Below are 114750 nucleotides of genomic sequence, written 5' to 3'. Positions count from 1 at the left end.
CAGCAGCGTCGACTTGCCGGATCCGGACGGGCCCAGCAGCGCGGTCAGCTCGCCGGACGGGATGTCCAGGCTGACGTCATTGAGGGCGGCGAAGGAACCGTAGTTCTTGTTCGCATTGGTCACGGTGATCATTTGGCAGTGCCCCGCTTGCGTTCGAGGAGGGTCATCAGGAGAAGAACAATGAGGGCGATGCCCATGAGCAGGGTCGCCGCCGCGTACGCGCCTTGGGTGTTGTGGTCCTCGTAGCGGCCGTGCACGAGCAGGGTGAGGGTCTGCGATTTACCGGGCAGGGCGGTGGAAACCATGATCACCGCACCGAATTCGCCGAGCGAGCGGGCGACGGTGAGCACCACGCCGTAGGTGAGACCCCAGCGAATGGCGGGCAGGGTGATGCGCCAGAACGTCTGCCAGCGCGAGGCGCCCAGGGTCGCGGCTGCCTGTTCCTGATCGTCGCCGATCTCGTGCAGCACCGGCTCGACCTCGCGCACCACGAACGGCAGCGTCACGAAGATGGTCGCGAGGACCATACCGGGCAGATTGAAGATCACCTTCAGCCCGTGATCCTCGAGCCCGCCGAACCAGCCGCCCGCACCCCAGAGCAGGATGAGCGAGGCGCCGACCACGACCGGCGATACCGCGAACGGCAGATCCACCAAGCCCTGCAATAGATTCCGGCCCGGGAACCGGCCGCGCACTAGCGCGAGCGCGGTGAGAATGCCGAACACCACGTTCACCGGCACCACGATGGCCAGAATGATCATCGACAGGTTGAACGCCGAAATCGCGGCGGGCGTGGAGATCCAGTCGAGGAAGGTCCCGATGCCGTCCTCGAAGGTGCGCCACAGAATGATCACCAGCGGCAGTACCAGCAGAATGAGCAGATACCCCAGCGCCACGGAACGCAGCGAAATACGGGTCAGCGCGGAAAGTTTCATCAGCTCTCCTGCTCCTTGCGCGCCGCGCGGTCCGCGAACAGCCGCAGGATCAGCAGGGTCACGAACGAGATGACCAGCAGCGCAACCGATACCGCGGCGGCATTGACCGGCCGGTCCACCTCGATCTGCTGCTGGATGTACTGCGAGGCCATCTGCGTCTCGCGCGGAATATTGCCGCCGATCAGCACCACCGACCCGTATTCGCCGATGGCGCGGGCGAAGGCCAGCCCGCCGCCGCTGATAATGGCCGGGGCCAGCGTGGGCAGCACGATGCGGCGGAAGGTGGTCAGATTGTCCGCGCCCAGCGAGGCCGCGGCCTGTTCGACCTCCAGATCAACCTCGATGAGCACCGGCTGCACCGAGCGCACCACGAACGGCAGCGTCACGAAGGCCAGCGCCACCACCAGACCCGGCTGGGTGGCATTGAGCTGGATATCGATCGGACTCTGCGGCCCGTACAGCGACAGCAGGACGATGCTGGCCACAATGGTCGGCAAGGCGAACGGCAGGTCGATGAGCGCATTGACGATCCCCTTGCCGGGGAAGTCGTCGCGCACCAGCACCCACGCGATGAGCGTGCCCATCACGACATTGATGACCGCGACGACGATCGAGACGAAGACGGTCACCCGCAGCGAATCGATGGCCGCGGGCGCGGTCACCGCATCCCAGAATCCGGCCCAGCCGTCGTCGAAGGAGGCGACGGTCATGGCCGCCAGGGGCAGCAGCACGATGATGCTGAGCCACAGCACCACCGTGGCGATGCCCAGCGGCCCCACCGAGCCGGTCACCCGCAGCCAGGAGAAGCGTCTCGGGCGGCTGGGCGCGGGTTTTTCCCCCGCCACGCTCGCGCCCTGCCCGGCGCGAGCGTTCCCACTACTGTCGTTCACGTTGCCAAGTATCCTGTGTGGTCCAGCTCACCCGACTACTTGGTGGCCTTGTCGTAGATGATCGCCACGGAGCCCGTGCCCTGCGCGAACAGTTCCTTGTCCACGGTCTTCCAGCCGCCGAGGTCGGCAATGGTCCACAGCTTCTGCGGGGTCGGGAAGTCGTCGGCGAAGGCGGCGGTCACCTTGGGGTCCACCGGCCGGAATCCGGCCTGCGCCCAGGCCAGCTGGGCGGTGGGGGTGAACAGGAAGTCCTTGAAGGCGAGGGCCTGCGTCGGGTTCTTGCTGTTCTTGAGGACCGCGACCGGGTTCTCGATCTTGAAGGTGGTGGGCGGAATGATGTGCTCGATGGGATCGCCCTTGCGCTCGGAGAACAGCGCCTCGTTCTCGTAGCTCAGCAGTACGTCGCCGACGCCCTGCAGGAAGGTGTCGGTGGCCTCCCGGCCCGACTTGGGCTGCACCTTCACGTGATCGGAGGAGACGAGCTGGGACAGGTAGTCCAGCCCGGCCTGCGGGTTCTTGCCGCCATCGCTCTTGGCGGCGTACGGGGCGAGCAGGTTCCACTTGGCCGACCCGGAGGAGAACGGGTTGGGGGTCACCACCTCGACGCCCGGCTTCAGCAGATCGTCCCAATCCTTGATGCCCTTGGGATTGCCCTTGCGCACCACGATGGCGACCACGGAGCCGAAGGGAATTCCCTTGTTGGCGTCGGCATTCCAGCTCGCGTCGACCAGACCGGCATCCACCAGGCGGGTGATGTCGGGCTCGACGGAGAAGTTCACGACATCGGCCTCGGCGCCGTCCTTGACCTTGCGGGACTGATCGCCCGAGGCGCCGTAGGAGCCGAGCACCTCGACGTTCTTACCAGCGTCGGTCTTGGTGAATTCCGGAATCACCTTGTCGAAACCGGGCTTCGGCACCGCATAGCCGTACAGATTGAGCTTGATGTCGGCGCCGCCGCCGGAGGTGTCACCGTTCACCACGTCGCTGGAGCCACCGGCGCACGCGGTCAGCACGGAGGCCACGACCGCGGTGAGCGCCACGGCGACGGAACGACGAGAGAGTCTGGTACTGCGGGACATCGGTAGACCTTTCCTACCGCCCGCCGAGTCGGAGATCATCGGCGGAAATACTGGGGATTGCCGTAGACCCGCCCGGGCGAACGTGGGCGGTCGCGTCATCGGCCCGAGGGCCGCCGGATTACGAGCACAGCTGCGAAAGGCACGCGCGCCAGTCTACTGAGGGGGACGCGCAGCGGAGCTCGGTCGGCAATCAACGACAGTGAATGTCCGCGACCGCGAGGCAGCCCACAGCGATCAACGCCAATTCATGGCGGACCCGGGGCAGAGCACTCGACGACACGGGCGAACTGTAGCAGAGCGCCGCCGTAGGCGGCCAATCCTCGTGAGCACGGCGCCGCGGGTTCATTTCTCGATCATCGGAACGCAATTCCAGATAGTGAGAAGCTCGCGGTGGGGATTCCGCGGTGCTCGCCGCGAACGCGCGGGACATCATCCGCCGCACGCGGCAGTATGTAGGGCGAAGCGGTGCCGCACGGCAACGCACCTGTCCGCTGGGGGAATTCATGACAAGTCCCGACCGCATCCGCCGGGAGTTCCCCGGCATATCCACCCGTGCCTGGGAGCATCCCGCCGACCGCACCGCGCTGGTGACGCTGCGCTCGCTGAGCGGGTTCGACACCGTCCTGCGCACGCTGTCCGGGCTGCTGGCCGAACGGCAGCATCGGCTGCTGTACCTGGCCACGGCGGTGCGGGTGGACGACAAGCAGTTCCGCGAAATCCACCATCTGCGCGAGGACTGCGCGCGCATCTTGGACGCGCACACCAAGCCCGAGATGTTCGTCCTGCAGGATCCGCAGGCCAATGCCTTCACCATCGGCATGGATCAGCCGTTCATCGTGCTCACCACGGGGCTGCTGGATCTGCTCGATCGCGAGGAGCTGCGCTTCGTGGTCGGCCACGAGCTCGGGCACGCGCTGAGCGGGCACGCGGTGTATCGCACCATGCTCATGCATCTCATGCGGCTGGCCGCGGGCATCGGCTGGGTGCCCATCGGCGGGTGGGCGCTGCGCGCCATCATTGCCGCGCTCATGGAGTGGAGCCGTAAATCCGAGCTCTCCGGCGATCGCGCCGGGCTGCTGTGCGGCCAGGACGTGGACGCGTCGGTGCGGGTGCACATGAAGCTGGCGGGCGGTTCTCACGTGGACGAGATGAGCCATGCGGCATTCCTGCAGCAGGCCGATGACTACGACAAGTCCGGCGATCTGCGCGACGGCGTGCTGAAACTGCTGAATCTGGAACTGCAGTCGCACCCGTTCTCGGTGCTGCGGGCGGCGGAGTTGCGCCGCTGGATCACCAGCGGTGACTACGACCGCATTCTGGACGGCCGCTATCCGACCCGGGATCAGGACAAGAACGCCAAGATCGGCGATCAGGTCAAGGAAGCCGCTCGCACCTACCGCCAGAACTTCGACCAGTCCGAGGATCCCCTCATCCGCACCGTGCGCAACCTGGGCAAGGACGCGGCGTCCGCGGTCGGCACGGTGGGACAGGAGGTCAGCGAGACCGTGTCGAAGATCGGCAAACGGTTCAGCGAGTGGCGGGACCAGGGGAATTCGGGGGACTAGCCACCGCCGTCGCTACTCGTCGTCCGCCATGGGCGGGGTCTCGAGGATGTCCAGAACCCATTCCTCGGTGGCGGATTCCGCATCGTCCTCGTCGATGCGGATGCGGTTGGTGAGCCGGACGCCCAGGCCCAGCAGCTGCGCCGCCTTCACCATGTCGACGGCCTCCTCCGGGCCGCAGGTGTGCGTCGCGATCAGGCGCGGCTCGTCGTCGAATTCCTCGTCGACGAGCAGCGTCTCGAGTTCCATGCCTTCATCGGTGGTTGACATGGTGCAGCAAACTACGCGCCGGGTCCGACCGACACGTAGGGAAACCCGATTCGACCTGGTGAACAGCCAGCGAACTCAGCGTGTGAACAGCCAGGCGACCACGACGAGCACGAGCAGGGCGATCAGGGCGAGCTGGACGCGCGAGCGCGGCATCAGGCGGCTTCCTTCCAGGTGCGGCGGGGTTCGGCAACGGGGGCCGCGACTTCCTGCGCCGCCACCCGATCCCGGCCCAGCGTGCGCAGGGCGACGCGCAGCGCACGGTCCAGCAGGTAGGCGATGGCGAAGCAGACGGGCACCATGGCGGCCAGCACCACGGCGAACTGGGGAACGAAGGGCAGACCGGCCACCCACAGTTCGACGCCGTCCCACCAATCAGCAATCCGATGCACGACACCAACCTACGCCCAGAACTCCATGGTGGACGATTCGGGCCGAACGGACAGATCATGGTGTGATGGAGTCCTACGACGAACCGGAGTCGAACGACAGACCGCTCGGCAGTAGCTATGACGGCCCCGGCCCAGGTCCACTGGAGCCGCCTCGGGATTCGGTGGACCGGCCCGATGTGCCGGGCACCGACGGCTACCTGCCATCCGTACCGGTCGGTGTGAGTCATCACTCGCCGTATCCGCCCATCGACGACTACGCCTTCCTGTCCGATTGCGAGACCAACTGCCTCATCGCCCGCAATGGTTCGGTGGAGTGGATGTGCGTGCCGCGGCCGGACTCCCCCAGCATCTTCGGCGCCATGCTGGATCGCAGCGCCGGTCATTTCCGGATCGGCCCCTACGGCCGCAATGTGCCCGCGGCGCGGCGGTATCTGCCCGGCGGGCTGATTGTGGAGACCACCTGGCAAACCGAAACCGGCTGGCTCATCGTGCGCGACGCCCTGGTACTGGGGCCCTGGCACAACAACAAGGCCCGCAGCCGCACCCATCGCCGCACCCCCATGGACTGGGATGCCGAGCACATTCTGCTGCGCACCGTGAAATGCGTGAACGGCACGGTGGAACTGGAGATGAGCTGCGAACCCGCCTTCGACTACCACCGCGGTCCGGCGCATTGGGAGTACAGCGGTGACGTCTACGAGAAAGCAAGCGCCACTTGCGATATCGAAGGCTCCCCCACTCTGACGCTCACCACCGATCTGCGCCTGGGACTGGAGGGCCGGGAGGCGCGCGCCCGCAAGCGCATGCAGGAGGGCGATCAGATCTTCGTGGCGCTGTCCTGGTCGGAGCTGCCGCCGCCGCGCACCTTCGCCGAGGCGGCGGAGAAGATGTGGCTGACCACCGAATGCTGGCGGCAGTGGATCACCCTGGGCCGCTTCCCCGATCATCCCTGGCGCGGGCATCTGCAGCGCAGCGCGCTCACCCTGAAGGGCCTCACCTACGCGCCGACCGGCGCGCTGCTGGCCGCGGCCACCACATCGCTGCCGGAAACGCCGGGCGGAGAACGCAATTGGGACTACCGCTACACCTGGGTTCGGGATTCCAGCTTCGCGCTTTGGGGTCTGTACACCCTCGGCCTGGACCGCGAGGCCGATGACTTCTTCGCCTTCCTGCACGATGTCGCCACCGACGACAATGGCAAAGCCATTCCGCTGCAAGTGCTCTACGGCATCGGCGGCGAACGCCGGATCACCGAATCCGAGCTGACGCACCTGGACGGCTACGACCACGCCCGGCCGGTGCGCATCGGCAATGGCGCCTACAACCAGGATCAGCACGATATCTGGGGCACCCTGCTGGATTCCGTTTGGCTGCACGTGAAGTCACGCCGCCAGGTACCGGAAACCTTGTGGCCCATGCTGGAACGACAGGTGCAGGCGGCAATCGAGAACTGGCGCAATCCCGATCGCGGCATCTGGGAGGTGCGCGGGGAACCGCAGCACTTCACCTGTTCGAAGGTGATGTGCTGGGTGGCGCTGGATCGCGGCGCGAAACTGGCCGAACTGCACAGCGAATTCGACTACGCCAAGAAATGGCGCGATATCGCCGACGAGATCCACGCCGATATCCTCGATCACGGCGTGAACGCCGACGGCATCTTCACCCAGACCTACGGCGGCGACACCCTCGACGCCTCGCTGCTGCTGGTGCCGCTGCTGCGCTTCCTGCCGCCCGAGGATCACCGCGTCCGGGCCACGGTACTGGCCATTGCCGACGAACTCACCGAGAACGGCCTGGTGCTGCGCTATCGCACCGACACCACCGACGACGGCCTCTACGGCGAGGAGGGCTCATTCACCATCTGCTCGTTCTGGCTGGTCTCCGCGCTCGTGGAGATCGGCGAGCTGGCGCGCGCCCGCCAGCTGCTGGAACGACTGCTCGGCTATGCCAGCCCGCTCAAGCTCTATGCCGAGGAGATCGACGCCGTCACCGGCCGCCATCTGGGCAACTTCCCGCAGGCGTTCACCCATCTGGCGCTCATCAATGCCGTCATGCACGTCATCCGGGCCGAGGAATCCAACCGGGCGGGCCAGTTCAACCCGGCCCACCCATGGCGGTAGCGCCCGCTACTCGCTGAGTGCGTCGGCGCGCTCGCGCAGATCGCGCAGGCGCACCAGCGAGGTCTCGATCTCGGTGAGGCGGTATTCGCGGCGCTGCCCGGAGTGCACGGCCGCGGCCTCCTCCGCGGCGCGCAGCGAGGCATCCACCGAACGCAGTGTCTCATTGGCGATCTCGGTGAAATGGTCGCGCAGGCTGCGCTGCACGGCGCGCAGCCGATAGCGGGATTCCTTGGAGACCTGGAAGATCACATCGTCCATGAGCCGGGCCACCGCGAGCTTGCCCTCGGCCTGACGGCGCTGTTTGCGGCCCTTGCGGTACTCCCAGAACGCATTGCCGCCCAGCAGCACGCCCGCGCCCGCGGAATACCAGTTCACCAGGGGCATGCCGAGCAGGCTGGTGGCCAGGCCGACCATGAGGATGCCGCCGTAGGATCCGCGCAGCGAACTCAGGAACCCTTCGGTGACAGCGGGTTTCCCGCTCACCAGCGCGTCGAGGGCGGCCACCGGTTCCAGCACCGCACCCACCTCGCCCGGATTGTCCAGGCGCAGATCGGGCGTGGGAATGCCGCTCTCGGGGAACTTGGCCGCCACCTGCTCGCACAGCTCCACCGAGCGGTAGTGGGCGATGACGAAGTTCTCCTCGACCGCCTCGCAGATCTTGGCGTCCAGATCCGCGCCGAAGTCCTTCCAGCGCTTGGCCGGATCGCGCTTCATGATGTCGGCCTCGGCATCGCGAATCAGGCTGCGCAGGCGGTGGCGCAGATCGTGTTCGGTATCGGCCATCAATTCGGCCGCGCCGTCGGCGAGGGTCACCTGCCAATTGGCGGTGCGCTGGCGAAGTTGCTCGGCTTCCTCACGGGTGCGCCGCAGCTGCTCGGTAATGGCGGAGTAGCGGCGCGGATCGCGCAGGGTTTCGGCCTCGGTGCGCAGGGCCAGGGCCAGATGGTCGGTAATGACGCGAATATCGCCGACGGCGGCCTCGGCGGCCACCGCGTCGGCCCGGCCCAGCACATACCCGCGGAGGTGCTCGAGCAGTTGCGGCACACCGGATTCCAGATCCGAGCGCGGATTGCCCGCCTGATTGTGCAGCAGCGCCGAGGCGGGAGCGACGGCGAAGGCCAGACCGGCCTCATCGAGCAGTTCCCGATCGCGCTGCTGGACCTGCGGCCACTGCGGGTACTGGTCGATCTTGTTGAGCACGCAGATGACCGTCGGGCACACCTGCTGAATGCGCTGGAACTGCGTGATCTGCTCGGGCGTGAACGGCGCGCTGGCATCGGCGACATAGAGGACGGCGTCGGCGGCCGCGATGAGCGACCAGGTGGCCGGGGTCTCCGACGGCGAACCGGGCGCGTCCAGCAGGACGAAACCCTCGGCCAGCAGCGGGCTCGGCTGGGTGAACTCGGCGCGGATGACATCGGAGTTCAGCGCGTCGAGCACGGTCACCGGATCCACCGGCTCGCGTTCGGCGCGACCGCCGTCACCGGCCTTCACCAGGGTGGCGGTGGCCCGCTGCCCGTACTCGGCGATGACCGGCACGCTGACGGCGCTGTCGGTGGCGCTGACTCGCGCCCCGACCAGGCTGTTGACCAGCGTGCTCATACCGCTCTTGGATTCGCCGACCACGACCAGCCGCACCCGCGGATCGGCAATGCGGGCGCGGGCCAGGCCGAGCCGCGAGGTCAGATCGGCGCGGCCCGCGGCGTGGGTGTGCCCGAGCAGCTCGTCGAGCAGCTCCAGCAGCGGGCCCATCGCATCCGGATTCTTCACGACGGCAACGCGTTCGGCGCCGCTCACTGGAGCGTGAGGTCGAGCACACCGGGTGCCGGATGGTGCTCCGCGAAGGTGTCCTCGGCCATGAGATGCGAGGTCAGCGCCACGTCGTGCACGTGGTACAGCGGTTGGGTATCGGCGATAGCCAGCGCGTCGTAGCCCGAATCGGAGACGTCCGCAATGGGTTTCACCGGTTTGGGCAGATCCGGCATCGGCTTGGTGGTCAGCGGCGGCATGGTCGGCACGGTCGCATCCGGCACGTCGATGGTCGGGGGCGTATCGATGGTGGGCGGCGTATCGATGGTCGGGTGGGTGTCGACGGTCGGCACTGTCGGCGCGACGGTCGGCACCGAGACGGTCGTCTGCGGATTGCTCACCGTTGGCTGATGGGTCGGGATCGAATCGTTGTCGTCGGTCGGGACGGTCACGGTCGGGACGTCGACATCGACGTCGTCGGTCGGAACGACCGGCTTCGTGGTGATGCCGTCGCCCGGATCCACCGTGGTGGGCGGGGTGGTGACCGCCGGAGCGGTGGTGCCGCCCGGAGCGGTGGTATGGCCCGGCGCCGTGGTGACCGCGGGCGCGGTGGTGACGCCCGGCAGCTTGGTCGTGGCCGGATCGGTCACGCCCGGCAGCTTGGTGGTGGGCGCCGTCGGCGCGGTGGTCAGCAGCGACGGCGAATCCACCGTCGAGGGGACGCTGATCTGCGGCGCGGAGGTGCCGGGCACGGTGGTCAGCGGCTGGGCGATCATGGTGGCCGGTTTATCGGGCTGGTCCGCGACCGGCGCGGACGGCTGCCGCAGATCCAGCAGTGCGGGAGCGGTCGCCGCGGGGGCCGTCAGCGGTGAGACAGCCGGTGCGGCAAGCACGTTCGCGATCGGCTGCGAGGCGGCATCGGGCTGAATGGTGGTCTGCAGCGGGGTGGTCACCACCGGCTGCGCGACGGCGACGGGCGCCACAGGCGCGGGCGCGACGGCCACGGGGACGACGGCCACGGGGACGACGGGGGCCACGGCCACCGGGGCCACGGGGGCCACCGGAGCGACAGCGACCGGGGCAACCGGAGCGACCGGAGCCGGAGCCGCCGGAGCGACCGGGGCGATCGGGGCCGCCGGGCCCGCGGCGGGCGCGCCGATGCCGACCGCCGGAGCGGAAGGCGCTGCCGGAGCACCGAATCCGGGAGCGGGCGCACCCGGAGCCGTCGCACCGGTGCCAGGACCGGTAGCGCCATTGGGCACACCGTTCGCGGGGGCACCGGCATTGGGCGCGCCGGACGCGGGCGCACCGGCCGGAGCGCCCGTACCGCCCTGCGGATGCTGTTGCGGGCCGGGCGCATTCGCGGCCGCATTCGGCTCATCGAGCGCGCGCACGCCGCCGAGGAACGAGGAGCCGGGCTGGTCGGCCGCATCGGCCCCCTTGTAACCCGGCGCGTGGGCGATGCCGTCGCTGAGATCCTGACCGAACTCGTTGAACTGGTTGCCGATATTGCCGACCGCGATATCGACATTCAGTTCCGAGCGGACCCAGACCCCGTCGAGCCCGGCATGCGCGTCGACTTCCCAGCTGGTCTTGATGAAAGCGCCGAACCCGTCACCGACGCCGACACCGTCGAAAGGTCCGGTGTGCGAGGGATTCTCGAGCCCGGATCCGGGCGGGGCGATGCCGCCGCCGTTCATTCCGGGCAGGTGCAGTCCCTCGGTGCCGGGTAGCTTGAGCCCCTGCATGTTCTGCAGGCCGCCGAAGAAGCCCTCCGAACCGTCGAACAGCGCCGACTCCGGATTGCCCATCGGCAGGCCGAGCGCGGATTCCGAGCCTTCGGAGTGCCCGAGCGGCATGCCCAGCGCATTGTGCGACTCGTTGCCGGAGCCGAGTCCGAAGGCCGGGGCGCCGGATTCGGCCAGGCCGAAACCGGCCATGCTCGCATCGCTCGGGCCGCCGAAATGACCGGGGAAGAATCCGGCATCGGTGCCGTACTGCCCGTTGTCATACGGATCGGCGACCGGCGAGACGCCGCCGCCGGTGTAGGGCGCCGCGTCCTCGGTGAGGTCGGGGAAGGTCACGGTGGGGCTGGGCTCGTCCGGCTTGGGATCGTTCACCTCGGACCAGCCGACATTGCGGCTGTCGTGATTGATCGGCGCGTCATTGCCGCCCCGGCTGCCGCCGGCCGCGATGAGCGCGCCACCGGTGACATACGCGCCTGCCCTGGTGACGCGCGAGACTCCGGTGGCAATGCGGTACGCGGTGTCCCCCGCGTAGTCGTCCGGACCGGATTCATCGTCGAAGGGCAGATCACGTGTCATGAGGCTCCGCTCTCAGGTGAAGCGCGGTCCGCGGCGACGGACCACCGATTCAAAACTCGTTTCACACCCTATTTCCGGATATCCGGTCTGTCACATCCACCAGGTAGGAGACGGTGTGCACAGCGGGGTGAGACTCAGCTTGTCACCCTGCATATCTATACGGAAGCCCCAGTTTTTGGCTGCGTAACGAACCGTACGCAACGTATCAGACCTGCTCACCCCGGAGATCGGAATCCGTTCGGCAGAACCTACCCCGCGATTGGCTTTCACAACAGTGCCCCCGCTGCCAGCAGGCAGCGGGGGCACCGGAATCTCGAGCTACTTCTTCGGCTTGTCGGAGGTCGATTCGGTCGACAGCGCCGCCACGAAGGCTTCCTGCGGCACATCGACGCGACCGATGGTCTTCATCCGCTTCTTGCCTTCCTTCTGCTTCTCCAGCAGCTTGCGCTTACGCGAGATGTCACCGCCGTAGCACTTGGCCAGCACGTCCTTGCGAATGGCGCGAATGTTCTCGCGCGCGATCACCTTGGACCCGATGGCCGCCTGGATCGGCACCTCGAACTGCTGGCGCGGAATGAGCTCGCGCAGCTTGGTGGTCATCTTGTGCCCGTAGGCCTGCGCCGCGTCCTTGTGCACGATGGCCGAGAACGCGTCCACGGCCTCACCCTGCAACAGGATGTCCACCTTCACCAGCGCGGCCTGCTGCTCACCGGCCTCCTCGTAATCGAGCGAGGCGTAACCGCGGGTGCGCGACTTCAGCGAGTCGAAGAAGTCGAAGATGATCTCCGCCATGGGCAGCGTGTACCGCATCTCCACGCGGGTCTCGGACAGGTAGTCCATGCCCAGCAGCTCACCGCGGCGCGACTGGCACAGCTCCATGATGGTGCCGATGAACTCGCTGGGCGCGATGACGGTGCACTTGGTGACGGGCTCGTAGATCTCCCGCACCTTGCCTTCCGGCCAGAACGACGGGTTGGTGACGACGTGCTCGGAGCCGTCCTCCAGGATCACCCGGTAGATCACATTGGGCGCGGTGGAGATCAGGTCCAGGCCGAATTCGCGCTGCAGGCGCTCGCGGGTGATCTCCATGTGCAGCAGGCCCAGGAAGCCGCAGCGGAAGCCGAAGCCCAGGGCCACCGAGGTTTCCGGCACATAGGTCAGCGCGGCATCGTTGAGCTGCAGCTTGTCCAGGGCGTCGCGCAGATCCGGGTAATCGGAGCCGTCGAGCGGGTAGAGACCGGAGTAGACCATGGGCCGCGGTTCGCGGTAACCGGTGAGGGCCTCCTTCGCGCCGTCGCGCGCGGAGGTGATGGTGTCACCGACCTTGGACTGACGCACGTCCTTCACGCCGGTGATGAGGTAGCCGACCTCGCCGACGCCCAGGCCCTGGGTGGGCTTGGGTTCGGGCGAGACGATGCCGATCTCCAGCAGTTCGTGGGTCGCGCCGGTGGACATCATCTTGATCTTCTGGCGCGGGGTGAGCTTGCCATCCACCACACGCACGTAGGTGACGACGCCGCGGTAGGTGTCGTAGACCGAGTCGAAGATCATGGCGCGCGCGGGCGCATCGGCCTCGCCGACCGGCGGCGGCACCTGGCGCACGGCCTCGTTCAGCAGTTCGGGCACGCCGACGCCGGTCTTACCGGAGACGCGCAGCACGTCCTCGGGCTCGCAGCCCACGATGTGGGCGAGCTCGGCGGCATAGCGGTCCGGGTCCGCGGCCGGGAGGTCGATCTTGTTCAGCACCGGGATGATGGTGAGGTCCTTCTCCATCGCCAGGTACAGATTGGCGAGGGTCTGCGCCTCGATGCCCTGCGCGGCGTCCACCAGCAGGATCGCGCCCTCACACGCCTCGAGCGCGCGCGACACCTCGTAGGTGAAGTCGACGTGGCCCGGGGTGTCGATGAGATGCAGGACGTAGTCCTCGCCATCGACCTGCCACGGCAGGCGCACGTTCTGGGCCTTGATGGTGATACCGCGCTCCCGCTCAATATCCATACGGTCCAGGTACTGGGCCCGCATGGCGCGCTCCCCGACCACACCGGTGAGTTGCAGCATGCGATCAGCCAGGGTGGATTTCCCGTGGTCGATATGGGCGATGATGCAGAAGTTCCTGATCCGGGCGGGATCAGTAAACGTCGTATCGGCGAAGCTGCTAATCGGAGTCACTCCTCGGCATGGCGAAACAGCGGCATGTCAACCCAGCAGTCTACGGTGCGCCCCGGGTGAGGTTTTCCATCGGAGCACCCCGTTGCCGAACTGCGGCTGCGCGCAGGCGAATCCGGCCCGGATGAGAACCCGGCCCTGCGCCGTTAAGCTGCCGACATGGCCGGCAGGTGGAACGCTCTGGGGAAGCAGTTGGGGATCGTGGCTAAGGAGCAGGGTTCCCAGCTCGTCCGACAGCAGGCCCCGAAGTTGATCGGGCGGATGCGGAAATCGTCGATGTGGGATCGCGCGGTACAGGCGGTGACGACGCCGAAGCCGGGACCGGGGGTATCGGTGCGCCCGACCTCGTCGGCGGGTGTGCCGTCGCGGGACCGCGCACGGCAGATCGTCTACAGCCCGCAACTGGACGGCCGCGCCGATCCGGGCGAGATCGTGTGGACCTGGGTCCCCTACGAGGAGGACCCGAACAATGGCAAGGACCGCCCGGTCCTGGTCGTCGGCCGCGAACGCGACACCCTGCTCGGCCTGATGCTCTCCTCGAATGCCGACCACGCCCACCACTCGAACTGGGTGGGCATCGGCGACGGCCCCTGGGATCACGCGGGCCGCCCCAGCTGGGTGCGCCTGGACCGCGTCCTCGACGTCCCGGAGGCGGGCATCCGCCGCGAGGGCGCCATCGTCCCGCGCAAGACCTTCGATCTGGTCGCACACCGGTTGTGCGCGGAGTACCACTGGTACTGACCCGACCGATCGCTGACGACTATTCGACGCCAACCGAATTCCGGTCGATTCCGCTTGACGATCGGCCGGTGCGGCCCGACACTCGGTCCGTGCGGGCGGGAGATGTGTTCGCGGGCTTTCGCATCGAACGCAAGCTCGGCGCCGGGGGTATGGGCTCGGTATATCTGGCGCGGTATCCGCGATTGCCGAAACTGACCGCGCTGAAGGTGCTGTCGGAGGCGACCAGTTCCGACGACGAGTTCCGGGCCCGCTTCCTGCGCGAAGCCGAACTCGCCTCCCGGCTGGCGCATCCCAATTCGGAATCGCCCGCGCCATGGGCGAAGCCACGGCGCTCACCGCCGCCGGTGAGGTACTGGCCACGGTCGGCTACGCCGCTCCGGAACAACTACAGGGCGACCCGCTCGATCACCGGGTGGATGTCTACGCCCTCGGCGCGACGCTCTACCAATTGCTGACGGGCACAACCCCGTTCCCCCGGTCGACGCCCGCCGCGGTCATGCACGCGCATCTGACCGAAGCGCCGCCGCGGCCGAGCGCCGCCGATCCCGCACTGCCGCAAGCGATCGATCGGGTCATCGCCCGCGCCATGGCCAAGGAGCCCGCCGAGCGCTATCAGAGCTGCGGTGATCTGGCCGCCGCCGCGGGCGCGGCGCTGCGCGGGGAACCGGTGTTCACCCTCGCCCCACGACGTCTGCCCGGGACGCGGCTGGTCACCGCGGTGGCCGGGCTTGCGCTCGCCCTGGTGATCGGGACCACCGCCGTCGCACTGACCGGCTCGGAGGACTCCGATACCGCCACTGCGCCAACCACATCCGCCGCGCCGACCACCGATGACTCGGGTCCCTGGGGTGTGGTCGGATTCGTCACCGCGGCCTTCCCCGAACTGCTCCCGCCCACCCCGGTCAGCAGCGGGCATGGCGGATTGTGGTGTGATCTCAAATCTCTCGACAGCAACGCCAATGCCCCCCTCGATGTCCGGACCGAGCAGGTCTTCCTGGTCTGCAGCAGTGATGGCGATCCGGTCGACATGATCTGGGTGAACTGCCTGACCAGCAGACTGTCTTGGCCGGAGCGGCAATGGCCGTTCACCACACAGGTGGGCGATGAGCAGTGGAGTCGTCCGTCCGGCACGGGCCGCATCCTGTGGGGCGATTACACCCGCAACGGCTTATCGGAGGGCCAGCTCCGCATCACATTCGACGACACGGCGCGAAGCTCCTGCGTCCTCACGGTATTCGCGGCCAACTTCTCTGGTCAGCAACTGCGCGACAACTGGTGGCCCGATGCTCCGATCTAGGCGTCTCCCGCTCATTACGCTGGCTTGCGGCGCGGCCCTGATCCTGATCGCCGGATTGCTCTGGGACGGCCGGATCGTGCCCGGGACCGCGGTCACGGCCGATATCGCGCTCGACACCTTGGATTTCGGGGACTACGGCGCCGAGCCGGTGCCCGAGCCGCGCAATGACAGCGAGAAATACAGCCGGATCATCGAATCGGCACGGATGGCCGACGCGGTGGTCAGCCCCTATGACATCGAGGACGGTCTGCGCGTCCGGATTTCCTCCGTGTTGCCCAAGCCCAGCGATACCGTCGGCTTCCTGGCCGCCGTAGCCAAGCCGATCCTGGCGAAGCACGGCATGCTGGCCGGTTATACGACGCTCGGCGATCAAGGTTGCGTGGTGCGCCCATGTCCCCAGATCGGGACGTCCCGCTCGGTGCGGATCACGGTCGTGCGCCTACCCGACGAGACGGCCGCGCGCAGCGCGGCCGCCGAGATCGAAGCGGCGGATTTCGCGGTCAGCCCCGACAATGTCGCGGTAGCCATCTCCGGATACCCGGCGGCCCTGGGCCATTGGCGGCCTTCGGTGCCGACACTGGGCATTACGCTCGCGCACGGACCGTTCGTCGTCGTGCTCTTCGTCACCCATCCGACCACCGACCTCGCCGAGTTGACGGGCCTGGCCGGTAAGGCGCTGGCCGCCCAGATTCCCGTGCTGGATCGGTTCGCTCCGACACCCACGACGGCTTTCCGCACCCTGCCGTTCGACCCGGAGGGCATGCTGCGACGCATCGTCCCGGGCCGCAGCGGGCAATGGTCCTATCCGTACATCACCCGGTTCCAGTCGGTCGACCGGCAAGCCGGCTGGGGCGTTGCGGTCGAGGCGAGCGGGGTGGTCTACGGCCCGACCGGATCCGGGCTCCATCTGCACCTCGCGGCGGTCAAGGAACTGGTCGACGCCGGTGAGATGGAACGGCTCGCCGTCCTCGATCGGCGCACGCTGATCCGGTTCCGGGATGCCGCCGCCACTCGGCGTTTCGCCGCCGGAGAGGCCGTGACCACCGGGCGGCAGACCGTGATGGCTCGTCCGCCGGTTCCGGACACCACCTGCCATCGACTGGACGACATCGTGCCGAAGTACTACTGCGTCGTCCATGTCGACCGCTACGTGGCGGTACTGGACGCGATGGACGAGAAATCCGCGCATCAGATCGCCGCGGCTCAGTACGCCCTGCTCGTACGGAACAGGTAGGGGCGCATGCGAATACTCGGACCGGGTGCGCTGGTGGCCGGATATCGCATCGAACGCCGACTCGGCACCGGTGGTTCGGGCAGCGTGTATCTGGCCCGGCATCCCCGCCTGCCGCGCCACGACGCGCTCAAGGTGTTGTCCCGCGCGGCCGACGACGAGTTCCGGATGCGCTTCCTGCGCGAGGCGGAGCTGGCCGGGCGGCTCGACCATCCGAATATCGTGAGCATCTACGATTGCGGCGACGACGGCGAATTGCTGTGGATCGCCATGCAATTCGTCGACGGCTACGACGCCGCGCAACTGCTCCGGCAGCAGCCGGGCGGACTGCCCGCCGAACGCGCGGTCACCATCGTGACCGACGCGGCGCGCGGGCTCGACCAGGCGCATCGGGCCGGACTGCTGCACCGCGACGTGAAGCCCGCCAATCTCCTCATCGAGCCCGGCGGCGCCGGACCGGATCGGGTACTGGTCGCCGATTTCGGCATCGCGCGGGCGACAACCGAATCCGCCGCGCTGACCGCCGCGGGCAAGGTGCTGGCCACGCTGGCTTACGCCGCGCCCGAGCAGATCGGCGGCGGGCACCTCGATCAGCGCACCGATGTGTACGCCCTCGGCGGCACGCTGTACCAATTGCTCACCGGTGCGGCGCCTTTCCCCCGCGAAACGGCGGCCGCGGTCATGCATGCCCACCTCGCCGCGCCGCGTCCGCGGCCCAGCGCGGCCGTGGCGAGGCTGCCGCGCGGATTCGACACCGTGATCGCCCGGGCCATGGCGGTGAATCCGGAAGAGCGCTACCGCAGTTGCGGTGAACTGGCCGAGGCAGCCAGCGCGGCCCTGCGCGGCGAATTGGCCGGACCGAGGGCGGAACCCCGGAGCGGGCTACGGACCCTGGCGCTCCCGCGGCCGACCCCGGCGCCCCGGCGACGGCGCATCGCGGTCCTCATCGTCACGGTGGCGACGGTTGCCGCGCTCATCGCCGGATTTCTCCTCACCCGGCCCGACGGCTCGCCGCGGAATACCGCCGACGACCCCGTCACCACCACGAACACACCGGAATCTCCCTGGGGCGCCTACGGCTTCATCGTCGAAACCTTTCCGGAGCTACTGCCCGCGACACCGTCCGGCCGGGGGCATCACAACTACCGCTGCTCCGCCTCCGACAACAGCAACAATGCCGTCGCCATGGACACCGCGCTGGAACAGCCCGTGCTGGTCTGCGCGGCGGACGACGAGGCGATCTGGGTGACCTGCAATACCGATCGCTCCCCCATGCCCGCACTCGAGCACTCCAACACCACCGAGGGCGGCGAGACCTGGTCCCGCGCCACCGGAACCGGCCAGTTGTCCTGGATGACCTTCGACAGTCACAGCGGGAAACGGGGGCGGCTCGACATCCGCTTCGACGGTGCGCGCGAGTTCTGCAAGCTACGGGTCACCGGGGCCGATTCCGGCCGCGCACTCTTCGACCAGTGGTGGCCGACGGCCCCTGTCTAGCTAGGACCGGTTGATGAACGAGGACAAGACATTCCGGCGTCGTGCCCGCCGGTCGGCGACGGTCGCGACCGCGGTCCTGCTGCTGGCCGGACTGCTCGGCGGATGCGATACCGCCGTCATCGCGGGCACCGCGCGGGTCGCCACCCCGGACGTGGACGCATTGGATGCGGGCGCCTGGCAGACCACCCCGCCCGCCGTACCGCCCAATGACAACGACACCCATGGTCGCGTCATCGAATCCGCGCGCCTGGGTGAGGCCGTGGCCCATCCGCGGGATATCGATCCCGCCCTCGCCTACGGCGGTTCCATCCTGCTGCCCTCGGCGGGCCGTACCTCGGTCCTCGCGCCCGAGATCGCGCTCGAACCGGTGGCCACCCACGCCATGATCGCCGGATACAGCGTCGTCGGCGTCGATGGCGAGACGGTGCCGGTGATCGGCCAGGCCAAAGCCATGCGGCTCACGGTGCTGCGCTTCCGCGACGAGAGCATCGCCGCGAGCGCAGCGCGGGAAATCGCCGCGGCTGCGGTCGCTCGCAATACGGATAGCGTCGCCCTGAGCATTCCCGGATACGCGACGGCGTACAGCCACTGGCAGCCACAGGTTCCCGTCGCGACGACGACGGTGGCCTACCGGTCCTACGTCATCGTGGTGTACGTGATGGATCGCGCGCCGGATGCGGCGGCGCTGGGCGCATTGACCGGGGCCGCCCTCACCGCCGAGCTACCGCTCCTGGACGCGTTCCAGGCCACGCCGCCGGACGAACTCTCCGCGCTACCCCTGGACGGCGACGATATGCTGCGGCGGCTACTGCATCCCGACAGCACCAAGTGGCCTTACCCACTGGCGATTTCGAGTGGCCGCACCGAGGCCCCGTGGTCGGGCCAGCTGCCCGGAACCGGCGTCGTCTACGGTCCGCGCGGCCTCGGACATCTGTTCAGCCACGGGCCCGAGAGCGGCGATCAGGACAAGTTCAGCGATGAGGCCGAGCGTGTGGCCTTCATCGGCATGTGGTGGCTGGTGCGCACCTCCGACGCGATACACGCCCGGCGACTGCATCTGCGCTGGGTCACGTCCGCCAACGCCCGACACGACTCCGTGGCCGCACCGGAGAACATCCCCGACGCCGCGTGTTTCCGGCAGCGGGAAGTCCGCGACGCACAGCGCAATACCCGGTTCTTCTGCCACGTCCTCGACGGCCGGTACTGGGCGGTGGTGGCGGCCGCCGATGAGCAGACCATGCGGCAGCGGGCCGCCGCCCAGTACGCGCTGCTGGTGAACAGCCGCTAGCTGACCATGTTTCGGGAGCGGCCGAACATGAGCCCGTAGACCAGGCTGCCCAGGACGCCGCCGATCAGCGGGAAGACGATGAACACCCACAGCTGGGCGGGGGCGCCGTCCTGGAAGAAGGCCACGGCGATACTGCGGGCCGGGTTCACCGAGGTGTTGTCGACCGGGATCGAGATGAGGTGGATGACCGCGAGGGTGATGCCGATGGACAGGCCCGCCAGGGGGACGTCGGATAGCTGATCGGTGGAGGCCAGGACCACGAAGACCAGCAGGGCGGTGAGGATGACCTCCACGGTGATGGCGGCGGCCAGGCCGTAGCCGTTGACGGTGATGCCGCCGAGTTCGATCTTCGAGGGGCTGTGCGCGCCCCAGCCGTTCGCGCCGAGACCGTCACGAGCCCGGTTGTAGGAGGGCAGGTTCTGGGCGATGGCGTAGATGGCGACACCGCTGAGCAGGCCGCCGACGATCTGCGCCAGCGCGTAGGCCCCGGCGTGCGCGGCCGAGATGCGGCCGAGCAGGAACTGGCCGACCGTGACCGCCGGATTCACATGGCAGCCCGAGATCGGTCCGATGGCGTAGACCAGGAACAACAGGGTGAATCCGAAGGCCAGGGCGACGCCGAGCGCGCCGACCCTGTCACCGGCCAGCACCGCGGTGCCCACACCGCCGAATACCAGCACGAAGGTGCCGAAACCCTCGGCGAACAGCTTCCGGCCGAGCGAAATCGGTTCCAGCTCCGAGAGTTCTTCGACGACTTCCTGCGCTGTGGGAGACATCAGCCACCTTCCCGGTTTGTCCCGCCCTATAGCGGAGAGCACCTGTGTTCTGCTGAATCACGCATCACGCGAGCCGAGTGATCTCCACCACCACTTCGAGATCCGTCGAGCCGCTTCCGCTGAAGATACCTTTCAGAGGCGGCACATCCGCGTAATCACGGCCCACCCCAACGGAAACGTGTTGTTCGGTCACCGGAATATTGTTGGTCGGGTCGTAGCCCCACCATTGGCCCGTCCACGCCTCCACCCAGGCGTGCATCTGCCCGGCCACGGTGCGCCCGACATCGGCGACGGGATCGGGATGCAGATAGCCGGAGACGTAGCGGCTGGGAATCCCCATGCCGCGCAACAGCAGCAGGGTCAGGTGCGCGTAGTCCTGGCACACCCCGCGGCGTTCGGCGAAGGCCTCCACCGCCGAGGTGTGCACCGAGGTGGTCCCGGCCAGGTAGTCCATTTCGCGATGCACCCATTCCGCGCCGCGCACAACGGCTTTGGCGGGCGGCACGCCGCGGGCGAGCCGACGGGCGATGGGCGCGAGTCGGCGCTCGCGCGGCACATAGTCGGTGGGGGTGAGCAGTTCGTCGAAGCGGTCGGCCAAGGCGTCCGCGCGCAACTCCTCCCAGGGCAGCTCCTCGGACGGGCCCGCGAACGGCTCGGTCTCCACCACCGAGGCGCTGGTGACCTCCAGTTCGGTGTGCGGGGCGTGCAGGTCGAAGGCGGTGACGGTGGTGCCCCAGTAGTCGGTGTAGCAGTAGGAGCGGGTCGAGGGCACGGTGTCGACCCGATTGAGGATCACGTTCTGTCTGCTGTCGGCGCGCGGGGACAGGCGCACCTCGTTGAAGGACCGGGTGACCGGCGCGTCGTAGACATATCCGGTGGTGTGCACCACCCGCATGCGCCAGCTCATAGTTGCTCCTGCACCTGGAAGTTGTTGCGCCCGTGCAGGCCCGTCCAGGCCACCCAGGATTCGGCGTGGAAATACTGCAGCGCCACCGCCTCCCCCACTTCACGGCAGGTCTCCTGGAGCCAGAGCAGGCGACTGGGCAGGTCCTCGAGCAGCACCAGTGAGGGCAGGAACTCCAGTTCGCTGCGGGCCCGGCCCAGCAGCCGATGGGCCTCGTGACGGGCGGCGAACCGGCTGTTGGGGCGTTGATCGAGTTCTTGCAGGCAGGCTTCGGCGACGCGCAGGGAATGGAAGACCGAACGCGGGAAAAGCCGGTCCAGCAGGATGAATTCGGCGATTTGATTGGCGTCCAGGACCCCGCGGTGAGTGCGCAGATAGGGGTCGTGCGCCCCGGCGGAGCGCAGCACGGTCACCCACACCGGGGAGGAGGTGCGATCACCGGCGCGGGAAAGGAGAAGGCGCACAGTCATATCGACGCGTTCGATGGATCTGCCCAGCAGCAGGAATCGATAACCGTCGTCGCGACTCAATGTGGAATCGGACAGGCCGCCGAACATGGCGGCGCGATCGGTGATGTAGTGGCAGAACTCGTGCGGGCCCAGCGCGCGGGCGGCGCGCTCGGCGGCCGCCAGCCCGTTGTAGGTCGCATTGAGGCATTCCAACATTTCCGTGGAGGTGACTTCTCTTGCGCCTCTGGCATTCTCGCGCGCTCTGCTGATGGAATCGACAATGGATCCGCCGTGCTCGCGGCCGAATGCCACGAGTTCGGTCACCGACCAGACTTCGAGTTCCTCCTCGGGCGGTTCGATGCCGAGCACGGTGAGCAGTACCCGGGAGGTGCGATCCGGATCGACGGTCGCGTCCTCGAGCAATTGGTGTACCGCGACATCCAGGATGCGCGCCGTGTATTCGGCGCGTTCGATATAGCGGCCGATCCAGAAAAGGGATTCGGCATTGCGCGCCAACATGATTCGAACCACCTAACGCTGTCTTTCACCTGCCGTGCATGCGCCGTTGCTATTGCCGTGGTCGGTTGTGTCGTGCTTACTGCTGTTGTTGATTCGCCCGGCCGGGCGTGGGTTCCCGCGACTGATCCCGTTCGCGGGTGATGTGTAGTTCACTGACCAGTTGTTCCCCGGCCAGCTCACGTTGCTCCACCGAGGTGTGCGGGGCCAGCACCCAGGTGTCCTTGCTGCCGCCGCCCTGACTGGAATTCACCACCAGGGAACCATCCGGGAGCGCCACGCGGGTCAATCCCCCTGGCAGCACCCAGATGTCGTCGCCGTCATTGACGGCGAAGGGGCGCAGGTCCACATGCCGGGGCGAGAGTCGCCCGCCGATCTTGCTGGGCACCGTGGACAGCTGCACCACCGGCTGGGCGATCCAGCCGCGCGGATCGGCGCGCACCTTGCGGCGGACGGCGTCGAGTTCCTTCTGAGTGGCGTCGGGGCCGATGACGATGCCGTAGCCGCCGGAGCCCTCGACGGGTTTCACCACCAGCTCGGCCACCCGGTCGAGCACCTCGTCGCGTTCGCCGGGCTCCCAGCAGCGATACGAATCGACATTGGGCAGTACGGGTTTCTCACCCAGGTAGTACTCGATGAAGGCGGGCACGTAGGTGTAGATGAGCTTGTCGTCGCCCACCCCGTTGCCGACCGCATTGGCCAGCACCACCGTGCCCGCGCGGGCGGCGTTCAGGATGCCCGCGACGCCGAGCATGGAGTCGGGCCGGAACTGCATGGGGTCCAGGAAGGTGTCGTCGATGCGCCGGTAGATGACGTCGACCTGCCGTTCGCCCGCCGTGGTGCGCATGTAGACGACATTGTCGCGGCAGAACAGGTCGCGGCCCTCGACCAACTCCACGCCCATCTGCCGGGCCAGCAGCGAATGCTCGAAGTAGGCGGAGTTGTAGACGCCCGGGGTGAGCACCACGACGGTCGGATCGGCCTCGTTCGGCGCGGCGGCGGCGCGCAGGGCGCGCAGCAGATGGGTCGGATAGTCGCCGACGGCGCGCACCCGGTGCGAGGCGAACAGGTCCGGGAAGACGCGCGCCATGGTGCGGCGGTTCTCCATCACATAGGAGACCCCCGACGGGGAGCGCAGATTGTCCTCGAGGACCCGGAAGTCGCCGTGCTCGTCGCGAATCAGATCGATGCCCGCGACGTGGATGCGGACGCCATTGGGCGGGACCAGGCCGGTGGCCTCGCGGTGGAAGTGGGCGCAGGAGGTGACGAGCCGTTTGGGGATGACCTGATCGCGCAGGATGGTCTGCTCGCCGTACACATCGGCGAGGAACGCCTCGAGGGCGCGCACCCGCTGTTTGATGCCGCGCTCGAGTTTGGTCCATTCGGTGGCGGCGATCACCCGGGGCACCAGGTCGAGCGGGAACGGCCGCTCCTGCCCGGACAGCGAGAAGGTGATGCCCTGATCCACGAAGGCGCGGGCCAAGGCTTCGGCGCGCGCCGCCAGATCCGCCGCGTCGATGGTGGACAGGGCGGCGTGAATGCCCCGGTAGGCCGCGCGCGGTTTTCCGGACGGATCGAACATTTCGTCGTATGCCCGGTCGTAGCGGCCGGGTCCGTACCCCGTGAAGGCCCCGATCCTCGCATCCTCGATGTCGGTGCGGCCGATCGATGCTGGAACGGCCGCGGCCGTTCGGGCGGCTGCGGCGGGAGTCATGCAAAAATGGTCCATCACGCAGGGGCAACACGGTGTTGGACCGGGATAAATTTCTGGTTTCAGCCCCATCGCGGACAGGGGCGATTTCATACCCCGGCGTGTTCCCTGGTAACCTCGATCGTCGGTGCGGCGCTACGCCCTCTCGTAGTGCGCACGAAAGACTTTTATCCCGGTTAAACCACCAAGCGAAGGAACACGAGGAAACAGGCGTGGCCAACATCAAGTCCCAGATGAAGCGGATCCGCACCAACGAGCTTGCGCGTCAGCGCAACCAGTCGGTCAAGTCCGCGCTGCGCACCTCGATCCGCAAGTTCCGCGAGGCCGCTACGGCGGGCGAGAAGGACAAGGCGCTCGAGCTGATGCGTGACGCGAGCCAGAGCCTGGACAAGGCTGCCTCGAAGGGCGTCATCCACGCCAACCAGGCCGCCAACAAGAAGTCGGCGCTGTCGCTGGCTTTCAACAAGCTCGGCTGATTTACCCCGGTAATCGCCGGACTTCATGCTTTACAACCGCCGTGGCCACGATGACCACGGCGGTTTTGTCGTATCTGCCGTGAACCCGCTGTGAACTGGCCGACGATGCACTTGCCGAGTCGAGCCGTTCGCAGCAGGATGGCTGCGAAACGTCGGGGGCAATCGGAGAACACGTTTGTTGGGAGTTGCTTTGCTTCGTAGAAATTCGTCCTGGAGTCGGGCCGCGGTGGCGGCCGGTGCGGTGGCCGTCGTGCTGAGCACCGGGGTCGGTACGGCTGCCGCGCGGCCGATCGGGCCGTTCGAGGTGGGCGGGGCCATCGAGGCGGAGTACGACCGGGCCGGTGGGCCGGGCGTCTTCGGCGATCCGGTGGGGCCGGAGCTGGATGCGGCGGGCGGGGGCAAGAAGCAGGAGTTCGCCAACAGCATCTCGATCTATTGGACGCCCGCGACCGATGCGCATGCCGTCGGCGGAGCGATTCGCGAGAAGTGGAACACCCTGGGCACGGAGTCCGGCGCACTGAAGTACCCGACCGCGGATGAGGGCGCGACCGCCAAGCCCGGCCGCTTCCAGACCTTCCAGGGCGGTTCGGTGTACTGGTCGCTGGGCACCGCCGCGCACGCGCTCACCGGTGTGGTCCTGCAGAAGTACGGTGAGATCGGCTGGGAGAACAGCCCGCTGGGCTTCCCGATCACCGATGTCGCCAAAACCACCAAGGAGAGCGGTTTCTATGCGCTCTTCGAAGGCGGCGCCGTCTACTCCACCCAGAAGGCCGGTACCCATGTGATCTGGGGTTCCATCCGCGACGAGTGGGTGCGCAATGGCGCGGAGAACGGCCGCTACGGCTTCCCCACCAGCGATGAATACGACTACCAGGGCGGTAAGGCCCAGGACTTCCAGGGCGGCAAGCTCACCTGGTCGCCGTAGTCGATCCGAATGAACTCGCGAGGCCCTCGACCACACGTGGTCGAGGGCCTCGTTCTTTGCAGGTCGTCGGGGCCGGGTCGCTCGATCAGGCGGAGCGCAGGTCGAGGATTTGCGCGAGGGCGTGCTCGAGCGCGTAGTTGGTGTCTGCCGCACCGCCCTTGACATCGGCATTGAGGGCGGCGACCACTTGCAGGGCCTGGCCTATGGAAGCGGCGGTCCAGCCTCGGGATTGGGCCTGGGCCTTCTTCACCTTCCAGGGCGGCATGCCGAGATCGCCCGCCATCTTGAACGGGTCGCCGCGCCCGGCCGAGCCGACCCGGGCAATGGTGTGCACCGAATCGGCGAGGGCGTCGGCCAGCAGGACGGCGGGCACCCCGCGGTCCGTGGCCCAGCGCAGCGCTTCCATGGCGGCCGGGCGATCGCCCGCGACCGCCAGATCGGCCACGTCGAAGCCGGAGACCTCGGCCTTGCCGGAGTAGTACCGGTGCACCGCCGCGAGATCCACCTTGCCGCCGGTATCGGCCACCAACTGTGAACTGGCCGCGGCCAGTTCGCGCAGGTCGGAGCCGATCGCCTCGATCAGCGCCTGCACCACATCGGCGGACACGCGCACGTTCTGGGCTCGGAACTCATTGCGCACGAACTCGACTCGCTCACCGCCCTTGCTGACCTTGGCGCAGTTGTGCACCACCGCGCCGAGCTTCTGCAATGCCGGTGCGAGGGCCTTGGCGCGCCCGCCCCCGGTATGCAGCACCACCAGCACGACACCGTCGGGCGGCGAAGCCGCGGCATCTTGAATCACCGACACCGCGTCTTTCCCGGCCTCGGCGGCGGACTCCAGCACGATCACCCGGTCCTCCGCGAACAGTGACGGGCTGAGCAGCTCGGCCAGCTCCGCCGTGCTCGCATCCCCCGCCCGCATCCGGTCCACCGGCATCGAATCCGGTTCCGAGGTGGCGGCCCGCGCCTGTGCGGTAATCGCCGATATCGCCCGCTCGATCAGCAGTTCCTCTTCACCGAGCACGAGATGCAGGGGCGCGGGTCGTTGGCTCACACAGCGATCCTACGAGCCGCCTCCGACACCGGGCCGCTCGGATCGCGCGGGTCGGCGGCGGGCGGGTTCTCGCCCATGAGATGTTCGCGGCCCCAGGCCTCCAGCGGGAGCAGGGCATTGTTGAGCAGTTCGCCCAGCGGGGTCAGCGAGTACTCGACGCGCGGGATCAGCTCGTCGTAGACCTCGCGGTGGACGATGCCGTCGGCCTCGAGTTCGCGGAGCTGGGTGGTGAGCACCTTCTCGGAGACGCCCGGCACCTGACGGCGTAGCTCGCCGAAGCGGTGCGGGCGTTCGCTCAGCGGCCAGAGGATCATCATCTTCCACTTGCCGTTGAGGACCGACAGAGTGGCGTCGAGCCCGCAGGTGTACGCGCCCGGTCTGCGTGTGATTGGCACCACTGCCCCTTTCCGCTGCCTGTTTTCTTACCCGGAGGTGCGTACCCACTTCCATGTGCGTACTTGAGCGGCCCCGGATGCGACGCCAAGAGTAGCGTTCATGTCAGTTCATTCGAAGAAGTCGCTCACCGTCCTCGGCCTCGGCGATATGGGGTCGGCCCTGATTCGCTCGTGGCTCGCCGCCGGATATGCCGTCACCGTCTGGAATCGAAGTGCCCGAACGGTTCCCGAGGGTGCGGCGCTCGCCGCCACGGCGGGCGCGGCCGTCGCCGCGAACTCGCTCGTGGTGGTGTGCCTGCTCGACGATGCCTCGGTGCGCGCGACGCTGGACAGCGTCGACCTGACCGGCCGCGACGTCGTCAACCTGACCACCGGCACCCCGGCCGAGGCGCGGGCGTTGTCCGAATGGATCGCCGCGCGTGGCGGGCGCTTCCTGGATGGCGGAATCATGGCCGTTCCCTCCATGATCGGCGTCGCCGGGTCCGGCGCGTATGTCTTCTACAGCGGATCGCCCGAGGCGCACGAAGCACATGCCGAAGCGCTGGCCGTTCCCGCCGGTGTCACCTATGTGGGCGCGGACGCCGGATTCGCGGCGCTCTACGCTATGGCCCTGCTCAGCGGCATGTGGGGCATGTTCGCCGGCGCCGCACACGCTTTCGCCTTGATCGGCAGGGAGAACATCTCCCCGGTGGAGTTCGCGCCCCTGCTGGTCGGCTACCAGCAGGCGATGGCCGCCTACGCCTACGGCACCGCCGCCCAATTGGAGAGCGGGGACTACGCCGAGGGGGTCGAGTCGAATCTCTCCATGATGGCCACGACGAACGGGACACTGCTGCGCACCGCCGCCGAACAGGGCGTCAGTCCGGAACTGCTCACCCCCTTCATGGCGCTCATGGATCGCCGCGTCGCCGAGGGCGGCGGTAAGGAGTCGACCACCGGCGTCGTGGATCTTCTCCGCCACTAGCGATCGCCTCCCTTCGTTCGCGCCGCACGTAATTCGAAGGCCAGCAGCACCACTGTGCAGGCGACCGCGGCAACCAGCCCCGAACGAATTCCGGTCGGCAGCGCGATCGACGCGCCGAGGGCGGCGGCACGTTCGGAGACCGTCAGCAGCCACCACAGCGGCGGGGCGGTGCAATACAGCACCGGCTCCGCCAGTGGCGGCCACACCGAGGCCAGGGCCGCACCGAGCGCGCCCAGCACGGTGATCGGCGCGATCACCGGAGCCACCAGCACATTGGCCACAATGGCGACCAGGCTCAACCGCCCGGTCGACGCGACCACCATCGGCGTGGTGACCACGAAGGCCGCCGCCGAGATCGCGACCGCGTCCGCCACGCCACGCCACCACCCGTGTGCCCGAAGCCATTCCGACCATCCGGGCGCGACCAGCACCAGTCCCGGCGACCACCCGATGAGCCCGATCACCGCCGCGCACAGGGCCGGTAGCGCCTGCTTGCGCCGACCGGTGACCAATGCCAGCAGCGCTATCGCCCCCATGACCGCGGCCCGCAGTACGCTCGGCGACGGGCGCGCCAGCACCACGAACATCACCAGGGCGATCCCCGCCGCCACCGCTCCGACCCGCGGATCCACCGTCAGTACCCGCATCGAAAGCAGCACGGCCCCAAGCAGAATCGTGATATTTGCGCCGCTGACCGCGGTTAGTAGGTGTGCCAGTCCGGTCTCTCGGAAGTCCTTGCGCACCCGCTCCCCCAGCCGCGACGTATCCCCGACGACCAACCCCGGCAACAGTCCCGCCGCATCGTCCGGCAACGCCCGCCCGGCGGCGTCCGCGAAATCCGCCCGCGCCTGTCCCGCCGCCCGCTGCCACCACGACGCGCCCCCGACCCGGGCGGGCGGCCCGTCGGCCCGGAGCACGGCCACGGTCAGATCGGACCGCCACGGCCGGTCCACCCGAGCCCGCAGCGCCACCTCCTGCCCCGGCAACAGCGCGCCCCACCCGCTCACCGAGGCGAATACGACCACCGCCCCGCCCGCCCGCACCCGCACGCCGCCGTGCCGAAACTCGACGATCTCCCCGCGCATCACAACCTTCCGCCCACCGAACTTCCTGCCGCTCAGCACGTTCGGATCATCCACCGCCCGCACCGTCGCCCACACGTCCTCGCCCACCACCGCCCGCAATGGATGCGCCTGCACCCGATACTCCCGCCACGCCCCGCCACCCCGTACCCGGCACCGGCCAGCGCAGCGGCCACCAGCACGAGAACCAGTCCCCTCCACCGGTTCTCACGCCCACCGTCCCCGCCAGTCCGAATCACCCACCCCCACAACCCGATAGCCACCACCCCACCGCCACCCAAACCCCGGCCCGCCACCCCGCAACCACAGCCACAACCGTTGCGCCCCAACAACACACCGCCGCCGACACCAACCGCGCATCCAACACCTCCGAGAACTCGATCAATCCCCGCTCATCCGCCCCGCTCTCCTCCTCGCCACCCCGACCGGTCACCCCGCTCATGGCCCTGCCACCCGGGACCCAGGCACCACCACGTCACTACCCGGACGCTTGCCGCCCCGCTCCCCCCGCTCGATCGCGCTGAGCGCGCTGATCGCGCCGAAACCGTCTGCGCGCCAGTACCTGTCGTGGCGGCCCGCGCTGTCGGCGGTCCCTGTGCTGTCGGCGGTCATCGGCGCACCGCCCGGCGGAGCCAGGTTTGGGCCGCGGCGGCCAGAACCAACGGCGCACCCAGTACCTCTCGGGGATCCAGGAATCTCCAGGCCGGGCGGTCGGCCGACGCGGCTCCGGGGCATGGCGTGCGGGGTCGGCGTGCGGGCTTGCCGCGGGGATCGGGGTGTTCGCGGGTCATATGGTCACGACCTCTCGGAGGCGGGCGAGGCGGGCCGGGCCTATGCCTTCTATTTCGGTGAGTTGTTCTATGGCGGTGAACTTTCCGTGCTGGGTGCGCCAGGCGAGGATGGCGCGGGCCGTGATCGGGCCCACGCCCGGGAGGGTGTCCAGGTCGGCTTCGGTGGCGGTATTGAGGTTGACCTTGGCGGCTGGGATGCCGGAGGGGCGGGGACGGCCCGAGATCGGCGGGGTGGCAGGGGAATCGGCGGCGTTGACGACGGTGCTGCCGATCTGTTGCGGACGGGGTCCGCTCTTGCCGACGACTATTTGGTCGCCGTCGGAGAGTTGCTGGGCGAGGTTGAGGCCGGAGAGGTCGGCGTCGGGGTGTGGGACCGCGGCTCGGACGGCGTCGGCCACGCGGGCGCCGGGCGGGAAGCGGCGCAGGCCGCCGAATTCGACCATGCCGACCACGCTGACGACCACCTCCCCGGTGGCGGCGGGGTGGCCGTCCGGCGTGAGCGCGGAAGCGTCCCGGGGGCGGGCGGGGAGGTCGGGGGCCGAGGTGGTCGCGGCGGCCGGTGCGATTGGTGGAACCGCGTGCACCACCGGCTTTTCCCGCAGGGCGACAATGCCTGCCAGGACAACGGCGAGCGCTGCGACAACAGCGAGGACAACCGCGCCGCGCGGTCCCGGGTCCCAGCGGGAGCCGCGGAATCGGTCCGGCACCCATCGTTCGTGCCAGCTGGATGTGCGGGCGTGGGGTTCGGAAAGCCAGGTGGGAGTGGTCGATTCGCTCGGTTCAGGGACTCGGCGTACCGCGGGCCCGTCCGCGGAGTCCTCGTCCCAGCGCGGCGGGTGATCCGGGCCGGGGGTGAATTCCCTTGGGCCGTAGGCGCGTGCCGGATCGGTCAGGTCGTCGAGGCGGCGGCGGACCCGGGTGCGTTCGTCGATTCGTGGCATGGGGCGACGGTAGGACAGCGGGCAGGGTGGGCCGGGAGCGGCGACCTGGGGTTTCGGAAAGTCTGTGGATAAGCGGGGTGGTTGTGAAAATCTGACATTCGACCAGATAGTTCGTGCCACGAACTAAATCGTCCCGCCCCGGCCGTCCGCGAGGCGGTCGCGCGGGCCGGGTCCGCCGTCTAGCCGCAGCCGCCCGGAACCACCAGGGCGCCAACGGCTCCCATGCCGAGGTGGACGCCGAGGGTGGGGCCGAATTCGGCGATGATGAGTTCGCGGATGCCGGGGATGAGCTCGCGGAGCTGGTTGGCGATGGTGGTGGCGGCTTCTTCGGAGCCGAGGTGCTGGACTGCCACGGCTGCGCCGTCCTCGCCCGCGGCGTCCACCGCGGCGGCGATGAGTTTGGTGAAGGCCTTGGAGCGGGTGCGGGCCTTTTCGCGGAGTTCCAGACGGCCGTCCACGATTTGCAGGATCGGCTTGGTGACTAGTTCGGTGCCGAAGAAGGCGGCGGCGGTGCTGAGGCGGCCGCCGCGGCGGAGTTGTTCGGTGCGGTTGACGACTATGAAGGCGCGGCCGCGGGTGGCGGCGGCTACGGCGGAGTCGTAGACGACATCCAGGGGGGCGCCGGTGCGGGCGCGGCGGGCGGCGGCCAGGACGGGGAGGCCGGTGCCCAGGCCCGCGCTGAGGGAGTCGACCAGGCGGACCTTGTCGGCGGCGTCCATATCGCGGACGGCTTGGCGGCCCGCCTCCCAGGTGCCGGAGAGTTGGCGGGAGATGTGCACGGCGACAACACCGTCGCCGCCGCTCAGCTCGAGTGCGCGTTCGTAGGCGGCGCGCAAATCACCCGGTGACGCGGAGGAGGTGGTGACCGTGGACGAGCCGTAGTCGATATCGCAGGGGTCGATGCCCTCGCGGATCTCGCGATCGTCGACGAGGACGTGCAGCGGTACCGCGTGGATACCCAGATCCGCGGTGAGGTCGGCGGGGAGACTGGCCGACGAGTCGGTGACAACCACGACGGCCATCGGCTAGCCGACCTCCAGGGCGCGGACCGGACGATCAGGCCTCATGCAGTGCGGACCTCGTGGGCGGGACCTGGACTTCGGACAGCACCTTGACCATGGCGCGGGCGACTTCCTGATGCCCCTCCCAGCCCCAATGGATGCCGTCCGGGTTGGCCGGGCCGTTGAAGGCGTTGTCGCGCACGGCTGCACCGAGATCCACCAGGGGGACGGATTTGTCGGCGGCCCACCGCGACACGGCGCGCACCATGGGCTCACGGCCGGAATGGACACTCGCGTACGCATCGCACTTGTGCACGGAGGGCAGCACTCCCACGACCGGCAGTTCGGGCCGCAACTGCGCCAGCGAGTTCCGGGCCTGCTCGAGATAGTCGACGCTCACCGCGGGCGGCAGCGCCACCGGCCAGCCCAGCGGCGAGAGCCGCGGCTGCAGCCAGTTGTAGCCGTCGCGCACCCGGCGGCGCACCGAAGCCGGTCGCACATAGCGGATCAGCTCGCGCAGCGCGGTCGGCAACGGCGAGGGCAGCGAATCCATGCCGCCGGTCGCGAACACCACGGCCCCGGCGCGCGGCACGGCCGCCCACACTCGGGGGTCGCCGATCAGCGCCCAGTAGGCGTCGCGGCAGGTCCAGCCGATGCGGGCGATCAGCTCCACGTCCCAGTCCAGTTCGGCCGCAACGAGGTTCGGCCAGATCCCGGGATGGTCGGCGGGCAGCCCGCCCTTGGGCCCGAAGTAGGCCAGCGAGTCCGCGATGACCAAGAGGACCGGCTTGCTCCCGGAATCGGCGGAACTGTCAGAGGACATCCGGTGCTACTTTCGCCAGCGCATTCCATACATCGAGCCGCCAGGCGGGCTGTTCGATGCTCGGACCGTGGCTGCTGAGCTGCACCCAGCTGGTATTGGCGAGCCCGCCGAGGACCGGCCAATGCTGGTGCGGGAGATCGAGAACCGCCGCGGTCAGCGCCGCGATGAGCCCGCCGTGCGCAACCAGCATGATAGTACGGCCCGGCCAGTCCCCGCGCTCGGCCAGCAGCTCCTGCACCACGGGCAGGGCGCGCAGGCCGACCTCGATCTTGGATTCGCCGCCGGGCGGGGTGAAGGTGGGGTCCAGCCGCCACGCCTTGCGCGCCCCCGGGTACTGGGCGTCCACCTCGAGGTGGTTCATGCCCTCCCATTGGCCGAGGCTGGTTTCGCGCAGTCGCACATCGGTGACCACCGGCATGGCGGCGTGATCGGCGACGGCGAGCGCGGTCTCGTGGGCGCGCTTGAGGTCCGAGGACGCGATGTGAATGAGGTCGTCGCACGCCATATCGCGGGCGCAGTCCTTGGCCTGTTTGCGGCCGACGTCATTGAGTTCGACGTCGATCTGCCCCTGCATGCGGTCGGAGGCATTCCATTCGGTCTGCCCGTGGCGCAACAGGATCAACCGCCGGACGCCCGGATGCTTCTTGCTCACTACGCTTCTCCGGCCTCGTCGTCCCCGGCCTCGGCGCGCGGATCGCCCAGCCCCTCGATGGGCACCTGCGGGCAGTCCTTCCACAGCCGCTCCAGGCCGTAGAAGTCGCGCTCGTCATTGTGCTGGATGTGGATTACGATCTCGATGTAGTCGAGCAGCGCCCAGCGGCCCTCGCGGGTGCCCTCGCGGCGTACCGGCTTGTATCCGGCCTCGCGCAGCTTCTCCTCGACATTGTCGACGATCGCATTGACCTGACGCTCGTTCGGCGCGGAGGCGATGACGAAGCAGTCGGTGATGACCAGCTGCTCGGAGACGTCCAGCACCACCACATCCGAGGCCAGCTTCTCGTCGGCCGCCAATGCGGCCACCGTTGCCATCTTCAAAGCTTCGACGGATGCGCTCACCCTGCTGCTACCTTCCCGTTGCTTCCCAGCCCGTACAGGTGCCGTTTCGATATGTATTGCACGACCCCGTCGGGGACGAGGTACCACACCGGTCTGCCTTCGCCTGCCCGCCGCCGGCATTCGCTGGAGGAGATCGCCAGGGCCGGAATCTCGACCATGGTGACCGTGCCTTCCGGGTAATCGCGGATGTGGTCGGCCAGATGGTCGATATTCAATTCGTACCCCGGACGGCTGACTCCGACGAATTTCGCCAGTTCGAACAGTTCCGACCAATCCTGCCAGGTGAGGATGCTGGCCAGCGCGTCGGCACCGGTGATGAAGTACAAATCCGCGTCGGGATGCTGTTCCCGCAGTTCACGCAGGGTGTCGACGGTGTAGGTGTCCTTGCCGCGGTCCACGTCGGCGCGGCTGACGGAGAACCGCGGATTGGAGGCGGTGGCGATGACCGTCATGAGATAGCGGTCCTCGGCCGGGCTCACGGTCCGATCCGCCTTCTGCCAGGGCTGCCCGGTCGGCACGAAGATCACTTCATCCAGGTCGAACCGATGCGCGACCTCACTGGCCGCCACCAGGTGACCGTGGTGGATGGGATCGAAGGTGCCGCCCATCACCCCCAGCTTGCGGCGCCTTGTCGTATGCACGAAAAGCGAGCTTACCGGGGGCTAACGAGCACTCGACGCTGGGCGCGTCGGCACCAGACGCGGGATGCTGTCACAGATCGAAAGGCAACAACTGGAAGGCCGGACCGTACGCGAGTGGTTGAACCATGCGGAAGTGTCGCTCATCCAGAGTGAAGATCCGCACGGTGTGATACTTCTGGGCCAGAACGACATTCATGCAGTCCGCAATTCCCAGGGAATGATCCGCGTAACGCGTATTGATGTTGATTGCGGTAGCGATGTCCGCCTCGTCGCTGGGAGCGAGGCGATACGCGCCGCTCACAACGTCCGACAGAAACCGGTTCGCCGTTGCCACCCCGAATCTCGTGGTCAGCAAGTAGTCGGTCTCGGTGACAACCATGTGCGACACGATCAGCGGTTCATCGACCCCGGACACAACCTTGACACACTCCGCGTGATGATCCGCGCCGGTATCGATCGAGGCGAGGATCCCACTGGTATCGGCAATGATCATTCACCGAACCCACGCATCTCTTGGGATGCCCGGACAGCCCACTGCGGATCGCCGCTATCGGCGTACCCGGTGGCCGGTCGCGGGCCACGAGAGCGCCGCAAGGGAATCACCGCGGCAATGGGCTCGCCACGCTCGGTGATCGTGAGCGTCTCACCGGCTTTGACACGGGCGAGGATCTGACTGGTGTGATGAGTCAATTCCCGGACAGGCACTTCGTCCGGCGGATTCGGCGAAGGAGCACTCATGTGACCACAATACCAATTGTGGTGGCCACTTGCCGGTGTTTGCGCCAGCCCCCCAGCATTACACCGTTTGGATTTCGGCAGCTCTGCTCAGATCGGTAGCAGCCGCCCGACCACCGCGGTGAGCTGGCGGGCATTGCGGCATTCGTGCATCTCGACGATCTCGGCGTACTTGTTGGCGGCGGAATCGCCGGTGCCCCACATCTTCTCGGCCTCCGGGTTGAGCCAGTAGGCGTGCTTGGCGACGCCGACCAGGCGTTGCAGGGTGGCCAGGGCCGGGTCGCGGTAGTTGGTGCGGGCGTCGCCGAGAATGAGCAGGGAGCTGCGGCTGGTGACGGCGTCGGGCCAGTTCTCGGCGAAGCTCTCGATGGCGGAGCCGTAGTCGGAGTGGCCTTCGATGCCGACCACGGTGGATTCGGTGAAGATGCGCTTGGTGATCTGGTCCAGCGGGGTGGTGGCGTCGAAGAGGCGGGTGACCTCGTCCACGCGGTCCACGAAGGCGAAGATCCGGACGCGGGAGAACTGTTCGCGCAGGGCGTTCACCAGGACCATGGTGAAGCTGGAGAATCCGGCCACCGAGCCCGAGATATCGCACACCAGCACCAGGTCGGGGCGGCCGGGGCGGGGCTTGCGGGTCACCAGGTTGATCGGGACGCCGCCGGTGGACATGGATTTGCGCAGGGTCTTGCGCAGGTCGATCTCGCCGCGGCGGGCGCGACGGCGGCGAGAGGCCAGGCGGGAGGCCAGGATTCGGGCCAGGCGCTGGCTGCTGCGGCGCAGTTCGTCGAGTTCGTTCTGCGAGATGCGCAGGAAGTCGGCGTCCTCGGCCTGGCGGGCGACGCCGTAGGTGGCGACGCGATCGCGGCCGATGCGCTCGGCCACCCGGCGGCGGGTCTCGGCCTCCACGGTGAGCCGGAAGTCCTTGATGCGCTGGCGCGCCGCGCGCCGGTTGACCTCGGTGTCGAAGTCGGAATTATCCATGCACTGCGCCAACCCGGCGAGGATCTTGCTCACCAGAATGTCGGGCTGGAGGTCCTTGAGCGTCTGATACGCGGAGAAGGACGGCCCGCCCGCCGCCTGGTACTGGCCCATCTGCTCGACCATCTGCGCGGCCAGGGCCTGCAACTGCTGGGCCTGCTCCCCGGAGGGATCCTGCATGAGCAGTTCGGCCAGCATCTTGCGCAGCTCGATAATGTCGACCGAACCATCGGGCCGGTGCGGGATTTCGACATCCTCGGCCCCGATGCGCTCGCCGAGAGCGGGCGGGAACCACAGGTCGAACATGCCGTCGAAGGTGGCGCGCTGGGTGGTGCGGCGCAGCAGCGCGCAGGCCAGGCCCTCGCGCAGCGCTTCGCGATCCATCAGATCCAGGACGGTGAGAACCTGTCCGGCATCGACGGTTTCGGAGGGCCCGACCGGAATTCCCCTGGCGCGCAGCGCTTCCACGAAGGCCACCAGATGTCCCGACAGCCCGTGCACGGCCGTGGACTCGGGCAGTTCGGACTTGGGTGCGGACGCACCCAAGGTCACGGCCCGCATGGCCGCGGAGACCAGCCCGCGGGGTGTATTCGGTCCGCCGCCGGACATGACGTCAGGCCAGCTTCAGCTCGGACAGGGCGCGCACATGATCGGCCTGATGCTTGAGCACCACCCCGAGCGTGGCCCGCACGGTCTTGTCGTCGAGATCCTTGGCGCCCAACGCCAGCAGCGTGCGCGCCCAGTCGATGGATTCGGCCACCGAGGGCAGCTTCTTGAGCTGCATACCGCGCAGCACGTGCACGATCCGCACGAGTTGTGCGGCCACGGCGGGCTTGAGCTCCGGCACCCGGCTGGCCAGGATGCGGCGTTCCAGATCCTCGTCCGGGAAGTCGATGTGCAGGTAGAGGCAGCGGCGTTTGAGCGCCTCGGACAGCTCGCGGGTGGCATTGGAGGTGAGCACCACGAACGGTTTGCGGCTGGCGGTGATGGTGCCCAATTCCGGCACGGTGACCGAGAAGTCGCTGAGCACCTCGAGCAGCAGACCCTCGATCTCGACATCGGCCTTGTCGGTCTCGTCGATGAGCAGCACCGTCGGATCGGTGCGCCGGATGGCGGTCAGCAGCGGCCGCGAGAGCAGGAATTCCTCGGTGAACACGTCGGCCTTGGTCTCGGCCCAATCGTTCTCCGAGGAAGCCTGGATGCGCAGGATCTGCTTGGCGTGATTCCACTCGTACAGCGCCCGCGCCTCGTCGACGCCCTCATAGCACTGCAAGCGCACCAGTTCCGCGCCCGCGACCTCGGCCACGGCCTTGGACAGCTCGGTCTTGCCGACACCGGCGGGGCCCTCGATGAGCAGCGGCTTGCCCAGCCGATCCGCGAGGAAAACCGAAGTGGCGGTGCCCTTGTCGGCCAGATAGCCGGTCTTGGCGAGCCGCTCGATCACATCGTCGACCGACGAGAAAATCGGCTCCTGATTCGGTGCGCTGGTAGGAGCCACTGGTGCTGTCCTTCCTTCGGGGCGGGGGCCATGAGAACCGGTCCCACTCGCTCCACTGTGCCTTATGCGACTGTGCCGCCGACAACTGGTATCGGCGGCACAGCACGAAAGCGCTACAGGGAGCGCTACACGGGGCGGATCTGCCCGTCGCCCCAGACGATCCACTTGGTGGAGGTCAGCTCCGGCAGACCCATGGGCCCGCGTGCGTGCAGCTTCTGGGTGGAGATGCCGATCTCGGCGCCGAAACCGAACTGCTCACCGTCGGTGAAGGCGGTGGAGGCGTTCACCATGACGGCGGCGGCGTCCACGCGACCAGTGAACTCGCGCGCGGCCTGCAGATCCGCGGTGACGATGGCCTCGGTGTGCCCGGTGCCCCAGCGGTTGATGTGGTCGACCGCGGCATCCAGGTCGTCGACGACCTTGAGCGCGATATCCAGCGACAGATATTCGTCGGCCCAGTCGGTCTCGGTGGCGGGCACCAGTCCGGGCAGGTCGCCGTGAATGGTGACGCCCTTGTCCTCGAGCGCCTTGATCAGCCGCGGCACCGCGACCTCGGCGATGGCGGCGTCGACGAGCACCGTCTCGGCGGTATTGCAGACGCTGGGCCGCCGCGTCTTGGCATTGATCAGAATCGATTCGGCCATATCGAGATCGGCGTCGCGATGCACGAACACATGGCAGTTGCCGGTCCCGGTCTCGATGGTCGGCACCTGCGCATCGCGCACGACGGCATTGATGAGGCCCGCGCCGCCGCGCGGAATCACCACGTCCACCAGCCCGCGCGCCTGGATCAGATGCGTGACGCTGGACCGGTCCTCGGCGGGCAGCAGCTGCACCGCGTCCTCCGGAAGCTCCTGCGCCGCAAGCGCTTCGCGCAGCACCGCGACCAGCGCGGTATTCGACCGCACGGCCGAGGAGGAGCCGCGCAGCAGGGCGGCATTGCCGGACTTCAGGGTCAGCCCGAAGGCGTCCACCGTGACATTCGGCCGCGCCTCGTAGACCATGCCGACCACGCCCAGCGGCACCCGCACCTGCCGGGTCTCCAGGCCATTGGGCAGCGTGGCACCGCGCACCACCACGCCCACCGGATCCGGCAGCCCGGCGACCTGCCGCAGCCCCGAGGCGATGCCGTCGATGCGGGCCTCGGTCAGCCGCAGCCGATCCAGCTGCGCCTCCGCGGTGCCTCCGGCCTTGGCGATCTCGATGTCCTCGGCATTGGCGGCGAGAATGCGATCCTTGGCGCCGAGCAATGCGTCCGCCGCGGCGTGCAGCGCGGCGTCCTTGTCCGCGGTGGTGAGCCGGGCGAGCGTCCGCGACGCCACTCGGGCCCGGCGCGCCGCGTCGTGCACCACGTCGCGGACATTGTCCAGGTCGGTGGCAGTTCCTGCAGTCATGGCTACAGCCTACTGACCCGCTCGGCCGCAATATCCCCTGCATCGAAAACGGAAAAGCCCCGGCGCCGGACGAGAAGTCCGGCGCCGGGGACGATATGGCGGCCGTCAGGGTTTCACCCTCGACCGAAATCCGGCGCGCGGCACCGATGTTCGGCCACTGTCAGGCCGGGGGACGACCCGCGTTCTCGATCTCGTCCGGCACCGGCGAGGTGTAGCCGATGATGGCGCCCAGCAGTGCGCCGAAGGCCGCGCCCGGGATGATGCCGATGAAGAACGGAATGCCGAGCAGCAGACCGATGAGCGCGCCGATACCGGCGTACTGCCCGGCCCGCTGCAGGCGGTACTGGTCGGCCGCGTAGCTGATATCCGCACCGGTCGGCACGGACTGGTTGATCAGCTCGAGCTTGTGCCCGTTATCGCTCACGACCGGCGCCAGCGTGAGCTTGTGCTCGCCGACCTGGTGCGTCAGCGGAATGGTGGCCACCGGGGCGCCGTTCTTGTCGGCCAGGCTGATGGTGTCGGCGGTCACCGCGAAGGTGCCGTCGACCGTGGTGGTGAGCTTGCCGTCGCTGCCGATCTCGGACTTGTAGGTCACCCCGTGATCCACACCCTGGTCCGAGGTCACGATGCTGACGGCGGAGGCGGTCGGGGCCTCCGGCGCACCGTGCGCGGTCCCCGCGGTGACGGCGACGGCGCCGATCGCCATGAACGCGGTCATGGCGAACTTCTTGATCTTCACTGATTTCTCCCCTGGCTTCCGGTCCGGAACGACCGGCGAAGCCCTCAAAACGAATGCACGATTGTGACAACCAGAAATCTTGCGCGGCTTACCAATTCGTGTTCAAGAGCTTTAAACGTCATGACCGATTCGATGACCGATCCGGCGGTGACGGCACACCCGGGTCGCGCACGGGCGGAATCGGTCGGTGCGACGGGCTACGGTGGGCGAATGACAGCGAGCATCCGGTTGTCCTCCACCAGTGGCCGCTGGGTTCTGCTGGCCACGGTCCTCGGCTCCGGCATGGCCATGCTGGACGCCACCGTCGTGAATGTGGCGCTGCCCAGGATCGGCGAGGAATTCGACGCCTCGATGGCCGGATTGCAGTGGACCGTCAATGCCTACACGCTGACCCTGGCCGGATTGATCCTGCTCGGTGGCGCGCTCGGTGACCGCTTCGGGCGGCGGAAGATCTTCCTGGTCGGCGTGGTGTGGTTCGCCATCGCCTCCGCCTTGTGCGGTGCGGCGCAAGACACTTCGATGCTCATTGCGGCACGGGCCTTGCAGGGCATAGGCGGTGCGCTGCTGACACCGGGATCGCTGGCCATCATTCAGGCGTCGTTCCAGCCGGAGGACCGGGCGCGGGCGGTCGGGGCCTGGTCCGGGCTGGGCGGCGTGGCCGGTGCGATCGGGCCGTTCCTGGGCGGCTGGCTGGTCGAATCCGTCGGCTGGCGCTGGGTGTTCCTGCTGAACATCCCCTTGGCCGCGGTGGTGATCGCGGTGACCGCCCGGCATGTGCCGGAGACCAGCGATCCACGCGCGCACGGCAAATTCGATGTACTGGGGGCGACGCTGGCGGCCCTGTGCCTGGCCGGAATCACCTACGCGCTGACCGAGGCGCCCAATGAGACGGCGAACCGGGCGCTGGTGATCGGCGGTGCCGTGCTCGGCGTATTGTGCGGCGTCGCTTTCATTCTCGTGGAGCGGCGGCGCTCCGGCGATCCGGACGGCCCGCAGCCCATGGTGCCCCTGGACGTCTTCGCCTCCAAGCAGTTCACCGCCATCAACGCGGTCACCTTCGTCATGTACGGCGCCATGAGCGTGGTGTTCTTCCTGCTGGTGCTCACCCTGCAGGTGGTGTCGGGCTTCAGTCCGATCGCCTCGGGCACCGCCCTGCTGCCCGCCACGATCCTGATGCTGCTGTTCTCGGCCCGTTCCGGCGCGCTGGCGCAGCGCGTCGGCCCGCGCTGGCCGATCACCATCGGCGTCCTGCTCGCGGCCGCGGGCATGCTGCTCATGACCCGGATCGGCGCGGACACCTCCTATCTGACCGTAGTGCTGCCCGCCGCAATCGTTTTCGGCCTGGGCCTGCCCCTGGCCGTCGCCCCGCTCACGGCCACCGTGCTGGCGACCGCCGACGAACGCCATGCGGGCGTGGCCAGCGGCGTCAACAATGCGGTCGCGCGCGCGGCCGGTCTCCTGGCCGTCGCCGCGATTCCGCCGCTGGCCGGGCTCACCGGCGCGGCCTACATGAACCCGTCGACCTTCGAGCACGGTTTCCGCATCGCCTTGATCGTCTGCGTCGTGCTCATGGTGGCCGCCGCCGCGCTCGCCTTCTTCACCGTGCGCGACGACGCCCTGCGCGTGGCTCCCCCGGAAGCCGAACCGCAGTGCCATGTGAACTGCCCGGTCGGAGCACCGCCGCTGGAGCCGGGGCGGCTCGAATACCCGAAGTCGTCCCAGAGTTAGGGGATCAGCGGAACTCCGCGCTGTTCGCGGCCACCCACTCGGCGAAACTGGTTGCGCGCCCGGTGAGTTCGGCGACCGTGCCGGTGGCGAGCTGGGGATGGTCGGCCATGGCGGCCAGGCCGTCGACGTACCACTCGGCGTAGGGACCCATGGCTGATTCGAGGACCGCGATGGCCTCGGCGCGCGCCACCTGGACGAATTTCAGATCGCGGCCGAGGACCTCGCCCAGTTGCTGGACGCGTGCCGCCCGGGTGAGCGATTCGGGCCCGGTGAGCTCGTAGGTCTTGCCGAGATGGCCCTCGCCCAGCAGCACCGCGGCCGCGACCCGGGCGATATCGTCCATGGCGATCGGCGCATTGGCGGCGGCCGGATACGGTTCGCGCACTTCACCGGTGGTGCGCACCTGCTCGGCCCAGATGCCGGTGTTCTCCATGAACTCGCCCGCGTACAGGTGGGTCCAGCCCACCCCCGACGCCTCCACCGCCTGCGCGATGGGCTGCCAATCGGTGGAGTCGTCGCCGGAGAGGTCGACGATCTGGGACACGCCCGCCGCGCGCGCCCATCCGACCACCTCTGTGACGGTTTCGAGCACGGGCGCCAGATACAGGCGGTCGACGCCCTCGAAGGCGGCGGGCAGGGTCGACGGTTTCTTCAGGTATCCCTTGACGACCTCCACGCTGTCGGGGAAGTCGGTGCGTTCGGGATGGTTCGATAGCGCGCGGATGTCCTTCGCACCCGCGTCGACAAGGTGGTTCACCACCATGCGGCCGATATTTCCAGTGGCTCCGGTAACCAGAATCCTCATGCCTTCGACGCTATCCAGACTTCGCGGGCACGTGCAAATGGAAATTTTTCCGGGCCTCAGCTGCCGACGGCGTCCGCCTCGCGACGGCGGGTGTAGGCGCCCACCAGTTCGGCGAGCTGTTTGCCCACCCGCTCCACCGGCGCGGTGGACCGCGTCGCCTGCGACATGACCACCGCGCCCTCGACGGCGGCGATGATCGTCGTCGCCAAGGAGCGCGCGGTCTCGGATTCCACCTCTTCGGCGCGTAGCCGCTCGGCGAGAATGCCCTCCCATTCGGTGAAGACCTCGCCTGCCACATCGGCGGCCGCGGCGGATTCGGATCGGCCGAGGGCCGCGGCCACGATCGGGCAGCCCGCGGAGAAATCGCTGGCGACCAGGGCGTCCCGCCACATGGCCGGGAAGGCGGCCAGGACGGTGGCCAGATCCGCGCCCGCGGTGACGGTGCGCATGAGGGCGCTCGACGCCTGGCCCGCGGTGCGCGTGGCCTCGGCGACCAGCTCGGATTTACCGCCCGGGAAGTTCAGGTAGACCGACCGGCGCGAGATCCCGCTGTGCTCGAGCAGCTGCGCGATACCCGTCCCAGCGATGCCCTTGCAGCGCATCAGGGCGACGGCGCTGTCGATGAGACGATCCCGGGCTCCCATGATTCCCCTTCCTTGCCGTATACCGATCGGTGTACTACCGTGTCGATATACCGATTGGTCTACCCAAGTGTAGACCGCCGCCACTACTTCGACGATGAATCGAGGCCCCGGTGACGACGGCCCTGCACGATCCCCTGCCCCTGGCCAGCGGCCAGGTGCTGCCGAACCGACTCATGAAATCCGCCCTGAGCGAGGGCCTCGGCACCGCCGACAATGCCCCCGACGTGCGTCTGGAACGACTGTACGCGCGCTGGAGCGCGGGCGGTTACGGATTGATGGTCACCGGCAATGTCATGGTGGACAGCCGACACTGCGGGGAACCGGGCAATGTGGCCATCGAGGACGAACGGCATCTGTCCGCGCTCACCCGGTGGGCGAAGGCGGCCAAGGACGGCGGGGCCAAGGTCTGGGTGCAGTTGAATCACCCCGGCCGCCAAGGCAATCCGCTGGTCACCCGGAATCGGACGGTCGCTCCGTCGGCCATCGGCATGGGCATTCCGGGCGCGCCCGCACCGCGCGCACTCGCCGAGGCCGAGATCCTCGACATCATTCGCCGGTTCGGCACCGCGGCCCGGGTGGCCGAGGCCGCCGGATTCGACGGCGTGCAGATCCACGGCGCGCACGGCTATCTGGTGTCGCAGTTCCTCTCGCCGCTGTCGAATCAGCGCACCGACGCTTGGGGTGGCGATGCCGAGCGCCGCCGCCGCTTCGTCCTGGAAGTGGCACGCAGCATTCGCGCCGCGGTGAGCCCCGGCTTCGGACTGGGCATCAAACTCAATTCCGCGGACTTCCAGCGCGGCGGCTTCACCGAGGAGGAGTCGCGCGAGGTCATCGAGAAGCTCTCCGCGGAGCAGGTCGATCTCATCGAGATCAGCGGCGGCAGTTACGAATCCCCCGCCATGATGGGCCGCCCCCGCACCGCGTCGGCGAGCACGCAGGCCCGGGAGGCCTACTTCCTCGATTACGCCGAATCCGCCCGCCGCGCCGCCGGTGCGGTGCCGATCGCGGTGACCGGCGGCTTCCGCTCCCACACCGCCATGTCGGCGGCCCTCGCCCACGGTACCTGCGATATCGTCGGACTCGGCCGACCGGCGTCCGTAATACCCACCGCCGCAGCCGATCTGCTCCACAAGCGCACCGATGCCCTACGCCCTCCGACTATTTCGCTGGGCCTGCCGCCCCAGCTCGCCGCGAACGGCGCCCTGAAGTCCTTCGACGGCGCGCTCGACCTGCAATGGCATACCGATCAACTGCATCTCATCGGGGCGGGCAAGGAGCCCGATCCGAGCCGATCCCCGTGGAGGACAGCCATGACCATGCTGCGCCGCAATGGTTTCGACGCATTCCGGAGCAAGCGATCGACCTCGAGCGCGTCCGCCGACCGCACCGCCCGCAAGTTCCGCCGCGAACGCGCCCTCGGCCGGTACATCATGAACCCGACCGTCCGCGCGCTCGACAGCATCGGCATCCGCACCGCCTTCGCCACCGAGATCGAGACCATCGGCCGCAAGTCCGGTCAACCGCGCCGCGTCCCGGTCTCCATCCTGTTCGACGCGGACGGCAGCGGCGGCTGGGTCATCTGCCAGCACGGCACCCGCTCGGGCTGGGGCCGCAATCTCAGCGCGAACCCGAATATCCGCGTCCGCCAAGGTGATCGGTGGCGCACCGGCACCGCCGTCTTCCTCCCGGACGACGATGTGGTCGCCCGCGCCCGCACCTTCGCACCGCATCAGGCCTTGGCCGGATTGACGACCTCCATGTTCGCCGCCCTCGAAACCACCCCCGTCACCGTCCGGATCACCTTCGACGATCAGCGGTGACGCCGACGGGGGCGTTCCGCTCACAGGTCCGGGCGGACCAGGATCTGGATGTGGTCGTCGGGGTGGCGGAGGGAGTCGATGGCGTCGGCCACGCCGTCGAAGCCCACCTGGGTGGTGACCAGGGATTCGGCGTCGATGACGCCATTCGCTATGCGGTGCAGGGTCTTCGCGTATTCCTCGTGCGGGTAGACCATGCACATCTGGAGCGAGATGTCCTTGTAGATGCCGACGATCGGGCGGATCACATCGTCGGACATGACCGAGCCGACCTGGAGAATCCTGGTTTCCCGGGGGACCTTGTACATGAGGTCGTTGAGCAGGCCCGGGACACCGGCGCAGACGAAGACGTGCAGCTGCTGGCCGGGGGACGCCAGTTCCTGCCAGACCTCCACCGGCTCCTCGGCGGTCGGATCGACGACCCGGTGCGCGCCCAGTCGCAGGGCGGCTTCGCGGCGCAGTTTCGACGGATCCGAGGCCACGATGGGGGCGACACCGCGCTCGGCCAGCGCCGCGACCGCGCCCAAACCGACGGGGCCGCAACCGATCACAATGCCGGTGCCCTCCGGTCCGATGCCCGTCCTGGCCACATTGCCGAAACCGACCGCCAGGGGTTCGGTCATGGCGGCCACGTGCGGGGGCACCTGCTCGGGGATGGGTTCGAGGGCCATGGCCTGCAGGACCATGCGTTCGCCGAAGCCGCCCGGGAACTCGTTGGAATAGCCGATGCCGTGGATGCCGCCCGCCGCGTCCAGCGCCCACGGGAGCGCGACGACGTTCTGTCCCTCCACGAATGGCGTATCCGGTCCCGCGCCGATGACCCGGGCCGACAAGCTCATGGCCCATGACCATGTCCTTGTGCGGGTCGAACAGGAAGGTGGGCACGCCGCTGTCGCGAGAGGCTTGCAGGAACTCGTCGGTGTAATCCAGGGCCGCCTTGTCGGAGCCGCAGATACCGCAGGCAATGGTCTCGACGAGCACTTGGCCGGGCCCGGGCACCGGATCCGGGAACTCGTCCACGACGAGTTTCCGATTGCGCATGACTACCGCGCGCATGTCACTTCCCTTCCTCGGGTTGGAGGGCGGCCGCCAGGGCCTGCCCGTGGCGTTCGAATGCGGCCTCGACGCCCGCGCGCATACCGGACATGAGGCGTTCGCTATTGGCATTGGCCCAGTCCAGCGAGGCGATGCGATTGCGGTTCGCGCCGGTGAAGTGCGGGATGACGTGTTCGGCGAACAGGCGCACCGAGCGCTGGGTGGCGTCCCAGTCGGCGACATTGAGGGCCAGCACCAGGAAGGTGCCGAAGCCACCGGACTGTTCGGCCAGGGCCTCGATGGCGGCGATGGCGGCGATGGCGTCGTCGGGGGTGCCGATGGTGGCGCGGCCGAAGGCCGGGAAGCCCGGACCGACCCACTGTGCGACGGCCTCGGCGGCGGTATCGCCCCACGGCACGTCCATACCGCTGAGCCGCTTGATGTAGTCCACGAGATGACCGATGCCCCATTCGGCTTCGCGGCGCGCCTGCTCACGGGTCTCGGCGATATGCATGGGCGCGACCAGCCGCCACCTGTAGCGGTGCACGGTGTGGCCGTTGTCGGCCATGGTCTTCTCGTAGACCTTGAAGTTGGGCAGCAGCGCCTCGTATCCGCTCGGATCGGAGGCCGCGAGGGAGAGCAGGCCCGCGCCGTGGCGTCCGGCCAGGACCGCGCCCGAGGGGGAAATCGTCGAGGCGACAGCCATTTCCAGCCCGCCGCGCTGATACGGCAGCAGTTGCAGCCGCGCCTCGTTGAGCTCGAACCAGTCCGTCTTGGCGGTGACCGCCTCGCCGCGCAGCAGCTGGGTGAGCACGTCCATGGATTCGTGCATCATGTCGCGCTGACGCGGCTGGGGAACGCCCATCATGGAGGCGTCGGAGGCCAGCTGACCGGGGCCGATGCCCATCATGACGCGGCCCTTGGTGAGGTGGTCGAGCAGGCAAAGCCGGTCGGCCAGCATCATGGGCTGGTGGTAGGGCAGCGAGTTGACGCCGGTGCCCAGGCGAATCCGGCGGGTGCGTTCGGCGGCTGCGGCCAGGAAAACCTCGGGGGCGGCAATGATTTCGAGCCCGGCGGAGTGGTGTTCACCGACCCAGGCCTCGGCGTAGCCGAGTTCGTCGGCCAATTCCACCAGGCGCAGATCGCGCTGGATCTGCAGGGTGGGATTGCCGGTGAGCGGGTGGTAGGGGGCGATGAAGAATCCGAAGCGGGTGGGTCCGGATGCGTTGGGCTGGTTCAACTTTCGATCGCTCCTTCGCGACGTATTCAGTTGTGCTCCGAACATGCCGCGGAATCCGCCGGGGCTCTGGCGGAAAGGCGGCGGCCCGCCGTCACCGGGGACGGCGGGCCGGTCTCAGCGGGTCAGCCGCGGGCCCATTCGTGACCCCAGTAGCTGTCGGCGGTCATCTCCTCGGCGACGTAGTCGTCGCCGACCAGCATTCCCTCACAACCGAATTCGAGATCCCAGTTGCCAGGGGTGCGGACGTAGAAGGAGATCATCTTGTCGTTGGTGTGGCGGCCCAGCGTGGAGGACAGGTGGTAGCCCGCCTCGGTGACCCGGTCCAGAGCGCGGCCCACATCGTCGAGGGCGTCCACCTCGACCATGATGTGCACGATGCCCGGTCCGTCGGGGCGGCTGCCGGGGATGAGGGCGAGGCTGTGGTGGCGCGGGTTGACGCCCATGAAGCGGATCCAGATCGGATGCTCGGGCGGGCCCACGCGGAAGGAGCCGCGGGAGGCGAAATCCAGGACCTCGGTGTAGAACCGGCGCGCGGCCTCGATATCCGGGACCGGCAGCACCACGTGGCCGAGGCCCAGATCGCCATTGACGAAGCGCGCGCCGTACTTGGTGAGCACCGGGCTGTGGTCGAGCAGCGGACCATGGAACACCTCGATGGTGAAACCGGCCGGATCGGTGAAGCTGATACACTCCTCGACATACCGATTCGCGGCCTCGGCCACCGACAGCGTGGTCACGGCGAGACCGGCCTTCTCCAGGGTCTCCCGCACCAGGGCGAGCGATTTGGTGTCGGCGACCTGCCAGCCGACCGCGATGACCTCGTCGCGATCACCGGGCACCAGCTCCAGGCGGTAGGTGTGCTCGTCGGTGCGCAGGTAGATGGACTCCGGGTTCGGGCCCGAGCCCTCCGCGAAACCGATGGTGTCGAAGGCGAACTTACGCCAGGCCTCGACATCGGCGATGCGGGTCCGCACGTAGCCGAGGGAGCTGAAGGCAGCCATGATCACTCCTTTGCAATCAGGAATAGGTGACGGAAACGTCGTCGGTCACCGGAACCGCCTGGCAGGCAAGCACATAGCCGTCTTCCAGGTCGGCGTCTTCGAGAACTTCATTGCGGCGCATGGACACTTCGCCGGATACCACGCGGCAGACGCAGGCGCTGCATGCGCCTTCCTTGCACGAATAAGGGGCTTCGATGCCCTTGGCGAGCAACACGTCCAGGAGGGTCTGGCTGCGTGGCCAGGTGACCTCGTGATTCTCGCCGTCGAGTTCGACAGTGGCGGTGGCATTGTCGCCCGCATCGGCAGCCGCATCGATATCGAGTGTGGCGGTGTCGGTTTCGAAGGGGTTGCCCGACAGCGAGACGAACTTCTCCATGTGCACGCGCTTGCTGTCCGCGCCCAGAGCGCTCATGGCCACGCCGACGGCGTCCATGAACGGACCCGGACCGCAGACGAAGGCTTCGCGATCGGCCCACGGCCGCGCCAGCGCCGCGAGCTGCGCGACGCCCGGCAGGCCCTGCACCGACTGCAACCAGTGCAGCACCAGCAGCCGATCCGGATGCGCCGCGGCCAATTCCGCCAGCTCCCCGGCGAAGATGACCGAGCCCTCGTGCTGGTTGGCATAGATCAGCGTGCAGTGCCCCGACCCCTCCGCCAGCACCGACTTCAGAATCGACAGCACCGGCGTGACCCCGCTGCCACCGGCGAACAGCAGCAGATCGGTATCCAGCGAGGACGGCGTGAACAACCCGGCGGGCGGCAGCACCTCCAGCGCCATCCCCTCGGCGGCGTTGTCGCACAACCAGTTCGAGCCGTACCCCGCGACCGTCCGCTTGACGGTCACCTTGAGCGGCCCGCCCTCGTGCGGCGCACTGGACAGCGAGTAGCACCGGCTCACCGATCCGGTGAGATCGCTCGGAACCCGCAAGGTGAGGAACTGTCCCGGCCGATACCCGAACCGCCCGGCGTGCCCCGCCTCGGGAGTCAACTCCAGCGACACCGCGTCCTCGGTCTCGCGCACCACGCGCACGACCCGCACCGACGCGATCCCACCCGCCCGCTGCGCGGTCTCGAGGGCCACCTCGCCGTCGAGCCGCACGGCGTCCGGCTCGATATCTGTCACCGTCATTCGCTCCACCAGTTCCGTTCCCGCGCTGTCGTTTTCCATGCACCCGGCCCCACCCCGCCGGTCCGGCGGGGGCGGGCGCTCATGCCACGGTCCACCCGCGGGTGCGCACGTCCACGTCGCGGGTGCTGACGCCCAGGTCGCCCGCCGCGACCGCGGCGTCGATGCTGGCGCGCAGCGCCGAGCAGGTGTGCGAGGCCAGGCCGTTGCCCGTCAGTTCGGTGCAGGCGGCGCGGGCGGCGGTGTTCCATTGCACGCTGGTGTGCTGCGGGCTGAATTTCTCGGCCAGCACGCATGTTCCCGAAACCTTGTCCATGGCGGTGACTTTCAGAAGGCCGGGACGCGACCGGCGGCGATGTTCTCGGCGACCTCGGCCTCCCAGGCGGTGACCGCGCGGGTGGTGTCCACCTCGAATTCGAAGCGGGCGGTCATCTCCTCGGAGACTGCGGCGGCGTCGGTGTAGAACTGCTCGTACCAGCGGCGCAGCTGGTAGACCGGGCCGTCTTCCTCGCACAGCAGCGGGTTGTTGATGCGGGACTTGCGCTTCCAGATGTTGGCGTCCTGCTCGAAGCCCTTGCCCAGGCCGTTGGCGAACTTGTTGGCGATGTGCTCGGCCTCATCGGCGGAGACCGTGGTCGGCTTCTTCACGATGGCGCCGTACTGCAGCATGAACTGGTTCTCGGAGATCGGGTAGTGGCAGTTGATGAGGTAGCCCTCGACCGTGAGCCCGGCGCTCTCGCTGCGCAGGTAGTCGATCATGTAGGAGGGGCCGTAGTAGGACGCCTCCGAATGCAGGACGTTCTTGCCGCCCAAAGCCTTCGCGGTCTCGCCCATCATGTCCTCGCGCGAGACCGAGGTCATGTACTGGCTGGCGATATGGCCCTCGAAGACGTTCTTGAAGAAGGTCGGGAACCCGTAGTGCACGTAGAAGAAGTGCGCCATGTCCACCACATTGTCGATGACCTCGCGGCAGTTGGCGTCCACGATCATGGTGTTCCAGGTCCAGTCGGTCCACTCGTCGCTGAACGCGCCGTCGATGCGCGGAATGGCGACCTCGGCGGGAGGCTGCTTGCCCTCCGGGTCGTTCCACACGAACAGCTGCTTGTTCTGCTCCATGGTCGGCCAGGCCTTGGTGCGCGCCAGCGGCGGAACCCGTCGGGCGTACGGGATTCCGGTGCACTTGCCCTTGCCGTTCCAGCGCCAGTCGTGGAACGGGCAGGCCGGCGAATCGCCCTTGACGGTGCCGTCGGCGAGATTGCCGCCCGTGTGCGGGCAGTAGGCATTGAGCACATTGAGGCTGCCGTCCTCCGCCGCGAACACCACGATCTCGGTGCCGAATGCCTTGATGGCGTGCGGCTTACCGTCGCGGAAGGAGTCGGCCAGGCCCAGGCAGTGCCAGCCGCGCGCGAATCGCGTCGGCGGCGCGCCCGCGTCAATCACGCGCGCCTCGGTCAATGTCCCAGCACTGTCCGTGGTGGTCATGTGGGTTCCTCTCCCTTGCCGTTACTTCGATGGTTGCGGCCCATGTGACGCCGACGACAACGGCTGTCCCACTGGCCGGGAGGTAGCTACTGGTGTGCGAGACGGCCGAAGGCCGCTCGGTAGAAGAGCAGCGGTTTCGCCTCGGAATGCTCGTTCAGGCCGGTCACGCGGGCGATGACAATGGTGTGGTCGCCGCCGTCGACCTCGTCGTGCAGGGCGCAGTCGATGGATGCCAGGGCTCCGGTCAGCAGCGGCGAGCCGTTCTCCGACGCGGTCCAGTCGACCCCGGCGAACTTGTCGGCTCCAGGGCGGCCCAGTTGGCGGCAGATATCGGTCTGATGGTCGGCCAGAATGTTCACGCAGAACGAGCCCGCACTCCGGATGCGCGGCCAGGTGGACGACGTGCGCGCCGGGAAAAAGCTCACCAGCGGCGGCTCGAGCGACAGCGAGGCGAAGGACTGGCACGCGAATCCGACCGGTTCTCCCTGGTCGAGGGCGGTGATCACGGTGACTCCGGAAGCGAACCGTCCGAGCACCGCCTTGAAGGCCGCCGGATCGATCTCCCGGGACGTCAGCACCGGTTCCACGGCGCCTCCTTTATTTCGGTTCGAAATATAGCTGTCAGTCATGACAGCAGGTCGGGGCGAGGAGGCGTCAATATCGTGGTTCGGTCACCGAGACACGGATACGTGATTTATACGTAGTTCTCCCGATTCCCCGGCCTGTGGCCCAGAGCACTGTGATGGGTAGCACAAGGTCCGAAACCGGCACATGCCTAATCGGAATACTCCTAGACTGGACGTCGACCAACGGAGGTACCAATGTCCGTCGCCCTGATGCCTTCCGCGGAAGCTCGATTCACTCACAACCCCATGCGCGCCAAGGAATCTCGCCCCAGCGCCGAAGTCCCGGTCTCCATGATCGAGCGAATGACGCTGATCCTGGACGCCTTCGACGCCTCCACCCCCACACTCACCCTGCTCGGCCTGGTCGAGCGCACCGGGCTGCCGCGCTCCACCGTGCACCGGATCCTCGACCAGATGATCAAGCTGCGCTGGCTGGCGCACACCTCCGGCGGCTACCGCCTGGGCATGCGCGCCCTCGAACTCGGCGGACTCACCGCCGATCACAATGAGATTCGCGATGCCGTCAGCCCGCTGCTGCACGAGCTGAGCCAGCGCACCGGCATGGTCGGCAACCTCGCGGTGCTCGACGGCCGCGATGTGGTCTACCTGGACAAGGCCGGTGGCCGCTTCGCCGCCAGCCTGCCCACCCGTCTCGGCGGCCGGATGCCCGCGCACGCAACGGGTGTCGGCAAGGCCATGCTCGCCTGTCTGGAGCCCAATATCGCCGAGGCCGCCCTGCGCACCCGACTGCCGCGACTGACCCCACGCACCATCTGCGAGCCCGAGGCGCTCGCGCGCGAACTCCAGCAGATCCGCATGCGCCAGGGCGTCGCCATCGACCGCAAGGAAGCCGTCGTCGGAATCGCCTGCGTCGCAGCGCCGCTGCGGGGCCGCGGCACCGCTCCGGCGGCGCTGTCGCTGTCCGGTCGCGCCGACGGTATGAGCTTCGACCGCCTGGCCCGCGTCGTGCTGGAAGTGGCGCACGAGGCCGGTCGCACGCTGTTCCCGCGCCGGGCCCACTGGCGCTGAATCGAACGAGGACCTGGGAGGTAGGCCCGTGCGGGGGCGATACAGTGCGACAGCGACCGATCCCGGCGAGGAATCCCCGGCGATTCCGGACCTGCCCACCACCGCGTGGGCCGTGCTCGGAATGCTCTCGCACGCAGAGGAACTCTCCGGGTACGACCTGAAGAAGTGGGCGGACTGGAGTCTGCAGTTCTTCTACTGGTCGCCGTCGTTCAGCCAGATCTACGCCGAGTTGAAGCGGTTGGAGAAACACGGGTTCGCGACCTCGCGCACGGTGGTCTCCGAGGACGGCATGCGCGGAAAACGCATGTACGCCATTACCGACAGCGGACGCGAGGCCGCGGCGCACTGGGTGAATCACTCCCCCGTCGAAGCGCCCGTGCTCAAACACAGTGTGATGCTGCGGGCTTGGCTGGGCCATCTGGCGCAGCCCGAGCGCATGCGCGAGATATTGCATCAGCACATCGATTACGCGGAAACCATGCGCCGCCGCGCGCAGGCCGATGCCGACGGCGCGGACGCCAATCCGGAATGGGCCTATCCCAGCGCCGTCTTGCGCTGGTGCGTCAAGCATTACGAGGCGGAGCGGGAGTTCGCTGAGGATCTGCTGGCTGACCTCGACAAACTGGCGAGGAAGCGTAGCCGCCGCAAGAGTGCGGGGAAGCAGAACTCCGAAGAGTCCCACTGACCGGACGCCCGTGACAACTGAACGGACTTGGTGATAGGCGGCCGATTCGGGTCGTGACACGTTTCATATCTACGTGTTACCTACCCACCTGGAGGACGCCCCATGTCCACCTCCGTCGAAACCGCCCCGTCCCCGGACGCGGCCGACGACACCGGCCGCCTCGATGGAGCATCGAAGCTGCGGATATTCACCGTGCTGGCGGTGATCGTCCTCTTCACCGAAGTCGCACCCATGCAGTACGTCATGGTGTCGGCCGCCCTGCGGCAGATCGCGCCCACCTTCCCCAGCCAGGGCGCGAACATCAACTGGGCCATCATCATCTTCGGCGTCGTCGGCGCCGCCACGTCCCCGCTCATCGGCAAGCTGAGCGATATCTGGGGCAAGAAGAAGATGTTCCTCACCTGCGGTGCGCTCTTCCTGATCGGCTGCGTCATCTGCGCGATCACCAGCAATTGGCTGCTGTTCCTGGTGGGCCGCGGCCTGCAGGCCACGGCCATCGCGACCGCGGTCATCTCCTACGGCCTGATCCGAGACCTCATGCCGCGCAGGCTGGTTCCGGTCGGCCTGGGCATCGCCGCCACCGGGCTGGGCGTCTCCGCGCTGGCGGGTCCGCTGCTGGGCGGGTTCATTGTGGAGCACTACAGCTGGCGCGCCATCTTCTGGGCGCTGGCGGCGTTCACCGTGGCCATGATTCCGCTGGTCGTCCTGATCGTGCCCGAGTCCAAACTGCGGGTGCCGCAGAAGCTCGATCTGATCGGCGCGGCGCTGCTGGGCACGGGTCTGGTGCTCACCCTCGTCTACCTCGACAACGGCCAGCACTGGGGTTGGACCGAGCCCGCCACCCTGGCCTGGCTCATCGGCGGACTGGTGCTGCTGGCGCTGTTCCCGATCGTGGAAATGCGGGTGCGCCAACCGATCATGGATATGAAGCTGCTGATCACGCCGCGCGTGAGCGTGGTGCTTTTCATCGCGCTGCTGGCCTCGTTCACCATCGGCTTCCAGTCCTACGCCATCGGCTACTGGACGCAATCGCCCCCGGCCGCCACGGTCGTCGCCGAGGTCGAAGCGGCCACCTCGACTGAGGTGAAAGCCGGTGCGCTGCAGGCGGCCCAGGCCCAAGCCGAGGCGCAGGCCAAGGCGGCGCTGCCGCCGGGCGTCGAACTGCCGCCGGGCGCGGTGGTCGTCCCCGAGGAGATGGTCTACGCGCAGCTGCCGCCGGATATGGTTCAGGCCGAACTGAATCCGGGCTACAGCTACGGTGACGGTTTCAGCCTGCTGAAGTTCGCCACCCATATCGCCCTGGCGCAGGCGGTCATCGCCATGGTGCTCGGCTTCCTCGGCGGCCTCTGGATCCGCCGCTCGGGCGCGCGAGCCCCGCTCATCCTCGCCCTGGTCATCTTCATCGGCTCCTCCATCGTCTACGCCCTGACCGCACACACCTGGGTCAGCCTGGCCCTGATCAGTGCCGTCTTCGGCATAGCCTTCGGTCTCTACTACGCGGCAACGCCCAACCTCATCATCGAAGCGGTCCCCGCCGACCAGCAGGGCATCAGCGCCGGAATGCTGGGCGTCATGCAAGCCATGGGTGTGGCGATCGGATTGGCGGTGGCGACGGCCTTCCTCAACGCCAACCCGGTCAAGGTCGACGTAACCGTCACCGGCGCGCCGACAGTCACCAAGGACGTCCCGCTCCTCTACACCGATAAGGGCTACGAGATCAGCTTCTACTTCGTCGCCGCGGCGGCGGTCGTGGCCCTGATCGGCGCGATCGTCATGAAGCACGGCCGCACCCCCGCCACCGGCGGCACGGCGCACTGAGCCACCGCCGGACACCCGCGGGCCCGGAGGCGATCGCCTCCGGGCTCGGCGGGGTCTACAGCATCCGACGCAGCAGTCCGTCGCGCAGGGCGACGGTGTGCCAGAGCACCGCGCACATGTGGGCGGTGAACAGCGCCAGCAACAGATATGCCAGCCAGGTGTGCGCGAGGTGCAGTCCGGCGTACAGGCGCGCGTTCTCGGGCGCGAGGGCGGGCAGCCGCAGGCCGCCCGCGATCCGGACCGGTATGCCCGACGCCGACACCAGCGCCCAGCCGATCAGCGGCTGCAGGATGAACAGCGCGTACATCGCCGATTCCGAGGCGACGGCGGCCATGCGCTCACCGCGCGGCAGGCCCGCTCCCGGGGTGGGAGCGCGGCGCAGCAGTCGATTGGCCACGCGCACCACGGCCAAGGCGAGGATCGCGACGCCGACGGTGCGGTGGATGCTCAGCAGCACAACGTAATTCCCGATCGTTCCGATCAAGGCGGCGCCGAGGAACAGCATGGCGACGATCAGTACGGCCATCAGCCAGTGCAGCACCCGCGCCAGCCGATTGTAGGAGGGCTCTCGGGCCGGTTCGGGTGAATCTTCCCGGGGCGCCGCGTGATCCGGCGGCGTGCCGGTGGGTTCGGTGAGCAGCGGCGCGGCGGGGACGGATTCGTCGAGGGACTCGCTCATACCAGCTCCTCCGCCCGCAGTGGCTGCCGGGCGGCCGTCTCGCCCGCACGACGGCGAAAGGACTCGGCGTACGCGGCCGAACGGGCCTGCAGCACCGGATCATCGGAGGCGGCCAGGCCATTCGGCAGAACCAGCGGGTCGAAGTTCACATCCCGCACATTGGCGGCGGTCTCAGTGGCGATATCGGTCACGACGATGGCACCCAACTCGATGCGGCGCCGGTCGGCGGGCCACGTGACGGTCGGATCATCGGTGGGGTCCACGTCCCGGACGCCCACCACGGCAGTCAGTTTCCAGCGCACCGGCCCGCGGCGAATATCGCGGACCAGGCTCGCGAAGAGCTGATCGTCCCCGGCCGCGGAGGTGGCGTCCGTGGTTTCGGGTTCCAGTCGCCACCGCACCGGCGTCCTGTGCCCGGTGGCGTCGACGCATTCGAAGGCATTGAGGCCGTGGAAGGTCGAGGTGGCGAAGCTCACGGTGGGCGGGTGCTGGTCGATGACCGCCAGGACCGCAGCGGTTTTCGGGTGCGATGCCACATAGTCACGCACCCGGGCGGCATCCGGTTTCCCGGTCGCCGGATCGAGCGCGTAGGCGGCAGTGCGGTCATGGAAGTCCTGGGCCGAGGCATCGGTGAAGACCGGGATATTGAGCAGCGCCAGCCGCTACTCCTCCCCGGCGGGCAAGGCGATGCGCAGACCGAATCCGCGGCGGGCAGCGGCGGCGTCGGGCGCGAAGGGTTTACCTCCGGCGAGGGAGAATCGGCCGGTGAGCGGGAAGGTTCCCGGGCGGAACACCGAGGCGGCCGACAGCTCCGCGCCCGCGCCCGTGCTGTCGAATCGACCGGCCACCGCGATGCCCTTGGCGTGATTGCGCCGATAGCCCGGCACGAATCCATTGGCCGCCTGCAAGCCGTCGACAATGCGGCGGGCGGTCAGCCGGGCCGGGCCGATTCCGTTCTCCGCGAACAAGAACCCCCCGATGCCGACCGCTCCCGCACCCGCGACCAGGGCCGCGCCCAACAGTGTCCGCCGACTCGGTCCCAGCGGAATATTCTCCCCACCCATACGCGCCTCCTCGTGTCGATTCTCGAAACGAGATCCACGATCGTGCGCGATTGACCGCGCGGGCGAACCGACATGGCGGGCGGGGCGCCCATTTCACAGTTCGGTAAGAATTCCCGAGGCTGGATCCTGGCGGTAGCCTCCGGTAATGACCTGGACCGCACCCGAAATCGACCGCACCCCACTGCTGTACGTCGGCGACGAGCGACCCATGCTGCAATCCTTCCTCGACGACTATCGGGCCATCCTACTCCGGAAATGCCAGGGCCTCACCGGTATTCAGCTCGCGACCCGTAGCGTCGAGCCGTCCTCCCTCTCGCTGCTCGGCCTGATCCGCCATATGACCAATGTCGAACGCGGCTGGTTCCGCAAACGCGCGGCCGGAGAGGACGTGCCGTGGCTGTTCGACTCCAAAACGAACCCGGACAGCGATTTCGACGACCTGATTCCCGAGGACGCCGAAGTCGAACTCGCGCGCTACCGCGACGAGATCACCTTGTGCGACAAGGCCGCCGCCGCCCTTCCGCTCGACCACACCTTCGTCCACCCCCGCTCGGGCAAGATCATCTCGCTCCGCTGGGTCTACCTGCACATGATCGAGGAATACGCCCGCCACTGCGGCCACGCCGACTTCCTCCGCGAGCGCACCGACGGCGCCACCGGCGATTGACCGCCCGCTAGAGATCGTGCTGGTGCACCCAGGCGGCGATCTGGGTACGGGAGGTGAAGCCGAGTTTGGTGAGGATGTGCTCGACGTGGGTTTCCGCGGTGTGCACCGAGATCACCAGGTCGGCGGCAATGCGTTTATTGCTGTGGCCCGCGGCGACCAGGCGGGCCACATCCTTTTCGCGGCGGGTGAGGACATTGGTTTCGGTCGCGGTGGCCGCGGACTTGCGCGGCGGGCGCTTCGCGGCGACCGCTTCCGGCTCGGGCGCGGAGCGGGCGCGGCCGAGCGCGTAATCGATCGCCTCTTCCAGGCGCATGTTCGCGCCCGCGCCGAAGGCGGCGCGGAAGGCCTCGTCGCCCAGCGCATCCCGGACCTTGAGGCGTTCCTTGTCGCCGATGGCGGTGGTGATGGTGTGCGCCAGCCGAATGGTGCTGCGCTGCAGGGTTTCCGCCGCCCCGAGCAGGCGGGCGGCGCGTTCGTGGTCGCCGCGCGCGGCCACCGTCCAGGCCAGGCCCTCGAAGGCGGAGGACAGCCAGATACAGCGTTCGAACAGCGCCAGCTGTTCTATCGCACGGCCGTGGAATTGGGCCGCCTCGTCCATGTTCCCGCGGCGCCAGTGATCGATCCCGACGGTCCACAGCGCCAGCCCGCCGAGCAGATGGGAGCCGCTGGCGGTGGTGAGCTCCAGGAAGCGCTGCGCCAGTTCGGTGCGGCCGGGCGCGCCGAGCACCATGGCGCACATGAAAGCGAAGGCGTGACTATCCATTTCGATGGCGGGCTGACCATGCGTGGCGGCCAGCTCGATACCCTTGCGGGCCAGCTCGAGGGAATGCTCCCGATCCCCCTGGGAGAACGCCAGCAGGGACTGATCGAGCGCGACCTCGGGCAGGATATCGGTGATTCCCAGCGTCGCAATCATTTCCAGGCATTCCGACACCAGGATCGCCGCCGCCTCCCAATCGCCCAGCAGCGCCGCCAGCGAGGCGGCGGAGGACAGGCCGCGCGCCCGCGCCAGACTCGGCTCCGGATTGCGGGTCAGGGCCTCGGACAGCCAGCGGAAACCCTCGGACAGGAAGCGGTGATGCTCCCAGAACGGCCGCAGCACGCTGACCGTCTCCATGGTCGCCAGCGGTTCGTCGTCGAGCCCGGAGCGCAGGGCCGCACGCAGATTCGCGTGCTCGCGGCTGAGGTCGCGGAACCAGGCCACGTCGTCGGCGGTCCAGTACGCGGTCTGCCCGCGCATGGCCAGCCGCCGGTAGTGCGCGCGATGCCGGGCCCGCACCGCCTTGTCCGCGCCGCGCTCGGCCAGCCGGTCGGCGGCGAACTGCCGGATCGGCTCCAGCATCGAATACCGCGCCGTATCACCGTCGTAGCGCAGCATGACCACCGACTTGTCCACCAGACCGGTGAGCGCGTCGATGAGCGAGCCGCCGCCCAGTTCGCACACCGACTCCGCCGCGTCGATATCGAAGCCGCCCGCGAAGACCGAAAGCTGTTCCCACAGCCGCTGTTCCGCCGAGGTGCACAGGTCGTAGCTCCAGCGGATGGCGCCCTCGATGGTCTGCTGCCGCTGCGGGGCGGTGCGCGGCCCGGCCTTGAGCAGGCCCATGGTGTCGTCGAGCCGGTCGACGATCTGCTCGGGGGTGAACATGCGCAGGCGCAGCGCCGCCAGTTCGAGGGCCAGCGGCATGCCTTCGAGTCGTCGGCAGATCTCGGCGAGCACGGGGCGATTGGCCGGTGTCTCCCGGAAGCCCGGATTGGCGGCGGTGGCGCGTTCGACGAACAGTTGCAGCGCGTCGCTGTCGGCGGCGGTATCGGTGTCGGGCACGGCCAGCGGCGGCACCGGCATCACCTGTTCACCGGGAATGCCCAGCACCTCTCGGCTGGTGGCGAGCACCCGCACATCCGGTGTGGTGGCGATGATCCGCCCGACCAGCGTCGCGCACGCCTCGATGAGGTGCTCGCAATTGTCGAGAATCAGCAGCAGCCGTTTGTTCTCCAGGAATTCGGTGAGCCTGGGCAGCGGCGCGGTGGTCTCATCGCGCAGATTCAGGGCCTCGGCGACGGTGAGCGTCACCAATTCCGGATCGTGCAGTTCGGCGAGTTCGACCAGCCACACCCCGTCCGGGAAGGCCCGCGCGACCAGTTGCCCGATCTGACGGGACAGGCGCGTCTTGCCCATACCGCCCGGTCCGAGCAGGGTCAGCACCCGGGTGGTCGGCAGCAGCCGTTTGGCGGTGGTCAGGTCGTCGCGACGGCCGACGAAACTGGTGACCTCCTCCGGAAGGTTGCCTGTGACACGCCGCGCCATGCGCACCAACCTATGCGATCGCGCCCGGAGCGGGCCAGCGCCGGGCCCATAAATCCAGCTCGAAGGGTGTCTGATAAGCCCGATTCCAGCGCCGGGGCGGCCGCCCGAGTCATGCGCTTCGGATATGGCTCGGCGGCTGCCCGCATACACTCGTTTCGTGCCGAACCGAAGACGCAGCGCGCGTCGAAGACGTGCACGAGCTGGCGCTGGCCATGCCGCACGTGACAGTCGAGTACGGTCCGGCGGCGGGCAATCCCGTCTATCAGGTGGGCCGCAAGTCCTTCGTCTTCTTCCGTACCGCGCGCCCGGACGCGTTCGATCCCGAGACCGGGGAACGCTATCGGGACGTCATCGTCTTCTGGGTTCCCTCGGAGTCCGACAAGCTCGCCCTGACCCAGGACCCGGACTCCCCGTTCTTCACCACGCCGCACTTCGACGGCCATCTCTCGGTCCTGGTCCGCGCCTCCCGCCTGCCCGAGCTGACCCTGGACGAACTCACCGAGGTCGTGCAGGACGCATGGCTGTCCCGCGCCTCGGCCACCCGGGCCCGCCGCTGGCTCGCGGAGCACCCCACCTGAGCGGAGCCGCTATTCGGCCACCGCGGTGCGCCCGGCCCACTCGTAGACCGGTAGCTTGCCTTCCGCCGTGATCTGGTGCCGCTCGGTGGCTTTGAAGTGTTCGTAGCCGCCGCGGAACGGGATTTTGATCTCCGCGTCGGAGGATTGGATCGGGACGACCCGTTCGGTGAGGCCGCTCGGTCCTCCCTGGAGAAAACCTTTGCGATCGTTCATATTCCGATTATGGGACGCGACCCCCATCGGCTACTACGGTTCGGCCAGAGCCGCCCGTAGTCGTTCGACGATCACGCCCCGCGCGATCCGCCCCTCCGAGGTGGGCGTCAGCGGATACACGTGTACCAGCCCGGTTCCCTCGTGGAAGTCCAGCTCCACCCCGGCCGCCCGCGCCTTCTCCGCCAGCAACAATCCGTCCGGAAACCCGATGTCGCGGGTGCCGTAGAAGACGGTCAACGGCCCGAGCCCGCCCAGTTCGGCGGCCAGCGGGCTCACCCGCGGATCCGACAGCGGCAGCTTCCCCCGCCACAACTCGATGAACACCCGCGTCCCCGGTTTCCCGAGCCACGGATCGCTCGGCTGCACCACGCCCATGTCCGGATTGCTCAGCGACAGATCCAGCGCCGGGGAGATGAGCACCGTGCGCGGCACGGTCACCCGCTGATCGTCGCGCAGCGCCAGTGCGGTCGACAGGGCGATCTGCCCGCCCGCCGAATCCCCGCCCAGACAGACCGTTCCGTACCGAGATCTATTGGCCAGCACCAGATCCGTGACGCCCGCGATCACCTCCTCCGCGGTCCCGAACGGCACCAGCGGATAGATCGGCACGGTCACCGTCGTTCCGGTCCGCGCCGCGATCTCGGCCGCCAGCGCCCAATGCTGCGGCGCGATCTCATTGACCCACCCGCCGCCGTGCAGATACACCAGATTCCCGTGCACCTGCCCCGTGCGCGGCACCAGCGTGTACACCGGCCACCCCTGATCACGGCTGACCGACACCGCCACATCCGCCCGCAGCCGCCGCGGCGGCCCGTAGGGCTGCGGCCGAAGCGTGCGCTCCCGCACATGCTTCCGCGCGTTCTCGGCACTGATGAAGGCATGATTGGCGCGGGTGACCCGCAGATACCCGGGAACAATGCGGCTGACAAGGCTCGGCACGACTCGACCCTACTGCCAGATTCCGGCAATACGAGGCGAACCGAATCGACGTTATTGCAACTCCTCGGCCACGAACTCGGCAAAGCCGCGCGGCGGCCTGCCGGTGATCCGCTCGACCGTATCGGCGACGCGATCCTCGGCCCCGCCCCGGATCTCGTCGTCGAGACCGGCCAGCATGGCCGCGAAGTCGGCGGGCAGACCGTGCTCGATCCAGTGCGCGGTGAGTTCCGGCGCGGAGAGGGAACGGTGGACGACGGCCCGCCCGGTCGCCCCGGTAATGATCGCGGCCGCTTCCGCGTAACTGATCGCCCGCGGTCCGGTGATGAGATGCTCGGTGTCGTGGGCGTTCCCATCGGTCAGGGCGCGCACCGCGACCGCGGCGATATCGGCCGCGTCGACGAAGGCCACTCGGCCGTCACCGGTCGCGGTCACGATCTCGCCCGCGCGGACTCCCGCGGCGAGCGCATGCGCGCCGGTGAAGTTCTGCATGAACCAGGACGGCCGCAGCACCGCCCACTCGGGCATGATCTCCCGCACCAGCCGATGGATACCGCCCATGCCGTGCTCCGCCTCCGGCACCGCCGAGGATCCGAGCGCGACCACACGACGCACCCCGTGCCGCCGCGCCGCCCGCAGGAACGGTTCGACCAACGGCACCGGATCGCGCACCCCGACCGGAGCCACCAGATAGACGGCCGAGACCGAGTGCAGGGCGGTGTCATAGCTGTCGCCGTCGTGCCAATCGAAGCCGACCCGGAGGGGATCGCCGTTCGGGGTCCTGGTGGCCAGCCGCGTCGTGACCCCCTGCCACCGAAGCAGATTCGCGACCCGGCTGCCGGTCGTGCCGGACGAGCCGAGCACCAGCACCTCAGGCATCGCGGCCTCCGGCGAAGGTGGTCGTCAGCGCGTCCGCTCCGCCCATGATCTCGGCCGCCGCCAGGGGACTCCAATAGTCGCGGTAGTGCCGAATCTCGGCGTCGCGCACGGTGATCACGGCGATGTACCGCAGCCGGTAGTCCCGGCCGGTCGCCACGACCACACCCGCCGCCGTGAACTCGACGACGACCACCTCCGGATCGCCGGTCTCGTGCACCGTCCGCTCCGGAATCTCGCGGATGTCCAAGATATTCGGGTAGTCCCGCAGATAGCCCGCAATGGCCGCGCGACCCCGGATCCGCGCCGGATAATCGGCCGCCGCGAAGGGAAACTCCAGCTCGCCGTCCACGGCCCACAGCCCGGCGAAGCCCGCCATATCGTGGTCGAGCAGCAGCGCCAGCGCGTGCTCGACCAGTGCGCGAGGTGTCATCTGCGCATCCTCTCAGAGTAGGACGAGACGGTACCGTCCCGACGACAGGATAGGCGGGACGGCACCGTCTCGTCCACTCGCTATACTCGCCGCATGAACCGACGCGCACCGACCGGAGCGGCCGTCCTCCAGCCGGAGGTCACCAGGTCCATTACCGAAGCGGTCCTCGATGAACTGGCCGAACAGGGCTATGCGCGCGTGTCCATGGAGGCCGTCGCCAAACGCGCCGGAGTCGGCAAGAGCGCCCTCTACCGGCGCTGGCCCGCCAAACAGGACATGGTCGTGGCGATCATCTCCGAGATCAGCCTCGACCACGCCACCGCCGCCGATACCGGATCACTGCGCGGGGATATCCGCGAAAGCCTGACGGCGGTGGAGAATTGGCTGACCCACCCGCGCTTCTCACGCATTCTGCCGGATCTGTTCGCCGAAGCCGTGCGCAATCCCGCGCTGCACGCGGCGGTCGACTCGGCCATCGGCGCACCGCGTCGCGCGCGCGGCCTCGAGGTTCTCGAACGCGGGATCGCCCGGGGTGAGCTGCCGCGCGATCTCGATACCGAGCTGGCCCTGGATCTGCTTGCCGCACCGATCTATTGGCGGATCTCGGTCCGGGGCGCACCGCTCGAATCCGGCTATCTCGACGCGCTCACCGACACCCTGCTGCACGCCCTCGCACCCGGTCAGCGGTAGCCGACAGCGGCGTCTATCTCGGTGAGATGGTGGCGCATGCGGTCGCGTTTGGTGCGCAGGTAGTGGACATTGTGTTCGGTGGGGCTGGTCTGCAAGGGAATTCGGGCGTCGACGCCGATGCCGTGAGCTTCCAGGCCGGACTGTTTGGCCGGGTTGTTGCTGAGCAGGCGGACCGAGGTGACGGCGAGGTCGGCGAGAATCTGGGCGGCGGCGGTGTAGGTGCGGGCGTCGATGGGGAGGCCCAGTTGGACATTGGCGTCCACGGTGTCGGCGCCGTCGTCCTGGAGCTCGTAGGCGCGCAACTTGTTCAGCAGGCCGATGCCGCGGCCCTCTTGGCCGCGCAGGTAGACGATGACGCCATGACCTTCGGCGGCAACGGCTTCCAGGGCGGCGTCGAGCTGCTCGCCGCAATCGCAGCGCAGCGAGCCGAAGGCGTCGCCGGTGAGGCATTCGGAGTGGACCCGGGCGAGGACGGCGGCGCCGGCGGGGTCGCCGTAGACCAGGGCCAGGTGTTCGGCCCCGGAGTGCTCGTCGGCGTAGCCGAGGACGCGGAAGTCGCCGAAGCGGGTGGGCAGGCGGGTCTCGACCACGCGGGAGATGCCGTGTTCCAAAGACTTCCGGTACTCGATGAGGTCGGCGATGGAGACGATGGGGATGTCGTGCTCGCGGGCCATGATCAGGAGTTCGGGGAGGCGAGCCATCGAACCGTCGTCATTGACGACCTCGGCGATGACCGCGGCGGGCCGCAAACCGGCCAGCCGAGCCAGATCCACCGATGCCTCGGTGTGGCCGTCGCGCCCCAGGACGCCGCGCGGATGAGCGCGCAGCGGAAAGACGTGACCCGGCCGCGAGAGCTGGTCCGCAGTGGTGCGAGGGTCGGCCAGCAGGCGCATGGTGTGCGCACGATCAGCGGCCGAAATACCGGTGCTCACACCGGATATCGCATCCACCGACACGGTGTAGGCGGTGCCCTTCGGATCCTGGTTGACCGCCGTCATGGGCGGCAGCGACAGCCGATCCAGATCCTCGCCCGCCATCGGCACACAGACCACGCCGCTCGTGTGCCGCACCATGAAGGCGATGTTCTCCTGCGTCGCCTTCTCGGCCGCGAACACCAGATCGCCTTCGTTCTCGCGATCCGCATCGTCCACCACGAGCACCATGCCGCCACGCGCGATCACGTCCACCGCGGTGGCGATGGAGTCGAGTTCACCGGTCATCGTCGACCACCTCCTATTTCTAATCGAAATATGAAAGTCGCGGAACAACGAGGTGGGGTCCCGCTCACCGGGCGTGGGAATCGCGGCATTCGCCGGAAACGACTTCGCACCCGTTCTCCATGGACAGGATAGGAGGAGAACGGGTGCGAAGCGCCGGGCTCTAGAGCCCGTTATTCAGGAAATCGACGACCGAGCGTTCGAAGGCGTCCTTGCGCTCCACCTGAACCCAGTGGCCGCAGCGGGAGAAGGTGCGCAGATCCGCGTTCGGGAGCTGGCGGGCCGGGAACAAGGACCCCTCGACCGGAGTGACGCGATCGTCTCGGCCCCACAGCATGAGAACCTCGTGCTGTAAGCCCTTCAGACGCGCCCAGAGCGGCAGGGGTTCGGCCATTTTCGGGTTGTAGAAGGTGGCGTACGCATCGCGCAGGGCCGCTTGGGCGCGCGGATCGGCCGCCGCTTTCAGGCGTCTGTCGACGAGTTCCTCGGTGAGGGTGGCCTCGTTGAAGACCATGGCGCGCTCGTCCGACGGATTCATAGTGTATTCCATGAGCCGCCGAATGCCTTCGGAGGGTTCGGGTCCCAGCACATTGACGCCCACGCCGCCGGGCGCCATGAGGACGAGGCGGTCCCCCCGGTCCGGATGGTCCAGGGCGGTCATGGTGGCCACGCCGCCGCCCATGGAATTGCCGAGCAGATGGGCCTTCTCGATCCCGAGTTCGTCGAGCAGGCCCAGCACCGCGTCCGTGGCGATGCGCAGATAGTTGCGCTCGTAGACCTCCGGGCGGCCGCTCTCCCCGAAACCGGGCTGATCCAGGATCAGGCAGCGGAAGTGCTTGGCCAGCACCGGCAGGTTCGCGCCGAAGTTGGCCCAGCCCGAGACGCCCGCGCCGGAGCCGTGCAGCAGCACCAGCGGTGCGCCCGAACCCGCCTCATGGTAGCGGAGTTTGTGGCCGTCGACGGTGACCCAGCGGGTGGTGTTCTCGACGGTGAGCGTCATCAGAGCATCCGATCCGTGACCTCGAGACCCATGGCGCCCTTGCCGAACATGGCCAGGGCGCGTTCGGTGCCGCGCACCTGATCGCGACGCGAGCGCAGCCGCAGCTCGAACGGGATCTCCTCGCCCGCTTCGGCATAGCGCAGCTGCTAGGCGGTATTGCGCTCCATCTGCAGGATGGCGGCGTCGATCTCGCTGGCGGCGCGGGCGATTCGCACCTGGGCGAAGGGATCCTCGGACACCTTCTGGCCGCCGTAGGACAGCCGCACCCGCTCCTGCTGCTTGGCGATATGCGCCTCGTACGCGCCCTCGGCCGCGCCGATAATGGGTGCGGTAATGGTGTTGGAGAAGACGCTGCCGAACGAGATCTTGTACAGCGGAGCGGTATTCACCGCCTGACCCGGGCCGATCAGATCGGCCTGATCCGCGGCGCTGTAGGCGCGGTAGTCCGGTACGAACGCCTTGTCGATGACGATGTCGTTGGAGCCGGTGCCCGACAGCCCCGACACGTTCCACACATCCTCGATGCGATAGTCGTCGCGCGGCACCAGGACCGTGTAGTAGTCCATGCCCTTCTCCGAGGGCACCAGCGCGCCCAGGAACACCCACTGCGCGTGATCGCAGCCGGAGGAGAAGCTCCAGCGGCCGGAGATCTCGTAGCCGCCCTCGACGGCGGTCAGCTTCCCGGTCGGCGCGTACGAGGACGAGACCAGGGTGTCCGGGTTCTCGCCCCACACGTCCTGCTGCGCACGATCGTCGAACAGCGCCAGCTGCCACGGGTGCGCGCCCAGCACCGAGGTCACCCACGCCGTGGACGGGCAGGCGGTGGCAATGGCGCGCACCACCGCGTAGAAGTCCACCGGCGACGCCTCGGCGCCGCTGTAGCGGGCGGGCTGCAGCATCCGGAACACCCCGGCCTCGGTGAGCTCGGCAATGCTGGCGTCGGGCACCCGCCGCTGCTCCTCGGCCGCCACCGCCCGTTCCCGAATCGCGGGCAGCAGATCCCGAACCCGATCGAGCACCTTGTTCGTCATGCGGGTGTGTCCTCCTCGTGGTGGTGACAACTCTCGTAACTCTCCGGGGCAAGCCCCTGAACCCCATTGCTCCGGGGGCGGGCCCCGATGTCCGGGCTCCCAGGGCAAGCCCTGAAATCCCCGTCTCCCCGGGCAAAGCCGGAGGTTCCGGCTCCCGGGGCTTCCTTGAAGCCGTGCCTTCGACGCTATGGGTCGTGGACCGCGCCGATCCGGAAAAGTCCCGGTCAACGGAATCCCGGTCCCGGCGCCGGGGGGGTGGTCAGTAGCTGCGGGCGGCGGAGGTGCCCGCGCGGCGGCCGAAGAAGGTGCCGTCGCCCAGGGAGGTGCCGGAGATGTAACCGAAGCCGTGCAGGCCGTTGGCGGCGCGGCCCGCGGCGTACAGGCCCGTGATCGGGGTGCCGTCGAGGTCGAGGACGCGGCTGTCCAGGTCGGTGTGGAGGCCGCCGAGGGTGAAGACGGAGGCTCCGGTGCCGCGGCGGTCGCCGGACTCCGCGGGCGGGCGCACACCGGCTTTGACGTCGATGGCCGCGAACGGCGGGGTGAGCGGGCGCAGCCAGCGGGCGGCCTTGTGGTGGTCGGGGTCCACGCCGCGCGCGGCGAATTCGTGGTAGCGGCCGATGGTTTCGGTCAGGGACCCGTCCGGAAGGCCGGTGAGTTCCTCGAGTTCGGCGGGGGTTTCGGCGACGTGGGTCGGGCGCACGCCCCAACGCTGGGGTTCGGGCACACCCTCGAAGCCCGCCTCGTCCACGATCACCCATACGGCGGTGTCATTGCCCGCCCAGCTGCCCCCCATGTTCTGGCGGTAGAGCGCGGACTGGCCGATGCGCCCCGGATAGGTGTCCTCGTTGATGAAGCGGCGGCCCTGGGCGTTCACCACCATGCCGCGCGCGGCCAAGCCGGGGATGAGGGACATCCCGACCTGCCCCGAGGACATGTGGCGGACGGCCGCGCCGACGGCCTGCGCCATGCGAATGCCGCTGCCGTCGTCGGTGCCCGCGCTGACCTTGGTGTGCCCCAGCAGTTCCGGGGCGTGCGCGGTAAGCATGTCGTCGTTGTCGACGAAGCCGCCGGTGGTCAGCACCACCCCGCGCACGGCCCGGATGGCGAGTTCCTCCCCGTACCGGCGGGCCACGACGCCCACCACGGCCCCGTCGTCGCCGACGATCAACGCTGTCACGTAGGTGTCGAACAGCGTTGTGGCACCGGCCTGTTCGGCCGCCGCCGTGAGGCAGTCCATGAGCAGCCTGCCGCCGAAGTCATTGGCGGTGGGCCGGTGCCCGCGCGGCGCGGGTTTCGCCACTTCCGTGAAGGGCCAGCTGTTCTCGCCCAGCCACATGAGCCCGTCATCGGTCGGCGGCACCCAGGTCGGCGCATCCCACATGGTCGCCTTGAACGGCACCCCGCGGTCCACCAGCCACTGGAAGTGCTCCACGCTCCCCGCGCAGTACTCGTCGATCTTGGCCGCATCGGCCCCCGCACCCATGGCCGCCTCCAGAAAGGCCGCCATCTCCTCCGGTGTGTCCTCGAATCCGCACGCCACCTGGATGGGCGTCCCGCCCCCGAGATAGATCTCCCCGCCCGACATGGCCGACGCTCCCCCGCCGCCGCCCGCGCGGTCCAGGACCAGCACCCGCGCCCCCGCCAGCGCCGCCTCGAACGCGGCCGCGGCCCCCGCGGCGCCGTACCCGACGACCAGCACATCGGTCTCGATGTCGTACCCGCCGATTTCGCTCGCCGCCCGCGGGGTGACGGAATTCCGCACTGTCATGTCAAAGACGGTGCCCTCCGCCCCCGTCCGGCCCTAGCGCCCCATCTTGCTCAACGATTCTTGGATCCCGATGACCGGGACTGTCCGCGTTTGCCGAGCTGACCAGTAGGGATGGTGTGTGAACGGCGTCACGTTGGTTGGGGACGCCTCACGAGGAGGAGAGTCAATGCGGATTCTGGTCACCGGGGTCACCGAACCGAGCGGCCGGGCCGTGGCACGCATGCTGCTGGCGGCGGGCCACGAGGTCGTCGGCCTGGACCGGCAGCGGCATCGCTATGTCGACCCGCGGGTCGAGGTGACCGTCGCCGACCTGTCCGATGCGCAGTCATGCGCGCGGGCGGTGGCCGGTGCGGATGCCGTGGTGCACCTGGCGGGCCGGTCGGTCGCGACCATTGCCGCGGCGGCGCGCGAGGCGGGTGCGCGACTGGTGGTTCCCGTTGCGGCCGGACCGGATTCGAGCGTCGAACGCGCCGCGACCGGCAGCGGCGCGGACGTCCTCATCGATCGGCTGTGATCGTCACTGCGTCAGATGGCGCTCCACCGATTCCAGTTTGGTCGTCAACATGCTGTCGTGACCGGGCCGGACATCGGCCTTGATGGAGATGCTGCACCGCCCCGCCGCGGCCATGACCGCATCGGTGGCCTTCTTGATGACGGCGAACACCTCGTCCCACTCCCCCTCGATCTCGGTGAAGCTGGCCGAGGTGCGATTGGGCAGGCCGCTCTCCCGGATCACGCGCACGGCGACGGCCACCTGCTCGCCGACATCCTCGCCGACGCCGATGGGGGTGATCGAGAACGCTGCGAGCATCTGGAATCCTCCTGTTACCGGGCGATGGTCGATATCGAGCGTATCCGGACGGTCAGCGCTCCCGGAGTTCCCACATGTCGAACTCGTCGTCGTAGGCGCGGACCCGATGCGCCGCCTGACGCAGATCGCGTCCGGCGGTGAGCTCGTAGAACAGCTGGAGCACCGCGAAGAAGGCGCTGTGCCCGTCCGGGATCTTGGCGGGCGCGAAGTACGCGGCCGCTCCGGCGTCCAGGAAGGCCTGGGCGAGTGCGGATTTCCCAGTCTCACACCCCGTCGAGATCACCGTGCTACCGGCCAAATGCAGATGTTTGCGGACCCGCTTGGGCCCCAGCCGCCCGATGAACGGCTGCTCCGCGGCCACCGGACCACCGAGTTCGGGCAGCAGGATCCGGCCGTCCGCGCCATGACAGGCGATGATCACGTACGGTGCGACGGGCCGCACCCCGCCCAGCGCCGCCGTCACATGCCGCGGCTGCCCGATCGGGAAGTAGTTGACCCGAATCCCGAATTCCTCCAGCGCATTCCGGATGGGTCGCGCGGAACTGTCACCGATATCGAGCAGATCCACCTCGGTCCAGGCCAGCTTCCCGCCGACTATCTCCTCGATCCGTGACACAGGCATCCGGCCAACGCTACTAGAGCGGTGGCGCGGTGCGTTCACGCTTCGACCAGCGCCTGCCGGAGCACATCGAGTTCGGCTTCGGAAAGACCGTTGGCCAGCAGCCATTCCGCGGCGCCGCCGTATTCGGCGCGCAGGTTGGACAGGAAGCCGAGCATGACCTCCGGGGTGACCGCCAGGATGCCGGTATTGGCGGGCGGGAGACCCTCGTAGGAGCTGAGGGAGTTCAGGCGGTCGCGGACGCGCTGCATGCGCTCATTGGTCTGGGCGTAGTCGTGGGCGATGGCCTCGGGGGTCACGCCAACGGCGTCGAGCAGCACCGCGGCCAGCACGCCGGTGCGGTCTTTGCCTGCGGCGCAATGGAACAGCACCGAATGACGGGCCGGGTTGATGATGAGGCGGACGGATTCGACAATGTGCTCGCCACTGCCCGCCAGCAGCTGGCCGTAGAGCTCGGTCAGATCCACGCGGGTCTTGTCCGGGACGAGATCCCGTGCCGCGAGCGAGGATTGCGGCGACTTCCGGATGGGCAGGTTCGCGATCTGCACCTCCGCCGCGGCGATCAGGCCGTAGCCTTCGCGCTCCACCTCGTCGGGCAGGCGCAGATCGATGACGGTGCGCAGGCCGAGGGTCTCGGTGAGGTGCGTCAGGTCCGCCGGGGTGGCCTGCTGCAGGGTGCTGGAGCGGAACACCACGCCGAAACGCGTTGTGCCGCCGTCGCGGACGAGGAGTCCGCCCAGATCGCGCACATTGTCGATCTGGGCGAACTCGACCCAGCGGCGCCCCGGTTCGGAGGTTTGCAGGGAACCCCGAGGCGTGGAGTCGGTCACGGGATCAGTGGGCACGACCCGCCGCCGCCTCTTCGGCGCGGGTGAGGCCTCACAGCCCGATCAGGTCTTCGTGCAGTTCGAACCACACGGTGTGGTAGCTGTCCATGATGGGGCGGGCCACGTAGGTGTGATCTCCTTCGGCAATGCGCTCGACGGCGCGGTCGAGGCGGTCGAGGTAGCGGACCAGGCGGGGCGCTATCGTGCCGAGACGCTGGATCAACGGGCGTAGCCGGTGGTGGGCGCCGGTGAGGCGGGCCAGCACGGCGGTGTCATATTCGGCGTCGGCGTGGTCGTTGACGGTCGCCGGGTCCTTCATCTGCCAGTCGGTGATGATGACCTTGAGATCGGCGTTGAAGACACAGAACTCGTCGTAGGCGGCGGTGACGGCGGCCGTGTCGACGGTGGTGCGCTCCTCGGTGAGCAGATGCTCCAGGCGGGGGCGGCCCTCCGGGGTGAGGCGGAAACCGGCCGGGGTGGTGGCGCACAGGCCCGCGGTCACCAGATCCGCACAGCGAGAGGCGATTTCGGCCGTCTCCGCGGAGAGGCTGGCGGCCAGATTGTCGGCGTTCACCCGGCCTTTGATGCCGACCAGGCGCAGCAGATCCAGTTCGGTCACGGGGATGTCCACGGAAACCCCTTTCTGCTCAGCGCTTTCCGGCGCGGTGGCGCGCTCCTCCAAGTGGGCGGCCAGCACGGCACTGTCCACACCCGCCCAGGCGGCCAACTGCCGCACATCGTCGAGTACGAGCTGTTCGACCGGTTTGGCAGTGACCTCGCCCGCGAACACCAGCCCGGCGCCGCCGTCGACGGTGACCGTCCGGCCGACCAGCGCGTCGACCACGCCCGGACCACAGCCGACCACACAGGGGCGGCCCAGTTCGCGGGAGACGAGCGCGGCATGGGAAGTGGTGCCGCCCAATTCGGTGACGATGGCGCGCGCGGCGATCATGCCGTGCAGATCGTCCGGGCTGGTGGTGGGGCGCACCAGAACGATGTCCGCACCGGCCTCGGCGCGCGCCTCGGCCTCGTCCGGGTCGGTGACGACGATGCCGGAAGCCAGACCGGGGCACGCGGATTCGCCGCGTGCGAGCGGTTCGCGACCGGCGGTGTCGCCGGAGGCCGGGCGCAGCACCTCGCGGATCTGATCGGCGGTGACACGGTCGAGGGCCTCGTCGGCGGTGATCAAGCCCTCCGCGACCATGGCGACGGCGGTGCGGACGGCGGCGCGGGCCGAACGCTTGGCGGGGCGTGATTGCAGCATCCAGAGGGTGCCGGATTCGACGGTGAACTCGATGTCCTGGAGGTCGCTGCCATCGTGTTCCAGGAGGTGGGTGGCGGCGATCAGGCGCTCGTGCACGGCGGGTTGGGTGGTGGCCAGGTCGTCCAGCGGGCGGGGGGGTGAGGCGGCCGGAGACGACGTCCTCGCCTTGGCCGCCGACGAGCCATTCACCGTAGACGGGGGTGTCGCCGGTGTTCGGGTTGCGGCTGAAAAGCACGCCGGTGCCGGAGAGTTCGTCGAGATTGCCGAAGACCATGGCCTGCACGGTCACCGCGGTGCCGAGGGTGTCGGGGACGCCGCAGTTGCGGCGGTAGGTTTTGGCGCGGGGGGAATCCCAGGAGCGGAAGACCGCTTCGATGGCTTTGCGGAGTTGGGCCCACGGGTCGAGAGGGACCGCGCCGTTCGGGTCGGCCAGTACGGTCTCGCGGTACTGGTGTGTGAACCGCTGGCGAGTGTCGTTGGCGTAGGACGGGTTTCGCGTCTCGTCGGCGAGGGCACGCTGGACCGCGTCGGTCATGCCGAGGTTGAGGACGGTGTCCATCATGCCGGGCATGCTGATCGCCGAGCCCGAGCGGACCGACACCAGCAGCGGACGCTCAGCGGATCCGAACCGACGGCCGGTCCCGGCTTCGATCATGGCGATGCCGGTGCGGACCTGGTCCCAGATCTCGTCGGCGATCCGGCCGTGCCGCGTGTAGTCGGCCCACGCGTCGGTGGTGATCACGAAGGCGGGTGGCACCGGCAAGCCGAGCGCCCGCATGTGATTGATGCTCCACGCCTTGCCGCCGATCTTATCCCGCGAGAGTTCACACCCGCCGTCGAGTTCGACAACGCTCACGGCAACGGGCCGCTGCACCAACTCGGCTCCCGCAGTCATGTCACTCCTTCGATGTCGTGGATTCATCAACACTCCAGCGGTCGCCGCCTCGCGGCCCGCTGGGCAATGCCCCGCGCCGGATTACGGGCGCGTGCAAACCAATGATTCGAGCGTGCCGCGTGACAGCGCACACCCCCAACCCGCATCCCGATCAGCGGACGCGGATCAACGGCCAGAGGGACATGCCTTCCCCCAAGAACCGCTCGTGCTGTGTTTAATTTGCCCTCCGCTTCGCTCCGGGCGGGGTTCGGGCCCCTAAGTCTCGATTTTTCCCTCCCTCCGCGCACGTCTGTGCTCCTCCGCTTCGCTCCCCCGCACAGACGCACGCTCCACTCAGTCCAAAATCGAGACGGCCCCAACCCTGACAGAACTGCCCGAAGAGAATTCCCTACACCAAGACGAACTGGCATGACACGCGCATGGGATTGCACCAACAGTCAACGACAGTTCGCCTCCGGCGGACCAACCCGAGCCGACCTTCCTTACAGCCAACCCGTAATGCCACCAGCCCCGCCGACTCCCGCCCAGCCGGTCCTGATCCGTCCGCCGCAGGCGAACCCCGAACAACGGTTGACGCAAGCCCGTCCGCCGCACAAAGCGGTCGACAGCAATCCTGTTGACAGATTTCTACCCCGCCATGAAAGCGCGGTAACTGCAGGGAATTCCGTTCGAACAGTCCTGTCAGGGTCGGGGCCGTCTCGATTTTGGACTGAGTGGAGCGTGCGTCTGTGCGGGGGAGCGAAGCGGAGGAGCACAGACGTGCGCGGAGGGAGGGAAAAATCGAGACTTCGGGGCCCCAACCCCCGCCCGGAGCGAAGCGGAGGGCAAATTAAACACAGCCACGAGCGATCCTGAGCGGATTCACCCCGGAGACTGTTCATGCACCCGCGCCTTCCCCCGCCCACGTCTTCCCGCACCCGCGTCTTCCTCCCCACACCCGTGCCCTCCTCATACTTGTGTCTTCCCCGCACCGGCGTCCTCCCCACACTCGTGTCCTCCCCGCACCGGCGTCCTCCCCCACCGGCGTCCTCCCCGCCCCAGCCATTCCGCCTCCGGGCAAAGCCATCCTGGCGTTCGCCGCTCCTGGAAACGCAACACGGCACGCCCGGTCAGCGGGATGGCACTCACAAAACTGGCGTTACTCCCCCGCTGGTGGGGCAGGATGGGCAAATGGATCGGCGGTATGCGGCATCCATCGGTGGCCTCTCCAGCCCGGCCCCGGTCTCGACCATTCCCGCGCTGGTAGCTGAGCGGGCACGACGCTACCCCGAAGCAGTGGCCATCGCCGGGCCTACTGGGCGGCTTACCTATTCCGAACTCGCTGAGCAAACCCGGGCGGTCACCCGCGCGGCCATCGCCTCGGGTATTGAACCCGGCGATCGTGTGGGCGTCTGGGCTCCTAATAGCATTCGGTGGATACTCACCGCCCTTGGCATGCTTGCGGCTGGGGCCACTCTGGTTCCGATCAGCACGCGGCTGCGCGGGGCCGAGACCGCGGATGTCCTCGCCCGCAGCCGGGCCAAGGCGGTGTGCACCGTTCAGGAATTCCTTGGGGTCGATTACCCGTCTCTTCTCGCGCTACCTGATCTCGAGCATTTGATCCTGCTCGACGATGCTCTCGGGGACAGCCCGGCCGAGTGGGATATCAGTTCCTGGGCTGGATTCCTGGCCCCTGGCACCGTGATTTCGCCGGAAACCGCCCAGGAACGCACCGCCGCGGTCGATCCCGACTCCGTCTCCGACATTCTTTTCACCTCCGGCACGACTGGCGCGCCGAAGGGTGTGCTGGCCAGCCACCGCCAAACCTTGGAGGTGTTCTCCCGCTGGGCCGATGCCGTCACTCAGCGGCCGCGCGACCGGTATCTTCTGGTTGCGCCGTTCTCCCACACTTTCGGCTACAAGGCCGGAATCATCGCGTCGCTTCTGCGCGCCGCGACCATGGTTCCGATGGAACGGTTCGAACCCACCCGGGCGCTGCAACTCATCGAAAGCGAGCGCATCACCGTCTTGGCCGGACCCCCAACGCTTTTCAACGATCTACTGCATGCCCCGTACGACGACTACCTGCTGGGCTCACTGCGATTGGCCGGTACCGGCGGCGCCACCATCCCTACCGAACTGGTCGAACGCGTCCGCGGGGACCTGGGTGTCCCCTACGTCTTCACCGCCTATGGGCTGACCGAGTCCGTGGACGTCGTGACCGTCTGCCCACCGGACGCTCCGGCCGATCTCGTCGCGGGCACGGTCGGAAAGGCTCTCCCGGACAGCGAGATACGCATCGTGAACAGTGGCGGAGCCATCGTGGAGACCGGCGAGCCGGGTGAGATCCTGGTCCGCGGGCCGAATGTCATGCTCGGCTACCTCGATGATCCCGACGCCACCGCGGCAACTATCGACGCCGAGGGATATCTGCACACCGGCGATGTCGGGCACCTCGACGCGGATGGCTACCTGCGCATCACCGACCGCCTCAAGGACATGTTCATCGTCGGCGGCTTCAATGCCTACCCGGCCGAGATCGAGCGAGTCCTGTTGCAGCATCCGGAGATCCGCGACGTGGCTGTGATCGGCGTCCCGGATGATCGCCTGGGCGAGGTGGGCCGCGCGGTCGTGGTCCCGGAGGACCCGGGCACCGCCAATGCCTCCGCCATCATCGAATGGTCGCGTACCCGCCTCGCGGGTTACAAGGTCCCCCGCGATGTGGTCTTCACCGACGCCCTCCCCCGCAATGCGGGCGGCAAAGTCATCAAACCTGAACTCCGCACCCATCTGAAATAGCGACGACCGGGAACTGGTGGCGGGGGCTACTCGGCCGATGCCGCCACCAGTTCCCGGTGATCACACGTCCAGCTATGCGCCCAGGACGGGGGTGGCGGCCAGGCGGTACAGGTGGGCGATGTCCGGTTTGACTATGGAGGTGGGGATTTCGGGGTCGAACCAGCGGTCGACGTGGGTCCAGTGGTACGGGTGCAGGAGGTAGTCGCCGTTGAGGCCGTCCACGTCGGCGAATTCCTGCTCCCAGGCGTGGGTCCAGCGACTGTCACCGGTGATGCGGCTCAGGGACCGGGATTGGATGGCGGCGATGTGGGTGGGCATGGCCATGAGGTCGGATTCGAACTGTTCGACGACCTCGTCGGGGGTGCCCGAGCGGACGGTGAGGAGCAGGGTGCGCTTCACCCGCTGCGGTTCTGGGAGGGGCTCGAGGTGGGAGGCGATCGGCGTCAGCCGGACCGCATCGACCCGGCCGGGCAGGTCCGGCAGTGCGACGGCCGGATCGGTATCGCCGGTGAGGTCCCAGGCCATGCCGAGCCCGCCGGTGCTGCCGGGCAGGTCGATACCGGCCGAGCAGTGCCACACGCCGGGTGCGGCGGCGGCCGCAGCGGTGCGGGCGGCGATCTCCGTTTCCGGATCGCCGACTTCGGGGACCTCGCTCAGAATCACCCAGCGGTTCATGCCGATTCCTCCGCGCCGAGCGCGACCTCCTGGACGGCCATGACATGCCGTTCGCGGGTCAGCGCGACGGCGTCGGTCTCGGCCCAGAACCGGGCCACCTCCCGATCGGCTTTCACCGCGCCGCGCATGCCGTAGAAGTCGTAGATGCCGGGCAGCTCCCAGACGATCTGCAGCGCAACCGAATCCGCGCCGGTGTGCTCGCGCCACACGTGCGGGTCGCGCAGGCCGCGGGCGGTCGCACCGGGCAGGTAGTCGGTGCGCCAGCGGGAGAGCCAGTCGTCGGCGCGGTCGGCGGGCAGGACGACGCGGTCGAGAACGCGAACCGGGTTCGCGGGGTTCACAGTTCGGCCTCCACGTCATTGCGGTAGCGGTCCACGTAACCGGCCAGGGATTCCACGCCGTTCAACAGTGACTCCGGCCCGAACATGGGCGGGGTGAGCACGATTCGGCTCGCACCGGCCCGGACGTACGGGCGCACGAAGTCGGCCTCGAATTCGCGCATGAAGTTGGCGGAGCCGGGCCAGATGGTCATCTCGACCGCGTCCTCGGATCGGCCTGCCGCCGTGGCGATTTCCCGGATCTTGTCCGCGCCCGCGGCGAAGTCGTCGGAGTTGATGGTGTACGGGAACCAGCCGTCACCCACCCGGGCCGCGCGCCGCACCGCGGGAGCGCTGTTGCCGCCCAGCACGATCGGGATGGACCGCTCCGGCTGGGGCAGGCAGAACTGCTTCTCGAAGCTCACATGTTTGCCCTGATAGCTCGCCGGGGACTCCGTCCACAGCGCCCGCATGGCGCCGATGCAGTCGTCGAGCCGTGCGCCGCGCTCAGCGAAGGGCACGCCGATGGCCGCGTATTCCTCTTTCTGCCAGCCGATTCCGAGCCCGAGCAACAGCCTCCCGCCGGACTGCCGGTCCAGGGTCGCGGCGCGCTTGGCCAGCACCACCGGACTGTGCATCGGTGCGACCACCATGGCGGTGCCCAGTTTCAGCGTGGTCGAGGCCCCGGCGAGGAATGCCAGGGTCTCGAGCGGATCGGTCATGGGCACGCCGAGATCGCCGCCGGGCATCTTGCCGTCGGGCGAATACGGGTAGAGCGGCTCGTAATCCTGGGCCACCACAACGTGTTCCACGGTCCAGATCGAATCCAGGCCGCATTCCTCGGCCGCCGCGGCGAACTCCCTGAGGAATCCGCCGGAAGTCACCAAGCCGTCCAGATACGGCATGAGCATGCCGATGCGCATCGGCCGCCTCCATCCTTGCGAGTACGGACCCAGAGCGGGCCATACATCGAGCCTGGCGTGTAATCGCCGTCACAAAACAGCGGTGGTCCCGGTCAGCGAGATACCGAATAACAGCAGGTAAAAGCTACAAAAGCGGATGGCAGCCGGACCACGACCGGTAGCCCCGCACCGAGCGGTGCGGGGCTCACGGTCCTCCGGCCACCGTTCGCGGTCAGCGGCCGGAGGAGTCTCGGGGGATTACTCAGATCTCCTTGCGCATCTGCGCGGTCAGCGGCTTCATATAGCCGGAGCCGAGCAGGCGCTGCATCCAGTTCATGGCCTTGGCGTCCTGGCCGATGAGAATGAGCGGCTTGTTCTTCAGCATGCCCGCGAGAATGATCTGCGCGCACTACTCCGGGCTGGTCTTGGCCAGCCGATCGAAGTTGCTGGCCAGCGCATCCCGATCACTATTGGCTGAAGCCCGTGCCTTCCAGGCGATCTCGGTCTTGATCATGCCCGGATGCACGCTGGAGACGCCCACCTTGTGACCGGCGATGATCATCTCCTGGCGCAGCGCGTCGGTAAAGGCGCGCATAGCGAACTTCGACGAGCTGTAACCGCTCTGGCTCGGGCAGGCCACCAGCCCGAACATGGACGAGACATTGGCGATATGCCCGTCACCGGAGGCGACCACGTGCGGCAGGAACGCCTTGGTGCCGTGCGCGGTACCCCAGAAGTTGATATTGAAGATCCACTCGAAGTCGTCCCAGGAGACATCCTCGATATTGGCGGTCAGCGAGACGCCCGCATTGTTGATGACAATATTGACCTTGCCGAAATCGGCCACGACCTCGTCGGCGTGCGCGTACACCGCCGCGCGATCGGTCACATCGAGCTTGTAGGCCCGCGCCTTCGCGCCTTCCTTCTCACACAGCGCCGCCGTCTCGGCGACACTGTCGAGATTGCGGCCCGACAGCGCCAGCTGCGCACCGTTGCGTGCCAGTTCGATGGCCAGGGCGCGGCCGATGCCCGCACCCGCACCGGTGATCACGGCGACCTTGCCGTTGAAGTCCTTCATTGCCGATTTCCTATTCTCGCAGCTGATTACTGAGTGGTGAAGCCGCCGTCGGCAATGAATTCCGAACCGGTGCTGTAGGAGGATTCGTCGGAGATGAGGAACAGCACCAGATTGGCGAGTTCCTCGGGTGTGCCCGGCCGGGCAATGGGCTGGTGTGCCGCGATATTCGCGGAGCGATCGGAACTGGCGACCATCTCGGTGGCGACGATGCCCGGATGCACCGAGTTGACCCGGATATTGTCCGGCGCGAACTCCTGCGCCGCCGTCTTCGACATGCCGCGCACCGCCCACTTGGACGCCACATAGCCGAGGATATTGGAGTAGCCGATGATCCCGCCGGTCGACGAGATATTCACGATGGAGCCGACGCCCGCGCGGCACATGGAGCCGACCACGGCCTTCATACCCAGGAACACACCGACCTGATTGACATCGATGACCTTGCGGTAGTCACCCTCGGAGAGCTTCTCGATCGGGTCCACGTGCACAATGCCCGCATTGTTGACCAGCCCCGACACCGGCCCGAACGTCTCCTCGGCCCGGACCACCACCTCGTTCCAGGCCGTCTCGCTGGTCACGTCCAACGGCAGGAACAGCGCATTGGTCCCGAGTTCGGCGGCCAGCGCGGCCCCGGCCTCCACGAGCACATCGGTTATGACCACCGTCGCGCCCTCGGCCGCGAGCTTGCGGGCGAAGGCCGCGCCCATTCCGCGCGCACCGCCGGTGACGATGACGTTCTTGCCGGTTACCCGTCCCATGCTCACCACTCCTAGTTCTTCGCGGCGGTCGGAGCCGAATTCTGTTGTGCGGCACCGTGCTTGGCGGCCCGCCGGACCGGTGCGGCCGGAGCCTCCCCGGCCGGTTCGTGATCGGCCATGTGGTTGGCCGCGATATACCCGAACACCATGGCCGGACCGATGGTCGCGCCCGCACCGGCGTAGTCGTTACCCATGACGGCGGCCGAATTATTGCCCGCCGCATACAGACCCGCGATGACATCGCCCTGCTCGTCGAGCACGCGCGAGTGCTCGTCGGTCACCAGTCCGCCCTTGGTGCCGAGATCGCCGGGCACCATTTCGACCGCGTAGAACGGCCCGCGTTCCAGCGGCGCGAGCGTCGGATTGGGCTTGACCGTCGGATCGCCGTAGTAGCGGTCGTAGGCGGAGTCGCCGCGCTGGAAGTCCTCGTCGCGACCGGCTCTGGCGAACCCATTGAACCGCTCGACCGTCGCGACCAGCTTGTCGCCCGGAATGCCGAGCTTGGCGGCCAATTCGGCGAGGGTGTCGGCCTGCTTGATGATGCCCTTGTCGTAGTACGCCTGCGGCAGTGGGCGTTTGGGGAAGTTGCCCAGGAACAGATACCGATCGCGGAAGTTCTGATCGAATATGAAATGCGCCGGAATGCTGCCGACCCCGGCCGCCTCCTGCTCGTACATCGTGTGCACCACATTCACATACGGCGCGGATTCATTGACGAAACGCTCACCGAGGTCGTTGACCAGAATGGCGCCGGGCTGCGGCCGCTCGGCCAGGCAGAAGAACGGCGGCCGGTTCTCGGGGCTGCGCACCGACGGCCCCCACCAGGCGTCGTCCATGAGATCGACTGCGCCACAGGCCTTCTGACCAGCGACGATGCCTTCGCCGACATTCTCGGTCGCACCGACGGTCCATTCGGTGGACTGCGGGCCGGGAATGTACTGCTTGCGCATCTCCAGGTTGTGCTCGAACCCACCGGCCGCGAGCACCACGCCGCGGCGCGCCTTGATGGTGACCGGCTTGCCCTCGTGCTCGGCGTGAATGCCGACGACCGCGCCGCCCTCGGTAATCAGTTCCGTGAGCGGCGTATTCAGCCATACCGGTACGCCCGCGTCCCGCAGCGACAGCCACAGCCGAGCGGCCAGGGCCTTGCCCAGACTCAGCGGCGCCGCACCCTTGGCCAGGGCCAGCGCGGTGCGCGCGCCGACCTTGACGGCGGTCTTCTTACCCGCCCAGGTGCGGGCGATCATATTCAGGTCGTGGAAGTCCTTGACCGTGATGGCAATGCCCTTGGGCGCGGACATGGTCGGCTGATTGATCTTGTGCAGATCACCGCCGAGCAGCCGCCCGTCGATCACCTTGGGCTCGATACTGCGCCCCTGCGCCAGACCGCCCGGGAATTCCGGGTGGTAATCCGAGTAACCGCGGTCGTACTCGAACTCCCAGTATTGCGAGCGGCCGCCGAGGTACTCGAACATGGCCGGGCCGTTGTCCAGGAACGCACGCTACTTGGCCTACGGAACCCGTTAGCCGACAACGGATTTCAAATAGGTAGCCGCCATGGTCGGGCTGTCCGGCACCCCGGCGTCCCGCAGCACCGGATTGTTGGGCACCCAGATACCGCCGCCCGAGCGCGCGGTGGAGCCGCCGAACAGGCGGCTCTTCTCGATGAGGGTGACCGACAGGCCACGGTAGGCGGCGGTCAGCGCGGCGGTCATACCCGCGGCGCCGGAACCCACGACCACGACGTCGAATTCGAATTCCATGAAGTGTCTGTCCTCTAGTAGCCGCAACTGGTGAGCATGCCGCCGTCGACGACGAATTCGCCGCCGGTGCAGTAACTCGAGGCGTCCGAGGCCAGGAACAGCGCCACCTCGGAGACCTCGACCGGCCGACCCCAGCGCGGGATGGGCAGTTCGGAGAAGAAACTGTTGCCGTCCACCCCGGACGCGCCCGCCACGGACGCGGTCATGGGGGTGGCGATGCCGCCGGGATGAATGGAGTTCACCCGGATACCCGAATGCCCCAGTTCCCGGGCGGCGGACTTGGTGAGCCCGCGCAGCGCGAATTTGCTCGCACTGTATGCGGACAGCCCGGCAGCGCCGACGAAACCCTCCACCGAGGACACGTTGACGATGGAACCCCCGCCGGCGGCGATCAGGGCGGGCGCGGCGGTCTTGATGCCGAGGAACGAGCCCGTCACATTGATGCCCTGCATGGTGTTCCACTCGTCCAGGCTCATCTCGAGGATGCGCTTGAAACGCAGAATGCCCGCATTGTTGACCAGCACATCGAGTCGGCCGAAGCGGGTGGTTGTCTCGGAAACCGCTGCTAGCCAGTCATTTTCGCTGGTAACATCGTGGTGCACATAGTGAACGGACGCGCCCAGCTCGACCGCGAGGGCCTTACCTTCCGCGTCGAGCACATCACCGAACACCGCCCGCGCGCCCTCGGCAGCGAAACGGCGCACATGCTCCGCTCCCATACCGCGCGCACCGCCGGTAATCAGCGCGACTTTCCCGTCCAGCTGTCCCACAGGTTCCCGTCCTTCCTCAGCGTTTCACCCGACGCTAAGACGGCGGTTCGGCGCCGGGCAGGTGTGGTCCCGGCCACTGAGACATCCGAATGACCTGAGGCTATGAGTACTGAACTATTCCGGTTAGGCATAGCGAGGAGTCCCGATGAAGTTCTCCATGATCTTCGAAGCGCAGATGGCCGATCCCACCGCCGAACACGAGGCCCAGGTGCTGCGCGACTGCGTGGAACAGGCGGTCCTGGCCGACCAGGTCGGCTTCGACACGGTGTGGGCGGTCGAGCACCACGGGCTCAAGTGGTACGCCCATATGAGCGCCCCCGAAGTCTTCCTGACCTGGGTGGCCGCCAAGACCGAGCGCATTCGCCTCGGGCACGGCGTGGTCTGCATGCCGTTCAACTTCAACCATCCGGTGCGCACCGCCGAACGCGCGGCCATGCTCGACGTGCTCTCCGGCGGCCGCCTGAATCTGGGCGCGGGCCGCGGCGCGACCGCCGTCGAAACCTCCATGTGCGGAGTCGATCCCGAGCGCACCTATCAGGAGGTCGAGGAATCGCTGCGCATGATCGCCACCGCCTGGCAGGATCCGGAAGCCGAATTCGAGTACCACGGTGAGCTTTTGGATATCGATCCGCATCATCTGCTCCCCCGGCCCATCCAACGGCCCCGTCCGCCGCTGTTCATGGCCTGCACCAAGAAGGACACGCTGAAACTGGCCGCCGAATACGGAATCGGCGCGCTGGTCCTGGGTTTCGCGGGCATCGAGGAGATGGCGGAACTGCGCGGCATCTACGACGCCGCCATTGCGGCCCGCACCGGTGAACGCTTCGTCTCCACCGTCGTCAACGACCATTTCGCGGCCGTGTGCCCGACCATCGTCCTGGACGATCGCGGGCGCGCCCAGCAGATCGGCGCGCGCGGCCAGCGATTCTTCGCCGAATCCGTCAAGCACTACTACGGCGCGGGCCCGCTGCCCGAGGACGCCGAGGAGCCGGTCGCCGACGAGGTCGCCAAGATCAAGCAGGCCGCCGCGGAACACATCGCCTTCCTGCACGAGGCCAAGATTCCGGCGCCCCCGGCCGCCACCGCCATCTTCAATATCGAGCACGCCTACGGCACCGCCGACGACGCCATCGCCTATGTCGAGCGCCTCCAGGAGGCGGGGGCCGACGAGATCCTGTGCCTCATTCAAATGGGCACCGTGCCGCAGGACGCGTGCCTGGAAACCATTCGTCAGTGGGGCGAGAAAGTCATCCCCCACTTCCGCAATAACGAGTAGAAGGAATCGAAATGGCTGATCTGCACGGCAAAGTCGCCTTGATCACCGGTGCGGCGCGCGGCCAGGGCGCGGCCGAGGCGCGACTGTTCGCCGAGCGTGGCGCCAAGGTCGTCATTACCGACGTGCTCGAGACCGAGGGCAAGGAACTCGCCGAATCCCTCGGCGACGCAGACCGTTTCGTGCGTCACGATGTCACCGACGCCGAGAGCTGGTCGGCGGCCGTCGATACCGCCGTCTCGACCTTCGGCAAGCTGGACGTGCTGGTCAACAATGCCGCCATCTACACCATGAAGCCCATCATGGAAACGGATTCCGCTGAGCTGGAACGCATTCTGAAGGTCAACCTGGTCGGCGCCTTCAACGGCATCAAGGCGGCGGTCCCCGCCATGATCGCGGCGGGCGGCGGCTCCATCGTCAATATCTCCTCGCAGTCCGGCCTCGAGGGCCTGATGAACCACTCCGCCTACGGCTCCTCCAAATGGGCGCTGCGCGGCCTGAGCAAGGTCGCCGCGCTGGAACTGGGCTTGTCCCAGATCCGTGTGAACTCCGTCTATCCCGGCACCATCGCCACCCCGATGGTGCCGTACCTGACCACCGGACCGGGCAGCTTCCCCACCCTGCCGCTGGAGCGCACCGGCCTGCCCGAGGAGGTCGCCGAACTGGTCGCCTTCCTGGCCTCCGATGCCGCCGCCTACATCACCGGTGCCGAGGTCGCCGTGGACGGCGGGCTCGCGGCGGGCAAGTTCATCCCCCGCGGCATGTAGCCGATACCGAACGGCCAGTAAGGAATTCGACATGTCCCTATCACCCGAATGGCGGAGCTTCGCCGACGCCGCCACCGCCGCCTTCCCGGCTCTGGGCACCGAGGTGCTCGACGCCGCCGAGGCCCGGGCCTTCCTGGCCGCTCGCCGCGCACCGGCCGTCGCACCCGTTCCCGTCGCCGAGGTGGAGGATTGGCTGGTGCCCGGCCCGGTCGGCGCGCCCGAGGTGCCGGTGCGGCTCTACCGCCCGCTCGCGGCCAAGTCCACGCCCGCGGTCGTCGTCTTCTATCACGGCGGCGGATTCGTCCTGTGCAGCCTGGACAGTCACGACCGCTTCTGCCGCACCATGGCCAATGAAGCGGGCGTCATCGTGGTCTCGGTGGACTATCGCCTCGCCCCCGATGCCCGCTTCCCGGCCGCCGCCCAGGACGCCTATGCCGTCCTGCACTGGGTGGCCGACCATGCCGAATCCCTGGGCGGGGATCCGGCGCGCATTGCCGTCGCCGGGGACAGCGCGGGCGGCAATCTCGCCACCGTGGCCGCCTTGCAGGCTCGCGACAACGGCGGCCCGGATATCGCCTTCCAGATGCTGCTGTATCCGATGCTGGACCCGGTCTGCGATTCCGGCTCCTACACCGGCAATGCCGAGGGCTACTTCACCACCGCCGCCCACCTGCGCTGGTACTGGCGGCAGTACCTGAACTCGGACGCCGACAAGACCGACCCGCTGGCCAATCCCCTGGTGGCCGACCTCGCCGGACTTCCGCCCGCCTATATCGCCACCGCCGAATTCGATCCACTGCGCGACGAGGGCGAGACCTACGGGCGACTGCTGCGCGACGCGGGTGTGAACAGTGAGATTCACCGCTGGATCGGGACCATTCACGGCTTCATGTCCATAGCCTTCCACCTGCGAGAAACCCAGCGCGCCAATACGTCCGCGTTCACCGCGCTGCGCAGGGCGCTGGCCCGCAGTGGCGCATCTTTGCCAACCTCTGGCTGACCGTCCCCGGAACCGATTAGCATCGCTATCGTTCATTCGCTTTGAAACACCGGGGATTCTCTTGTCGGTAGCACACATCACCACCATTACCGCGACCGTGGCGGCCGTCGGCGCGCTGGCCACCGCCGGGCTCGCCCAGGCGGCTCCGCGGTACTACGGCACCATTGCCCTGTCCCAGCTCAAGGGCACCGCCGTCGCCACCACCGATGACTCGAAGGTGGGCGCCGACGCGGCCGCGATCAAGGACTGCGCCAGCTACGACTGCGATATCGTGCTGCGCTTCGACGACGGCTGCGGGGCGATCGCCCGCGGGGCCGACGGCAAATGGGGCTGGGCCGACGCCGGATCCCGCGCCGAGGCCGAGCAGATCGCGATCGCGAGCCTGGGCGAGAGCGCGCCCGCGTTCCCCGACCTCGGCAGCGCCAGCCCGCGCGCGGCCACGGTCATCGCCTCCGCCTGCACCCCGAACACGGAATAGCCCGGGGCGCAAGCACTTCAGCGGTGGTGGCGCGCTTCGTACGCGGCGCGCTCCGCGGCGCGCCGACTGGCGCGCGCCGGATTCTCCAGATCGGCGGGCAGCCCGTGCCTGGCGAGCCGGTGCGCGCGATTCATCGGCATGTAGGCGACGATGTAGAACAGCGCCAGCAGCACGGCCAGCAGGATCATGGCCCCGCGCAGCCACAGCTCCCCCGGAAACAGCAGGAATGCCGCGAAGATCGGCGTCAGCGGCACCAGCCCGCGCACGAGATGCCGCGGGAAGGCGAATCTCCCGGTGAGGTCATTGCGAACCCACTCTTGCATGGAGTCCGGCAGCCGCCTGCCGCAGCTGTAGCCGATCCATTGAATCGGATTGGGGCGCTTCATTTCCGGGCCGCCTCGTTGACGCGGGTGAGCACATCGCGCAGCTCTTCTAGATCGGCCAGGCTCACCCCGCCCGCGCCACCACCGCGGGCGGAATCTTCTCGGCTTCCTTGCGCAGCGGCCATCCCGCGTCGGTCAGGTCGATCACCAGATTCCGCTCATCGTGCGCGTCGCGCCGCCGCGTGATCAGCCCCGCCGCCTCCAGCCGCTTCAACAGCGGTGACAGCGTCGGCGAATCCAGCTGAATGGCCTCGCCGATATCCTTCACCGACATCGGCGCCTCGCCCCACAGCGCCAGCATCACCAGATATTGCGGATGGGTCAGCCCCATCGGTTCCAGTAGCGGCCGATAGACCGCCAGCACCGCCCGATTGGCCACGGCCAGCGCGAAGCACACCTGCCGGTCCAGCCGCAGCGGATCGTCGATATCGAGCCCCACCGGATCCTCCTCTCACCGTTAGCGTCATAATAGTTAATGCACTAACGATTGGTACGCAAACCAGTAGTCGCGCACGTCACAGACCGCAAAGTACGAGAGTCGATCGCTGAAAAATTGCGAAGGACCGGCCAAGATCAGCGAATCGCCACGCAGTTACGCGATCTCCACATGTTTCGGTCGCTCGAATGCTTTGATGCACGCAGTGTGCTGACAGATTGCGGCAATCGCCCATCTCAGTCCCGCGCTCGTCCCGATCGATCCGCCGCGTTTCGACGACAGGAGATCAGATTCGATGAAGCGTGCGATCCTCGCCGCCGCTCTGACCGCCGGGCTGTTACCGGCCGCCTGCGGCCAGGACCCGGCCCGTGACCCGCAGCCCCAGCAGCCGCCACCGCAAACGCTGACCGTCGGCATCAAATTCGACCAACCCGGCCTGTCCATGCGCGGTCCCGACGGCAAACCCGCGGGCTTCGACGTGGACACCGCCGTCTACATCGCGGGCAAGCTCGGCGTGCAGCCCGAGCACATCATCTGGCGGGAGGCGCGCTCCGAGCAGCGCGAGGACCTGTTGAACTCCGGCACAGTCGATTTCGTCGTGGCCTCCTACTCCATCACCGCCGCCCGCCAGCAACTGGTCTCCTTCGCCGGTCCCTATCTGATCGCCGGACAGGACCTGCTGGTGCGCCAGAGCGAACGCGCCATCGACCGCCCCGAGGACCTCAACGGCCGCGTCGTCTGCACCGCCGAGGGCTCCACCTCCGCCGACAAGATCCGCCGCAGCTTCGCCCACGGCGTCAAACTCGCCATGCGCGACACCTACGCCCAATGCGTCGCCGACCTCATCGAAGGCACCGTCGACGCCGTGACCACCGATGACGTCATCCTGGCGGGTTACGCCCAGGAACATCCCGGCGTGCTGCGCGTGGTCGGTCATCCCTTCCGGCGTCGGCGTCCGCAAGGGCGATCTCGACCTCCAGGGCCGCATCACCACCGCCATCCGCATGATGATCGACGACGGCTCCTGGCGCCGCGCCATGGCCACCCACCTCACCGCCACCGGCTTCCAGCCCTTCCAGCCGCCCATCGTCTTCAACGCCCCCGACAAGGCCGTCAACCCCGGCGACCCCACCACCCTCGACCCCGACCTCGTACACGCCACCCGCGCCGTGGCCGCCACCTCCAACGCCCGCGACCGGGAAGGCTTCCGCTCCCTGGTCTGCCCCGAGAACGCCGACGCCATAGACGAAATCGTGCTCCGCTACACCCCCCACTACGACAAACACCTCGGCCCCGAAGTCAAAACCGCAGGCTTCACCAACACCATCACCGGCGTAACCCAAACCGACCCCGACTCCGCCACTTTCGTCTTCCACGAAGCCTTCAGCAACGTCCCCGAGAAATACCGCCACTACTTCAAAGACATCGACTACACCGGCACCATGATCCGCCGCGACGGCGCCTGGAAACTCTGCTCCCTCGCCGCCGATTTCGTCGAACCCTGAGCTCAGGAAGGGGATATATCGGACTACTTAACAGGAAGCATCTCGCACATCCGTTCGAGATCGATACTCTTCCAGCATGTTTGATCTCACGTCTCCCGAGGTCTCGTACATGGTCGGCCTGTTCCAGACCGACGGAACGCACTCCGGCAGCACGTCAGGTAAGGGTCGATTGACCATCGAGTTGGCCGACCGCGACGCCAGCCTGCTGCCGGATTTACAGCGGCTAATACCGGTCCACTCACATATCGGCACTCGAACTAGACAAACGAACTTCCAAAGCATGTATCGCACGGCCTTTCTGCACATCTACTCACAAGAGGCACGTGCAGAATTCGAACGATTCGGCGTACTTGTCGGCAGGAAGTCGAACATTGTCCGGCCGCCATCGGAAGACTTCTGCCGACCGGACTACCTGCGTGGAATTATCGACGGAGACGGATCCGTCGGATTCACGGGTAAGGGTTATCCGTTCGTCAGCATTGTCACAACGAGTCCATTTCTTGCCCAACATATCTGCGCGGAGATCGCAGCCGTATGCGGCGTAGAACGCACGGCTCGACGCAACCAGCGAGATGGCGCCTTCAACATCATGGTGGCGAGCGGAGCAGCAGTGGCACTAGCCGAATGGTGCTATCCACCAGGCTGTCTAGCCTTACCTCGAAAGCGGACCGCGGCACGCGAGGTCGTTTGCTGGACGGCACCGAACAACCGGTTTGGCCGAGTCCAAAAGCCCTGGACAGCAGAAGAAGACGCATTGCTGTCCACCTGTTCGATAGCAGAGGCAGCCGCATTGCTAGGTCGAACGAAACAGAGCGTCAATCTCAGGCGCTGGAGACTGCGTAAGCAATCCGCCTAACAACCAGCGGTACTACTGGCAGGCATGCGACATGAATTAACCCGCATACCTGCCGTTTTCGGTGAGACGATTTCCGGTCACAATGACAATGCGGCGGGACAGATCGTCGGAATAACTCCCCTGCTGGCGCCCATGCAAGGGCGTATCGGGGCGATCTGTCCCCATCGCCAGCTCGATGCGCACGCGGTCGTATGTGGCGCGCGGCAAGGGGAATCCCGACTCGTTCCAGCCCGCGTCGCACGGTGCGGGACGGCGGATGAGCCGGAATGCGGCCAAGCGGCAGTTCACCGTCGCGGATCTCATCGCACAGACCGAAGGGAGGGAGTCGCGGAAGGATCAGGGCGTCGTGGACGAGATTCCGGCGGCGTACAAGGACATCGATCAGGTCATCGCGGCGCAGGCGGATCTGGTGGATGTGGTGGCGACGCTGCGGCAGGTGCTCTGTGTGAAAGGGTGAGACGGACCGGAGGGGTGTGCGGGTCGCCCGCGCACCCCTCCGCGACGTTCAGCGGCGGCGGAAGGTGGCCGCCAGGCCCGCGCCGATCAGGAGGAAGCCGACAATGAGCGTGAATCCCGTTTGCAGCCACTGATACAGCGCCACGTGCAGTTCGTCGGAGAGGCCGGGCAGATCGTTGATCAGCCCGAAGGTGTCGTTGGGGAAGATCAGGTGGATGAGGCCCGGCAGGACGCCCCAGACGAAACCCGCGACCACGGCGGCGGCTGGCGAGTAGGCCGCCATGACGGCGACCACCAGAAACAGGGCCGCGCCGAACAACAGTTGCAAGGTCGAGCCCGCGCGGTCGGCGAACTCGCCGAGGATGACCCACTGCCGCATTTCCGCCGCGCCCTGGGCGGCCAGGGCGATGCCGATGGGGGTGACGATCAGGCTCGCCGCCGTCCAGCTCACGGTGCGGGAAAACGTTCCCTTGCTACTGAACTGCGCGCCCGGTGGCGTCCACCCCGCAGGCGATGGGAACTTCTCGGGCATCCTGGCCTCCTGCACCCCCTTGGGACACCCTTCGTCCCCGGATCTCTATTGTCCGTCCGGGCAAGCGATTCCGCGCGATCTTGACGGCACCGCAACCAAGGCGCACCTCGCGCGATACGCAGCGGCTACAGGGTTAGCGGCTGGCCTGTCGGCAGGATGTGTACGGCCGTGTCCGGTGCGCGATCGGCCGCCGCCGCACGGAAGATTTCCGCGCCCTGGCGGTTTCCCTTGGTAATGATTCGGTCGCCGATCGGGCCGCTGGAGAAGGCGTAGTGAATGGGGACGGCGATCTGCGGGCGCAGGGCGCGGGTGAGATCGGCGGCCTCCTCGGCGTCCATGACGACCTTGTGGTTCAGGGCGGGGCGGATGCGCAGACCGTTAACGGGTAGCAGGGCGAGATCCAAATCCGGGAAACGCGTGGCGATTTCGTCGAGTTCGGCTATGCGGAGGGTATCCGCGCCGAAGAAGACGGTGTGGCCGTCGGCGCGGAGGACGAAGGTCACCTCCGGGACGCCGTGACTCGCGGGCGCCGCGGTGACCTCGACCGGGCCGAGGCGGGTTCGCTGCCAGGGTGCGAGTTCGACGACATTGGTGAAACCGGCGGCGCGGACCTTCTTGGCGAGGCCGGGAGCGACCGCGAAAGGCACGGCCTTGTCCGGATAGCCGATCAGATTGTCGAGATCGCAATGGTCGTAGTGGCCGTGGCTGATGACGACGCCCGCGAGCTCCGGCAAATCGGCAGCGGTGGCAATGGCGCGCGGTTCGCCGTGGCGATAGAAGCGAGTTTCGGAGAACCAGGGGTCGGTGAGAATGCGGGCGCCGCCGAAGTCGAGCAGGACGCTGGCGTGGACTACGCGGGTCACTGTGAGCATGAAGGATCCCTAACAAGACAGCCGTCTGCTTACAGCTGTCAGTAGACACTTGTCTTGTTAGACTGTCAAGGTGTCGAACGAATCTCCCGCCACCCGCAATCGCAACCGCCGCGGCGAAGGCGCCCGACTGCGAACCGAACTCGTCGAGGCAGCCAGTCGGTTGCTGGAGGATCTGGAAGGAGTGGAGGCGCTGTCGCTGCGCGCCGTCGCCAGGAAGGTGGGGATCGCACCGCAGAGTTTGTATCTACACTTCGCTGATCGTCAGGATTTGCTCACGGCGGTGTACGTGGTTCGGTTCGCGGAATTACACGAGGTGCTTATTGCCGCGGTCGATGCACACGCGGAAGACCATGCGGACGAACAGCTCTCGGCGCTCTGCCGGGCTTACGTGGAATACGGATTAGAACATCCGGGGCATTACCGGGTCCTCTTCGGGACGGCCGGAACACCCGGGTGGGAACCCACCCTGGATCGAATGCCGGGTCTGGCAACGTTTCAACTGCTCGCAGATTCGGTGGGCGCATGCGGGAGCGCTGATCCCGCCGCAACCGCCGCCTGCATCTGGGCGGGAATGCACGGGCTGATCATCCTCCGACAGGATCGGCCCAGCTTCCCCTGGCCACCGATGGAGACCCTGGTTCGCACGATGGTAAGTGCACATCTAGCCGCCGCACACTGAGAGGTCGCGGCCGACCTGACCAGCGCGAAGCGGGAGGGCTGGTCCCCATCACCGCCTTGGCCCACATCCCATAACAGGGTTGGTCCACCAGCAGGCCGGGGTCTTTCCCGCCATCTCGTCCTGTCCGCCGAAGGCGAACCCCGAACCACAGGTGACGCAAGCCCGTCCGCTACACACAGCGGTCGACAGCAATCCTGTTGGCAGAGTTCTATCCGCCGCGCACAACAAGGTAACTGCAGGGAAGGGTATTGGTGCATGTCTGGGTGGGTTTGGGCCGTCTCGATTTTGGACTGAGCGGAGCGTGCGTCGGAGCGGGGGAGCGAAGCGGAGGAGCTCCGGCGTGCGCGGAGGGAGGGAAAAATCGAGACTCAGGGGCCCAAACCCCGCCCGGAGCGAAGCGGAGGGCAAATTAAACACAGCACGAGCGATTCTTGAGGGCCGAGCTGGGGCGACAGGATTGACAGCTCACCCGCAGCATGCATTCCAGGATCGACAGGGAGCAACACCGGAGTGTTGGGGTGCGAGGTTCCGGGGTTGCTCCGGGCTGTCGGCGGGGTGAGGCACGATGGAGCGCGTGACCTCGATCGGCGCGACCTCGACCACAACCTCCGGCGACTTGCGGGAGGATGCCGAACGGCTGCTGCGGGAGCTGGCGGGGGTAGGGGCGCGGCTACGGGAGGATCAGTGGACCGCTATCGAGGCGCTGGTGGTGCAGAAGCGACGGGCGTTGGTGGTGCAGCGCACAGGGTGGGGCAAGTCCGCGGTGTACTTCATTTCAGCGAAGCTGTTGCGGGCGGCGGGCCGGGGGCCAACAGTGATCGTGTCGCCATTGCTGGCGCTCATGCGTAACCAGGTAGCGGCCGCCGAGCGGGCAGGAGTAGTCGCGGCGACCATCAACTCCGGCAATGTCACCGAGTGGGATGAGATTCACGCTCGGGTGGCAGCCGGGGAAGTCGATGTCCTGCTGGTCAGCCCAGAGCGATTGAACAATCCGGACTTTCGCGATTCGGTCCTGCCGAAGCTGGCCGCCGACGCAGGCCTGGTGGTGATCGACGAGGCGCACTGCGTGTCCGACTGGGGACATGACTTCCGCCCCGACTATCGGCGGATTCGCACGCTCATCGCCGATCTCGGCTCGGACGTGCCGGTGCTGGCCACCACCGCCACCGCCAACGACCGGGTGGTGACCGATGTGGCGACGCAAATCGGCACCGACACCCTGGTGCTGCGCGGAACGCTCGACCGAGAATCGCTGCATCTGTCGGTGGTGCGCATTCCGGATGCGGTGGAACGGACGGCCTGGCTGAGCAAGCGGCTGCACGACCTCCCCGGATCGGGCATCGTGTACGCCCTGACCGTCGCGGCGGCCCACGATCTGGCGGATGTGCTGAATTCGCACGGTCATCACGTCGCCGCCTATACGGGCCAGACCGATCCCACCGAGCGCGAAGCCCTCGAAGCGGCGCTGCTGAACAACGAAGTCAAGGCCCTCATCGCCACCTCCGCGCTCGGAATGGGTTTCGACAAGCCCGATCTCGGGTTCGTCGTGCACGTCGGTGCGCCCTCCTCGCCGATCTCCTACTACCAGCAGGTCGGCCGTGCGGGTCGCGGTACCGAACGCGCCGAAGTGGTGCTGCTGCCCGGGCCCGAGGATCGCCGCATCTGGAGCTACTTCGCCTCCGTGGCGTTTCCACGTGAGCACGTGGTGCGGTCGGTGCTCGACGCGCTGGATTCCAATCGCGCCATGTCCACCGCGGCCCTGGAACCGCTGGTCGAGCTCAACCGGTCCCGCTTGGAGATGGTGCTCAAAGTCCTCGATGTGGACGGTGCGGTACGCCGCGTACGCGGCGGCTGGATCGGCACCGGCCAACCTTGGCGATACGACACCGAACGCTATGAGCGGCTGAGCATTGCGCGGGAATCCGAGCAGCAGGCCATGGTCGACTATCAATCCACCGGCGAGTGCCGGATGAACTTCCTGCGCGGCCAACTCGACGATCCGGGCCTCACGGCGGACGCTCCGGGCTGCGGGCGCTGCGACAATTGCACCGGAACCCGCCAGGACACCGCCGTCGACACCGCCGACCTGGCCGCGATTCGCGCCCGGCTGGACCGGCCCGGTATCGACCTCGCGCCGCGCAAACAGTGGCCGACGGGGATGGCGAAGCTCGGAATCTCCTTGTCCGGCAAGATTTCCAATGGGGCGGAGACGGGGCGGGTACTGGGCCGCCTCAGTGATCTCGGCTGGGGGCAGCGGCTGCGCGGGCTGCTCGACGGCCCGGACGGGCCCGTTCCGGAAGAAGTCTTCAAAGCCTGCACCATCGTGCTGCGCGAATGGGATTGGGCGCAGCGGCCGACCGCGGTCATCGCCCTGGACAATCCGCGGCATCGGCAGCTCACCACCTCCCTCGCCGCCCGCCTCGCGCAGATCGGGCGGTTGCGCGATCTGGGCGTGCTGCACTTGCGCCCGGATATTCCACCGATTTCGGCCGCCAATTCCGCGCATCGGGTGGCGGCTCTCCACAATGCCTGGGAGACGCCCGATCTCAGCGCGGTGGACGGGCCGGTTCTACTCGTCGACGCGGTGACCGACAGCGGCTGGACGCTGACCATGGCCGCTCGAACTCTGCGCTCGGCCGGTGCCGATGCGGTGCTGCCCTTCGCCTTGGCGACGCCTTCCTGACGAGTGCCGGGCATACAGGCCCCGATCTGGGGATATCTCACCGGACAGTAGAATCGGCGGGGCGGAAGGAGGCGATCATGACGGAACCGGAGCCGCGCGACGCCGAGCCCGATCCCCGTGCGCACTGGCGGCGGCTGCCCGCCGAGCCGACGATCTGGATCGAGGAGAAGGCGGTCGATCCGGGTGCTTTCGCGCACGGTGTGCCGCATGTGGACGAGACCGAGGACTTCGTCCGGAAGTACGGGCTGGGGTTCTAGGCGTCCTTCGCCAGGCCGCGTTCCTTCAGTCCCGCAAGGGAATCCACGTATTGGAGCATGAGGCGCGCGAATTCGAGGCGGTCCTGCTCCGACCAGTCCGCGGTGATGTAGTCGAAGGCGTCGCGCTGGTGTTTGCGGAAGCGCGTCATGAGGTCGCGGCCGTCGGCGCTGAGTTCCAGGACCGTGCGGCGGCCGTCCTGCTGGGAGGCGGCGCGCACGAGATAGCCCGCTTTGATGTTGTCGCTGACCATGCGGCTGGCGACCGAGGGGTCGACGCCGAGGAGTTCGGCGACCATGCCGACGGTGACCTCTGTGTCCTTGCTGTGTTCCAGGACCAGGTTGAGCACGAGGGTGCGGCTCAGGTCCTTGGCGGAGATGGGGTTCTCCACCTCGAGTAGCGAGGTTCGCCGCAGCTTGCTGAAGGCCGGGCCTACCGCGTTGAGCAGGTCGTCGGCGGTTCGCGTGGGCTTTGGGGTCATATGCGCATCGTATATCCATGAGGGGATGAAGACATGTGTTGACACGCAATCATGTGCATGACAGCATGTATATGTATGGAAACACATACATTGACTCTCGAATGGAGAACTTCATGACCACCCTCGTCACCGGCGCTCGCGGCAAGATCGGCCAGGCCATCATCGGCGCTCTCGCGGCCGCTGAACTACCTGTTCGCGCAGCCAGCGCGGATCCGGCCGCCCTCACCGTCCCCGCCGGAGTCGATATCGCCGAGCTTCGGCTCGATGCTCCTGAGACCTTCGAGGGCGCTTTGAAGGGCATTACCCAGGTCTTTCTCTATCCCGAACCGGCGGGCATCGACGCCTTCATTGCCGCCGCTGAAGAGGCGGGGGTGGAACACGTCGTTCTGCTGTCCTCCTCGTCGGTTCTCGGGCCCGACGCAGAAACCGACCCGCTGGCTATACACAATCTGGCTGTCGAAAGGGCGCTGGCGGGTTCGGGGCTCACGGTCACCGTGCTGCGGCCGGATAGCTTTGCCACCAATGCTTTTGGGTGGGCTCACTTCATCAGCAAGGGGCTGCCTATCGAGCATGCTTATCCGGATGCGGCCATGGCGGTCATCCACCCGGCGGATATCGCGGATGTCGCTGTCGCGGCTCTGACCGGGGGTGACTTGTGCGGGCGCACTGTGACTCTCACCGGGCCTCAGCTGCTCAACTTCCGGGAACAGCTCGCTGTCGTGTCCGAGGTCCTCGAGCGTGATATCCCCATGCACCAGATCACCCGGATTGAAGCCGAGCAGCACATGGGCCAGCACATGCCAGCCGCTTTTGTTGGCTCGTTGCTCGACTACTGGGCCGCCGCAACGAACAATCCTGCACCTGTTGCCGATACCACCGAGAACCTGCTCGGAAACCCGGCACGCACTTTCTCCCAGTGGGTTCGTGAAAACGCAGATGCGTTCTCGCGCCAGTGATTACTGGTGAGACAAGCCTGGCTTGAACCGGCCGGTATTGCGAGTACCCGCCGACAGACCAACCCCAAAGTTGCTCACTGCCAAGCGCATAACAGACCATATCGACCGGCTGGTGCCGCAAGACTGTGGATGCGCAAACGGTTTCGAGGGCAATTCCTCCAAGAACCGCTCGTGCTGTGTTTAATTTGCCCTCCGCTTCGCTCCGGGCGGGGGTCGGGGCCCCGAAGTCTCGATTTTTCCCTCCCTCCGCGCACGTCTGTGCTCCTCCGCTTCGCTCCCCCGCACAGACGCACGCTCCACTCAGTCCAAAATCGAGACGGCCCCGACCCTGACAGAACTGCTCGAACGGAATTCCCTGCAGTTACCGCGCTTTCATGGCGGGGTAGAAATCTGTCAACAGGATTGCTGTCGACCGCCTTGCGCAGCTGACGGGCATGCGTCAACCGTCGTTCGGGGTTCGCCTTCGGCGGACATTTGCGGCCGTGGGAAGACAAGCAAGAACAACACTCGCCAAGTTCGTCGTGGCATATCTGCAATGTCCGCCGGAGGCGAACTGTCGTTGACTGTTGGTGCAATCCCATGCGCGTGTCATGCCAGTTCGTCTTGGTGTAGGGAATTCTCTTCGGGCAGTTCTGTCAGGGTTGGGGCCGTCTCGATTTTGGACTGAGTGGAGCGTGCGTCTGTGCGGGGGAGCGAAGCGGAGGAGCACAGACGTGCGCGGAGGGAGGGAAAAATCGAGACTTAGAGGCCCGAACCCCCGCCCGGAGCGAAGCGGAGGGCAAATTAAACACAGCACGAGCGATCCTGATCAGACCAGCCCTCTCACCTCTCGGGTGCGCTCATCACTCGAATGAAATCCCCTGCAAGTCATGCACATTCGCGCGATTCAGCATCACCACCGAATCCTCGCTCGGGCAGACATTACTCCCGTCGTCTCCATGGCCGGTATTCGTCAACCCGGTCGCAGCTGGTCCATTGCGCGTTCGCCTGCGGCGGACCGCGGTGCGGTCTTCTAACACAATTGGTTTCAGCTGCGCTCGGTGCGCAGCTCCTCTTCTGCAAGGTAATTCATGTCTACACTTACGGCCGCTGGCTCGCGTGCCGCGGTGCGCGCCCGCTGGGCTGTGCTCGCCGTTGTTCTCTTCGCTTCCATCCTTGATCTGCTCGATGCGACCATCACCAATATCGCTGCGCCTACCATTGCCGCTGATCTCGGCGGTGGGGCCGCGCTAGTTCAGTGGCTCGGCGCTTCCTACTCGCTTGCGATGGGGGTACTTCTGGTTGTTGGTGGGCGGCTCGGCGACAAGTTCGGGCGGCGGCGGCTGTTTCTGATCGGGATTACCGGCTTCACAGTTGCTTCCATCGCATGTGGGGTTGCGTTCGATCCCTCTTCCGTCATCGTGTTCCGGGTGCTGCAAGGTGGTTTCGGGGCGCTGCTCATCCCACAGGGGTTCGGGATTCTCGCTGCGGTCTTTCCCCGCGATGAACTTGCCAAGGCTTTCGGGGTTTTCGCGCCTGCGCTCGGGCTGTCTGCTATCGGCGGGCCGCTGCTTGCTGGGTTCCTCATCGACGCGGATCTTTTCGGGCTTGGCTGGCGGTCGATGTTTTTGATCAATATCGTGCTCGGCGGGCTTGCTATCGGGCTTGCTGTTCGGCTGCTCCCCCGGGACTCCGGTGATCGCGGTGTGGCCGTGGATGGTCTCGGTTCCGGATTGCTGGCGGCCGCCATGTTGGGTGTGCTTTACGGGCTGATCGACGGGGCCGCACACGGCTGGTCGGCTGGGCCTGTCTTGTCCTTCGTTGCCGGGCTCGTCTTCTTCGTGTTGTTCGGGCTGCGCCAGCGTGCTGCCACCAGCCCCTTGATCGAGCCGTCGCTGCTGCGGAATCGCGGATTCACCTCTGGGCTGTTGCTCGGCTTGGTCTACTACGCTGCGACATCCGGGCTGCTGTTCGTGTTGTCGCTCTACCTGCAGGATGTGCTGCACCGGAGTCCGGCGCAGACGTCGCTCGGGCTGGCGCCCATTGCCGCTGGCATCATTGTCGCTTCGATCGCGGCGCATCAGTTGCTTGCTCGCCTTGGTCGGAAGCTGGTTGCCATCGGGCTGGGGCTCACGTTGATCGGCACGCTCACGTTGCTGGCTCTGGTCGCGGCCGCCGAGCCCGCACCTTGGATGCTCATCGCCCCGGTATTTCTCACCGGCCTCGGTCTGGGCGCCTGCTTCGGCAGCATCTACCAGGTCACCCTCGGCGATATCGATCCGAGCGAATCGGGTAGTGCCAGTGGGTCGCTGTCGGCGGTGCAGCAACTCGCCAACAGTCTCGGGGCGGCCGCCGTCACCACCGTGTATTTCCACACCACCGGTGGCGCCACGGCCGCCTTGGCCACCGTTGCCGGTATCACCGCTGTGTGCTGCGTCGTGGTCCGGCTGTTGCCTCGCCACGCCCTCCGCGAGTCGCACTGAACGGTCCGCGTGTTCGGCCGACGCGCAGCTGATCGCCCGTCCTACTCCGCGGGGCGGGCGTAGGCTGCTATCGGTCCGCGACAATCGCGCCGACTGTGGGAGTTCGCCATGGCATCCGCGTCATCCAGGGTTCCGCCGCTCCCGGTGCTGCGCGCACTCGGGTTGTTCCGCGATGAGCTGGCCGCGCTGCACCGGCGGCTGGTGCCGGGGCCCGTCGCGCTGCTGGAGCTGCAGATGACAGGGTTTCTGTCGCAGGCCATCTATGCGGCGGCGGAGCTCGGGATCGCCGATGCGCTGGACGGCGGAGCAAAGCGGCCGGAGGAGCTCGCGCGCGCTGTCGGCGCGGACGAGGATGCGCTGCGGCGGCTCATGCGGCTGCTCATCAGCTTCGATATCTTCAAGCAGCGGCGCGACGGGGCCTACGCCCTGACGCCGATCGCGCGCGGGCTGCGCGGCGACGCCGATGTCTCGCTGCGGGATCTGATTCGATTCTTCGGGTCGGAATACCACCGCGATCGCTGGACCCATCTGGTCGATTCGGTGCGCACCGGACGGCCCGTGAACGAGGTGCGCGGGGATCAATCCTTCTTCGAATACGCTGCGGCACACCGGGATCTGGGTGAGCTGTTCGATCGCGGCATGACCAGCGTGAGCACGCTGTCGGTGGAACCGCTGCTGGCCGCCTACGATTTCGGGGGTTTCGGCACCCTCGTCGATGTCGGCGGCGGGCAGGGCAGCCTGCTCGTCGATATCCTGCGGCGCGGAACGAGCGGGCACGGCATCGTGTTCGACCTGCCGGAGGTGGTGCGGGACTTGCCGGGACGCTTTGCCGAACTCGGTCTGGAGGAACGGATTTCGGTGGAATCCGGATCGTTCTTCGAGGCCGTGCCCAAGGGCGGCGGCGCCTATATTCTCAAGCACATTCTGCACGACTGGTCCGAGGCCGAGGCCGAATCGATTCTGCGCACGGTGCGCACGGCCATGGAACCCGATGCCGCATTGCTCGTCATCGAGGTCGTACTGCCCGAACACGGGCGGCCGCACGCGGGCAAGTTCATCGATCTGGAGATGCTGGTGCGGGCCACGGGGCGGGAACGCACCCTGGCGAAGTATCGGAAACTACTGGAACACACCGGGTTCCAGCTGGAACGCGCCGTCGGCACCGCAGCGCCCGACACCATTCTGGTGGCACGTCCGGCGCGGTGACCCCCCGCGCGCGGCGCGGCGACCACTGACGCGCCTCGCAACGGTGACCGGCCCCCTGCGCCGATCACCGCCCCACGCCACGCACCCCTGCCATCATGCCGCGCCCGCTCTCACGCGGAACGCCGCATGCGCGCCTCGACGACCCCGGCCGCCCGGTCGGTCCAGCCATCGGCCAACTGCGCCAGCAGAAACCACGCCGCATGCACCTGTTCATCCGACACCTGCTCCGCTGTCCGCAGCAGGTGCACCGCCCGCACGTGTGCGGCCGCCATCGCGTCGATCATCGCCCCGAGGGATTCGGCGCGCGCTGCACCCCTCCGCAGCGCCCGGCTCGCCACCCATTCGTCGATGAAAGTGACGACCCGGGAACGTAGTTCGTCGATGCCACCCGCATCACCGGGCTGATTCCGGCGGGCCAAATGCAATTCGGCCAGGGATCGGGCCCAGCGGGTCACCGGATGGTCGTCGGCCTGATCACCGATATGACCGCAGAAGGCGGCCAGCAGTTCATGCCAATCCGGCAGCAGGGGGCGATTCTCGAAGACGTTCTCACGACCACTCGCCCGCCACTGTGAATTGTCCGGTTCGGATATGTACATCCCTACCTCCACGGCGGTGCGGGCGCACCCGGCGCTCCGCGTGGCGGAAGCCGGACCGCGAGCCCGGTGCGGCAAGGGCGGACCGCACCGGATCCAAGCATCCGCTATCGGCGAAGGGCACATCTCGATGCGGGCGCCGGGTGCAATTCCAGAATGCGCTGTGAACGCGGTCCGCCCACTGCCCTTTCCATGGCCTTCCGTCGCCCCTCAGCCCGCCGCGCCGACCGACACGCTCATGCGGATCGGAAAAGCCGGATATACGAAACCGACCAGATTGGTCGATCACAGGAAACCGACTGGTACGCAGACTATTTGGGAGGTAGCCGCCGGGGTTCGGCGCGCTAGATCTTCACCAGATCGTCGGCATGCACCACCGGACGCTTCATGCTGTCCGGAAGTTCGCCCGTCGAACGACCTTTCACCGCTTCCAGCTCATCACTGTCATAGGCGGTCACCCCGCGCGCGACGATCTTGTTGTCCGGGGAGATCAGGTCGATGACGTCGCCGCCGTAGAAGCGGCCGTGCACATCGGTGATACCCGCGGCCAGCAGCGACCGCCGCTGCTCCGCGACCGCGTGCACCGCACCCGCGTCGATATGCACCGCGCCGTGACTGTCGGCCGCATGCCGCACCCAGAACTTGCGGGCGGACAAGCGAACCGGGCGCGCGGCGAAGGCGGTGCCGACGGTCGCGCCCGAGAGCGCGGCGGCCGCATCGGAGGCCTCGGCCAGCAGCACCGGCACCCCGGCATCGGCCGCCAGCCGCGCCGCGCCCAGCTTGGAGGCCATTCCGCCGGTGCCGAGGGCCCCGCCGGTCCCGGCGATCACGCCGTCCAGATCGGCGCTACTGCGCACCTCCGGAATGAAATTGGCCGAACCCTTGCGCGGATCGCCGTCGTAGAGGCCGTTCACATCCGAGAGCAGCACCAGCGCATCCGCGCCGACCAGGTGCGCCACCAGCGCCGCCAAGCGGTCGTTGTCGCCGAAACGGATCTCTTCGGTTGCGACAGTGTCGTTTTCGTTCACCACGGCAATGGCGTGCAGCGACCGCAGCCGGTCCAGGGTGCGCTGCGCATTGCGGTGATGCTCGCGCCGCCCGAAGTCACCGGCCGACAGCAGCACCTGCCCGACCACGCGCCCGTATCGCGAGAACGAGGTGCCCCAGGCATGCGCCAGGGCCAGCTGGCCGACGCTCGCCGCCGCCTGCTTGGTGGCCAGATCCTTTGGGCGCTTGGATAATCCGAGCGGCGCGATACCCGCGCCGATGGCGCCCGAGGACACCACCACCACATCGGATCCCGCCCGCATGCGGGCCTCCACCGCATCGGCCAGCTTGTCCAGCCGATCGGTGTCCAGCCCGCCCTCGAGGCTCGTCAGCGCCGAGGACCCGATCTTCACGACCACACTGCGCGCCGTCGCGATGGCCTCCCGGGCTTCGCTCAACCCGAAATCCACCCGCGTGATACCCGAACTCACTTGCACCACACCTCAATTCGCCCGCGATGAGTCGCCGGTCGTACTATTCGTCGTCGTCCACCAGGCCACGCCGCACCCGCGAGGCGTGCTTGCGCTCGGCCGCGCCGATGCGCTCGTTCTGATCCAGGCGCGGGTCCACGCCGCGCCGGGTCAGGAGCGTGTCCACACCGGCGAAGATGGACGGCTCCCAGTCGAAGCAGTAGTCGGCGAGGGTCACCGACGCGCCCGGCTCGGCGCCCAGCTTCACCAGCTCGTCCTCCACGCCCAGGCGGGCGAGGCGATCGGCCAGGTAGCCCACGGCCTCGTCGTTGTCGAACTGGGTCTGCCGCACCCAGCGCTCCGGACGCTCGCCGAGGACGATGAAGCCGCCCTCCACCTCCGGATCCGGAATGACACGGAAACCGCTGTCGCCCTTGGCGATCGGGCGGATGACCGGACGGGTCGGCTCGACCACCGGGCGCGATTCGCGGTATTCGCGCACCATATCGGCCAGCGCGAAGGTCAAGGGGCGCAAGCCTTCCCGGCTCACGGCCGAGATCTTGAACACCGGCCAGCCGCGCTTCTCGAATTCCGGGGTCACCATATCGGCGAGCTCATCGGCATCGGGCACATCGACCTTGTTGAGGATGACCACGCGCGGCCGGTCGGCCAGATCGCCCAGGCTCGCATCACCCTTCAACGCGGGCTGATAGGCGGCCAGTTCGGCCTCGAGCGCGTCCACATCCGAGATGGGATCACGGTCCGACTCCAGCGTGGCGCAGTCCACCACATGGGCGAGCACCGCGCAGCGCTCCAGGTGCCGCAGGAAGTCCAGGCCCAGACCGCGGCCCTCGCTGGCGCCGGGAATCAGACCGGGCACATCGGCCACGGTGAAGGTGGTATCGCCCGACTGCACCACACCGAGATTCGGCACCAGCGTGGTGAACGGGTAGTCGGCAATCTTCGGCTTGGCGGCCGAGAGCACCGAGACGAGGGAGGACTTACCGGCCGACGGGAAGCCCACCAGGCCCACATCCGCCACCGACTTCAGTTCGAGGACGAGATCGCGTTCCGCGCCGTCCTCGCCGAGCAGCGCGAATCCCGGCGCCTTGCGCGCCTTCGACACCAGCGCCGCATTGCCCAGACCGCCGCGCCCGCCCCGGGCCGCGATATACTGGGTGCCCACGCCGATGAGATCCGCCAGCACCTCGCCGTCGGTGCTCATGACCACGGTGCCGTCCGGCACCTTCAGCAGCAGCCCGTCGCCCTGCTTGCCATTGCGGTTGCTGCCCTCGCCGGGCTTGCCATTGCCGCCCTTGGCATGGGGGTGGAAGTGGAAGTCCAGCAGGGTGTGCACATTCGGGTCGACCTTGAGGATCACATCCCCGCCATTGCCGCCATTGCCGCCATCGGGCCCGCCCAATGGCATGAACTTCTCGCGGCGCACCGAAGCACACCCGTGCCCGCCTTTGCCCGCACGCACGTGCAGTACGACGCGGTCGATGAATTTGGACATATCGGTGATCATCCTCCTTCAGCACTAGTCGTCTGCGTTCGCTCCCGCCGTTGTGTCGCGGGGTCCGGGTCTTTGAAACACCAAAACGGGCCAGGGTTACTCACAACCCTGACCCGCTTCGGAAAGTGTGTGGATTAGCTCCGGGGCGGCGTCAGGCCGACACCGGCTCCGGGACCACGATGTTCACGGTCTTGCGGCCACGCTTGGTGCCGAACTGGACCGCGCCCGCCTCGAGAGCGAACAGCGTGTCGTCGCCGCCACGGCCGACATTGACGCCGGGGTGGAAGTGCGTGCCACGCTGGCGAACCAGGATCTCGCCGGCCTTGACGGTCTGACCGCCGAAGCGCTTCACACCGAGCCGCTGGGCATTCGAGTCGCGACCGTTGCGCGAGCTGGATGCACCCTTCTTATGTGCCATTTCAGAACTCCTCGTGCCGGGGTTCGCACCCCTGGTCGGACTACTTGATGCCGGTGACCTTCAGGACCGTCAGCTTCTGACGGTGGCCCTGACGCTTGTGGTAGCCGGTCTTGTTCTTGAACTTGTGGATGCGGATCTTCGGGCCCTTGGTCTGATCGACCACCTCGGCGGACACCGTGATCTTGGCCAGCGCAGCCGCATCGGTGGTCAGCTCGGCGCCGTTGACAACGAGCACCGGCGACAGCGACACGGACGTGCCCGGCTCACCCTCGAGCTTCTCGACCTTCACCAGGTCACCAACCGCGACCTTGTACTGCTTTCCGCCGGTCTTGACGATTGCGTACGTTGCCATCGGTCGGCTGCCCTTCTTTCTTCGTACTAGTGCTCGGCACTGTTCTCACGCGGCTGTGCCTCCGACTAACATCGGAAACCGCCACGCGACTGGTCTGGTATTCACCGCCGCCTCAGGCCGATGGCTCTAATACGAACCGGGGCCCACGCTCTAACAGCACTTACGATCTCAGCGCAGACTGCTGTCACCGGGGGCAGCGACTGTCCAAGACTACAAGACCTCACCCACCCCCTCCAAACTGGGGTTGCCGAGCTCACCACCACGACTGTCGCATTCTTCCAAGATCGGTCGAGCCCACCCCGGATACGCTCCTGACATGCGAGCCAGCGGAACCTTCACCGTCAAATCCTTCACACCCGCCGAGGTGGCCCCCGATCCGGCCATAACGACCGGTATGCCGGTCGGGGTGGCCTTGATGGAGAAGCACTTCGAGGGCGAGATCTCCGGCCGGGCCGCGACAGTGTTCACCTCCGCCTACGACGAGGCGTCCGGGGCCGGGACCTACCTGGCCATGGAATCGTTCGAGGGCTCCGTCGGCGGCAGGACCGGCGCTTGCAACTTCGCGCACTCGGCCTCCACCACGGGCTCCGATCGCAGCGCCGAATTCTTCGTGATCGTGGCGGGCAGCGGCACGGACGAGCTGACCGGTATCACCGGTACCGGCGGTATCGCGGTGGACGCCGATGGGACGCACCGGATCTGGTTCGACTACGAGCTGAGCTGATCCGGCCGAAAACAACAGTGGCCCCGCCGTCGAGAACGGCGGGGCAACTTGCCTTTCGTCACTACTTGTTCGCGTCCTCCGGAGCGCCCGCCGGGCGGCCCGCCGTACGGCGGCGCGGGCGAGCGCGCGGGGGCACCTGAGCCGGGGCGATGTCGTCGAACGACAGGGCCGGGGTTTCGGGCTTGTCCGCGCTGGAGATCACGAAGACGGCGCTCGTGCTGTCCGCGGCCGGGGCCGCGGGGGTGCGGGCCACACGGCGGCGCGGGCGGCGACCGGCCGCGGGAGCGGCGACCTCGGTCTCGGCGACGGCCATCTTCGGCTCGGCGGCCTGGGCCTCGGTCACCGTGACCGCGGCCTCGGCGGCGGCCGTGACGGCCTCCGGCTCGACCACCGCGTCCGCGGCCTCGTCCGCCGCTTCCGAGACGGTCTCGGGTTCGGTTGCGGCCGGAGCGGTTCCATTGGTCTCTGCCTTCGCGACGACCTCGGTCCGCGCGACGGCTTCCGCCTCGGCGCCCGCGACCTCGGCGGCGGCCACGCCCGCTTCGGCAGCGGCCACCTCGTCGGCAACGGACTCGGCGTCCTCGTCCTCGTGGTGATGGGCGGCCATGGCCAGGGCGACCGGATGGGCGCGCTTGGCGGCGACCTTCTCCTTGGTCTCCTTGGGCTCCTCGGCCACCGGGGTCTCGGCCGGAGCCGGGGTCTCGGCGGCGGCCGCGCCCCGGTCCTTGCGGCGGCGGCGCGAACCCTCGCGACGGCCGACGCCCTCCTCGGCCGGAGCCGATTCGACCGGGTAGTTGTGCACCAGGATGCCGCGGCCGTGGCAGTGCTCGCAGGTGGTGGAGAACGCCTCGACGAGGCCGGTGCCCAGCTTCTTACGGGTCATCTGGACCAGGCCCAGCGAGGTGACCTCGGAGACCTGGTGCCGGGTGCGGTCGCGGCCGAGGGCCTCGGTCAGGCGGCGCAGCACCAGATCCCGGTTGGATTCGAGGACCATGTCGATGAAGTCGACGACGATCATGCCGCCGATATCCCGCAGCCGCATCTGGCGGACGATCTCCTCGGCCGCCTCCAGGTTGTTGCGGGTGACGGTCTCCTCCAGGTTGGAGCCGCCCGCGCCGGTGAACTTGCCGGTATTGACGTCGATGACCGTCATGGCCTCGGTGCGGTCGATCACCAGGGTGCCGCCCGAGGGCAGCCACACCTTGCGATCGAGGGCCTTGGCCAGCTGCTCGTCGATGCGGAAGCTGCCGAACACGTCGACGCCGTTGTTGTCGTGGCGTTCGACGCGGGCCAGCAGGTCCGGGGCGACGGTGCGGACGTAGTTCTCCACGGTGGTCCAGGCGCGCTCGCCCTCGATGACCAGCTTGGAGAAGTCCTCGTTGAACAGGTCGCGCACGACCTTGACCAGCAGGTCGGGCTCCTCGTAGAGGGTCTTGGGCGCGCCCGAACCCTGCTTGCCCTGTTCCTCGATGGTGCGCCAGGTCTGCTGCAGCCGCTCCACATCGCGGGCCAGCTCGGGTTCGCTGACGCCCTCCGACGCGGTACGGATGATGACCCCGGCATCCTGCGGGACGATATCGCGCAGGATCTCCTTGAGCCGCTTGCGCTCGGTATCGGGCAGCTTGCGCGAAATACCGGTGGACGTGCCGCCCGGCACGTACACCAGGAAGCGACCGGCCAGGCTGATCTGCGTGGTCAGGCGAGCGCCCTTGTGGCCCATCGGATCCTTGGAGACCTGCACCAGCACGGTGTCACCCGGCTTGAGCGCCTGCTCGATCTTGCGTTCCTTACCGCCGAGACCGGCGGCCTCCCAGTTCACCTCGCCCGCGTACAGCACGCCATTGCGGCCGCGGCCGATATCGACGAACGCCGCCTCCATGGAGGGCAGCACGTTCTGCACCTTGCCCAGGTACACATTGCCGACCATGGACGCGGAACCGGTGCTGGTCACGAAGTGCTCGACCAGGATGTTGTCCTCGAGCACCGCCACCTGGATGGTGTTCGACGGGTGATCGGGGAAGTGCTTCTCGCGCACCACCATCACCCGGTCCACCGATTCGCGGCGGGCCAGGAACTCGGATTCGGTCAGGATGGGCGGACGGCGGCGACCGGCCTCGCGGCCGTCACGGCGGCGCTGGCGCTTGGCCTCCAGGCGGGTGGACCCGCTGATGCCCTGCACCTCGTCCACCTCTTTGGCGGCGGCGCGGCGCTTGCTGCGCGGTTCGCGCTCGTGCACGACGGTGTTCGGCGGATCGTCGTCGGCGGCCTCGACCTCGGGGTCCTCCCCGCCCTTGCGGCGGCGACGGCGACGGCGGCGACGGCTGCTGGAACCCTCCGGCACGGCGGCCGACTCGTCGTCGTCCTCGGCATCGGTGTCGGGCTCGTCGCCGTCGATGTTCTCGTTCGCGATCGCCTCGTCGGACTCGGCGTCGGCGTCGTCACCGTCGGCATCGCTGTGCTGTTCACCGCGACCGCGGCCACGACCGCGGCGACCGCGACGGCGGCGGCGCGAGGTGCTCTCACCGCGCTGCTCGCGGGACTCGTCGCCGTCCCAATCGTTCTCGTCGTCCGTCTCGTCGGATTCGGTGGCCTCGGCGGCCTTCTCCTCGGCGACGGTCTCCTCGACCTTGGTCTTGCGATCATCCGCCTTGCGGTCGTCGGTCTTGCGGTCCTCGACCTTGGTCTTGCGCTCGGCGCGCAGCTTGCGGCGCGTCTCCTCGGCGGCGGCGACATCCGGCGACAGGAACAGCGGCGCGGCCACCATGGCGGCGGGCTGGAAGGTGACCGGTTCGGCGGCCTGCGGTTCCGGCTGCTGGAACGGGCTGGTGAACAGCTTCGCCTGGCGGGCGCCCGGCGCGGAATCGGCGGTCTCGGCCGCGGCGGCTTCGACCTCCTCGGCCGCCAGTTCATCGGCGGCCCGATCGTCACCGGCGGCAATGGCCGCGTCGACGGTCGTCTCGGCAATGGGTTGCGGTGCGGCGGACGGCTCGACAGCCCGCGGCCCGAAGGCGTCGCGGACGGTCTCGGCGACCGTGCGGTCCAGACTCGACTGCGGGCTGCGCGCCTGCGCGCCCATCTCGGTCAGGTGGGCCAGGATCTTCTTGCTGGTGACTCCCAGCAACTTCGCCAGTGCGTGCACACGGATCCGTTCCGGCAACTGTTCGGCAGCCGGGATGGTGTCCGCGGCCTCCCCTTCGGCATTCACCTGCGATGCTTCCTGCGGCTCTCGATCGGCCACGAAATCTCCCTCGGGGCCCCCGGGCGCGTCCCTGGGAGAGTGACGCGGCCGACGCGGGGGCGCTGTTTACTCGGTCACGCGCCTTGTCAGGGCGCGAGAGCGATGGTCTGTGCGCCGCGCGGCCCGTTATCACCTTTTTGTTCGTCGTTCGGGCTAACTGGCCGCATGGCGCCTGGTTGGTTGGCTCAACTCCGCGTCACGAGCGTTCATCCAGCGTGCGTGCCGACAGCCGAGTCTTTGAAGCCGTCGGCGGCAGCGATGATCGTCCGTCGCTCCGCGGTGTCAATCGAATATCCCCCTCCACCTGCCGCTAACGGCGAGCGTCGGCGATATCCGTTGCCAGTATCCCACACCACGTCGGGGCGTCGCGCCCACGACGCGGTTGGCGCCCACTCTCTGGACTCTCGGGGGCAAGCCCCTCAAACCCGAAGGAGGGTGGCCGACGCCCGTCGAACCGCACTCACCTGCGGGGGTTCGGGGGCCTGGCCCCCGATCTTTCTCGGATTCGGGGAGCTCAGCTCCCCGGGGAAGAGCTCAGAGCGCGAATTCGGGGAACCAGAGGGAAATCTCACGCTTGGCGGACTCGGGCGAGTCGGAGCCGTGCACGAGGTTGAACTGGGTTTCCAGGGCGTAGTCGCCGCGAATGCTGCCCGGGACGGCCTTCTCGACCGGGTCGGTGCCGCCCGCGATCTGGCGGAAGGCTGGGATGGCGCGCGGGCCCTCGAGCACGGCCGCGACGACCGGGCCGGAGGTGATGAATTCGATCAGCGAGCCGAAGAAGGGCTTCTCGGCGTGCTCGGCGTAATGCTGGCCGGCCAGCTCCTCGGAGACATTCACGAGCTTGAGGGCGGCGATCTTCAGACCCTTGCGCTCGATGCGGGTGATGATCTCCCCGACCAGGCCCCGGGCAACGCCGTCCGGCTTGATGAGTACCAACGTCTGCTCAGTCACGGCGCAAGCGTAGCCGCCGGAATGCCGCAGAAATAATCCTGGCCCCGCGGTCATGGGACAGCGGGGCCGAGGAGTGGGACGAAGAGGATCTTCCGGCCGTCAGGAGGCGGTGCGCTGGCTGGGCAGCAGACCCGCGTCCATGCGCTTCTTCACATCGGCGCGCAGGAAGAGGATGAACAGCCAGACCGCCGCGAAGACCACGCCGATGATGAGGATCGACAGGTGGATGAAACCGCCTATCAGCAGCGGGACCTGGAGCGCAAGGTTGAAGGCGATGGCCCACGACCGCTTCTGCACGCCCGCGCCGAGAATCATGAGCACGGCCAGCCCGACCAGGAACAGCACCGACCACCAGCGCAGCCCGCCGCCGACGGCGGAGACCACCGGCAGCGCGAGCAGCACGGTGATGGCCTCGAGGATGAGCGTCCCGGCCATCACCCCGCGGAAGCCCTTCCACGGGTCGGTCGCGGGTGCGGGCACCGGCTGCTTGTCCTCGGTCACGCGGGATCCTTTCCGAAGAGGGAGCGGGCCGCCCCGGCGGTGACGACCGAACCGGTCACCACAATGCCGGAGCCGGAGACCATTTCACCATCCTCCCCCTCTTCGGCGAGGGCGATGGCGGTCTCGATGGCATCGGCCAGGTCGGCGGCGACCGCGACGCGCTCGTCGCCGAAGCGCTGAACGGCGAGGTTGGCGAGGTCGTCCACGGGCAGGGCGCGGGGGGACCCGTTCTCGGTGACGACGATCGCGTCGAAGACCGGCTCCAGGGCGTCGAGAATGCCGCCCGCGTCCTTATCGCCCAGGACGGCGATGACGCCGACCAGTTTGCGGAAGTCGAATTCCGTTGTCAGCGTGGCCGCCAGCGCCTGCGCGCCCTGCGGATTGTGCGCGGCGTCGAGGAAGATGGTCGGCGCGCTGCGCATGCGCTCCATGCGGCCGGGGCTGACGGCGGCGGCGAAACCGGCTCGCACGGCATCGATATCGAGCTGGCGGGCGGAACCCGCGCCGAAGAAGGCCTCCACGGCGGCCAGCGCCAGCACCGCATTGCGGGCCTGATGTTCACCGTGCAGCGGCAGGAAGATCTCGTCGTAGACGCCGCCGAGGCCCTGGAGTTCCAGGACCTGGCCGCCGACGGCCACGCACCGCGTCAGGACCTGGAACTCCGACCCCTCGCGCGCCACCGCGGCGTCCACCTCGACGGCGCGGCGCAGCAGCACCTCCATGGCCTCGGGTTCCTGCTGGGCGATGACGGCGACGGTGTCGCGTGGTACCAGGCCGTCGTCGGCGGCCTTCTTGATGATTCCGGCCTTCTCCCCCGCGATGGAGGTCAGATCCGGTCCGAGATAGTCGGTGTGGTCCAGCCCGATCGGAGTGATGACGGCGACCTGGCCGTCGATCACATTGGTGGCGTCCCAGGTGCCGCCCATACCGGTCTCGACGACCGCGACATCGACGGGGGCCTCGGCGAAGGCGGCGTAGGCCATGCCGGTGAGCACCTCGAACTTGCTCATGGCCGGGCCGCCCGCCGCCGCGGACTGCTTGTCGATCATCTCGATGAACGGCTGTAGTTCGCGATAGACCTCGACATAGCGGCCCGGGGTGATGGGCGCGTTGTCGATGGCGATGCGCTCGGTGGCCAACTGCAGGTGCGGGCTGGTGATGCGGCCGGTGCGCCGGTGCAGGGCGGTGAGCAGCGAGTCGATCATGCGGGTGACCGAGGTCTTGCCATTGGTGCCCGCGGTATGAATGGCCGGGTAGCCCTGCTGCGGCGAGCCGAGCAGATCCATGAGGGTGGAGATGCGGGCGAGCGACGGCTCGATCTTGGTTTCCGGCCAGCGCTGGTCGAGTTCGGCCTCGACCAAGGCCATTTCGGCCAGATCCACCGGGGACGTGCCGCTGGTCAGCGGCGCGCCCTCGGCGTACTGGCGCTCCGGTTCGCCGTTCACTTGCCGTTGCCCTTGGCGATCTCCTGCAGGCGGGCGCTGATGCGCTCGACCTCGGAGGCGGCGATCTCCTGGCGGGCCCGGATCTTGGCGACCACATCCTCGGGCGCCTTGCCGAGGAAGGCCTCGTTGCCGAGTTTGGCGGTGGTACCGGCCAATTCCTTCTGCGCGGCGGCGAGATCCTTCTCCAGGCGTCGGCGCTCGGCGTCCAGGTCTACGGTGCCGGAGGTGTCGATCTCCACGGTGACCGTGCCATTGGTCAGGCGCACCTCGACCGCGGCGGTGGCGGCGAAATCGTCACCGGGGGCGGTCAGCTTGGCCAGGTTGGCGACCTCGGCCTGCTGGGCGAGCACATCCGCGACATCCAGGCCGATGAGCTTGGCGGCCACCTTCTGGCTGTCGGCCAGGCCCTGATCGCTGCGGAAGCGGCGGATCTCGGTGATCAGCTTCTGGGTGTCGGCAATGCGGCGGGCGGCGGTGGCGTCGGCGGTCGCGCCGGAAGCCTGCGGCCACGCGGCGATCACGATGGATTCGCCCTCGGCGCCCTCGGTGAGGCCCTGCCAGAGCGATTCGGTGACGAACGGAATGGCCGGATGCAGCAGGCGCAGCACGGAATCCAGGACATTGCCGAGCACCAGGCGGGTACTGGCCGCGCGCTCATCCGACTCGGCGAACTGCACCTTGGCCAATTCCAGGTACCAGCTGCAGAATTCGTCCCACGCGAAGTGGTAGAGCGCCTCGCAGGCCTTGCCGAACTCGTAGCGGTCGATGGCGGCGTCGACCTCGTCGACGACCTCGTCGAGGCGGTCCAGGATCCAGCGATCGGTATCGGTGAGGGTGTCCCGGGCGGGCAGCTCGCCGGTGACCGCGCCGTTCATGAGCGCGAACTTGGTGGCATTGAACAGCTTTGTCACGAAGCTGCGCGAGGCGGTCACGTGCGCGGTGCCCACCGACAGGTCGCCGCCCGGCTGTGCGCCGCGCGCCAGGGTGAATCGGGTTGCGTCCGCGCCGTATTCGTTGATCCAGTCCAGCGGGTCGATGCCATTGCCGCGCGACTTGGACATCTTCTTGCCGTGCTCGTCGCGAATCAGGCCGTGCAGGAACACATCCTGGAACGGCACCTGCTTCTGGTTGGCGTCCTTGCCCGCCGTGAGGACGGCATCGTCGGAGACCAGCATGCCGAACATCATCATGCGGGCCACCCAGAAGAACAGGATGTCGTAGCCGGTGACGAGGACGCTGGTGGGATAGAACTTCTCCAGCTCCGCGGTGGCGTCGGGCCAGCCCATGGTGGAGAACGGCCACAGGCCGGAGGAGAACCAGGTGTCGAGGACGTCCGGATCCTGCACCCAGCCCTCGGGGGCCTGCTCGTCCGGGCCGAGGCACACGACCTCGCCCTCGGGGCCGTACCAGATCGGGATGCGATGGCCCCACCACAGCTGGCGGGAGATGTTCCAGTCGTGCATATTGTCGACCCACTCGAACCAGCGCGGTTCCTGGCTGGTCGGGTGGATCTTCACATCGCCGTTGCGGACCGCGTCACCGGCGGCCTTGGCGAGGGTTTCCACCTTGACCCACCACTGCATGGACAGCCGCGGTTCGATGGGCTCGCCGGAGCGCTCGGAGTGGCCGACGGAGTGGATGTAGGGACGCTTCTCGGCGACCACGCGGCCTTCGCGGGCCAGGCGCTCGCGCACCGCGATGCGGGCCTCGAAGCGCTCCATGCCGTCGAATTCGGTTCCGGTACCGTCGATCCGGCCGCGGTCGTCCATGATGGTCGGCATCGGCAGGTTGTGGCGCAGGCCGATCTCGAAGTCGTTGGGATCGTGCGCCGGGGTGATCTTGACCGCGCCGGAGCCGAATTCGGGATCGACGTAGTCGTCGGCCACGATCGGGATCTGCGTCTCGGTGATCGGGTGGTAGAGGGTGGTGCCGATGAGGTGCTTGTAGCGCTCGTCCTCCGGGTGCACCGCGACGGCGGTATCGCCGAGCATGGTCTCCACGCGGGTGGTGGCCACGATCACATGCGGCTCGTCGTCGTTCAGGGAGCCGTAGCGCAGCGACACCAGCTCGCCCTCGACGTCCTTGTAGTCGACCTCGAGATCGGAGATGCCGGTCTTCAGGATGGGCGACCAGTTCACCAGGCGCTCGGCGCGGTAGATGAGGCCCGCGTCGTAGAGGCGCTTGAACATGGTCTGCACGGCGCGGGAGAGCCCGTCGTCCATGGTGAAGCGGTCGCGGCTCCAGTCGATGCCGTCGCCGAGGCGGCGCATCTGGCCCTGGATCTGGCCGCCGGATTCGCGCTTCCAGTCCCAGACCTTGTCGATGAACAGCTCGCGGCCGAAGTCTTCCTTGGTCTTGCCGTCCACGGCCAGCTGCTTCTCCACCACGTTCTGGGTGGCGATGCCCGCGTGGTCCATGCCCGGCAGCCACAGCACCTCGAAGCCCTGCATGCGCTTGCGGCGGGTGAGCAGGTCCATGAGGGTGTGGTCGAGGGCGTGGCCCATGTGCAGGGAGCCGGTCACGTTGGGCGGGGGCAGCACGATGGAGTAGGGCGGCTTGTCGCTGCTCGCATCGGCGGTGAAGTAACCAGCGGCTACCCAGCGCTCGTACAGGTCGGCCTCGACATCGCTGGGGTTCCAGCTCTTGGGGAGGGCTTCGGCACGATTACGCGGGTTCTCAGAGGCTGTGCTGGTCACCGTGCGATTCTAAGTGTTGAGATCCAGGTCGCATTCATCGCCGCCGAGATATGGGCGAGGGCGCGGGGGCAGAGAGCCGGAGAGCGGAGCTCTCGGCGGATGAGGGACACCGAGAGCCCCGCCCTCGACAGCCAGACTACCGCCGTTCGGAGCGATCTCCCCGGATCCATAAGCAATTCTCAGGTTCGGCCCAAATCGGCCAGGGTAAGCCACAATTCGTTGCATCTGCGTTGCGTTCGCACATGATCTCCAGGCCGCACAACCGGATTGCGGACGTTCCACGCGATTGGGGGTGACCGGTCGGGATGAAAACAATGATCGCTCAGTGATGGATCAGTGAAATCTCAGGGGAATCCCGGTTGCCGGAACCCCTTCCGCCACCGACGATGAAAGGGATGAACCCTCCGCTCGAACTCGGCACCCCACGCTCCCCCGCGCCCCGCGTGGTGACACCGCACCAGGTACACGATCTGCGGGGCGACGCGATTCGCGAATTGCGGTATCCCGCAGGGGCCGCGGTGATCATTACCGGGGTGCCCGGGGCCGGGAAGAGCACGGCGCTGAAGAAACTGTTCGGTGCGACAGCCGACGGTTTCGAGCCACCAGTCAGCCCCGCAGGCGCAATGGTGCTGGACTCCCAGCACTCGCGGAATTCGTGGCATCGGCGACTGGGCGGGGTGCCGTACCCGCTGTGGCTGCCGATCGTGCACGTGACGCACTACGCCCGGATTCGCAGAGCGCTGCGGGAAGCCGCCGGGCCGGTGGTGATTCACGACTGCGGAACCCGGCAGTGGGTGCGCAGACTGGTCTCCGCGTGGGCCGCGAACACCGGCCGCACCCTGCACCTGATCATGATCGACGCACCGGCGGAGGCCGCACTGGCCGGACAGGTGTCGCGCGGGCGCGAGGTCGGGCGACTCAGCTTCCAGTGGCATGTGGCGCGTTGGCAGCGGCTGGTCGATCTGGCGACGGCGGGAGTGATGCCGCGACCGACGCCGGATTCGGTGGTGATCCTGAATCGCACGAATGTGGTTGAGTTGCAGGGGATTTCATTCGCCCGGTGAGACGGGCCCGGGTGGCCGCAGGCCGGTGAGCACGATGTCGAGAAGGCGCCGCCAGTCGCCGCTGCCGGTGCGGATGGTCGCGGACAGAGCGCCGACGAGCATGTAGACATCGGCGGGGGTGCAGTCGGCGCGGAGGGTGCCGACGGCCTGGTCGGCGGCGATGAGATCCGCAATCACGGATTCGAGGCGGGCGAGCGATTCGCCGCGCGGTTCGCTGCCCGGGGTGTGACGGACCGATTCGATCGCGGCCGAGAGTCCCCGGTCGGCCGACAAGACCTCGCCGACGTGATGGAAGTAGCGGGCCAGCGCTTGACCCGCAGCGGCATTGGCCAGGCATTCGGCGCGGGCGAACTGTTCGATCTCGGCGAACCGTTCGGCGGCGATCGCCTCGATCAGGTCGGCCTGGGTGGGGAAATGGCGGTAGACGGTGCCGGTGCCGACACCGGCGACGCGGGCGATTTCCGGGAGTTGAACGTGACTTCCGCGCTCGGCCAACAGATTTCGGGTGACATCGAGGATCCGGTCGCGGTTGCGAGACACATCCGCGCGCGGCTTTCGCGCTGGGGTTGACACCTACGTTCCCTCTCGGCTTATCTTGAACCGGATTCGGACTCCGTTTCCATTTCTTGCGGAAAGGGTATCAGCAATGTCCCACGATCGCTTCCTGCTCCTACAGCCCGGCGAAGCACGGCCCGGTCGCATCCCCATGCCGCCCGCCTTCGCGGTGAAAGCCAGCACCGACGACACCGACGGACGGTTCTCCCTCCTGGAAGTCACCCTCGCCCGGGACATCCCCCGGCACACCCACCACGCCGCCGACGAATGCATCTACGTACTCGACGGTGTACTCGGCGTCGACTTCGACGACCGCACCCTCACCGCCACCGCAGGCATGTTCGTGCTACTCCCCCAAGGCGTTCCACACGCACTGCGCTGCGCGTCCTCACCCCCACCGCGAGTGCTGCAAATCTCGTCACCCGGGGGATGGGAGTGCTATCTGGAAGACCTGTTCGAAGCAGGCCCCGCAGTCCTGACCAACGGGGTGCTGGATCCAGCCAAGATCAACCCCATCGCGGAGAAGCACAACATTCAGTACGAAGTCCCCAAACTGCACACGCCCTGAACCCCAAGACACCAAAGGCGGACGAGCTGGGATCCACAACACCGAAAAG

At 67.7% G+C, this 114750-nt stretch carries 109 protein-coding genes and 6 pseudogenes (1 of these 115 only partly in view); 37 read left to right on the top strand and 78 right to left on the bottom strand.

Going from position 1 to position 114750, the window contains the following annotated elements:
• The 5 genes from NC4_RS28840 to NC4_RS44860 all read right to left on the bottom strand — a co-directional run.
• Window positions 1-132 carry the beginning of a sulfate/molybdate ABC transporter ATP-binding protein gene (locus tag NC4_RS28840; RefSeq protein ID WP_067544424.1) on the bottom strand. Its footprint begins 864 nt before the window's first position, so 132 of the gene's 996 nt are visible here — the first part of the coding sequence; its start codon is at window positions 130-132; the stop codon falls past the left edge of the window.
• Complete coding sequence (gene cysW, locus NC4_RS28835) at window positions 129-935, bottom strand: sulfate ABC transporter permease subunit CysW (RefSeq protein ID WP_067544422.1); 807 nt, start codon at window positions 933-935, stop codon at window positions 129-131. Before cysW ends, NC4_RS28840 begins: the two co-directional genes overlap by 4 nt.
• Entirely contained in the window at window positions 935-1825 is an 891-nt protein-coding gene (gene cysT / locus NC4_RS28830) for a sulfate ABC transporter permease subunit CysT (protein ID WP_084529868.1), read from the bottom strand. The genes cysW and cysT overlap by 1 nt, the downstream gene beginning before the upstream one ends.
• 35 nt (window positions 1826-1860) lie before the next feature.
• A complete protein-coding gene (locus NC4_RS28825) occupies window positions 1861-2904 on the bottom strand; it encodes a sulfate ABC transporter substrate-binding protein (RefSeq protein WP_067544418.1) in 1044 nt (347 codons plus the stop codon).
• A 190-nt stretch (window positions 2905-3094) separates the two neighbouring features.
• Window positions 3095-3250: an Ms4533A family Cys-rich leader peptide gene (locus tag NC4_RS44860; RefSeq protein WP_369690799.1), complete on the bottom strand. Its 156-nt coding sequence runs from the start codon at window positions 3248-3250 to the stop codon at window positions 3095-3097.
• 157 nt (window positions 3251-3407) lie between these two features.
• Here NC4_RS44860 and NC4_RS28820 point away from each other — a divergent pair, with 157 nt between their 5' ends.
• Entirely contained in the window at window positions 3408-4469 is a 1062-nt protein-coding gene (locus NC4_RS28820; RefSeq protein WP_067544798.1) for a M48 family metallopeptidase, read from the top strand.
• 12 nt (window positions 4470-4481) lie between these two features.
• Here the strand turns inward: NC4_RS28820 and NC4_RS28815 are convergent, their stop codons facing one another.
• Both NC4_RS28815 and NC4_RS28810 read right to left on the bottom strand, forming a co-directional pair.
• Window positions 4482-4736 (bottom strand): hypothetical protein, encoded by a 255-nt coding sequence (locus NC4_RS28815; RefSeq protein ID WP_157555280.1) that lies wholly within the window; start codon window positions 4734-4736, stop codon window positions 4482-4484.
• 152 nt (window positions 4737-4888) lie between these two features.
• Window positions 4889-5125: a hypothetical protein gene (locus NC4_RS28810; protein WP_067544414.1), complete on the bottom strand. Its 237-nt coding sequence runs from the start codon at window positions 5123-5125 to the stop codon at window positions 4889-4891.
• Window positions 5126-5190: 65 nt separating this feature from the next.
• Between NC4_RS28810 and NC4_RS28805 the strand changes: the two genes are divergently transcribed.
• Window positions 5191-7245, top strand: coding sequence for a glycoside hydrolase family 15 protein (locus tag NC4_RS28805; protein ID WP_084529867.1), 2055 nt, complete (start codon window positions 5191-5193; stop codon window positions 7243-7245).
• A gap of 6 nt (window positions 7246-7251) precedes the next feature.
• Here the strand turns inward: NC4_RS28805 and NC4_RS28800 are convergent, their stop codons facing one another.
• The 3 genes from NC4_RS28800 to lepA form a co-directional block, all read right to left on the bottom strand.
• Complete coding sequence (locus NC4_RS28800) at window positions 7252-9015, bottom strand: dynamin family protein (RefSeq protein ID WP_245721991.1); 1764 nt, start codon at window positions 9013-9015, stop codon at window positions 7252-7254.
• Window positions 9016-9038: 23 nt separating this feature from the next.
• Window positions 9039-11318 carry a hypothetical protein gene (locus NC4_RS28795; protein WP_067544406.1) on the bottom strand — a complete coding sequence of 760 codons (2280 nt, stop codon included), beginning with the start codon at window positions 11316-11318 and terminating at the stop codon, window positions 9039-9041.
• Window positions 11319-11636: 318 nt separating this feature from the next.
• Complete coding sequence (gene lepA / locus NC4_RS28790) at window positions 11637-13487, bottom strand: translation elongation factor 4 (RefSeq protein ID WP_084529866.1); 1851 nt, start codon at window positions 13485-13487, stop codon at window positions 11637-11639.
• Between the two features lie 156 nt (window positions 13488-13643).
• On the opposite strand from lepA, the gene NC4_RS28785 reads away from it, so the two are divergent.
• The 5 genes from NC4_RS28785 (at window position 13644) to NC4_RS28765 (ending at window position 19538) form a co-directional block, all read left to right on the top strand.
• Complete coding sequence (locus NC4_RS28785) at window positions 13644-14225, top strand: type II toxin-antitoxin system PemK/MazF family toxin (protein WP_067544402.1); 582 nt, start codon at window positions 13644-13646, stop codon at window positions 14223-14225.
• Between the two features lie 313 nt (window positions 14226-14538).
• A complete protein-coding gene (locus NC4_RS28780) occupies window positions 14539-15522 on the top strand; it encodes a protein kinase domain-containing protein (RefSeq protein WP_067544400.1) in 984 nt (327 codons plus the stop codon).
• Window positions 15509-16756 (top strand): DUF7373 family lipoprotein, encoded by a 1248-nt coding sequence (locus NC4_RS28775; RefSeq protein WP_157555279.1) that lies wholly within the window; start codon window positions 15509-15511, stop codon window positions 16754-16756. Before NC4_RS28780 ends, NC4_RS28775 begins: the two co-directional genes overlap by 14 nt.
• Before the next feature lie 6 nt (window positions 16757-16762).
• Window positions 16763-18250, top strand: a complete 1488-nt coding sequence (locus NC4_RS28770; protein ID WP_067544396.1) for a serine/threonine-protein kinase — start codon at window positions 16763-16765, stop codon at window positions 18248-18250.
• Window positions 18251-18263: 13 nt separating this feature from the next.
• Window positions 18264-19538 carry a DUF7373 family lipoprotein gene (locus tag NC4_RS28765; RefSeq protein WP_067544394.1) on the top strand — a complete coding sequence of 425 codons (1275 nt, stop codon included), beginning with the start codon at window positions 18264-18266 and terminating at the stop codon, window positions 19536-19538.
• Here the strand turns inward: NC4_RS28765 and NC4_RS28760 are convergent.
• The 4 genes from NC4_RS28760 to NC4_RS28745 all read right to left on the bottom strand — a co-directional run bounded on the left by NC4_RS28760 (window position 19535) and on the right by NC4_RS28745 (window position 23897).
• A complete protein-coding gene (locus NC4_RS28760) occupies window positions 19535-20314 on the bottom strand; it encodes an aquaporin (RefSeq protein WP_067544392.1) in 780 nt (259 codons plus the stop codon). The two genes, NC4_RS28765 and NC4_RS28760, sit on opposite strands and share 4 nt — an antisense overlap.
• Before the next feature lie 64 nt (window positions 20315-20378).
• Window positions 20379-21221 (bottom strand): transglutaminase family protein, encoded by an 843-nt coding sequence (locus tag NC4_RS28755; protein ID WP_084529865.1) that lies wholly within the window; start codon window positions 21219-21221, stop codon window positions 20379-20381.
• A complete protein-coding gene (locus tag NC4_RS28750) occupies window positions 21218-22186 on the bottom strand; it encodes an alpha-E domain-containing protein (protein WP_067544390.1) in 969 nt (322 codons plus the stop codon). The genes NC4_RS28755 and NC4_RS28750 overlap by 4 nt, the downstream gene beginning before the upstream one ends.
• A gap of 76 nt (window positions 22187-22262) precedes the next feature.
• Window positions 22263-23897, bottom strand: a complete 1635-nt coding sequence (locus NC4_RS28745) for a circularly permuted type 2 ATP-grasp protein (RefSeq protein ID WP_084529864.1) — start codon at window positions 23895-23897, stop codon at window positions 22263-22265.
• Between the two features lie 209 nt (window positions 23898-24106).
• Between NC4_RS28745 and rpsT the strand changes: the two genes are divergently transcribed.
• Entirely contained in the window at window positions 24107-24370 is a 264-nt protein-coding gene (gene rpsT, locus NC4_RS28740; RefSeq protein ID WP_067544387.1) for a 30S ribosomal protein S20, read from the top strand.
• A gap of 190 nt (window positions 24371-24560) precedes the next feature.
• Complete coding sequence (locus NC4_RS28735; RefSeq protein ID WP_067544385.1) at window positions 24561-25295, top strand: LGFP repeat-containing protein; 735 nt, start codon at window positions 24561-24563, stop codon at window positions 25293-25295.
• A gap of 85 nt (window positions 25296-25380) precedes the next feature.
• Here the strand turns inward: NC4_RS28735 and holA are convergent, their stop codons facing one another.
• Complete coding sequence (gene holA, locus NC4_RS28730; RefSeq protein WP_067544382.1) at window positions 25381-26349, bottom strand: DNA polymerase III subunit delta; 969 nt, start codon at window positions 26347-26349, stop codon at window positions 25381-25383.
• On the bottom strand, window positions 26346-26738 hold the full coding sequence (locus NC4_RS28725; RefSeq protein ID WP_067544790.1) for a winged helix-turn-helix transcriptional regulator: 393 nt from the start codon (window positions 26736-26738) through the stop codon (window positions 26346-26348). Before NC4_RS28725 ends, holA begins: the two co-directional genes overlap by 4 nt.
• Before the next feature lie 106 nt (window positions 26739-26844).
• Between NC4_RS28725 and NC4_RS28720 the strand changes: the two genes are divergently transcribed.
• On the top strand, window positions 26845-27708 hold the full coding sequence (locus tag NC4_RS28720) for an NAD(P)-dependent oxidoreductase (protein WP_067544381.1): 864 nt from the start codon (window positions 26845-26847) through the stop codon (window positions 27706-27708).
• On the opposite strand, the gene NC4_RS28715 is transcribed toward NC4_RS28720, so the two are convergent.
• The 13 genes from NC4_RS28715 to NC4_RS28660 form a co-directional block, all read right to left on the bottom strand.
• On the bottom strand, window positions 27705-28907 hold the full coding sequence (locus NC4_RS28715) for a ComEC/Rec2 family competence protein (RefSeq protein WP_157555277.1): 1203 nt from the start codon (window positions 28905-28907) through the stop codon (window positions 27705-27707). The two genes, NC4_RS28720 and NC4_RS28715, sit on opposite strands and share 4 nt — an antisense overlap.
• 670 nt (window positions 28908-29577) lie before the next feature.
• Window positions 29578-30522 carry a ComEA family DNA-binding protein gene (locus tag NC4_RS28710; RefSeq protein ID WP_157555276.1) on the bottom strand — a complete coding sequence of 315 codons (945 nt, stop codon included), beginning with the start codon at window positions 30520-30522 and terminating at the stop codon, window positions 29578-29580.
• A gap of 179 nt (window positions 30523-30701) precedes the next feature.
• Window positions 30702-31544 (bottom strand): DegV family protein, encoded by an 843-nt coding sequence (locus NC4_RS28705; RefSeq protein ID WP_067544378.1) that lies wholly within the window; start codon window positions 31542-31544, stop codon window positions 30702-30704.
• A gap of 34 nt (window positions 31545-31578) precedes the next feature.
• On the bottom strand, window positions 31579-32346 hold the full coding sequence (gene octT / locus NC4_RS28700; protein ID WP_067544377.1) for a diglucosylglycerate octanoyltransferase: 768 nt from the start codon (window positions 32344-32346) through the stop codon (window positions 31579-31581).
• Window positions 32336-32998: a histidine phosphatase family protein gene (locus NC4_RS28695; RefSeq protein ID WP_067544375.1), complete on the bottom strand. Its 663-nt coding sequence runs from the start codon at window positions 32996-32998 to the stop codon at window positions 32336-32338. The genes octT and NC4_RS28695 overlap by 11 nt, the downstream gene beginning before the upstream one ends.
• Window positions 32998-33402, bottom strand: a complete 405-nt coding sequence (rsfS, locus tag NC4_RS28690) for a ribosome silencing factor (RefSeq protein ID WP_067544373.1) — start codon at window positions 33400-33402, stop codon at window positions 32998-33000. The genes NC4_RS28695 and rsfS overlap by 1 nt, the downstream gene beginning before the upstream one ends.
• On the bottom strand, window positions 33399-34043 hold the full coding sequence (nadD, locus tag NC4_RS28685; RefSeq protein WP_439957565.1) for a nicotinate-nucleotide adenylyltransferase: 645 nt from the start codon (window positions 34041-34043) through the stop codon (window positions 33399-33401). The genes rsfS and nadD overlap by 4 nt, the downstream gene beginning before the upstream one ends.
• A 70-nt stretch (window positions 34044-34113) precedes the next feature.
• Window positions 34114-34536 (bottom strand): type II toxin-antitoxin system VapC family toxin, encoded by a 423-nt coding sequence (locus NC4_RS28680; protein WP_084529863.1) that lies wholly within the window; start codon window positions 34534-34536, stop codon window positions 34114-34116.
• On the bottom strand, window positions 34533-34781 hold the full coding sequence (locus NC4_RS39450) for a type II toxin-antitoxin system Phd/YefM family antitoxin (protein ID WP_084529862.1): 249 nt from the start codon (window positions 34779-34781) through the stop codon (window positions 34533-34535). Before NC4_RS39450 ends, NC4_RS28680 begins: the two co-directional genes overlap by 4 nt.
• A gap of 87 nt (window positions 34782-34868) precedes the next feature.
• The gene (locus NC4_RS28675; RefSeq protein ID WP_067544786.1) at window positions 34869-36317 is read right to left on the bottom strand and encodes a vWA domain-containing protein; all 1449 of its coding nucleotides are present in this window, start codon (window positions 36315-36317) and stop codon (window positions 34869-34871) included.
• Between the two features lie 52 nt (window positions 36318-36369).
• Window positions 36370-37254, bottom strand: coding sequence for an AAA family ATPase (locus tag NC4_RS28670; RefSeq protein ID WP_067544369.1), 885 nt, complete (start codon window positions 37252-37254; stop codon window positions 36370-36372).
• A gap of 125 nt (window positions 37255-37379) precedes the next feature.
• Entirely contained in the window at window positions 37380-38648 is a 1269-nt protein-coding gene (locus NC4_RS28665) for a glutamate-5-semialdehyde dehydrogenase (RefSeq protein WP_067544367.1), read from the bottom strand.
• Window positions 38649-38808: 160 nt separating this feature from the next.
• Window positions 38809-39387 carry a DUF8020 domain-containing protein gene (locus NC4_RS28660; RefSeq protein WP_067544364.1) on the bottom strand — a complete coding sequence of 193 codons (579 nt, stop codon included), beginning with the start codon at window positions 39385-39387 and terminating at the stop codon, window positions 38809-38811.
• A 210-nt stretch (window positions 39388-39597) separates the two neighbouring features.
• On the opposite strand from NC4_RS28660, the gene NC4_RS28655 reads away from it, so the two are divergent.
• A complete protein-coding gene (locus tag NC4_RS28655; RefSeq protein ID WP_067544784.1) occupies window positions 39598-41115 on the top strand; it encodes an MFS transporter in 1518 nt (505 codons plus the stop codon).
• A gap of 4 nt (window positions 41116-41119) precedes the next feature.
• Here the strand turns inward: NC4_RS28655 and NC4_RS28650 are convergent, their stop codons facing one another.
• Both NC4_RS28650 and NC4_RS28645 read right to left on the bottom strand, forming a co-directional pair.
• On the bottom strand, window positions 41120-41920 hold the full coding sequence (locus NC4_RS28650) for an NAD(P)H-binding protein (protein WP_067544362.1): 801 nt from the start codon (window positions 41918-41920) through the stop codon (window positions 41120-41122).
• A 56-nt stretch (window positions 41921-41976) separates the two neighbouring features.
• Window positions 41977-42564 carry a TetR/AcrR family transcriptional regulator gene (locus NC4_RS28645; RefSeq protein ID WP_067544360.1) on the bottom strand — a complete coding sequence of 196 codons (588 nt, stop codon included), beginning with the start codon at window positions 42562-42564 and terminating at the stop codon, window positions 41977-41979.
• Window positions 42565-42674: 110 nt separating this feature from the next.
• Here NC4_RS28645 and NC4_RS28640 point away from each other — a divergent pair, with 110 nt between their 5' ends.
• A complete protein-coding gene (locus tag NC4_RS28640; protein ID WP_281186461.1) occupies window positions 42675-44384 on the top strand; it encodes a nitroreductase family deazaflavin-dependent oxidoreductase in 1710 nt (569 codons plus the stop codon).
• Between the two features lie 20 nt (window positions 44385-44404).
• Here the strand turns inward: NC4_RS28640 and NC4_RS28635 are convergent, their stop codons facing one another.
• The 7 genes from NC4_RS28635 to NC4_RS28605 form a co-directional block, all read right to left on the bottom strand.
• On the bottom strand, window positions 44405-45220 hold the full coding sequence (locus tag NC4_RS28635) for a zinc-binding dehydrogenase (protein WP_084529861.1): 816 nt from the start codon (window positions 45218-45220) through the stop codon (window positions 44405-44407).
• Window positions 45221-45438: 218 nt separating this feature from the next.
• Window positions 45439-46656, bottom strand: a complete 1218-nt coding sequence (locus tag NC4_RS28630; protein WP_245721989.1) for an LLM class flavin-dependent oxidoreductase — start codon at window positions 46654-46656, stop codon at window positions 45439-45441.
• Window positions 46657-46778: 122 nt separating this feature from the next.
• On the bottom strand, window positions 46779-47657 hold the full coding sequence (locus NC4_RS28625; RefSeq protein WP_067544782.1) for a VOC family protein: 879 nt from the start codon (window positions 47655-47657) through the stop codon (window positions 46779-46781).
• A 16-nt stretch (window positions 47658-47673) separates the two neighbouring features.
• A complete protein-coding gene (locus NC4_RS28620) occupies window positions 47674-48825 on the bottom strand; it encodes a ferredoxin--NADP reductase (protein WP_245721988.1) in 1152 nt (383 codons plus the stop codon).
• A gap of 40 nt (window positions 48826-48865) precedes the next feature.
• A complete protein-coding gene (locus NC4_RS28615; RefSeq protein WP_067544355.1) occupies window positions 48866-49099 on the bottom strand; it encodes a hypothetical protein in 234 nt (77 codons plus the stop codon).
• 11 nt (window positions 49100-49110) lie between these two features.
• Window positions 49111-50265, bottom strand: coding sequence for a 3-ketosteroid-9-alpha-monooxygenase, oxygenase component (locus tag NC4_RS28610; RefSeq protein ID WP_067544350.1), 1155 nt, complete (start codon window positions 50263-50265; stop codon window positions 49111-49113).
• An 86-nt stretch (window positions 50266-50351) separates the two neighbouring features.
• Window positions 50352-50852: a flavin reductase family protein gene (locus NC4_RS28605; protein WP_245721987.1), complete on the bottom strand. Its 501-nt coding sequence runs from the start codon at window positions 50850-50852 to the stop codon at window positions 50352-50354.
• Between the two features lie 234 nt (window positions 50853-51086).
• On the opposite strand from NC4_RS28605, the gene NC4_RS28600 reads away from it, so the two are divergent.
• The 3 genes from NC4_RS28600 to NC4_RS28590 all read left to right on the top strand — a co-directional run bounded on the left by NC4_RS28600 (window position 51087) and on the right by NC4_RS28590 (window position 54423).
• Window positions 51087-51920, top strand: coding sequence for an IclR family transcriptional regulator (locus NC4_RS28600; RefSeq protein ID WP_369690797.1), 834 nt, complete (start codon window positions 51087-51089; stop codon window positions 51918-51920).
• A 28-nt stretch (window positions 51921-51948) separates the two neighbouring features.
• Entirely contained in the window at window positions 51949-52605 is a 657-nt protein-coding gene (locus NC4_RS28595; protein WP_067544347.1) for a PadR family transcriptional regulator, read from the top strand.
• Between the two features lie 102 nt (window positions 52606-52707).
• A complete protein-coding gene (locus NC4_RS28590; protein WP_067544343.1) occupies window positions 52708-54423 on the top strand; it encodes an MFS transporter in 1716 nt (571 codons plus the stop codon).
• A gap of 55 nt (window positions 54424-54478) precedes the next feature.
• On the opposite strand, the gene NC4_RS28585 is transcribed toward NC4_RS28590, so the two are convergent.
• From NC4_RS28585 to NC4_RS43335, 3 genes are read right to left on the bottom strand one after another with little or no spacing between them, the layout of a single operon-like run.
• Window positions 54479-55102 carry a cytochrome b gene (locus tag NC4_RS28585; protein ID WP_084529859.1) on the bottom strand — a complete coding sequence of 208 codons (624 nt, stop codon included), beginning with the start codon at window positions 55100-55102 and terminating at the stop codon, window positions 54479-54481.
• The gene (locus tag NC4_RS43340) at window positions 55099-55746 is read right to left on the bottom strand and encodes a catalase (RefSeq protein WP_245722009.1); all 648 of its coding nucleotides are present in this window, start codon (window positions 55744-55746) and stop codon (window positions 55099-55101) included. The genes NC4_RS28585 and NC4_RS43340 overlap by 4 nt, the downstream gene beginning before the upstream one ends.
• 18 nt (window positions 55747-55764) lie before the next feature.
• Window positions 55765-56166 carry a catalase family protein gene (locus tag NC4_RS43335; protein WP_245721986.1) on the bottom strand — a complete coding sequence of 134 codons (402 nt, stop codon included), beginning with the start codon at window positions 56164-56166 and terminating at the stop codon, window positions 55765-55767.
• A 145-nt stretch (window positions 56167-56311) separates the two neighbouring features.
• On the opposite strand from NC4_RS43335, the gene NC4_RS28575 reads away from it, so the two are divergent.
• The gene (locus tag NC4_RS28575; protein WP_067544341.1) at window positions 56312-56833 is read left to right on the top strand and encodes a DinB family protein; all 522 of its coding nucleotides are present in this window, start codon (window positions 56312-56314) and stop codon (window positions 56831-56833) included.
• 7 nt (window positions 56834-56840) lie between these two features.
• Here NC4_RS28575 and NC4_RS28570 read toward each other — a convergent pair whose 3' ends face one another.
• Window positions 56841-59141, bottom strand: a complete 2301-nt coding sequence (locus NC4_RS28570; RefSeq protein ID WP_067544340.1) for an ATP-binding protein — start codon at window positions 59139-59141, stop codon at window positions 56841-56843.
• Between the two features lie 212 nt (window positions 59142-59353).
• Between NC4_RS28570 and NC4_RS28565 the strand changes: the two genes are divergently transcribed.
• A complete protein-coding gene (locus tag NC4_RS28565; protein WP_067544774.1) occupies window positions 59354-59719 on the top strand; it encodes an MmcQ/YjbR family DNA-binding protein in 366 nt (121 codons plus the stop codon).
• 9 nt (window positions 59720-59728) lie between these two features.
• Here NC4_RS28565 and NC4_RS28560 read toward each other — a convergent pair whose 3' ends face one another.
• From NC4_RS28560 to NC4_RS28545, 4 genes are read right to left on the bottom strand one after another with little or no spacing between them, the layout of a single operon-like run.
• The gene (locus tag NC4_RS28560) at window positions 59729-59932 is read right to left on the bottom strand and encodes a DUF5988 family protein (protein WP_067544338.1); all 204 of its coding nucleotides are present in this window, start codon (window positions 59930-59932) and stop codon (window positions 59729-59731) included.
• 33 nt (window positions 59933-59965) lie between these two features.
• A complete protein-coding gene (locus NC4_RS28555; RefSeq protein WP_067544336.1) occupies window positions 59966-60871 on the bottom strand; it encodes an alpha/beta hydrolase fold domain-containing protein in 906 nt (301 codons plus the stop codon).
• A 51-nt stretch (window positions 60872-60922) separates the two neighbouring features.
• The gene (locus NC4_RS28550) at window positions 60923-61747 is read right to left on the bottom strand and encodes an NmrA family NAD(P)-binding protein (protein WP_067544334.1); all 825 of its coding nucleotides are present in this window, start codon (window positions 61745-61747) and stop codon (window positions 60923-60925) included.
• Window positions 61740-62177 carry a nuclear transport factor 2 family protein gene (locus NC4_RS28545; protein ID WP_067544332.1) on the bottom strand — a complete coding sequence of 146 codons (438 nt, stop codon included), beginning with the start codon at window positions 62175-62177 and terminating at the stop codon, window positions 61740-61742. The genes NC4_RS28550 and NC4_RS28545 overlap by 8 nt, the downstream gene beginning before the upstream one ends.
• 93 nt (window positions 62178-62270) lie before the next feature.
• Between NC4_RS28545 and NC4_RS28540 the strand changes: the two genes are divergently transcribed.
• Window positions 62271-62867 (top strand): TetR/AcrR family transcriptional regulator, encoded by a 597-nt coding sequence (locus NC4_RS28540; protein WP_067544330.1) that lies wholly within the window; start codon window positions 62271-62273, stop codon window positions 62865-62867.
• Here NC4_RS28540 and NC4_RS28535 read toward each other — a convergent pair.
• From NC4_RS28535 to NC4_RS28520, 4 genes are all read right to left on the bottom strand, one after another.
• Window positions 62858-64087, bottom strand: coding sequence for a bifunctional 3,4-dihydroxy-2-butanone-4-phosphate synthase/GTP cyclohydrolase II (locus tag NC4_RS28535; RefSeq protein WP_067544329.1), 1230 nt, complete (start codon window positions 64085-64087; stop codon window positions 62858-62860). The two genes, NC4_RS28540 and NC4_RS28535, sit on opposite strands and share 10 nt — an antisense overlap.
• 160 nt (window positions 64088-64247) lie before the next feature.
• Window positions 64248-65084 (bottom strand): alpha/beta fold hydrolase, encoded by an 837-nt coding sequence (locus tag NC4_RS28530; RefSeq protein ID WP_067544328.1) that lies wholly within the window; start codon window positions 65082-65084, stop codon window positions 64248-64250.
• Between the two features lie 146 nt (window positions 65085-65230).
• Window positions 65231-66115, bottom strand: coding sequence for a 3-hydroxy-9,10-secoandrosta-1,3,5(10)-triene-9,17-dione monooxygenase oxygenase subunit (gene hsaA, locus NC4_RS28525; RefSeq protein WP_439957564.1), 885 nt, complete (start codon window positions 66113-66115; stop codon window positions 65231-65233).
• Window positions 66116-66374: 259 nt separating this feature from the next.
• A complete protein-coding gene (locus NC4_RS28520) occupies window positions 66375-67883 on the bottom strand; it encodes an FAD-dependent oxidoreductase (RefSeq protein WP_067544324.1) in 1509 nt (502 codons plus the stop codon).
• Between the two features lie 166 nt (window positions 67884-68049).
• Between NC4_RS28520 and NC4_RS28515 the strand changes: the two genes are divergently transcribed.
• Entirely contained in the window at window positions 68050-68397 is a 348-nt protein-coding gene (locus tag NC4_RS28515; RefSeq protein WP_067544322.1) for an NAD-dependent epimerase/dehydratase family protein, read from the top strand.
• 3 nt (window positions 68398-68400) lie between these two features.
• Here the strand turns inward: NC4_RS28515 and NC4_RS28510 are convergent, their stop codons facing one another.
• From NC4_RS28510 to NC4_RS44855, 5 genes and pseudogenes are all read right to left on the bottom strand, one after another.
• The gene (locus NC4_RS28510) at window positions 68401-68694 is read right to left on the bottom strand and encodes an MTH1187 family thiamine-binding protein (RefSeq protein ID WP_067544320.1); all 294 of its coding nucleotides are present in this window, start codon (window positions 68692-68694) and stop codon (window positions 68401-68403) included.
• Window positions 68695-68746: 52 nt separating this feature from the next.
• Window positions 68747-69316 (bottom strand): hypothetical protein, encoded by a 570-nt coding sequence (locus NC4_RS28505; protein WP_067544319.1) that lies wholly within the window; start codon window positions 69314-69316, stop codon window positions 68747-68749.
• Window positions 69317-69351: 35 nt separating this feature from the next.
• On the bottom strand, window positions 69352-70158 hold the full coding sequence (locus NC4_RS28500) for a tyrosine-protein phosphatase (protein WP_084529858.1): 807 nt from the start codon (window positions 70156-70158) through the stop codon (window positions 69352-69354).
• Window positions 70159-70192: 34 nt separating this feature from the next.
• A complete protein-coding gene (locus NC4_RS41365) occupies window positions 70193-71593 on the bottom strand; it encodes a PEP-utilizing enzyme (RefSeq protein WP_067544318.1) in 1401 nt (466 codons plus the stop codon).
• A gap of 4 nt (window positions 71594-71597) precedes the next feature.
• A pseudogene (locus tag NC4_RS44855) lies at window positions 71598-72182 on the bottom strand (PEP/pyruvate-binding domain-containing protein); the annotation flags it as partial.
• A gap of 1287 nt (window positions 72183-73469) precedes the next feature.
• Here NC4_RS44855 and NC4_RS28490 point away from each other — a divergent pair.
• Window positions 73470-75077 (top strand): FadD3 family acyl-CoA ligase, encoded by a 1608-nt coding sequence (locus tag NC4_RS28490; RefSeq protein WP_067544317.1) that lies wholly within the window; start codon window positions 73470-73472, stop codon window positions 75075-75077.
• Window positions 75078-75149: 72 nt separating this feature from the next.
• Here NC4_RS28490 and NC4_RS28485 read toward each other — a convergent pair whose 3' ends face one another.
• From NC4_RS28485 to NC4_RS28450, 7 genes and pseudogenes are all read right to left on the bottom strand, one after another.
• Window positions 75150-75752 (bottom strand): Dabb family protein, encoded by a 603-nt coding sequence (locus NC4_RS28485; protein ID WP_067544313.1) that lies wholly within the window; start codon window positions 75750-75752, stop codon window positions 75150-75152.
• On the bottom strand, window positions 75749-76093 hold the full coding sequence (locus tag NC4_RS28480) for a hypothetical protein (protein ID WP_067544311.1): 345 nt from the start codon (window positions 76091-76093) through the stop codon (window positions 75749-75751). Before NC4_RS28480 ends, NC4_RS28485 begins: the two co-directional genes overlap by 4 nt.
• Window positions 76090-76992, bottom strand: coding sequence for an LLM class F420-dependent oxidoreductase (locus NC4_RS28475; RefSeq protein WP_067544310.1), 903 nt, complete (start codon window positions 76990-76992; stop codon window positions 76090-76092). Before NC4_RS28475 ends, NC4_RS28480 begins: the two co-directional genes overlap by 4 nt.
• Window positions 76993-77233: 241 nt before the next feature.
• Window positions 77234-78049: pseudogene (locus tag NC4_RS28470) on the bottom strand (SDR family NAD(P)-dependent oxidoreductase).
• A gap of 26 nt (window positions 78050-78075) precedes the next feature.
• Window positions 78076-78807: an SDR family NAD(P)-dependent oxidoreductase gene (locus NC4_RS28465; RefSeq protein ID WP_067544769.1), complete on the bottom strand. Its 732-nt coding sequence runs from the start codon at window positions 78805-78807 to the stop codon at window positions 78076-78078.
• Between the two features lie 11 nt (window positions 78808-78818).
• Window positions 78819-80570, bottom strand: a pseudogene (kstD, locus tag NC4_RS28460) (3-oxosteroid 1-dehydrogenase).
• Window positions 80571-80584: 14 nt separating this feature from the next.
• Window positions 80585-81340, bottom strand: coding sequence for a glucose 1-dehydrogenase (locus NC4_RS28450; protein ID WP_067544307.1), 756 nt, complete (start codon window positions 81338-81340; stop codon window positions 80585-80587).
• 145 nt (window positions 81341-81485) lie between these two features.
• Here NC4_RS28450 and NC4_RS28445 point away from each other — a divergent pair, with 145 nt between their 5' ends.
• The 4 genes from NC4_RS28445 (at window position 81486) to NC4_RS28430 (ending at window position 84858) form a co-directional block, all read left to right on the top strand.
• Window positions 81486-82616, top strand: coding sequence for an LLM class flavin-dependent oxidoreductase (locus tag NC4_RS28445; RefSeq protein ID WP_067544306.1), 1131 nt, complete (start codon window positions 81486-81488; stop codon window positions 82614-82616).
• Between the two features lie 11 nt (window positions 82617-82627).
• On the top strand, window positions 82628-83380 hold the full coding sequence (locus tag NC4_RS28440) for a glucose 1-dehydrogenase (RefSeq protein WP_067544305.1): 753 nt from the start codon (window positions 82628-82630) through the stop codon (window positions 83378-83380).
• A 31-nt stretch (window positions 83381-83411) separates the two neighbouring features.
• On the top strand, window positions 83412-84380 hold the full coding sequence (lipP1, locus tag NC4_RS28435) for a LipP1 family hormone-sensitive lipase (RefSeq protein WP_067544304.1): 969 nt from the start codon (window positions 83412-83414) through the stop codon (window positions 84378-84380).
• Between the two features lie 61 nt (window positions 84381-84441).
• Window positions 84442-84858 carry a DUF4189 domain-containing protein gene (locus NC4_RS28430; RefSeq protein ID WP_245721984.1) on the top strand — a complete coding sequence of 139 codons (417 nt, stop codon included), beginning with the start codon at window positions 84442-84444 and terminating at the stop codon, window positions 84856-84858.
• Between the two features lie 17 nt (window positions 84859-84875).
• On the opposite strand, the gene NC4_RS28425 is transcribed toward NC4_RS28430, so the two are convergent.
• Both NC4_RS28425 and NC4_RS28420 read right to left on the bottom strand, forming a co-directional pair.
• Window positions 84876-85244 carry a DUF5313 family protein gene (locus tag NC4_RS28425; protein WP_067544303.1) on the bottom strand — a complete coding sequence of 123 codons (369 nt, stop codon included), beginning with the start codon at window positions 85242-85244 and terminating at the stop codon, window positions 84876-84878.
• Window positions 85241-85680: pseudogene (locus tag NC4_RS28420) on the bottom strand (MarR family winged helix-turn-helix transcriptional regulator). Before NC4_RS28420 ends, NC4_RS28425 begins: the two are co-directional and overlap by 4 nt.
• A 292-nt stretch (window positions 85681-85972) precedes the next feature.
• Here NC4_RS28420 and NC4_RS45240 point away from each other — a divergent pair.
• The 4 genes and pseudogenes from NC4_RS45240 to NC4_RS28405 form a co-directional block, all read left to right on the top strand.
• Window positions 85973-86428, top strand: a pseudogene (locus NC4_RS45240) (transporter substrate-binding domain-containing protein); the annotation flags it as partial.
• Window positions 86429-86552: 124 nt separating this feature from the next.
• Window positions 86553-87182, top strand: coding sequence for a hypothetical protein (locus NC4_RS45235; protein ID WP_157555275.1), 630 nt, complete (start codon window positions 86553-86555; stop codon window positions 87180-87182).
• A 76-nt stretch (window positions 87183-87258) separates the two neighbouring features.
• Window positions 87259-88038 (top strand): hypothetical protein, encoded by a 780-nt coding sequence (locus NC4_RS40610; RefSeq protein WP_157555274.1) that lies wholly within the window; start codon window positions 87259-87261, stop codon window positions 88036-88038.
• A gap of 163 nt (window positions 88039-88201) precedes the next feature.
• Window positions 88202-88495 (top strand): annotated as a pseudogene (locus tag NC4_RS28405) (RtcB family protein); the annotation flags it as partial.
• 48 nt (window positions 88496-88543) lie between these two features.
• Here NC4_RS28405 and NC4_RS28400 read toward each other — a convergent pair.
• Both NC4_RS28400 and NC4_RS28395 read right to left on the bottom strand, forming a co-directional pair.
• The gene (locus NC4_RS28400) at window positions 88544-89026 is read right to left on the bottom strand and encodes a hypothetical protein (protein ID WP_067544295.1); all 483 of its coding nucleotides are present in this window, start codon (window positions 89024-89026) and stop codon (window positions 88544-88546) included.
• A 125-nt stretch (window positions 89027-89151) separates the two neighbouring features.
• Entirely contained in the window at window positions 89152-89898 is a 747-nt protein-coding gene (locus NC4_RS28395) for an MBL fold metallo-hydrolase (RefSeq protein WP_067544291.1), read from the bottom strand.
• Between the two features lie 70 nt (window positions 89899-89968).
• On the opposite strand from NC4_RS28395, the gene NC4_RS28390 reads away from it, so the two are divergent.
• The 3 genes from NC4_RS28390 (at window position 89969) to NC4_RS28380 (ending at window position 93517) form a co-directional block, all read left to right on the top strand.
• On the top strand, window positions 89969-90577 hold the full coding sequence (locus tag NC4_RS28390) for a TetR/AcrR family transcriptional regulator (RefSeq protein WP_067544290.1): 609 nt from the start codon (window positions 89969-89971) through the stop codon (window positions 90575-90577).
• Between the two features lie 583 nt (window positions 90578-91160).
• Complete coding sequence (locus NC4_RS28385; RefSeq protein WP_439957568.1) at window positions 91161-93260, top strand: RecQ family ATP-dependent DNA helicase; 2100 nt, start codon at window positions 91161-91163, stop codon at window positions 93258-93260.
• A 77-nt stretch (window positions 93261-93337) separates the two neighbouring features.
• Complete coding sequence (locus NC4_RS28380) at window positions 93338-93517, top strand: hypothetical protein (protein WP_067544288.1); 180 nt, start codon at window positions 93338-93340, stop codon at window positions 93515-93517.
• Here NC4_RS28380 and NC4_RS28375 read toward each other — a convergent pair.
• On the bottom strand, window positions 93514-93996 hold the full coding sequence (locus NC4_RS28375) for a MarR family winged helix-turn-helix transcriptional regulator (RefSeq protein WP_067544286.1): 483 nt from the start codon (window positions 93994-93996) through the stop codon (window positions 93514-93516). The genes NC4_RS28380 and NC4_RS28375 overlap by 4 nt on opposite strands.
• 113 nt (window positions 93997-94109) lie before the next feature.
• Between NC4_RS28375 and NC4_RS28370 the strand changes: the two genes are divergently transcribed.
• From NC4_RS28370 to NC4_RS28360, 3 genes are all read left to right on the top strand, one after another.
• A complete protein-coding gene (locus NC4_RS28370) occupies window positions 94110-94952 on the top strand; it encodes an NAD(P)H-binding protein (RefSeq protein ID WP_067544765.1) in 843 nt (280 codons plus the stop codon).
• 1070 nt (window positions 94953-96022) lie between these two features.
• On the top strand, window positions 96023-97414 hold the full coding sequence (locus tag NC4_RS28365) for an MFS transporter (RefSeq protein WP_067544285.1): 1392 nt from the start codon (window positions 96023-96025) through the stop codon (window positions 97412-97414).
• 108 nt (window positions 97415-97522) lie between these two features.
• The gene (locus tag NC4_RS28360) at window positions 97523-98620 is read left to right on the top strand and encodes a methyltransferase (protein ID WP_067544284.1); all 1098 of its coding nucleotides are present in this window, start codon (window positions 97523-97525) and stop codon (window positions 98618-98620) included.
• A 110-nt stretch (window positions 98621-98730) separates the two neighbouring features.
• Here NC4_RS28360 and NC4_RS28355 read toward each other — a convergent pair whose 3' ends face one another.
• From NC4_RS28355 to rplU, 5 genes are all read right to left on the bottom strand, one after another.
• Entirely contained in the window at window positions 98731-99219 is a 489-nt protein-coding gene (locus NC4_RS28355) for a DUF4254 domain-containing protein (RefSeq protein ID WP_245721983.1), read from the bottom strand.
• A 341-nt stretch (window positions 99220-99560) separates the two neighbouring features.
• Entirely contained in the window at window positions 99561-100661 is a 1101-nt protein-coding gene (proB, locus tag NC4_RS28350; protein WP_067544761.1) for a glutamate 5-kinase, read from the bottom strand.
• Window positions 100662-100737: 76 nt separating this feature from the next.
• Window positions 100738-102189: a GTPase ObgE gene (obgE, locus tag NC4_RS28345; protein WP_067544759.1), complete on the bottom strand. Its 1452-nt coding sequence runs from the start codon at window positions 102187-102189 to the stop codon at window positions 100738-100740.
• A gap of 151 nt (window positions 102190-102340) precedes the next feature.
• Window positions 102341-102607, bottom strand: a complete 267-nt coding sequence (gene rpmA / locus NC4_RS28340; protein ID WP_067544283.1) for a 50S ribosomal protein L27 — start codon at window positions 102605-102607, stop codon at window positions 102341-102343.
• 40 nt (window positions 102608-102647) lie between these two features.
• Complete coding sequence (gene rplU / locus NC4_RS28335; RefSeq protein ID WP_067544282.1) at window positions 102648-102959, bottom strand: 50S ribosomal protein L21; 312 nt, start codon at window positions 102957-102959, stop codon at window positions 102648-102650.
• A gap of 316 nt (window positions 102960-103275) precedes the next feature.
• On the opposite strand from rplU, the gene NC4_RS28330 reads away from it, so the two are divergent.
• Entirely contained in the window at window positions 103276-103683 is a 408-nt protein-coding gene (locus NC4_RS28330; protein WP_067544281.1) for a DUF3224 domain-containing protein, read from the top strand.
• 61 nt (window positions 103684-103744) lie between these two features.
• Here the strand turns inward: NC4_RS28330 and NC4_RS28325 are convergent, their stop codons facing one another.
• The 5 genes from NC4_RS28325 to NC4_RS28305 form a co-directional block, all read right to left on the bottom strand.
• On the bottom strand, window positions 103745-106921 hold the full coding sequence (locus tag NC4_RS28325) for a translation initiation factor IF-2 N-terminal domain-containing protein (RefSeq protein WP_084529856.1): 3177 nt from the start codon (window positions 106919-106921) through the stop codon (window positions 103745-103747).
• A 534-nt stretch (window positions 106922-107455) separates the two neighbouring features.
• On the bottom strand, window positions 107456-107872 hold the full coding sequence (ndk, locus tag NC4_RS28320) for a nucleoside-diphosphate kinase (RefSeq protein ID WP_067544274.1): 417 nt from the start codon (window positions 107870-107872) through the stop codon (window positions 107456-107458).
• Window positions 107873-107971: 99 nt separating this feature from the next.
• Window positions 107972-108373 (bottom strand): DUF4233 domain-containing protein, encoded by a 402-nt coding sequence (locus NC4_RS28315; RefSeq protein WP_067544272.1) that lies wholly within the window; start codon window positions 108371-108373, stop codon window positions 107972-107974.
• Window positions 108370-109818 carry a bifunctional tetrahydrofolate synthase/dihydrofolate synthase gene (gene folC, locus NC4_RS28310; RefSeq protein WP_439957563.1) on the bottom strand — a complete coding sequence of 483 codons (1449 nt, stop codon included), beginning with the start codon at window positions 109816-109818 and terminating at the stop codon, window positions 108370-108372. Before folC ends, NC4_RS28315 begins: the two co-directional genes overlap by 4 nt.
• The gene (locus NC4_RS28305) at window positions 109815-112514 is read right to left on the bottom strand and encodes a valine--tRNA ligase (protein ID WP_067544270.1); all 2700 of its coding nucleotides are present in this window, start codon (window positions 112512-112514) and stop codon (window positions 109815-109817) included. Before NC4_RS28305 ends, folC begins: the two co-directional genes overlap by 4 nt.
• A gap of 395 nt (window positions 112515-112909) precedes the next feature.
• Between NC4_RS28305 and NC4_RS28300 the strand changes: the two genes are divergently transcribed.
• Window positions 112910-113578 carry an AAA family ATPase gene (locus NC4_RS28300; protein ID WP_067544268.1) on the top strand — a complete coding sequence of 223 codons (669 nt, stop codon included), beginning with the start codon at window positions 112910-112912 and terminating at the stop codon, window positions 113576-113578.
• Here NC4_RS28300 and NC4_RS28295 read toward each other — a convergent pair.
• Complete coding sequence (locus tag NC4_RS28295) at window positions 113564-114151, bottom strand: TetR/AcrR family transcriptional regulator (RefSeq protein WP_067544266.1); 588 nt, start codon at window positions 114149-114151, stop codon at window positions 113564-113566. The genes NC4_RS28300 and NC4_RS28295 overlap by 15 nt on opposite strands.
• A gap of 73 nt (window positions 114152-114224) precedes the next feature.
• Here NC4_RS28295 and NC4_RS28290 point away from each other — a divergent pair, with 73 nt between their 5' ends.
• A complete protein-coding gene (locus NC4_RS28290) occupies window positions 114225-114701 on the top strand; it encodes a cupin domain-containing protein (protein WP_067544265.1) in 477 nt (158 codons plus the stop codon).
• The last annotated feature ends 49 nt before the right edge of the window (window positions 114702-114750 follow it).

It is taken from the genome of Nocardia crassostreae (genome assembly GCF_001613405.1).
Taxonomy (GTDB): domain Bacteria; phylum Actinomycetota; class Actinomycetes; order Mycobacteriales; family Mycobacteriaceae; genus Nocardia; species Nocardia crassostreae.
This window is presented reverse-complemented; position numbering and strand designations above follow the sequence as displayed.

Bases quoted from the DNA above. Each gene is read 5' to 3' on its own strand.
- cysW (WP_067544422.1), bottom strand. From the start codon at position 935: ATGAAACTTTCCGCGCTGACCCGTATTTCGCTGCGTTCCGTGGCGCTG.
- NC4_RS28825 (WP_067544418.1), bottom strand. From the start codon at position 2,904: ATGTCCCGCAGTACCAGACTCTCTCGTCGTTCCGTCGCCGTGGCGCTC.
- NC4_RS44860 (WP_369690799.1), bottom strand. From the start codon at position 3,250: ATGAACCCGCGGCGCCGTGCTCACGAGGATTGGCCGCCTACGGCGGCG.
- NC4_RS28820 (WP_067544798.1), top strand. From the start codon at position 3,408: ATGACAAGTCCCGACCGCATCCGCCGGGAGTTCCCCGGCATATCCACC.
- NC4_RS28815 (WP_157555280.1), bottom strand. From the start codon at position 4,736: ATGTCAACCACCGATGAAGGCATGGAACTCGAGACGCTGCTCGTCGAC.
- NC4_RS28805 (WP_084529867.1), top strand. From the start codon at position 5,191: ATGGAGTCCTACGACGAACCGGAGTCGAACGACAGACCGCTCGGCAGT.
- NC4_RS28795 (WP_067544406.1), bottom strand. From the start codon at position 11,318: ATGACACGTGATCTGCCCTTCGACGATGAATCCGGTCCGGACGACTAC.
- NC4_RS28785 (WP_067544402.1), top strand. From the start codon at position 13,644: ATGGCCGGCAGGTGGAACGCTCTGGGGAAGCAGTTGGGGATCGTGGCT.
- NC4_RS28780 (WP_067544400.1), top strand. From the start codon at position 14,539: ATGGGCGAAGCCACGGCGCTCACCGCCGCCGGTGAGGTACTGGCCACG.
- NC4_RS28775 (WP_157555279.1), top strand. From the start codon at position 15,509: ATGCTCCGATCTAGGCGTCTCCCGCTCATTACGCTGGCTTGCGGCGCG.
- NC4_RS28770 (WP_067544396.1), top strand. From the start codon at position 16,763: ATGCGAATACTCGGACCGGGTGCGCTGGTGGCCGGATATCGCATCGAA.
- NC4_RS28765 (WP_067544394.1), top strand. From the start codon at position 18,264: ATGAACGAGGACAAGACATTCCGGCGTCGTGCCCGCCGGTCGGCGACG.
- NC4_RS28760 (WP_067544392.1), bottom strand. From the start codon at position 20,314: ATGTCTCCCACAGCGCAGGAAGTCGTCGAAGAACTCTCGGAGCTGGAA.
- NC4_RS28755 (WP_084529865.1), bottom strand. From the start codon at position 21,221: ATGAGCTGGCGCATGCGGGTGGTGCACACCACCGGATATGTCTACGAC.
- NC4_RS28750 (WP_067544390.1), bottom strand. From the start codon at position 22,186: ATGTTGGCGCGCAATGCCGAATCCCTTTTCTGGATCGGCCGCTATATC.
- NC4_RS28745 (WP_084529864.1), bottom strand. From the start codon at position 23,897: ATGACTCCCGCCGCAGCCGCCCGAACGGCCGCGGCCGTTCCAGCATCG.
- NC4_RS28720 (WP_067544381.1), top strand. From the start codon at position 26,845: ATGTCAGTTCATTCGAAGAAGTCGCTCACCGTCCTCGGCCTCGGCGAT.
- NC4_RS28710 (WP_157555276.1), bottom strand. From the start codon at position 30,522: ATGCCACGAATCGACGAACGCACCCGGGTCCGCCGCCGCCTCGACGAC.
- NC4_RS28705 (WP_067544378.1), bottom strand. From the start codon at position 31,544: ATGGCCGTCGTGGTTGTCACCGACTCGTCGGCCAGTCTCCCCGCCGAC.
- octT (WP_067544377.1), bottom strand. From the start codon at position 32,346: ATGTCCTCTGACAGTTCCGCCGATTCCGGGAGCAAGCCGGTCCTCTTG.
- NC4_RS28680 (WP_084529863.1), bottom strand. From the start codon at position 34,536: ATGATCATTGCCGATACCAGTGGGATCCTCGCCTCGATCGATACCGGC.
- NC4_RS39450 (WP_084529862.1), bottom strand. From the start codon at position 34,781: ATGAGTGCTCCTTCGCCGAATCCGCCGGACGAAGTGCCTGTCCGGGAA.
- NC4_RS28675 (WP_067544786.1), bottom strand. From the start codon at position 36,317: ATGCGGGCCGTGACCTTGGGTGCGTCCGCACCCAAGTCCGAACTGCCC.
- NC4_RS28665 (WP_067544367.1), bottom strand. From the start codon at position 38,648: ATGACTGCAGGAACTGCCACCGACCTGGACAATGTCCGCGACGTGGTG.
- NC4_RS28655 (WP_067544784.1), top strand. From the start codon at position 39,598: ATGACAGCGAGCATCCGGTTGTCCTCCACCAGTGGCCGCTGGGTTCTG.
- NC4_RS28650 (WP_067544362.1), bottom strand. From the start codon at position 41,920: ATGAGGATTCTGGTTACCGGAGCCACTGGAAATATCGGCCGCATGGTG.
- NC4_RS28645 (WP_067544360.1), bottom strand. From the start codon at position 42,564: ATGGGAGCCCGGGATCGTCTCATCGACAGCGCCGTCGCCCTGATGCGC.
- NC4_RS28635 (WP_084529861.1), bottom strand. From the start codon at position 45,220: ATGAGCTTGTCGGCCCGGGTCATCGGCGCGGGACCGGATACGCCATTC.
- NC4_RS28625 (WP_067544782.1), bottom strand. From the start codon at position 47,657: ATGGCTGCCTTCAGCTCCCTCGGCTACGTGCGGACCCGCATCGCCGAT.
- NC4_RS28620 (WP_245721988.1), bottom strand. From the start codon at position 48,825: ATGGAAAACGACAGCGCGGGAACGGAACTGGTGGAGCGAATGACGGTG.
- NC4_RS28615 (WP_067544355.1), bottom strand. From the start codon at position 49,099: ATGGACAAGGTTTCGGGAACATGCGTGCTGGCCGAGAAATTCAGCCCG.
- NC4_RS28610 (WP_067544350.1), bottom strand. From the start codon at position 50,265: ATGACCACCACGGACAGTGCTGGGACATTGACCGAGGCGCGCGTGATT.
- NC4_RS28600 (WP_369690797.1), top strand. From the start codon at position 51,087: ATGTCCGTCGCCCTGATGCCTTCCGCGGAAGCTCGATTCACTCACAAC.
- NC4_RS28590 (WP_067544343.1), top strand. From the start codon at position 52,708: ATGTCCACCTCCGTCGAAACCGCCCCGTCCCCGGACGCGGCCGACGAC.
- NC4_RS28585 (WP_084529859.1), bottom strand. From the start codon at position 55,102: ATGAGCGAGTCCCTCGACGAATCCGTCCCCGCCGCGCCGCTGCTCACC.
- NC4_RS43335 (WP_245721986.1), bottom strand. From the start codon at position 56,166: ATGGGTGGGGAGAATATTCCGCTGGGACCGAGTCGGCGGACACTGTTG.
- NC4_RS28575 (WP_067544341.1), top strand. From the start codon at position 56,312: ATGACCTGGACCGCACCCGAAATCGACCGCACCCCACTGCTGTACGTC.
- NC4_RS28570 (WP_067544340.1), bottom strand. From the start codon at position 59,141: ATGGCGCGGCGTGTCACAGGCAACCTTCCGGAGGAGGTCACCAGTTTC.
- NC4_RS28565 (WP_067544774.1), top strand. From the start codon at position 59,354: ATGCCGCACGTGACAGTCGAGTACGGTCCGGCGGCGGGCAATCCCGTC.
- NC4_RS28560 (WP_067544338.1), bottom strand. From the start codon at position 59,932: ATGAACGATCGCAAAGGTTTTCTCCAGGGAGGACCGAGCGGCCTCACC.
- NC4_RS28550 (WP_067544334.1), bottom strand. From the start codon at position 61,747: ATGCCTGAGGTGCTGGTGCTCGGCTCGTCCGGCACGACCGGCAGCCGG.
- NC4_RS28545 (WP_067544332.1), bottom strand. From the start codon at position 62,177: ATGACACCTCGCGCACTGGTCGAGCACGCGCTGGCGCTGCTGCTCGAC.
- NC4_RS28540 (WP_067544330.1), top strand. From the start codon at position 62,271: ATGAACCGACGCGCACCGACCGGAGCGGCCGTCCTCCAGCCGGAGGTC.
- NC4_RS28535 (WP_067544329.1), bottom strand. From the start codon at position 64,087: ATGACCGGTGAACTCGACTCCATCGCCACCGCGGTGGACGTGATCGCG.
- NC4_RS28530 (WP_067544328.1), bottom strand. From the start codon at position 65,084: ATGACGCTCACCGTCGAGAACACCACCCGCTGGGTCACCGTCGACGGC.
- hsaA (WP_439957564.1), bottom strand. From the start codon at position 66,115: ATGACGAACAAGGTGCTCGATCGGGTTCGGGATCTGCTGCCCGCGATT.
- NC4_RS28520 (WP_067544324.1), bottom strand. From the start codon at position 67,883: ATGACAGTGCGGAATTCCGTCACCCCGCGGGCGGCGAGCGAAATCGGC.
- NC4_RS28515 (WP_067544322.1), top strand. From the start codon at position 68,050: ATGCGGATTCTGGTCACCGGGGTCACCGAACCGAGCGGCCGGGCCGTG.
- NC4_RS28510 (WP_067544320.1), bottom strand. From the start codon at position 68,694: ATGCTCGCAGCGTTCTCGATCACCCCCATCGGCGTCGGCGAGGATGTC.
- NC4_RS28505 (WP_067544319.1), bottom strand. From the start codon at position 69,316: ATGCCTGTGTCACGGATCGAGGAGATAGTCGGCGGGAAGCTGGCCTGG.
- NC4_RS28490 (WP_067544317.1), top strand. From the start codon at position 73,470: ATGGATCGGCGGTATGCGGCATCCATCGGTGGCCTCTCCAGCCCGGCC.
- NC4_RS28485 (WP_067544313.1), bottom strand. From the start codon at position 75,752: ATGAACCGCTGGGTGATTCTGAGCGAGGTCCCCGAAGTCGGCGATCCG.
- NC4_RS28475 (WP_067544310.1), bottom strand. From the start codon at position 76,992: ATGCGCATCGGCATGCTCATGCCGTATCTGGACGGCTTGGTGACTTCC.
- NC4_RS28465 (WP_067544769.1), bottom strand. From the start codon at position 78,807: ATGGGACGGGTAACCGGCAAGAACGTCATCGTCACCGGCGGTGCGCGC.
- NC4_RS28445 (WP_067544306.1), top strand. From the start codon at position 81,486: ATGAAGTTCTCCATGATCTTCGAAGCGCAGATGGCCGATCCCACCGCC.
- NC4_RS28440 (WP_067544305.1), top strand. From the start codon at position 82,628: ATGGCTGATCTGCACGGCAAAGTCGCCTTGATCACCGGTGCGGCGCGC.
- lipP1 (WP_067544304.1), top strand. From the start codon at position 83,412: ATGTCCCTATCACCCGAATGGCGGAGCTTCGCCGACGCCGCCACCGCC.
- NC4_RS28425 (WP_067544303.1), bottom strand. From the start codon at position 85,244: ATGAAGCGCCCCAATCCGATTCAATGGATCGGCTACAGCTGCGGCAGG.
- NC4_RS45235 (WP_157555275.1), top strand. From the start codon at position 86,553: ATGACGTCATCCTGGCGGGTTACGCCCAGGAACATCCCGGCGTGCTGC.
- NC4_RS40610 (WP_157555274.1), top strand. From the start codon at position 87,259: ATGTTTGATCTCACGTCTCCCGAGGTCTCGTACATGGTCGGCCTGTTC.
- NC4_RS28400 (WP_067544295.1), bottom strand. From the start codon at position 89,026: ATGCCCGAGAAGTTCCCATCGCCTGCGGGGTGGACGCCACCGGGCGCG.
- NC4_RS28395 (WP_067544291.1), bottom strand. From the start codon at position 89,898: ATGCTCACAGTGACCCGCGTAGTCCACGCCAGCGTCCTGCTCGACTTC.
- NC4_RS28380 (WP_067544288.1), top strand. From the start codon at position 93,338: ATGACGGAACCGGAGCCGCGCGACGCCGAGCCCGATCCCCGTGCGCAC.
- NC4_RS28375 (WP_067544286.1), bottom strand. From the start codon at position 93,996: ATGACCCCAAAGCCCACGCGAACCGCCGACGACCTGCTCAACGCGGTA.
- NC4_RS28370 (WP_067544765.1), top strand. From the start codon at position 94,110: ATGACCACCCTCGTCACCGGCGCTCGCGGCAAGATCGGCCAGGCCATC.
- NC4_RS28365 (WP_067544285.1), top strand. From the start codon at position 96,023: ATGTCTACACTTACGGCCGCTGGCTCGCGTGCCGCGGTGCGCGCCCGC.
- NC4_RS28360 (WP_067544284.1), top strand. From the start codon at position 97,523: ATGGCATCCGCGTCATCCAGGGTTCCGCCGCTCCCGGTGCTGCGCGCA.
- NC4_RS28355 (WP_245721983.1), bottom strand. From the start codon at position 99,219: ATGTACATATCCGAACCGGACAATTCACAGTGGCGGGCGAGTGGTCGT.
- obgE (WP_067544759.1), bottom strand. From the start codon at position 102,189: ATGTCCAAATTCATCGACCGCGTCGTACTGCACGTGCGTGCGGGCAAA.
- rpmA (WP_067544283.1), bottom strand. From the start codon at position 102,607: ATGGCACATAAGAAGGGTGCATCCAGCTCGCGCAACGGTCGCGACTCG.
- rplU (WP_067544282.1), bottom strand. From the start codon at position 102,959: ATGGCAACGTACGCAATCGTCAAGACCGGCGGAAAGCAGTACAAGGTC.
- NC4_RS28330 (WP_067544281.1), top strand. From the start codon at position 103,276: ATGCGAGCCAGCGGAACCTTCACCGTCAAATCCTTCACACCCGCCGAG.
- NC4_RS28300 (WP_067544268.1), top strand. From the start codon at position 112,910: ATGAACCCTCCGCTCGAACTCGGCACCCCACGCTCCCCCGCGCCCCGC.
- NC4_RS28290 (WP_067544265.1), top strand. From the start codon at position 114,225: ATGTCCCACGATCGCTTCCTGCTCCTACAGCCCGGCGAAGCACGGCCC.